The organism is Ewingella sp. AOP9-I1-14 (assembly GCF_052375995.1).
GTDB classification, from domain to species: Bacteria; Pseudomonadota; Gammaproteobacteria; order Enterobacterales; family Enterobacteriaceae; genus Ewingella; species Ewingella allii.
In genome coordinates this window covers 565,792-681,134 of sequence record NZ_JBQSVA010000001.1, presented here as the reverse complement: position 1 = coordinate 681,134, position 115,343 = coordinate 565,792, and the positions used below count along the sequence as shown (strand labels likewise).

Below are 115,343 nucleotides of genomic sequence, written 5' to 3'. Positions count from 1 at the left end.
TAGCTGCTGCTTCAGCCTGAGCAGATTGAATCGCAGTCAGTGCCACGGTGTAGACGATATCGTCAACCAGCGCGCCGCGAGACAGGTCGTTGACTGGCTTACGCATACCTTGCAGCATTGGCCCGATAGACACCAAATCAGCAGAACGCTGAACCGCTTTATAGGTGGTGTTACCGGTGTTCAGGTCTGGGAAGATGAACACGGTCGCTTTACCCGCTACCGGCGAGTTTGGCGCTTTGGACTTCGCCACGTCAGCCATGATTGCGGCGTCATATTGCAGTGGACCGTCGATGATCAGGTCCGGGCGTTTTTCCTGCGCCAGACGAGTCGCTTCACGCACTTTCTCAACGTCGCTACCTGCACCCGAGTTACCGGTGGAGTAGGAGATCATTGCCACGCGTGGTTCGATACCGAAGGCGGCGGCGGAATCCGCAGATTGGATAGCGATTTCAGACAGCTGTTCAGCCGTTGGGTCCGGGTTGATGGCGCAGTCGCCGTAAACCAGCACTTGGTCAGGCAGCAGCATGAAGAACACGGAAGAAACCAGCGAGCTGCCCGGCGCCGTTTTGATCAGCTGCAATGGTGGGCGGATGGTGTTCGCCGTGGTGTGAACCGCGCCGGATACCAGACCGTCAACTTCGCCTTTTTCTAGCATCAGGGTGCCGAGAACCACGTTGTCTTCCAACTGCTCGCGGGCAACCACTTCGGTCATGCCTTTGCTTTTACGCAGTTCAACCAGGCGGGCCACGTACTCTTCACGCACCACAACCGGGTCAACAATCTGGATGCCTTTGCCCAGTTCGATACCCTGAGCAGCGGCAACGCGTTGGATCTCTTCTGGATTACCCAGCAGCACGCATTCTGCGATACCACGTTCAGCACACAGCGACGCGGCTTTCACGGTACGCGGCTCGTCGCCTTCTGGCAGCACGATACGTTTTTTCGCATTACGCGCCAGTTCGGTCAGCTGATAGCGGAACGCCGGAGGAGACAGGCGGCGTGAACGCTCGGAGTGGGCGCTCAGGGAGTTGATCCAGTCGCTGTTGATGTGGGAAGCCACGTACTGTTGCAGCTTCTCAACGCGCTGGTGGTCATCAGCAGGCACTTCAAGGTTGAAGCTTTGCAGGCTGAGGGAAGTCTGCCACGTGTTGGTATCCACCATAAAGACCGGCAGGCCAGTTTTGAATGCGCGCTCGCACAGGGTGTTGATGCGATCGTCGATGTCATAGCCGCCAGTCAGCAAGATAGCGCCGATTTCCACGCCGTTCATCGCCGCCAGACAGGCTGAAACCAGTACGTCTGGACGATCAGCAGAGGTCACCAGCAGTGAACCCGGGCGGAAGTGCTCCAGCATGTGCGGAATGCTGCGCGCGCAGAAGGTTACGGATTTCACGCGGCGAGTCTGGATGTCACCTTCATTGATAACGCGGGCATTCAGGTGTTTTGCCATGTCGATGGCGCGAGTGGCGATCAGCTCGAAGCTCCAAGGAATGCAGCCCAGCACCGGCAGCGGGCTGTTAGCGAACAGCTGGCTTGGGTCAACGTTAGCAACACTTGCCTTGGTGGAGTCGTCGAAGATTTCAGACAGGTCAGGGCGCGTACGGCCTTGATCATCAACCGGGGCGTTCAGTTTGTTGATGATAACGCCGGTGATATTTTTGTTTTTGCTGCCGCCGAAGCTGCTACGTGCCAGCTCAATGCGCTCTTTCAGCTGAGCCGGAGAGTCATTGCCCAGCGCGATGACGAAGACGATTTCGGCATTCAGGGTTTTGGCAATTTCGTAGTTCAGGGCGTTAGCGAACTGATGTTTACGGGTTGGCACCAAGCCTTCAACCAGCACGACTTCTGCGTCTTTGGTGTTTTCGTGGTAACGGGCGATGATCTCTTCCATCAGCACGTCCTGTTGGTTAGAGCTCAACAGGTTTTCCACGTGGCTCATTTTCAGCGGCTCAGCAGCAGGTACGCTGGAGTTGGCGCGGATAATGGTGGTGGTTTGGTCTGGCGAATCACCGCCGGTGCGCGGCTGGGCGATAGGCTTGAAGATGCTTAGGCTAACGCCTTTTTGTTCCATGGCACGGATCACGCCAAGGCTGACGCTGGTCAGACCGACGCTGGTGCCTGTAGGGATCAACATAATTGTACGGGACACGGCTAAACCTCTCTGGAATGCCAGACGGACGTAGAACTTGAGTAAGGAAGGTGCGATGACTGCTTAACGCGGCTGCTTCCAGACTGGCTACGCTCGCCTAATTAAAGAAAACTGCCAGCAGGCGCTGGCAGTGGGATGCATGTTATGCGGTCAGGCGAGCCGCATCTTGAGCGATAACCAGCTCTTCGTTGGTCGGGATGACCAGCGCGGTACGCGTGCCTTCTTTGTTGATAGCGCCAGACTTGCCAAAGCGGGCTGCGAGGTTACGTTCGTGGTCGATTTCAAAGCCCAGCAGGCCCAGTTTATCGAGTGCGAATTCACGAACCATCGCGGCGTTTTCACCGATACCGCCGGTGAAGACCACGGCGTCCAGACGACCTTCCATCAGGGCTGCATAAGAACCGATGTACTTGGCCAGACGGTGGCAGAAGACGTCCATGGCGCGTTTAGCATCGGCTTTGGTCGCATAGTTATCTTCTACATAGCGGCAGTCGCTGGTGACTTCAGTCAGGCCGAGCAGACCGGATTCTTTAGTCAGCATTTTGTTGATCTGGTCAACACTCATGCCCAGTGCGTCGTGCAGGTGGAAGATGATAGCCGGGTCGATGTCACCACTGCGGGTACCCATCACCAGACCTTCCAGCGGGGTCAGACCCATGGAAGTATCCACGCATTTACCGTTACGGATCGCGCTAACAGAACCGCCGTTGCCCAGGTGGCAGGTGATCAAGTTCACTTCTTCCACTGGCTTATTCAGCATTTTCGCGGCTTCTTGCGTCACGTAGAAGTGGCTGGTGCCGTGTGCGCCGTAGCGACGAACGTGGTGATCTTTGTACAGGCTGTACGGCAGAGCGTAGAGGTAAGACTCTTCCGGCATGGTCTGGTGGAACGCCGTGTCGAACACTGCCACGTTTTTATCAGCCAGTTTCGGGAAGGATTTCAACGCTTCGGCGATACCAATCAGGTGTGCTGGGTTATGCAGCGGTGCAAACGGGATAGATTCTTTGATACCCTGAATGACTGCATCATCGATAAGCATTGATTTGGTCAGTTTTTCGCCGCCGTGAACGATACGGTGACCGATAGCCACCAGCTCAGCAGAGAGTTCAGGTTTTTTGGACAGGATATTGTCAACAATGAACTTCAGAGCTTCACTGTGCGCAGCGCCAGCGCCAAGTGCGGCTTCTTCTTTACCACCGTCCATTTTCCATTTGATGCGGGCTTCTGGCAGATGGAAACATTCGGCTAAACCTGAGATGTACTCTTCACCATTCGCAGCATCAATGATGGCGAACTTAAGGGAAGAGCTACCACAGTTAAGAACCAGAACTAGCTTACTCGACATGGAAGTACCTATTTATTGTTGGTGCTGTTTAAGATAAAAACAAAACACGTGGTTAATAAATCGTCAATCTGACATCAAGCGTAGCGCATAATGGCGGTGACAATTATGATTAACATCATGCCAACGAAGAAAAGCGGCATGACAGTGATAAAGCTGGGGAATCTTCAGCCAACGGCCGAAACCGGGCGGTGATTAATCACCTCTTATGCTGACAATACATCTCTCAATGAGTGCGTCAGACCCCTCAGAATGCTACTTATTAGGGCTTTAATCGGTAAAAACGCTAACAAATAAGACAATAATTAATTACAAAAGGCACCAAGCGGAGGCAAGATGAAGCAACGCCCCGAATTTGCGGGGACAGGATACCCACTGGTGCCTGCAAAAACAAAATATATTTAATCGTGCTAAAATCCCGTTTGTTATTTACAACTATTTTTTAATTATTATATGTGAAGTTGAGGTGCACCCATGACCAGTAAGCCATCAGGTTCAGTCAGTTGGTTTCAGGTATTCCAGCGCGGGCAACATTATATGAAGACCTGGCCAGCCGATAAGCGTCTGGCGCCGGTATTCCCCGAGAACCGAATTTCGACGGCGACGCGTTTTGCTGTGCGCTTTATGCCGCCTTTGGCCGTCTTCACCTTAACCTGGCAAATCGCTCTCGGCGGCCAGCTCGGCCCGGCGGTGGCCACCTCTATCTTTGCCTGTAGCTTGCCGATGCAAGGTCTGTGGTGGTTAGGACGCCGCTCTTTAACGCCGCTGCCACCAACGCTGCTGAGCTGGTTCCACGATGTGCGTAATAAGCTGGCCGAAGCAGGGCAGGCGCTGGCGCCGGTAGAAGGTACCCCGACCTATCAGTCTCTGGCCGACGTGTTAAAACGCGCCTTCAAGCAGTTGGACAAAACCTTCCTCGATGATATTTAACGGATGCCGGGCATCCGTTTTACTTTGCCCATTTTTTGTCTTAACGCGCTGTCATCCATTGTAACCATCAATAGTGAATCCACTTCATTTCCACTCAGTTTATGTGTCTAAATCAAAGAATGGTCAGCTTGAGATTTCACGCTAGTTTGCCCTGTGTCATGCTTTGTTCATTATGCATACTTGAGGAAATTCACGATGGAAATGACCAACGCCCAACGCCTGATTTTATCCAATCAATATAAAATGATGACCATGCTGGACCCGGAAAATGCCGATCGCTATCGCCGGTTACAAACGGTAATTGAGCGCGGCTTTGGTCTGCAAATGCGCGAGCTGGATCGCGACTTTGGAGAACTGTCGGAAGAAACCTGCCGTACTGTCATCAACATCATGGAAATGCACCACGCGATGCAGGTTTCATGGACCAATCTTAAAGACACTCAAGGTCTGGATCGCCGCCGTCTGGACTTCCTTGGCTTCGACGCTGCAACAGAATCCCGCTATTTGAGCTATGTTCGCTTTATGGTGAACACCGAAGGCCGCTATACTGACTTCGATTCAGGAACTCACGGGTTCAACTCACAGACTAAAATGTGGGAAAAATACCAGCGTATGCTCGCCGTCTGGCAAGCATGTCCACGCCAATATCATCTAAGCGCGGTCGAGATCGCGCAGATTATTAATGCCTAAATTGCAACCCGAATGAAGAAGCCGTAGCCAATAAAGCTGCGGCTTCACGCATAAAGGGGATAAGGAGTTGATTGTGGAGTGTAAAGGTTTCTTGTTCGACCTGGATGGAACGTTAGTCGATTCACTGCCTGCGGTAGAACGCGCTTGGATTAACTGGGCATTGAGTCGCGGCATCAGTCCGCAAGAGGTGCTGGCGTTTATTCATGGCAAGCAGGCGATCACTTCTTTGCGTCATTTTATGCCGGGCGAAAGTGAAGAGAACATCCAGCGCGAATTCCAAAAGCTCGAGCAGATTGAAGCCACGGATACTGAAGGCGTGACCGCGCTGCCGGGGGCGCATTTGCTGCTTAGCGAGTTGAATCGCCACAATATTCCTTGGGCGATTGTGACCTCTGGCACCGTGGCGGTGGCTCATGCCCGCCACGCGGCGGCGAATTTGCCGAAGCCAGAAGTGTTTGTCACGGCGGAACAAGTCAAACACGGCAAGCCACAGCCTGATGCTTACCTGCTGGGCGCCGAGCTTCTGGGTTTAGCGCCAGAAGATTGCGTGGTAGTGGAAGACGCCGCAGCCGGCGTGATGGCCGGATTGGCCGCAGGCTGCAAAGTGATTGCAGTCAATGCGCCGTCGGACACGCCGGGGATCGAAGAGGTCGATATGGATCTGAGCACCCTTGAAGTTATCGTGGTGGAAGCTGACAGCCATAAAGTGATGGTTGGCCTGCGTTAATAGCATATTGCTGATAAAAACGACGATTTCGTTGATATGAACCCCGCTTCGGCGGGGTTTTTTTATGGCATGCTTTCAGGCATGGTGTCTCAGCTTGCAGCCTTTTACTTTTCATCACAAACGGAGCCTTGTTTTGACCAGTGAACTGATATGGGTGTTGTTTCTTTTAATTGTCGCAATGGTGCTGTTCGCCAGCAATAAATTGCGCATGGACGTCGTGGCTTTACTCGTGATTGTCGCCTTCGTGATGAGTGGCACTCTGACGCTGCATGAGGCCATGGCCGGGTTTAGCGATCCGAACGTTATTTTGATTGCCGCACTCTTTGTCATTGGTCACGGGCTGGTGCGAACCGGCGTGGCTTATCAAGTTGGCGAATGGCTGATGAAGGTCGCGGGCAACAGCGAAACGCGCATGCTGGTGCTGTTGATGATCACCGTCGCCGGGCTGGGGGCCTTTATGAGCTCGACCGGCGTGGTGGCGATTTTCATCCCGGTGGTGTTAAACGTCGCCGCTAAAATGAAAACCTCTCCCGCCCGCCTGATGATGCCGCTGAGCTTCGCCGGGCTTATCAGCGGCATGATGACGCTGGTCGCGACGCCGCCTAACATGGTGGTTAACAGCGAGTTACTGCGCGAAGGCTTTGACGGCTTTGGCTTTTTTGGCGTGACGCCGATTGGCCTGGTGGTGTTGATTATGGGCGTTGGCTACATGCTTATCGCCCGCCGCTGGCTTTCTGGCGAAAACAGCGGCACTAAAAAAGAGGACTGGCAGCGCCGTACTTTCCGTGACCTGATCCGCGATTATCGCTTAACCGGCAGGGCAAGGCGCATGGCGATCCGCCCGGATTCTCCGCTGGTGGGTAAAACGCTGGATGATGTGCACCTGCGTTCGCGCTACAGCGCCAACGTGGTGGGGATTGAGCGCTGGCGCAAATTCCGCCGCATCATGGTCAGCGCCACCGGCAGCACCGAGCTGCGGGCCAGAGACGTGCTGCTGATTGATATGGCGGACAGTGAAATTTCGGTCAGGCAATTTCTGACCGATGAAAAACTCGAGCCGATGGTGCTGCGCGGCGACTACTTCTCCGAGCAGTCGCGCGACGTAGGCATGGCGGAAGTTTCACTGATTCCCGATTCCGAACTGCTGGGCAAAAGCTTGCAGCAGGTGAGTTTCCGCTCGCGTTACGGGCTTAACGTGGTTGGCATTCGCCGCAACGGCGAAGCCCTCGAAGGCAAGCTTATCGACGAAGAACTTCAGCTGGGCGATACCTTGCTGGTTATCGGCGACTGGAAGCTTATCCGCCAGCTTCAACAGCAAACTCACCATTTTATCGTGTTGAATCTTCCTGCCGAAGTGGACGACGTCGCGCCCGCCGTCAGTCAGGCACCGCACGCGCTTTTCTGCTTGGCGCTGATGGTGGCGCTGATGCTGACGGATGAAGTGCCGAACGTGATTGCCGCCATTGTCGCCTGCCTGCTGATGGGCAAATTCCGCTGTATCACCATGGAAGGGGCTTATAAATCCATTCACTGGCCGAGCCTGTTGCTGATCGTGGGGATGATGCCCTTTGCGCTGGCTTTGCAGAAAACTGGCGGGGTGGCGCTGATCGTTAAAGGGCTTATGGATGTCAGCGGCGGTCACGGCCCGCACATCATGCTGCTCAGCTTGTTTGTGCTCTGCGCGACCATTGGGCTGTTTATTTCGAATACCGCCACGGCGGTGCTGATGGCGCCGATTGCCATTGCTACGGCCCAGCAGATGGGGCTGTCGCCTTATCCCTTCACCATGATCATTGCGATTGCGGCCTCGGCAGCCTTTATGACGCCGGTCTCTTCACCAGTGAACACGCTAGTGATGGTGCCGGGCAATTACAGCTTCAGTGACTTTATCCGCATTGGCGTGCCTTTTACGCTGATGGTGATGGCCATCAGCGTGTTTCTGGTGCCGCTGCTGTTTCCGTTTTGAGGTAATTAGAGCGGAGAGTCGAGGCTGATTTCATCCAGTGACAGGCTAAAGCTCGGAATGAAGACCTCCATAAAGTAGTCCATTTCCGGGCTTTTACGCAGCGCCAGCGTCTTCTCCAGACGCGCCTTCGCCAGCTTGAATTCGTTATTACCGGCCGACAGCTCTTCCAGACATTTCAAATAGGCGCACAGGGCATCGGCCTGTTTCACCGTCAGCTTCTCCTCTTCACTGTAAAAGTGCTCGTCAATCAGTGAACGGAAATCATCTTGCAGCTCCTGCGGCAGCATCTCGATCAGCTTTTGCTGGGCTATTTTCTCAATCTTTTTGTATTCGTGAGCAATCTGCGGATTGTAATACTTGATAGGCGTCGGCATGTCGCCGGTCAGCACCTCGCTGGCGTCGTGGTACATCGCCAGCAGAGCGACGCGCTCGGCATTGAGGTTGCCATTAAACTTGCGGTTTTTGATCAGGGCCAGGGCGTGGGCGACGAAAGCCACCTGCAGGCTGTGCTCAGAGACGTTCTCAGTACGCACATTGCGCATCAGCGGCCAGCGGCCAATCAATTTCAAACGAGACAGGTGGGCAAAGAAGTGGCTTTGGCTCATAACACTCTCAAATATCTACGGCGAATGAACACTATTGTGAGCATGGAACGGGGCTGTGTCACCCTGATAACAACAAAAATCATTGGGAAGGAGCAGGGCGTCGGCGGCGCGACGCCCTGAAAGACTCACTTACTGACGATAAGTCTCGAGGAAGCGACCGAGTTTGCCGACGGCCATTTCCAGCTCGTCAACGCGCGGCAGGGTGACGATGCGCACGTGGTCAGGATACGGCCAGTTGAACGCCGAGCCTTGAACCAGCAGGACTTTTTGCTGTAACAGCAGATCGAGCACCATCTTCTGGTCATCGTGAATATTAAAACGCTTGGCGTCGATTTTCGGGAACATGTACAGCGCGCCTTTCGGCTTGACGCAGGAGACCCCTGGGATCTGATTGATCAACTCCCAGGCTCTGTCCCGCTGTTCATACAGGCGACCGCCCGGCTGAATAAACTCGCTGATACTTTGGTAGCCGCCCAGCGCGGTTTGAATGGCGTGCTGCATCGGCACGTTGGCGCACAGGCGCATCGACGCCAGCATTTCCAAACCTTCGATATAGCCTTTGGCGTGTTTTTTCGGCCCGTTCAGCACCATCCAGCCCTGACGGAAACCCGCCACGCGGTAGGTTTTCGACAGGCCGTTAAAGGTAACGGTCAGCAGGTCCGGCGCCAGCGAAGCGATAGAAATGTGCTCGGCGTCGTCATACAGAATCTTGTCGTAGATTTCATCAGAGAAGATGATCAGGTTGTGCTCGCGAGCGATCTTGACGATCTCCAGCAGCAGCTCTTTGCTATAAACCGCGCCCGTCGGGTTGTTCGGGTTGATGATCACAATCCCGCGAGTGCGCGGGGTGATTTTGGCGCGAATGTCGTCGAGGTCCGGGAACCAGTCTGCTCCTTCGTCGCAAAGATAGTGAACGGCATTACCGCCGGACAGCGAAACTGCGGCGGTCCACAGTGGGTAATCAGGAGCCGGAACCAGCATTTCGTCGCCGGTATTCAACAGCGCCTGCATTGATTGCACGATCAGTTCAGACACGCCGTTGCCGATATAGATATCTTCAACGGTGATATCACGCATTTCGCGCGCCTGATAATGCTGCATGATGGCTTTACGGGCAGAAAAAAGGCCTTTCGAGTCACAGTAACCCTGAGCGGTCGGTAAGTTTCGGATAACGTCGACCAGAATCTCATCAGGCGCGTCAAAACCGAACGGGGCAGGGTTGCCGATGTTCAGTTTGAGGACCTTATTACCTTCTTCTTCCAGACGTTTTGCTTCTTTGAGTACCGGGCCGCGAATGTCGTAGCAGACGTTGTCCAGTTTGCGGGATTTTTCAATCGGGGACATGTAATGGTGAGCCTTTTATGTAAAGCCTGTTCTTCCTTGGCGCCAATGCCGTGGAACAAAGCGAAGCAGCCAATTTACTCTCACTCAGACCTCTTTTGAAGGGCAGTGCCCAGCTTTGGTGCAAAACATTACTCACCCTGTGGTTAGTGAAGTAAGTAGAGGCGTTGTATTTTTAACGTGGAGTTAAACACTACATTTTCACTTTTTTCTAGATGGATGCTCTGTGTGGATTGCACTTACTGCCCATAGGCGTAATGCATGGAGTTCAGAAAGAGCAATTAATGCTCAAAGATCACTTTGTAAGTCACCGGATAATAAGAGAAATTTAAAAAATTGAACTGAGTTGGGTTCTTAGGTGTCTCTTTAGTGTATAAAAGATATCCTAATAGACCTCAATGTATTGTTTACTGAGACTGGATAAATTAACAGAGCTGATTCGCATTTTCTGCCAATGCTTTTGTCAGTACTCTGTAAGTTCTGCTAACGAATATATTTCTATTGAGATACAAACTTCATTCTAAAATTTGTGGGAAAATTCTTAAGGTTGGTTTAACTCATTAGACCCATACAAAGTATGTCTTCGAGTGTGAATCAATGAATTTATTGAATTATATTTCTTTGGGTCAAATACATTAATTAATAATGCTTATATTTCTGTGTGAGTTTAATGCGGTTTGTCCCCGCAGGGCTTGCTGTCTGCGGCTCTGTGACGCAATAAAAACTCTCAGATAAATATGACTAAAAAATCTCAATTTAGTTGTTCTAATCATTTTTATTAATTTAGGTTGAGCAGATAATTGGTCATTTAGAGCATAAAAAAGGGAATTGTTCCTATAAAATGGATTCGTATTGCAGAAATATTTCTCATTTCCGCTTATCTAATGAGTGAGTATGCGTCATATCTGGTATTCTGCATTTTGCGGGAACTTTGCCGCATCAATCAGGGTAGCTTGTTATTAGATTTTAAAAGTGAAGAAAAACTATGACAAATGCAAATCGTCCAATCCTCAATCTTGACCTTGATCTGCTGAGGACTTTTGTTGCAGTTGCTGATTTAAATACGTTTGCCGCAGCCGCAGCCGCCGTATGCCGTACACAATCAGCCGTCAGTCAACAAATGCAGCGTCTCGAACAACTGGTAGGTAAAGAGCTGTTTGCCAGACACGGACGTAATAAGTTATTGACCGAACACGGTATTCAACTGCTTGGCTATGCTCGGAAAATTCTGCGCTTCAACGATGAAGCCTGTACCTCCCTTATGTACAGCAATGTACAGGGTGGCATCACCATTGGCGCATCAGACGACACTGCTGACACCATATTGCCGTTTTTGCTGAGCCGGGTGACATCGATTTATCCCAAGTTATCTATCGACGTCAGAGTACAGCGTAGTCCGTTTATGCTGTCTATGCTCGAAAATGAAGAAATTGACTTAGCGATCACCACGGTGACCAGCACCGATCATCCGCATATTGTGTTGCGTACATCGCCAACGCTTTGGTATTGCTCCGCTGACTTCTCATACCCATCTGGCGACAGCGTGCCCTTAGTTGTGCTCGATGAACCTAGCCCTTACCGTACCATGGCAATCGATTACCTGAACCAAGCTGGTATTCCATGGCGTATTGCTTACGTGGCTTCTACGCTGTCTGCCATTCGTGCGGCGGTAAGAGCAGGTTTAGGGGTGACGGCACGGCCAATTGAGATGATGAGTCCTGAACTGCGCGTTTTGGGCGAGCAGGAAGGCCTACCGCGCCTGCCTGACACTCAGTACGTGCTGTATAAGAACTCACACAGTGAAAACGAGTTAGCGATGGCGATTTTTAATGCTGTGGAGCAGGGGAATGACCCTTACTCTTTGAGCGCCTATGCTCAAAGCTCAGTGGCTGACGATGACCGCAGCGTGGTTGCCGAGCCTAAACTCTAAGCAGATCTTCTGCGCCACTTTACCCCCACCCCTGAAGCTTATCGGGGATGGGGGGTAAAGTGTTGTGCTTATAAAGAGGTAGTCAAAGTAACCAAAATAAAGGCTTTGCCGTTTTTTTTAATGCTGATGCGTATTTTTCTTGCTAAACCTCAGAACTCCCCTGCCAGAATGCCTCTCTTTTCTTCGATCCAGAAAGCCTAAAAACGCGCTAAAACGCCTCTGTTTTCGATCCTAATCCTTAGCGAAAAACTGCTTTGGAATTTAAGTTTTTCAAAAAAAGTTGTTAAATCGCTGCGCTTTTTACCATCAAACTTGCCCAAACTGTGTCCTGGATCAAAAAAATAACCTTGTTTAGTGAGTGGAAGAAACGCTTATTCCTGCGACAATGCTATTGTTTGGCTCGAAGCATTAAATCCCGAGAACATGCCTTTGTTCTATCAAACTATTTTACTGACTCGATTTAGCACATCGACGTCGCATGATATGTTAATAAAATGATAAGCATGTAAATTAATGTGGAGATACTTTTGTCTAAGTTGACAAAAGGTTATAGAAAGGAGTAAAAAGCCCACAGTAAATCACTGGCTTAAACCGTTTATAAGCCGTGAAACGGTGTGGTTATTAATCCTTCCCTTGAATCGATGTGGTGTGCAAGCTGCCGTTAAAGAGCAGATGCAATTGCGCCGCTTTTGATGAGTAAGCTAAGAGTATGTCAACAGCCACTGAAGTTATCGCTCAACACTGGGCGTTCGCGGTATTTCTGATCGTCGCAATAGGTCTTTGTTGCCTCATGTTACTGGGCGCAGCGTTCCTTGGCGGGAGAGCCAGAGCGCGATACAAAAACACGCCTTTCGAATCTGGTATCGCATCCGTGGGTACCGCCCGCATGCGTCTTTCCGCCAAATTCTATCTAGTCGCGATGTTTTTCGTCATTTTCGACGTGGAAGCCCTGTATCTCTATGCATGGTCAACCTCTATCCGTGAAAGCGGGTGGGTCGGGTTCGTCGAAGCCGCCATTTTCATTTTAGTCCTGTTAGCCGGTCTGTTTTATCTGGTGCGTATTGGCGCATTGGACTGGACACCAACACGTTCGAAAGGACCTGTTAAACCGAGCCCAGCGATTAACACCAACAGTCATCCGCAGTAAGTAATAGCGAGGCAATAAGATGGACTATACGCTCACCCGCATAGACCCGGACGGTGAGAACGACCGTTACCCCCTGCAAAAGCAAGAGATCGTCGGTGATCCTCTGCAAGAACAGGTAAAGCGCAGCGTCTTCATGGGGAACCTCGAAGAGGCGATGCATGGGATGGTGAACTGGGGTCGCAAAAACTCCCTTTGGCCGTATAACTTCGGCCTTTCGTGCTGCTACGTTGAAATGGTGACGTCGTTTACTGCGGTACACGACGTTGCTCGTTTTGGTGCTGAAGTTCTCCGTGCTTCTCCGCGCCAGGCCGATTTCATGGTAGTAGCAGGAACCTGTTTTACCAAGATGGCCCCGGTTATTCAGCGTTTGTATGACCAAATGCTTGAGCCGAAATGGGTTATCTCGATGGGCGCATGTGCTAACTCCGGTGGTATGTACGACATCTACTCCGTGGTTCAGGGGGTAGATAAGTTCTTACCGGTTGATGTGTATATCCCAGGTTGTCCGCCGCGCCCGGAAGCTTACATGCAGGCTCTGTTACTGCTGCAAGAATCTATCGGCAAAGAACGTCGCCCGCTGTCGTGGGTTGTTGGGGATCAGGGCGTTTACCGCGCGAATATGCAATCTGAGAAAGAGCGTAAACGCGCAGAGCGTATCGCCGTGACGAATCTGAAGTCTCCTGACGAGATTTAACACTGCGGTCTGAGAGTCAACCCTGAGGGGCGGTTGGTAGCGATACACCCCCTTACGGCATAAATGACCATTTAGTGTGGTGAAAATAAAATGACAGATTTGACGACGCAAGACACCGCTCAGCCAGCATGGCAAACCCGAGATCATCTTGATGATCCGGTCATCGGCGAATTGCGTAACCGTTTTGGGCCTGAGGCCTTTACTGTTCAACCGACCCGTACCGGTATACCCGTGGTGTGGATCAAGCGCGAACAGATACTGGAAGCGATCACCTTTTTACGAAAACAGCCAAAGCCTTATGTCATGCTGTTCGACCTGCATGGCGTAGATGAGCGTTTACGTACTCACCGCGACGGTTTACCGGCCGCGGATTTTTCCGTTTTCTATCACCTGATTTCCGTTGAGCGTAATCGCGACATTATGCTCAAGGTGGCGTTGTCAGAAAACGACCTGCATCTTCCGACCATCACCAAGGTGTTCCCGAACGCCAACTGGTATGAGCGCGAAACGTGGGAAATGTTCGGTATTACCTTCGACGGCCACCCGCACCTGACGCGCATCATGATGCCTCAGACGTGGGAAGGGCACCCGCTGCGTAAAGACTATCCGGCCCGTGCTACCGAATTCGATCCTTTCGAGCTGACTAAGCAGAAAGAAGATCTGGAGATGGAGTCACTGACTTTCAAGCCTGAAGACTGGGGCATGAAGCGCGGTACCGAAAACGAGGACTTCATGTTCCTCAACCTCGGTCCAAACCACCCGTCTGCGCACGGTGCGTTCCGCATCATCTTGCAGCTTGATGGCGAAGAGATTGTCGACTGCGTGCCGGACGTGGGTTACCACCACCGCGGTGCGGAAAAAATGGGCGAGCGCCAGTCATGGCACAGCTACATTCCGTACACCGACCGTATCGAATACCTCGGCGGCTGCGTTAACGAAATGCCTTACGTGCTGGCAGTTGAAAAACTGGCTGGTATTACCGTAGGCGATCGCGTTAACACCATCCGCGTGATGCTGTCTGAACTGTTCCGTATCAACAGCCACCTGTTGTACATCAGTACGTTCATTCAGGACGTCGGTGCGATGACGCCAGTCTTCTTCGCGTTCACCGACCGTCAGAAAATCTACGATTTGATCGAGGCAATCACCGGCTTCCGTATGCACCCGGCCTGGTTCCGTATCGGCGGTGTTGCACACGACCTGCCGAAAGGCTGGGAACGCCTGCTGCGCGAATTCCTCGACTGGATGCCTGCTCGTCTGGACTCTTATGTTAAAGCTGCCCTGAAAAACACCATTCTGATTGGTCGTTCGAAAGGCGTTGCGGCTTACAACGCGGATGAAGCGTTGGCATGGGGTACCACGGGTGCAGGTCTGCGCGCGACCGGTATTGATTTCGACGTGCGTAAATGGCGTCCATATTCTGGTTACGAAAACTTCGACTTTGAAGTGCCAGTGGGCGACGGCGTCAGCGACTGCTACTCGCGCGTGATGCTGAAAGTAGAAGAGCTGCGTCAGAGTCTGCGCATTCTGGAACAGTGCTACGCCAATATGCCAGCAGGCCCGTTCAAGGCCGATCACCCGCTGACCACGCCGCCACCGAAAGAACGCACGCTGCAGCATATCGAGACGCTGATCACGCACTTCCTGCAAGTGTCTTGGGGTCCTGTCATGCCTGCGCAAGAATCTTTCCAAATGATTGAAGCGACCAAGGGGATCAACAGCTACTACCTGACGAGCGACGGCAGCACCATGAGCTACCGTACCCGCGTTCGTACGCCTAGCTTCCCGCATTTGCAGCAGATCCCGTCAGTTATCCGTGGCAGCCTGGTATCCGATTTGATCGTCTACCTGGGCAGTATCGATTTTGTAATGTCAGATGTGGACCGCTAACGATGACAGATATCAATAAAGACTCAGAGGTTCAGTACATCAACGTCTCCGAGCCGACCGCAAAACCTGCTGCGTTCGAGCTTAATGACGCTGAGCGTGAAGCGATTGAGCACGAAAAACACCACTACGAAGATGCCCGCGCGGTCTCTATCGAAGCGTTGAAAATCGTGCAAAAACACCGTGGCTGGGTGCCAGATGGTGCCATTTACGCGATCGCTGAAATCCTCGATATTCCTGCCAGTGACGTTGAAGGCGTGGCAACGTTTTATAGCCAAATCTTCCGCCAGCCGGTGGGTCGCCACGTGATTCGCTATTGTGACAGCGTGGTGTGCCACATCACCGGTTACCAAGGCATTCAGGCGGCAATCGAAGAACAGCTGCACATCAAGCCGGGCCAAACGACCGAAGATGGTCGCTTCACTCTGCTGCCGACCTGCTGTTTGGGTAACTGTGACAAAGGCCCGACGATGATGATCGACGAGGACACTCACAGCTACCTGAAGCCGGAAAACATTGGTGAATTATTGGAGCGTTACTCATGACATTCCAGGGATTTACGCCAAAACAGATTATCCGCACGCCAGAGATGCATCCGCTGACCTGGCGTATGCGCGATGACAAGCAGCCGGTTTTCCTCGACGAATACCGTAGCAAAAATGGCTACGCCGGTGCTGAGAAAGCGCTGAAAGGTATGGCTCAGGATGACGTGGTCACGCTGGTCAAAGACGCAGGTCTGAAAGGCCGCGGCGGCGCAGGCTTCTCCACCGGTTTGAAGTGGAGCCTGATGCCGAAAGACGAAAGCATGAATATCCGCTATCTGCTTTGTAACGCCGATGAGATGGAACCGGGCACGTATAAAGACCGTATGCTGATGGAGCAAATGCCACACCTGCTGGTGGAAGGCATGCTGATCGCCGCATTCGCGTTGAAAGCCTACCGTGGTTACATCTTCCTGCGCGGCGAGTACATCGAAGCAGCAGTGAACTTGCGTAAAGCCATTGAAGAAGCCAAAGCCGCTGGGTTCCTGGGGAAAAACATCCTCGGTACCGGTTTTGACTTTGAACTGGTGGTGCACACCGGCGCAGGGCGTTACATCTGTGGTGAAGAAACCGCGCTGATTAACTCCCTTGAAGGCCGCCGTGCTAACCCGCGTTCCAAACCACCTTTCCCAGCATCGTCTGGCGTATGGGGCAAACCAACGTGTGTAAACAACGTTGAAACCCTGTGCAACGTGCCGGCTATCGTTGAGCACGGCGTGGATTGGTACAAAGGTATTTCCGCAGGAAAAAGTAATGATGCCGGTACCAAAATGATGGGCTTCTCCGGTCGGGTGAAAAATCCGGGCGTTTGGGAGCTGCCGTTTGGTATCACCGCACGTGAAATCCTCGAAGATTATGCCGGTGGCATGCGCGATGGTCTGAAATTCAAAGCCTGGCAACCGGGTGGGGCAGGGACGGACTTCCTGACCGGCGACCACCTCGACCTGCCAATGGATTTCGAAAGCATCGGCAAAGCGGGTAGCCGTATGGGTACTGCGCTGGCAATGGCCGTTGACCACGAAATTGGCATGGTTTCCCTGGTGCGTAACCTGGAAGAGTTCTTCGCTCGTGAATCTTGCGGCTGGTGTACGCCATGCCGTGACGGTTTGCCGTGGAGCGTTAAGATCCTCCGCGCGCTGGAACGTGGCGAAGGCCAACCGGGCGATATCGAAACGCTCGAGCAGCTTTGCCGCCAGCTTGGTCCGGGCAAAACCTTCTGCGCACACGCGCCGGGTGCCGTGGAGCCACTGCAGAGTGCGATTAAATATTTCCGGGACGAGTTTGAGGCGGGCATCGCCAAGCAGCATTACAGCAATGCGCGGGCGATTGGCGGTATTCAGCCAAACAACCTGCTCAAACAGCGCTGGTAGTGAAGGCACCAAGCGGCGGACGTGAGCCCGCTGCGCGCGAAATCCCAGAACAAGGGACGCGCTGTCGAACGATATACGCCAACCCGGCAAGAATTTTTGATTAACGCCCGCTGAAAGGTGGGCCACGTGGAAGCATGCTGACTATGGCTACGATTCATGTAGACGGCAAAGAATACGATGTAAATGGAGCGGACAACCTGTTGCAGGCTTGCCTCTCTCTTGGCCTCGATATTCCTTATTTTTGCTGGCATCCGGCGCTGGGAAGCGTCGGCGCTTGCCGCCAATGTGCGGTTAAGCAATACCAAAACGCGGAAGATACGCGCGGTCGTTTGGTGATGTCTTGTATGACACCGGCATCCGATGGCACGTTTATCTCCATCAATGACGGCGAAGCCAAAGAGTTCCGTGAGAGCGTGGTTGAGTGGTTGATGACTAACCACCCACACGACTGTCCGGTGTGTGAAGAGGGCGGCAACTGCCACTTGCAGGATATGACGGTCATGACCGGTCATAGCATGCGTCGCTATCGCTTCACCAAACGTACTCATAACAACCAAGATCTCGGCCCGTTCATCTCTCACGAAATGAACCGCTGTATCGCTTGCTACCGTTGTGTCCGTTACTACAAGGACTACGCGGATGGTAAAGACTTGGGCGTTTACGGCGCACATGACAACGTCTACTTCGGTCGCCCGGAAGATGGCCCGCTGGAAAGCGAGTTCTCCGGTAACCTGGTAGAAGTCTGCCCGACCGGCGTGTTCACCGACAAAACGCACTCCGAGCGTTATAACCGTAAATGGGACATGCAGTTTGCGCCAAGCATCTGCCAACAGTGTTCCGTCGGTTGTAACACCAGCCCGGGTGAGCGCTATGGCGAACTGCGTCGTATCGAAAACCGTTATAACGGCACCGTGAACCACTACTTCCTCTGCGACCGTGGTCGTTTCGGCTATGGCTATGTCAATGCCAAAGACCGTCCGAAGAAACCACAGCAGCTGCGTGGCAACGACTGGATCGAACTGAACGCTGAACAAGCGATGCAGGGCGCGGCAGATATTCTGCGTCAGTCGAAAAAAGCCATCGGTATTGGTTCTCCGCGCGCAAGCCTCGAAAGCAACTTCGCGCTGCGCGAGCTGGTCGGCGCAGAGAACTTCTACACCGGTATCAACGCAGCCGAACAAGGCCGCCTTGAGCTGATGCTCAACGTTCTGCGCAACAGCGGCGTTCACACGCCAGCCCTGCGTGAAATCGAAGACTACGACGCCGTACTGGTGCTGGGTGAAGATTTAACCCAAACCGGCGCGCGCATTGCCCTGTCTGTTCGTCAGGCAGTAAAAGGCAAAGCTCGCGCAATGGCTGCGGCACAGCGCGTTGCCGACTGGCAAATCGCGGCGGTGCAGAACATCGGTCAGCACGCTAAGCACCCGCTGTTTATCACCAACGTTGATAACACCAAGCTGGATGACATCGCGGCATACAACTACCGCGCGCCGGTGGATGAGCAAGCCCGCTTCGGCTTCGCTATCGCCCACGGGTTGGACGAGTCTGCTCCGGCTGTCACCGACCTGGCTGAAGGCCTCGACAAGAAAATCGACGTGATCGTGCAGGCATTGGCCGGCGCACGTAAACCGCTGATCATTACCGGCAGCAATGCGGGTAGCGACGCCATCATCGAAGCGGCAGCCAACGTGGCGAAAGCTTTGAAAGTGCGCGGCAGCGATGTCGGCATCACCTTCGTCGCGACTTCTTCTAACAGCATCGGTCTGTCAATGATTGGCGGCGGTACTTTGGACGCCGCGCTCGAACTGTTGGCTAACGGCGGCGCAGACAGCGCAATCGTGATGGAAAATGACCTTTACCGTCAGGCGCCAGAAGCCAAAGTTGATGCAGCATTAGCTAAAGTTGAAAACCTGCTGGTTGTTGACCATCAGCGTACCCGCATCATGGACAAAGCGACGCTTATCCTGCCTGCGGCCAGCTTCGCAGAAAGTGACGGTACCGTGGTTAACCAGGAAGGCCGCGCCCAGCGCTTCTTCCAGGTTTATGACCCGGCTTACTACGACACTTCCGTTGCGATGCTGGAAAGCTGGCGTTGGATGCACTCGCTGCACTCAACCCTTAACAGCCGTCACGTTGACTGGACTCAGTTAGACCACGTGATCGAAGCCTGCGTCGCCGCTCTGCCACAGCTGAAAGGCATGGTTGAAGCTGCACCAAACGCCAGCTTCCGCATTCGCGGTCAGAAACTGGCGCGTTCTCCGCACCGTTCGAGTGGCCGTACTGCGATGCGCGCTAACATCAGCGTGCATGAACCACGTCAGCCGCAAGATAAAGACACCATGTTTGCCTTCTCCATGGAAGGGAACAACAACCCGTTAGCTGAACGTAATCAGGTGCCGTTTGCCTGGGCGCCGGGTTGGAACTCACCACAAGCCTGGAACAAGTTCCAGAGCGAAGTCGGTGGCAGTCTGCGTTTTGGCGATCCGGGCGTGCGTATGATTGAAGCAGGCGAGGGCAGCCTTGACTACTTCACCACCATTCCTGCGGCCTTCGCGGCGGAAAGTAACCAATGGCGCGTTGCTCCTTACTACCACCTGTTTGGTAGTGAAGAGATGAGCCAGCGTTCGCACGTGATCCAGCAGCGTATGCCACAGCCTTACGTGATGGTTAACCCAGCCGATGCGGCGCAGTTGGGCGTTAACGCCGGTGCTCAGGTGGAATTCACCTGCGGCGGCCAGACCCTGACTCTGCCAGTTCGTTTGAGCGAAACCTTGCATCAGGGACAGGTTGGTCTGCCACTGGGCTTGCCGGGAATTTCTCCGGTTCTGGTGGGCGCAACGGTTGAAAATCTGCGGGAGGCAACACGATGAGCTGGTTTACACCTGAAGTGATTGAGGTGCTGATTGCGGTTCTGAAAGCCGTCGTGATCTTGCTGGTCGTGGTGGTGTGTGGCGCATTCATGAGCTTCGGCGAACGTCGTCTGCTCGGTCTGTTCCAGAACCGTTACGGACCGAACCGTGTTGGCTGGGGCGGCTCTTTGCAGCTCGTTGCTGACATGATCAAAATGTTCTTTAAAGAAGACTGGGTTCCGCGCTTCACTGACCGCGCGATCTTCACTTTGGCTCCAATGATTGCGTTCAGTTCGATGCTGATCTCTTTCGCTATCGTGCCAGTGAGCTCAACGTGGTTCGCCGCTGACTTGAACATCGGCATCCTGTTCTTCCTGATGATGGCGGGTTTGACCGTCTACGCCGTGCTGTTCGCTGGCTGGTCCAGTAACAACAAATACTCCCTGTTGGGGGCAATGCGTGCGTCGGCCCAGACCCTGAGCTACGAAGTGTTCCTCGGCCTGTCTCTGATGGGCGTGGTAGCACAGGCGGGTTCCTTCAATATGCAGGACATCGTTAACTCACAGGCCCACATGTGGAACATCATTCCGCAGTTCTTCGGCTTTGTGACCTTTGCGATTGCCGGCGTTGCGGTATGTCACCGTCACCCATTCGACCAACCGGAAGCTGAGCAAGAGCTGGCCGACGGTTACCACATTGAATATTCCGGTATGAAATTCGGTCTGTTCTTCGTGGGCGAATATATCGGTATCGTTACCGTGTCAGCGCTGATTGTGACGCTGTTCTTCGGTGGCTGGCAGGGTCCATTCCTGCCGCCGTTTATCTGGTTTGCGCTGAAAACCGCTTTCTTCATGGTGATGTTCATTTTGATCCGTGCTGCTTTGCCGCGTCCCCGCTACGACCAGGTGATGTCTTTCGGCTGGAAAGTTTGCCTGCCGTTGACCTTGCTTAACCTGTTGGCGACCGCTGCGGTCATCTTGTACAACGCGCAATAAGGGGTGATTTAGCCATGACATTGAAAGAGATAGTTGTCGGGTTCGGCACCCAGGTTCGCAGCTTGTGGATGATAGGCATGCATGCCTTCGCCAAGCGCGAAACCCAGATGTACCCGGAAGAGAAAGTTAACGTACCTGCGCGCTATCGTGGACGTATCGTGCTGACGCGCGATCCGGACGGCGAAGAGCGTTGCGTTGCTTGTAACCTGTGTGCGGTAGCCTGTCCAGTAGGCTGTATTTCGCTGCAAAAAGCTGAACATAAAGACGGTCGTTGGTATCCGGAGTTCTTCCGCATCAACTTCTCGCGCTGCATTTTCTGCGGTTTGTGTGAAGAAGCTTGCCCGACTACGGCCATTCAGTTGACGCCAGACTTTGAGCTCGGTGAGTTCAAACGTCAGGATCTGGTGTATGAGAAAGAAGATCTGTTGATCTCGGGTCCGGGTAAATATCCGGAATATAACTTCTACCGGATGGCCGGTATGGCAGTTGACGGCAAGTCGAAAGGCGAAGCTGAAAACGAAGCCAAACCGATCAACGTCAAAGGTCTGTTGCCTTAAGGAGCCGCAAGCATGGAATTTGCATTTTACATTGCAGCCGTGGTGGCCGTGTTGGCGACGTTGCGTGTTATCACGCACACCAACCCGGTTCACGCATTGCTGTATCTGATCGTCTCGCTTCTGGCGATCGCCGCGGTGTTCTTCTCGCTGGGCGCGTACTTCGCCGGTGCGTTGGAAATCATCGTTTATGCCGGTGCCATTATGGTGCTGTTCGTGTTCGTGGTGATGATGCTGAACTTGGGCAATGTCGAAGAACAAGAACGTGCATGGCTGAAACCGGCGACCTGGATTGGGCCTTCCATCCTGTCGCTGGTCCTGCTGGGCGTGATGATCACCTCGATTCTTGGTCTGCACACTCACGGCATCGAAGGCACCATGGTAGACGCGAAGGCAGTCGGCATCGCGCTGTTTGGTCCTTACGTTCTGGCGGTTGAATTGGCATCTATGTTGCTGCTCGCCGGTTTGGTTGTTGCCTTCCACATTGGCCGCGAAAGCAAGCCGGGCGAAGTGTTCGGTGACGCACCAGCGACCACTGAGATGGCGAAAAGAAAAACGGAGGAGAGAGCATGATCCCTCTACAGCATGGCCTGATTCTGGCCGCAATTCTGTTTGTTTTGGGGCTGACCGGGCTGCTTGTCCGTCGCAACCTGCTGTTTATGCTGATCAGCCTGGAAGTGATGATCAACGCAGCGGCGTTGGCGTTCATCGTGGCTGGGAGCTATTGGGGGCAAGCTGATGGTCAGGTGATGTACATCCTGGCAATCAGTCTGGCAGCGGCTGAGGCCAGTATCGGTCTGGCGTTGCTGTTGCAACTCTATCGCCGTCGCCACACCCTGAATATCGACACTGTCAGTGAGATGCGCGGATGAACCTATTATATTTAACAATTCTGTTCCCGCTGATTGGCTTCGTTCTGCTGGCCTTCTCACGCGGTCGCTGGTCTGAGAATACTTCCGCCACCGTAGGTGTGGGTTCTATTGGTCTGGCTGCGCTGACGACCCTGTATGTCGGTATTGATTTCATGACGCAGCGCGCTGCGGGCCATGAAGTTTTCAACCAGAACCTGTGGAACTGGATGCAAGTGGGCGACTTCAACATCGCCGCTACCCTGACGCTGGATGGCTTGTCGATGACCATGTTGTCCGTGGTGACCGGCGTGGGCTTCTTCATTCACATGTTCGCGTCTTGGTACATGCGCGGTGAAGAGGGCTACTCGCGCTTCTTCGCTTACACCAACTTGTTTATCGCCAGCATGGTGATTCTGGTACTGGCAGACAACCTGTTGCTGATGTACCTCGGTTGGGAAGGCGTGGGCCTGTGCAGCTACTTGCTGATCGGTTTCTACTACACCCACCCAGCCAACGGCGCTGCTGCGATGAAAGCTTTCATCGTGACCCGCGTTGGTGACGTGTTCTTAGCCTTCGCACTGTTCATCCTGTACCGCGAGTTGGGTACGCTGAACTTCCGCGAGCTGATGGTACTGGCTCCGCAGAAACTGGCCGTTGGCGACACCGCTATCACTTGGGCGACGCTAATGTTGCTCGGTGGGGCAGTGGGTAAATCTGCACAGCTTCCGCTGCAAACCTGGTTGGCTGACGCCATGGCTGGTCCAACGCCGGTATCTGCGTTGATCCACGCCGCGACCATGGTTACCGCCGGTGTTTACCTGATTGCACGTACTCATGGCCTGTTCCTGATGGCGCCTGAAGTGCTGCACCTGGTAGGTATTGTTGGCGCAGTGACGCTGGTTCTGGCAGGTTTTGCCGCACTGGTTCAGACCGACATCAAACGTGTTCTCGCTTACTCCACCATGAGCCAGATTGGCTACATGTTCTTGGCATTGGGCGTGCAGGCGTGGGATGCCGCCATCTTCCACCTGATGACGCACGCGTTCTTCAAAGCGCTGCTGTTCCTTTCGTCTGGTTCGGTCATTTTGGCCTGCCACCACGAACAGAACATCTTCAAGATGGGTGGCCTGCGTAAATCGATTCCTCTGGTGTATGTCTGCTTCCTGGTCGGTGGTGCAGCCCTGTCTGCCTTGCCACTTATCACCGCGGGCTTCTTCAGTAAGGATGAAATTCTGGCGGGTGCATGGGCAAACGGCCATCTCAATCTGATGATTGCAGGTCTGGTCGGGGCGTTTATGACTTCCCTATATACCTTCCGCATGATCTTCATCGTGTTCCACGGCGAAGAGAAGATTAAAGCGCATGCGGGCAAAGGCATTACTCACCATCTGCCACTGCTGGTGCTGTTGGTATTGTCCACCTTCATCGGTGCGATGATCGTGCCACCGTTGAAAGGCGTACTGCCTGAGACGACTGAGCTGGCGCACGGCAGTGTACTGACCCTGGAAATCACCTCGGGCGTTGTGGCGATTGTTGGCATCTTGCTGGCAGCCGCGCTGTACCTTGGCAAACGCTCACTGGTAAACAGCATCGCGAAAAGCGCCATTGGCCGCTTCTTCACGGTCTGGTGGTTCCACGCGTGGGGCTTCGACTGGTTATACGACATGATTTTCGTCAAGCCGTATCTGGCCATCGCTAAGCTGCTGCAACGTGATCCACTGAATTCACTGATGAATCTGCCTGCTGTGTTCTCCCGTTTGGGGAACCGTGGCTTGACGCTAAGTGAAAACGGTCAGACACGCTGGTATGTCGCGTCCATGGGTTTGGGAGCAGTGGTTGTTTTGGCACTGTTGCTGATTCTTTAAGAACAGATAGTACGAACAAATAGGGACACAAAACGCCATGCTACTTCCTTGGCTAATTCTTATCCCCTTTATCGGCGGGCTGCTGTGTTGGCAGACTGAGCGTTTCGGCAGCAAAGTACCGCGCTGGATTGCGCTGATCTCGATGGGGTTGACCTTAGCACTGTCCCTGCAACTGTGGTTGCAGGGTGGTTATTCATTAACTAGCCCGACCGGCATTCCACAATGGCAGTCAGAGTTCTCTGTGCCGTGGATCCCGCGCTTTGGTATCAGCTTCCACTTGGCACTGGACGGTCTGTCCTTGCTGATGGTGGTGCTGACCGGGTTACTCGGCGTCTTGGCTATCCTCTGTTCATGGCGTGAAATCCAGAAGTATCAGGGTTTCTTCCACCTGAACTTACTGTGGATCCTCGGCGGCGTGATCGGCGTGTTCTTGGCTATCGACATGTTCCTGTTCTTCTTCTTCTGGGAAATGATGTTGGTGCCGATGTACTTCCTGATTGCCTTGTGGGGACACAAAGCGTCAGACGGTAAAACACGTATCAGCGCAGCAACCAAGTTCTTCATCTATACCCAGTCCAGCGGTCTGGTGATGTTGATTGCGATCCTCGGTCTAGTCTTCGTGCACTACAACGCGACCGGCACCTGGACCTTCAACTACGCTGACTTGCTGAAGACTCCGATGTCGCACAACGTTGAATACCTGCTGATGCTGGGCTTCTTCATCGCCTTCGCGGTGAAAATGCCGGTCGTGCCATTGCACGGCTGGTTGCCAGATGCACACAGCCAGGCACCAACGGCGGGTTCTGTTGACCTGGCGGGTATCTTGCTGAAAACCGCGGCCTACGGCATGTTGCGCTTCATGTTGCCATTCTTCCCGAATGCGTCGCATGAGTTTGCGCCAATAGCTATGTGGCTGGGCGTTATCGGTATCTTCTACGGCGCGTGGATGGCGTTCTCTCAGACCGATATCAAGCGTCTGATTGCTTACACCTCTGTTTCGCACATGGGCTTTGTACTGATTGCTATCTTCACCGGCAGCCAACTGGCTTACCAGGGCGCTGTGATTCAGATGATTGCTCACGGCCTGTCTGCGGCAGGTATGTTCATCATCTGCGGCCAGTTGTACGAGCGTCTGCATACTCGCGATATGCGTCTGATGGGCGGACTGTGGGGGCGGATTAAGTACCTGCCTGCGCTGTCACTGTTCTTCGCAGTGGCAACACTGGGTATGCCGGGCACCGGTAACTTCGTCGGTGAATTCATGATCCTGTTTGGCAGCTTCCCGATTGTTCCGGTGATCACTGTCATCTCGACCTTCGGTCTGGTCTTTGCTTCGGTTTACTCTTTGGTGATGATGCAGCGCGCTTACTACGGCAAAGCAAAATCAGAAGAGCCGTTGCAGGGCATGACCGCACGCGAACTGTCTATCATTCTGCTGTTAGTGGTACTGCTGGTGGCGCTGGGTGTTTATCCTCAGCCAATCCTCGATACCTCTAGCGCGGCGATGGCTAACGTGCAGCACTGGTTCGGATCATCAGTTTCAACAATTTCAACGACAAGGCCGTAACTCGCCATGACATTTACACTTCAAAATCTGATCGCACTGTTACCGCTGATGATCGTCGGATTGACAGTGGTGGTGGTGATGCTGTCCATTGCGTGGCGACGCGACCATTTCCTGAATGCCACACTGACAGTTATCGGTCTGAACGTGGCTCTGCTTTCCCTCTACTATGTAGGGCAGGTCGGGCCGCAGGACGTCACCCCACTGCTTCGTGTTGACGGTTACTCAATGTTCTACATTGGGTTGGTATTGCTGGCGAGTTTGGCTACCAGCACCTTTGCCTATCCTTGGCTGGCCGGTTATCCGGACAACCGGGAAGAGTTCTACCTGTTGGTGCTGATTGCCGCACTGGGTGGCATTCTGCTGGCATGCTCTAACCATCTGGCGTCAATGTTCCTCGGAATCGAACTGATTTCGTTGCCACTGTTCGGCCTGATTGGTTATGCCTACCGTCAAAAACGTTCGCTTGAAGCCAGCATCAAATACATGCTGCTCTCCGCTGCTGCGTCGTCATTCCTGCTGTTCGGCATGGCGCTGATTTACGCGCAGTCTGGTGATCTGAGCTTCGTCGCGCTGGGTAAAAACCTGGCCGACGGCGTGATGCTGCACCAGCCGCTGCTGCTGGCAGGTCTGGGCATGATGATTGTGGGTCTGGGCTTCAAACTGTCACTGGTTCCTTTCCACCTGTGGACACCAGACGTGTATCAGGGCGCGCCGGCTCCGGTTTCAACCTTCCTGGCGACTGCCAGCAAGATTGCTATCTTCGCCGTGGTTATGCGTTTATTCCTGTACGCACCGGTGGCCGACAGCGAAGCGATTCGCGTCGTACTGGGCATCATCGCCTTCTGCTCGATTCTGGTCGGTAACCTGATGGCTATCAGCCAGAGCAACATCAAGCGCCTGTTGGGTTACTCCTCAATCGCGCACTTGGGTTACCTGCTGGTGGCGCTGATTGCAGTACAGACTCACCAGCTGTCGATGGAAACCGTCGGGGTTTACCTGGCCGGTTATCTGTTCAGCAGCTTGGGCGCCTTCGGCGTGGTTAGCCTGATGTCTAGCCCGTACAAAGGTCCGGACGCAGAATCACTGTTCTCTTACCGTGGTCTGTTCTGGCACAAGCCAATCCTGTCTGCGGTAATGACCGTGATGATGCTGTCACTGGCCGGTATCCCAATGACCTTAGGCTTTATCGGTAAGTTCTACGTGATTGCGACCGGCGTGACCGCGCATCTGTGGTGGCTGACCGGTGCCGTGGTGGTGGGTTCGGCGATTGGTCTTTACTACTACCTGCGCGTGACCGTGAGCTTGTACCTGAGCGCACCTGACAAGCTGGTTCGCGATACGCCAAACAACTGGGCGTTGACTGCGGGTGGTGTGGTTGTGCTGATTTCGGCGATCTTGGTTCTGCTGCTCGGTATCTATCCACAGCCGCTGATCACGCTAGTTCAGATGGCGCAACCGCTGTTCTGATAGCCTGACGCAGTAGCAAAACTGAAAACCGCTCATTTCGATGGGCGGTTTTTTTATGGGCGCTATTTGTACAATCCATTGCAATAATGTGATGCAAGTCACGTTTGTATGTACGTTCAGCAATAAATTACATCGATATTGTGATCTAACCCATTCCATTATTTTTGCCGATGCGTAAACTGCGCGCTTGTTCAGAATCGCACAGGATTTACACATCATGAACGTATTGGTGATGATCGCCATTACCACCGGCATTCTCTCCGGCATCTGGGGCTGGGTGGCTATTAGTCTGGGACTGATTAGCTGGGCTGGCTTTCTCGGCTGTACGGCTTATTTCGCCTGCCCGAAGGGCGGTTTGCGCGGTCTGGTCATCAGCACGCTGACCTGCCTGAGTGGCGTGTTCTGGGCCGAAGTGATTATTGCTGGCAGCTCGCTGCGCCCTGAGTGGACTCTGCTGGGCTACATGCTCACCGGCGTGGTCGCCTTCCTGATGTGTTTCCAAGCCTGGCAACAGTGGCTGGCCTTCGTGCCGGGGACTTTCATCGGCGCCTGTGCCACTTTCGCTGCCCAAGGCGACTGGCGTCAGGTGGTGTTATCCCTGCTGGTCGGCCTGCTGTTTGGCTATGCGATGAAAAATAGCGGCCTGTGGCTGGCGGAGCGCCGTGAAAAGCAGCGTGCTTCGGCTCAACAATCGGCGAGCGATAAGCCGCCATTCCCGCCGGTGACGCGGTCAGAAGGTTCTTAAAAGACCGTCGACAGCGGCTCTCTCCGTTTTTGATCCTGCGTTTATGGCAAATCTGCGCTAGGGTTAATGGGTATCGTGATAATCACAAAATAAGGAGATAACCATGTCGAACCAATTTGAACCGCAGCAGGCGTCACTGGACGATGATTTAAGAATGCTTTCCGAAACGCTTGAAGAGGTGCTGAAATCCTCCGGTGACAAAGCAGATGAAAAATATATCGAGATTAAAAGCCGCGCGGAGCAGGCGTTGGAAGAGGTAAAATCTCGCCTGAGCAACGGTGCGAACTCTTACTGCGCTAAGGCGCGTCAGGTGGCTGAGCAAACCGACAGCTACGTGCGCGAAAACCCGTGGCACGGCGTAGGTGCCGGTGCAGCCGTGGGTTTGGTGATCGGCTTACTGCTGCGTCGCTAAGCTAAGCTCGGCAATATCGTCCCAGAGGCAGCTTCGGCTGCCTCTCTGTTTTCTGCCTTATAACCCCTCTGAATGAGTCACTACCCCTTCATATCTACAGGCTCTGGCTCTGCCTTGATCTGCCGCATATTTTAAATCCCGCTAACGCCGCATAATTCACCCGTACTTGATCTAACCCGTTTTTTGATCCAGAAGGGCATTCTGCCTGACATCAAACCATTCGGATGCGGCTGAGGTGGCGGTGAAACAGATTTCAGCAATTCTTGACCAGTTGGATTCGGCGCTGTTGGGGAGTTTTCCCGACACGGCTGGCCTCCGGCAGTTCACTTATCGACTCCCTGAACAACCCCACGGCGGCATGCTGGAATGGCTCGACGCCCAGCCTTGTTACCCAAAATTCTACTGGCAGCAGCGCGACGACGCCGAAGAAGTGGTGCTGTGCGGCGACGCGGCAAACTTCGATGACATGACTTCCGCCCAGCACTTCTTAAAGCAATATTCGGACTTTCCTGAACTGCGCATTTGGGGGCTGAATGCCTTCAACGACGGCATGGGCGGCGCACAGGCCAGCCACGCGCTGTTTCTGCCGCGTATTGAAATCAGCCGTCGCGACGGCCAGTGCATTTTGCGTTGCCAGCTTTATAGCCCGGTTTCTCTGCGCGAAGAAGCCCATAGAGTGCACGTCTTTCTCCGCACCTTGGTCAGCGCTCGCGCCTTACCGGCGCTGAAATCTCAGGTGGTGCGCTACCAGCATCTGCCCACTCAGCCGCAGTGGGCGCGAATGATCGACGCCGTGCTCAGGGGGATTAAGCATAACCAGTTCGACAAAGTGGTGCTGGCGCGCAAAACCACGCTGGCCCTCAGCCAGCCGCTGAATCCGGCCTCTTTTCTGGCCGCCAGCCGCGCGGTGAATCACCACTGTTACCACTTCATGCTGGCGTTTGCGCCGCAGCAGGCATTCCTTGGCTCCAGCCCTGAGCGGCTGTTCCTGCGCGAAAAGCGCCAACTCTTTACCGAAGCGCTGGCCGGAACCGTGGCCGCCGCCGATGACCATCAGCAAGCCCGCGCCCTTGGCCAGTGGCTGCTCAACGACCCTAAAAACCAGCGTGAAAATATGCTGGTGGTTGACGACATTTGCCAGCGATTGCAGGGCGGGGCGCGCTCTTTGGACGTGATGCCCGCCGAAATCCTTCGCCTGCGCAAAGTGCAGCATCTGCGTCGCAGCATTCAGGCCGTGCTGGCGAAAGCTGACGACGCCGACTGCCTGCAACGCCTGCAACCCACCGCCGCCGTGGCCGGCTTGCCGCGTCAGGCCGCGCGAGAATTTATTGCTCGCCACGAACCTTTTGATCGCCAGTGGTACGCCGGTTCGGCGGGCTATCTCAGCCTGACGCGCAGCGAATTCACCGTGGCGCTGCGCTCGGCCGCCGTGAAAGGCAGCCAGCTCGAGCTGTTTGCCGGGGCGGGAATTGTCGCCGGTTCAGACGCCGCGCAGGAGTGGCAGGAGATAGAAAATAAAGCCGCAGGGCTGCGCACCCTGTTAGACGAGGGGGCGCACTCGGCCGAGTCCGCCGGACAGCAGTACCATGAACTGCCTGCCGTTAGGGCGGGCTGAATCGGGTTCGCCGGAGTCAATCCATGCCATCAACACAAGCTACCGCCATGTTTAATCGCCGCTGGGCCACGCTGATATTAGAAGCCTTAACCCGCCATCAGGTGCAGCACGTCTGCATCGCGCCCGGCTCGCGCTCAACCCCACTGACGCTGGCGGCGGCGAGCAACTCCAAGCTGATTTGCCACACCCATTTTGATGAGCGCGGCCTGGGGCATCTCGCCCTCGGCTTAGCCAAGGCCAGCGGCCAGCCGGTGGCGGTGATTGTCACTTCCGGCACGGCGGTGGCGAATCTCTATCCGGCGATTATCGAAGCCGGGCTGACCGGCGAACGGCTGATCATGCTCACCGCCGATCGCCCGCCGGAGCTTATCGACTGCGGCGCCAATCAGGCCATTCGTCAGCCAGAACTGTTTGCCAGCCACCCACGGCAAAACCTCAATCTACCGCGACCGACGCCGGACATCAGCGCACGCTGGCTGGTATCGGCTATCGACAACGGCCTGTCAGCGCTGGAGCACGGTGCCATGCACATCAACTGTCCGTTCGCCGAGCCGCTGTACGGCGAGGAGGGGGATGACTATCTCGACTGGTCGCAGGCGCTGGGCGAATGGTGGCAGGGCTGCCAGCCTTGGCTGCGCACGCCTCAAACTCTGCGTCAGCCGGTTGAAGCCGACTGGGCGCAGTGGCGGCAAAAGCGCGGAGTGATTATCGCCGGGCGCATCGCCGCCGAAGAGGGCGAACAGCTGGCGCGGTGGGCTAAAACCCTCGGCTGGCCGCTAATCAGCGACGTGCAATCGCAAACCGGCAACCCGCTGCCCTGTGCCGACCTGTGGCTGGCGCACCCAGAGGCCCGACAGACATTGGCTCAGGCGGAATTAGTGATTCAGTTTGGCGGCAGCCTGACCGGCAAACGCCTGTTGCAGTGGCAGGCCGCCTGCCAGCCGCAGGAATATTGGCTGATAGACTCCATGCCCGGCCGCCTCGACCCGGCGCAGCATCAGGGGCGGCGGATCCAAATCGCCGTCAGCGAATGGCTGAAGCTGCACCCCGCCGAGCCTCAACAGCCTTGGGCCAGGGCGCTAAATTCTCTTTCTCAACGCGTGATGGCTCTGGTCGAAAGCCGTCTGGCGAGCCATTTTGGCGAAGCTTCTCTGGCGCGCCATTTACCGGCCTTGCTGCCAGCCAACGGCCAGCTGTTTGTCGGCAACAGTCTGGTGGTCAGGCTGGTGGACTCGCTGGCGCAGCTTCCGGCGGGTTATCCACTGTTTGCCAATCGCGGGGCCAGCGGCATCGACGGGCTGATTTCTACCGCCGCCGGAGTGCAACGCGCCACGCAGAAACCGACGCTCATCCTGATTGGCGATCTCTCTGCGCTGTACGATTTAAACGCGCTGGCCCTGCTGCGCCAATGCTCCGCGCCAACGGTGATGGTGGTGGTGAACAACAACGGCGGGCAGATTTTCTCTTTGTTGCCGACGCCAGAGGAGCAGCGCCAGCGTTTTTACTGCATGCCGCAAGACGTGGAGTTTAGCCACGCGGCGGCGATGTTCGGCCTGCACTACGCCAGCCCGGCCAGCATGGATGAGCTAACCGACGCGGTGCAAAACGGCTGGCAGCGCCAAGGCGCGACGCTGGTCGAGCTAAAAGTGGCCAGCGGCGACGGCGCGGCGATGCTGCGCGAGCTGGTGGCTGAGGCGGGGGCGCTCTAATGCTCAATTGCCAGCAAGTTAATGCTCATCTCAGCGGCCGCCCTTGGTTGGTTATGCTTCACGGCCTGTTGGGTAGCGGCGAGGATTGGCAATCCCTGTTGCCGCACCTCGGCGAGTGGCCTTGTTTGCTGGTGGATTTGCCCGGGCACGGCCGCTCGGCCTCTATTACCGCCGCCGGTTTTGCCGACGTCAGCCAGCAACTCACCGCCACCTTGCAGCAGTTAGGTATCAATGATTACTGGCTGCTCGGTTATTCACTCGGCGGGCGAATCAGCCTCTATCACGCCTGCTATGGCGATAGCCGTGGCCTGCGAGGCGTGCTGGTGGAAGGGGCCAATCCCGGTCTGAAAACCCTGCGCGATCGCCAGCAGCGCCGTCATCACGACCAGCTGTGGACCACCCGTTTTCGCTTCCAGCCCATCGAGCAGGTGCTGCAACTCTGGTATCGCCAGCCGGTATTTGGCGACCTGAGCGACGCCCAGCGCCAGCGCTTGGTGGATTTACGCGCCAGCAACCACGGTCCGGCGATTGCCACCATGCTGGGAGCGACCTCTCTGGCGGTGCAGCCCGACCTGCGCCAGCCCTTGTCGCGCCTCGCGCTGCCGGTGGTATGGCTATGCGGCGCGCTGGATCAGAAATTTACCCTTCTCGCGCAGCAGGCCGGTTTCCCGCTGCGCACCATCGCCAATGCCGGGCATAACGCCCATCGCGCGAATCCGACTGAGTTTGCCCGTCAGGCGCTGGCATTCATTACTTCACCTGTCTTAAAGGAAGTTGAACATGATTTATCCTGATGAAAAAGAGCTGTACGCCCCGATTGAGTGGCTCGATTGCAGCGGCGAATTCGAAGATATTCGCTATCACAAGTCGGCGGACGGCATCGCCAAAATCACCATTAATCGCCCGCAGGTGCGCAACGCTTTCCGCCCGCTGACCGTCAAAGAGATGATCCGCGCGATGGAAGATGCGCGCTATGACGACAACATTGGCGTGATTGTGCTGACTGGCGAAGGCGACAAAGCCTTCTGCGCCGGTGGCGATCAGAAAGTGCGCGGCGACTACGGCGGCTATCAGGACGCTAGCGGCGTTCACCACCTGAACGTGCTCGACTTCCAGCGCCAAATCCGTACCTGTCCGAAGCCAGTAGTGGCGATGGTCGCCGGATTCTCCATCGGCGGCGGCCACGTGCTGCACATGATGTGTGACCTGACCATTGCCGCAGACAACGCGGTGTTCGGTCAGACCGGGCCGAAGGTCGGCTCCTTTGACGGCGGCTGGGGCGCTTCTTACATGGCGCGCATCGTCGGCCAGAAAAAGGCGCGCGAAATCTGGTTCCTTTGCCGCCAGTATGACGCCGCCGCCGCGCTGGACATGGGCTTGGTCAACACCGTGGTGCCACTGGCTGATTTGGAAAAAGAGACCGTGCGCTGGTGCCGCGAAATCCTACAAAACAGCCCAATGGCGCTGCGCTGCCTGAAAGCCGCGCTTAACGCCGACTGCGACGGGCAGGCCGGTTTGCAGGAGCTGGCGGGTAACGCCACCATGCTGTTCTACATGACCGACGAAGGTCAGGAAGGCCGCAACGCGTTTAACGAAAAACGCCAGCCGGACTTCAGCAAATTCAAGCGTAATCCTTAATGCGCCGCGCTACGCTGTACCGTTATAGCCTGCCGATGGAGGCGGGCATTGTGTTGAGAAATCAACGTCTGAAGACCCGCGACGGCCTGCTGGTACAGCTGTGGCAGGACGAAAAGTGCGGCTGGGGGGAAATTGCGCCGCTGCCGGGCTTTAGTCTGGAAAGCGTGGAACAGGCGCAGCAGGGCGTGCAGCATGCGCTGGCCCAGTGGCTGCAAGGGGCTTCGCTCGGCGCGCTGGCATCGGCCTTCAATGCCATGCCGTCGGTGGCTTTTGGTCTGAGCATGGCGGATGCCGAATTGCGCGACGCACTGCCGCAGACGGGGAATTACGCCTGCGCGCCCCTGTGTCACGGCGACCCAGACGCGCTCTATCAGCGACTTGCCCACCAGCCGATTGCCAAGGTGAAAGTCGGTTTGTACGAGGCGGTGGGGGATGGTTTGAATGTCAGCATGCTGCTCGAAGCCTTGCCGCACCTGCGTTTGCGGTTGGACGCCAACCGCAGCTGGACGCCCGCCAAGGCCGACGCCTTTGCGCGTTACGTGGCCCCCGCGCTGCGTTCGCGCATCGCCTTTATCGAAGAGCCTTGTCAGACCCGCGAACAGTCGCGCGAGTTTGCCCGCGCCAGCGGGATTGCCATTGCCTGGGATGAAAGCGTGCGCGAGGCGGGCTTTGAAATTCGCGCCGAACAGGGGCTGGCGGCGATTATTATCAAGCCGACCTTAACCGGCAGCCTGACGCGCTGCCGCGAACTGATTGCCAAAGCCCATCGCGCCGGGCTTGAGGCGGTGATCAGCTCAAGTATTGAGTCCAGCCTCGGTTTAACCCAGCTGGCGCGCATGGCCGCGTGGCTGACGCCCGACACCCAGCCGGGCCTCGACACGCTGGATCTCATCCAATCGCAGCTGGTCCGCCCTTGGCCTGACGCCGACCAACCCCTGCTGGATGAATCCGCGCTGGAGGTGGTATGGCAGAATTAACCCAGTGGCCGTGGCACGCCTGGGCGAGCAAAACGCCTTTTGCCATTGCCATTAAATCGGCGGGGAAAGCCTGGTGCTGGCAAGACTTGCAGCAGCGCGTTGACTCGCTGTGTGCCGGTTTCGTCCAGCAGGGCGTGGCCGAAGGCCGTGGCGTGGCGCTGCGTGGCAAAAATAGCCTTAACGCGCTGTTATGCTATCTGGCGCTGATTCAAGCCGGAGCCAGGCTTCTGCCGCTGAACCCGCAGCTGCCTGCCGCCTTGTGTGACCCATTATTACCCCAGTTGGATATCGACTTTATTCTCGACCTGAGCGATGAGCCGCTGGTCACTGAAATCCCTGCCCTGAGCCTGTTCCACGGCCATGGCGGGGTGACACCAAACTATCCGCCGCAGCGGATTGCCACCCTGACGTTAACCTCGGGTTCGAGCGGGCTGCCTAAAGCCGCCGCGCACAGCGTCGCGGCGCATCTAGCCAGCGCGCGCGGGGTGCTGGGCCTCATTCCTTTCAACGCGGGTAACGCCTGGCTGCTTTCGCTGCCGCTGTTTCACGTCTCCGGGCAGGGCATTGTCTGGCGCTGGCTGACCGCCGGTGCCCAGCTGGTGGTGGCCGAAGAGCGGCCGCTCGCTGAGGCGCTGCAAGACTGCAGTCACGCCTCGCTGGTGCCGACCCAGCTCTGGCGGCTGCTCAACAAGCAGCAGTTGCCCGCCTCGTTAACCGACGTGCTGCTCGGCGGGGCGGACATTCCCCTCGAGTTAACCCAGCGCGCCGAACGCGCCGGAGTTCGCTGCTGGTGTGGTTACGGCATGACGGAAACGGCGTCGACGGTGACGGCCAAACGCGCCGACGGTTCGGCGGGCGTCGGCGAGCCTCTGGCCGGGCGGGAAGTGATGATCGTCGAAGATGAAATCCTGATCCGCAGCGAAAGTCTGGCAGCCGGTTATTGGTGGCAGGGCAAGCTGACTCAGCTCACCGACGCCGACGGCTGGTTGCATACTCGAGACAGAGGCGCGTGGCGGGGCGATGAGCTGCACGTCGCCGGGCGGCTGGATAATCTGTTTTTCAGCGGCGGGGAGGGGATTCAGCCCGAGGACATCGAACGCGTGTTGGCGGCGCATCCGCGCGTTGAGCGCGCTTTCGTGTTGCCGATGGCTGACGCCGAATTTGGCCAGAGGCCGGTGGCGCTGATTGATCGCTCAGCAGAGATGCCGTTTGAGATGCTCTCCCAATGGCTGGAGGGCAAACTGGCGCGTTTCCAGCAGCCGGTGCGCTATTTCGACCTGCCTGCGGACATTGCGCAGGGGGGAATTAAAATCTCGCGTCGCCATCTTCAGGAGTGGCTTTCACAGCAAACCGCCTGAGATTTCAGTTCATTATCGCTAATAAAAAGGGCCGCTCTGCATTACAGGGCGGCCCTTGTTTTATGACGCTTATCTAAAACCCAAGCGTCAGGTATTACGCCTTAAGGCCTTTTTCCACACCTGCGCCATAGGCCGGATCAACCTTGTAGAACAGATCGAGTTGGCGTTTTTGCGTGTCTGGCGAAGCGTGTTTCAGCTCACCGGCGATACGGCCACACAGGCGTGCTTGCTCATCTGCAGACAGCAGGTTGAACAACAGGCGTGGCTGGGTGAAGTAATCATCATCTTCGCGGTGATTCCAGTGGTCCGCCGCCCCTTCGATAGTCAACGGCGGTTCGCTGAAGTCCGGCTGCTCTTGGAACAAACCTGCGCTGTTTGGCTCATAGGTCACGCCGTTGCCGCTGTTACCGTCAACGCGCATCGCGCCGTCGCGGTGGTAGTTGTGGAACGGGCATTTTGGTGCATTAACTGGGATTTGATGATGGTTCACGCCCAGACGGTAGCGGTGCGCGTCGCCGTAAGAGAACAGACGGCCTTGCAGCATACGGTCAGGGGAGAAGCCGATACCCGGCACCACGTTGGCCGGGCTCATCGCCACTTGTTCAACTTCGGCAAAATAGTTTTCTGGATTGCGGTTCAGCTCAAACTCGCCCACTTCAATCAGCGGATAGTCACTGTGTAACCAAACTTTGGTCAGGTCGAACGGGTTGTAAGGCAGCTCGGAAGCTTCTTTTTCGGGCATGACTTGAACAAAGAGTTTCCAGCGAGGGAAGTCGCCGCGCTCAATAGCCTCATACAGGTCGCGCTGCGAGCTTTCGCGATCGCTTCCCACCAGTTTCTCCGCTTCGTCGTCCATCAGGTTTTGAATGCCCTGCTGGCAGCGGAAGTGGAATTTCACCCAAAAACGCTCGTTTTGCTCATTGATAAAGCTGAAGGTGTGGCTACCAAAACCGTGAATATGGCGATAAGAGCTAGGCAGGCCGCGGTCGCTGGCGTCAATAGTTAGCTGGTGAAGTGCTTCAGGCAGATGGGAGAAGAAGTCCCATTTGTAAGCCGGATTGCGCAGGTTAGTGCGCGGGTCACGTTTAACCACGTGATTCAAATCTGGGAATTTCAGCGGGTCGCGCAGGTAGAAAATAGGGGTGTTGTTGCCAACCAAATCCCAGTTACCCTGCTCAGTATAGAACTTGATGGAGAAGCCACGAATATCGCGCTCGGCGTCCGCTGCGCCGCGCTCGCCCGCTACGGTGGAGAAACGGATAAACATCGGAGTTTGCTTACCGATTTCGGCAAAGATATTTGCGCGGGTGTATTGAGTGATGTCATGGGTGACGGTAAAGGTGCCGTAAGCGCCTGAACCCTTGGCGTGCATGCGACGCTCTGGGATCACTTCGCGGTCAAAATGCGCCAGCTTTTCCAGAAACCAGACGTCTTGCAGCAGCAAGGGGCCACGGCGGCCTGCGGTGATCACGTTATTATTATCTACAACCGGTGCTCCAGCGGCGGTTGTAAGTCCTCTTTTACTCATTGGTTAGATCCTTCCAGTCAATTAATCGGTGGGTGTTTAAAGCTAAAAAGGGCGGTGCCCATTCCTCAAAAAGGTATTGCGGTACGGCTTCCCTTCGCGAGTTTGCCTTTCCTTAGGTCAGTAAACTCTACCCCCATCTTTTAGCCTTGATGTTGATACTGGGCAAATAGGCAGGAGTTATCATTTCAATCAGGATCGTTACGCACATAAACTTTGTGGCTATCTCTTACATTTTTTTTTTATTTAAAACGGAGGTTTAAAACATTCAAGGTTGTTGCATGACGCTGATTTGCTTTAGACTTCGCGGGATGGTTTATCTGTCGTTTAATGAACATTCGGGAATGAAAATGAAAAAACTTTTAGTCGCTGGCGCTGCTGCCAGTTTGATGTTGGTCGCGGCCTCTGCCAGCGCCATCAGTGTCAACGGTGAAATTGGCGAACATTACACCAATTTCGGTGTGGGCCTCGGTACCACCACTCCGGGTATCGCGCTGAGCGGCGATTGGACCCACAACGACGATGACGGCGACGTAGCTGGTCTGGGTCTGGGTTACAACATCCCACTGGGTCCATTCATGGCGACCGTTGGCGGCAAAGGTTTGTATACCAATCCTAAACAGGGCGACGAAGGTTACGCGGCGGCAGTCGGCGGTGGCTTGCAGCTGCCAGTAGGTAGCCTGTTCAGCCTGTACGGCAGCTACTACTACTCTCCAGATTCCCTGTCTAGCGGCATCTCTAACTACAAAGAAGGCGACGCCGGTATTCGTTTGACCGCCATCCCTCTGGTGACGGTAAGCGTGGGTTACCGCTATCTGGCGCTGGATAATAAAGACGGTAAGCGTGACAACATCCTGGCGGATGGGGCATATCTCGGCGGTGCTGTTAACTTCTAATATCCCGTCATCTTTCGCACTGTAACTGCGTTGGCTGCCTTCACGCACCCCAGTCACTTACTGATGTAAGCTCCTGGGGATTTGCTCAGTTGCCGCCTTGTTACAGAGCGAAATCTTTAGGGATATATCCCGTCATCTTTCATGCTGTAGCTGTGTTGGCTGCCTTCGCGCACCCAAGTCACTTACTGATGTAAGCTTCTGGGGATTTGCTCAGTTGCCGCCTTGTTACAGAGCGAAATCTTTAGGGATATCCAGCTTTAAATTTAAAAGCCTGCGCATAGCAGGCTTTTTTTCGTTTGGAATATCACTTTGTGCCCCGGCAATTGTTTTTCGGCTTCAGGCTTTCTACAGTGGAAGGACAAATAAGAGGAGAAAAGAATGCTTAGGGTCGAGATGCTCAGTACGGGCGAAGAAGTGCTGCATGGGCAAATAGTAGATAGCAACGCGGCGTGGCTGGCGAACTATCTGTTCGAGCAGGGGTTGCCGATGACCAGTCGCGAAACGGTTGGCGATAGTCTGGATGAGCTGGTGAGCGTGTTGAAAGAGCGTAGCCACATCGCCGACGTGCTGATCGTCAACGGCGGTCTGGGGCCGACCAGTGATGATTTAAGCGCGCAGGCGGCGGCTATCGCCTGTGGGGTCGAGCTGGTGGAGGATGCCGACTGGATTGCCACCATGGAAGCTTTCTTCGCGCAGCGCGGACGCCCAATGGCGGTGTCCAACCGCAAGCAGGCGCAAATTCCCGCCAACGCCGAAGTGCTGGATAACCCCGTAGGCACCGCCTGTGGATTCAGCCTGACGTTGAACCGCTGTCAGATTTTCTTCACCCCCGGCGTACCCTCCGAATTCAAAGTGATGGTGGAGCAGCAAATCGTTCCGCGTTTACACAAGAAGCACCCATCGCTGGAAGCCCCGCTGTGTCTGCGTTTGACCACCTTTGGCCGTGGTGAAAGTGACCTTGCCAATGAGCTAGATCAGATGGTGCTGCCTGAGGGTGTCACCCTGGGCTATCGCTCTTCTTCGCCAATCATCGAGCTGAAAGTCACCGGCCCGCGTTCGCAAGAAGCAGCGATGCATAAGGCGTTTGAGCGCGTGCGCGAAGTGGCGGGTGAAAGCACTATTTTCGAAGGTTTTGGCGGCCTGCCGGCGCGTCTCGCCGAGCATTTGCTGGATCAGGGCTTGCGTCTTTCGGTCAGCGAGAGCTTCACCGGCGGCCTGCTCAACTGGCGTCTACAAAGCGCCGACGTGCCACTGGCGGCGGGTGAGTTGTTGCCTGATGATGCCGAACCGGCCCCGGAGAAATCGCTGCAGAGTATTCTGGCCCGCGCCCAGCAACTGGCCGAGAAGAATCAGGTCCAGCTGGCTTTAGCCGTCGGCGCCATGTCCGGCGAGGAGCTGAGTCTCGCCCTGCACACCCCGGCTGGCACCAGTGGCCTCACCATCCGCTATACCGCCAGCCGCCATGCTTTAGCACTGCGCCAAGAGACTATCGCGATGGTCGCAATGGATATGCTGCGGCGGTATCTGAATGGCTGGGATCCGGTGGCGGACTACCCGTGGTTGGAGCGTGTGGCTAAGGCGTAGTTTTTTGGGGCGGGTTGCCCAAGGCCCGCTTTTAAATCTTTAAATTCAAAACCGTGGGCACCGGCCCACACCGGCAAGGGGGCGGTGATAGGCGCCCCTTAGGCCGGTATGGCGGCAGCGCACGGTTTTGACCTTAAAGGCCAGTTTGCGTGGCAACGCAAGGTCTTGAAGTTGAAGTTGAATTTAAAGCGGCCAAGTGGGGGCCGCACACCCCCACATCAAAACTCCAGTTCGACGTCCCCCACCGGCAGGCAACAACAGGGCAGGACGTCGCCTTCCAGCAGGAATGCTAGGGGTTTCTCACTGTAGGTGACTTCACCGCTGACCAGCCGCATGCGGCAGGAGCCGCAGTAGCCTTCCCTGCATTGGTATTCCACTTGCACTTCGTGATGCTCGAACACTTCCAGCAGGTTTTTGTGGCCGGCCAGACAGGCCAGCCGCTTACCGTTGGCTGAAAGCGTTACGGTTGGCTGACTCATCTTAGAACTCGAAATCGCTCAAATCGTCAGCATTCATTTCTGAATCAATCTGACCGACCAGATAGGAGCTGACTTCTACTTCTTGTGGCGCAACCTGCACGTTGTCAGACACCAGCCATGCGTTGATCCATGGGATTGGGTTAGTGCGCGTTTTGAATGGCGCAGTCAGGCCAACCGCTTGCATACGGATGTTGGTGATGTACTCGACGTACTGGCACAGAATGTCTTTGTTCAGGCCAATCATAGAGCCGTCGCGGAACAGATATTCTGCCCAATCTTTCTCTTGTTGCGCGGCCAGCACGAACAGGTCGTGGCACTCTTGCTCGCACTCTTTGGCGATTTCCGCCATTTCTGGATCATCAGAGCCAGAGCGCAGCAGGTTCAGCGCGTGCTGGGTGCCGGTCAGGTGCAGGGCTTCGTCACGGGCGATCATCTTGATGATTTTCGCGTTACCTTCCATCAGTTCGCGCTCGGCGAAGGCGAAGGAGCAGGCGAAGCTGACGTAGAAACGCACGGCTTCCAGCGCGTTGACGCTCATCAGGCAGACGTAGAGTTTCTTCTTCAACTCACGCAGGTTAACGACCACGGTTTTACCGTTAACCTGATGCGTACCTTCGCCCAGCAGGTGGTAGTAGCTGGTCATTTCAATCAGCGTGTCGTAGTAGCCAGAGATGTCTTTGGCGCGCTTGAGGATCTCTTCGTTGGTGACGATGTCGTCAAACACCAGCGCCGGATCATTCACGATGTTACGGATGATGTGGGTGTAAGAGCGCGAGTGGATGGTTTCAGAGAACGCCCAGGTTTCAACCCAAGTTTCCAGTTCCGGAATCGAGATCAGTGGCAGCAGCGCAACGTTCGGGCTGCGGCCTTGAATGGAGTCCAACAGGGTCTGGTATTTCAGATTGCTGAGGAAAATGTGCTTCTCGTGCTCTGGCAGCGCCTGAAAGTCGATACGGTCGCGAGAAACGTCAATCTCTTCAGGACGCCAGAAGAAGGAGAGCTGCTTTTCGATCAGCTTTTCAAAAATCTCATGCTTCTGCTGGTCGAAACGCGCGACGTTAACAGACTGACCGAAGAACATCGGCTCAAGAAGTTGGTTGTTTTTGTTCTGGGAGAAAGTGCTATAGGCCATAACGTCCTCTGAATTCTCAGTAAAAACCCCCTGACGGGGGTTTTATATAAATTATTTAATTAAAAACAGACAATTAGATTTTGCAGGCGCCGCTTTCACAATCGTCCGCAGCTTCGGCTTTCATGTCTTCCTGCACGTCGTCAGCACCGTCACGGGTGTTCTGGTAGTACAGGGTTTTCACGCCGAACTTATAGGCGGTCAGCAGGTCTTTCAGCAACTGTTTCATTGGCACCTTGCTGTTCGGGAAGCGCGCCGGGTCGTAGTTGGTGTTAGACGAAATCGCCTGGTCGATAAATTTCTGCATCAGACCCACCAATTGCAGGTAGCCGTCGTTGTTCGGCATATCCCACAGCAGCTCATACTGGTCTTTCAGGGTTTCGTACTCAGGAACAACCTGACGCAGAATCCCGTCTTTCGACGCTTTGATGCTGATGTGGCCGCGTGGTGGCTCAATGCCGTTGGTGGCGTTAGAGATTTGCGAAGAAGTCTCAGACGGCATCAAGGCTGACAGCGTGGAGTTACGCAGGCCGTGCTCTTGAATGTCTTTACGCAGCGCATCCCAGTCTAAGTGCAGTGGCTCATCACAAATGGCATCGAGATCCTTTTTATAGGTATCGATAGGCATGATGCCCTGTGCATAAGTGGTTTCGTTGAACCACGGGCAGGCACCTTGCTCTTTCGCCAAGTTGTTAGAGGCTTTCAGCAGGTAGTACTGGATCGCTTCGAAGGTTTTGTGCGTCAGATTGTTCGCACTGCCGTCGGAGTAGCGCACGCCGTTCTTCGCCAGATAGTAAGCGAAGTTAATGACGCCAATACCCAGAGTACGGCGGCCCATCGCGCCACGGTTTGCGGCTTTGATTGGATAATCTTGATAGTCGAGCAGGGCGTCGAGCGCACGAACCGCCAGCGTTGCCAGCTCTTCCAAATCGTCGAGGCTGTTAATAGCGCCGAGGTTGAAGGCAGACAGCGTACAGAGCGCGATTTCACCGTTTTCATCGTTAACATCGTCCAGCGGCTTGGTAGGCAGGGCGATTTCCAGACACAGGTTGGACTGGCGAACTGGCGCGATAGCCGGGTCAAACGGGCTGTGGGTGTTGCAGTGGTCAACGTGCTGAATGTAGATACGGCCAGTGGAGGCGCGCTCTTGCATCATCAGGGAGAACAGCTCAACCGCTTTCACTTTCTGCTTACGGATGCTGTCGTCTTGCTCATATTTCTCGTACAGACGCTCGAATTCGTCTTGGTCCGCGAAGAACGCATCGTACAGGCCAGGGACGTCAGACGGGCTGAACAGGGTGATGTCGCCGCCTTTAACCAGACGCTGATACATCAGCTTGTTGATCTGTACGCCGTAGTCCATGTGACGAACGCGGTTGCCTTCGACGCCACGGTTGTTTTTCAGCACTAACAGGCTTTCAACTTCCAAGTGCCACATTGGGTAGAACAGGGTGGCAGCACCACCACGCACGCCGCCCTGAGAGCAGGACTTCACCGCGGTCTGGAAGTGCTTATAGAAAGGAATACAGCCGGTGTGGAAAGCTTCACCGCCGCGAATTGGGCTACCTAGCGCGCGAATGCGGCCAGCGTTAATCCCGATACCTGCGCGCTGAGAAACGTATTTCACGATAGCGCTTGAGGTGGCGTTGATGGAGTCGAGGCTGTCGCCACATTCGATCAGCACGCAAGAGCTGAACTGGCGCGTAGGGGTACGCACGCCGGACATGATTGGCGTTGGCAGCGAGATTTTGAAGGTCGAAATGGCGTCATAGAAACGTTTAACGTAATCCAGACGGGTATCGCGCGGGTAGCCAGAGAACAGGCAGGCGGCGACCAGAATATAGAGGAACTGGGCACTTTCATAAATTTCGCCCGTCACGCGGTTTTGCGCCAGGTATTTACCTTCCAGCTGCTTCACCGCGGCATAGGAGAAATTCATATCACGCCAGTGGTCAATAAAACTGTCCATCTGCTCGAACTCTTCAGCCGTGTAGTCTTCCAGCAGATGTTTGTCATATTTCCCCATATCGACCATACGATTGACCTGATCGATAAGTTTTGGCGGCTCAAATTGACCGTAAGCTTTTTTACGCAGGTGGAACACAGCCAGACGCGCAGCCAGATATTGGTAATCTGGGGCATCTTTAGAGATCAGGTCCGCAGCGGCTTTAATAATGGTTTCGTGAATGTCGCCGGTTTTAATCCCGTCATAAAACTGAATGTGGGAACGGAGTTCTACTTGCGAAACAGAGACGTTTTGAAGCCCTTCGGCAGCCCAGTCGATGACTCGGTGAATTTTATCAAGGTTGATGCGTTCTTTACGGCCATCGCGTTTAGTAACAAGAAGACTCTGATTCATTAGGGGCTGTACCTTAGAGGTTTATAAAGGGCCTGACGAAACGCAGATTCCCAGCGAAATCTGTCTAATCTGCGCGTTGTGTGCTGCTCAGGATATAAACACTATATATTGTGGGTTTGTTAATTTCTGATGACAAGATAGTGGTTGGATGTGCCTTTTGCAAGTGAACAAAATGGCCATTTTTGTGGATAAGTTGGGGAGAATTTATCAGGGTGGGGCTGGAGTGTACGTGGTTGCTGGGGCGGTTAAACTGTCAATATCTACAATACGATTTTCTTATATTTTTTGAAAACTTGATCGACTGCCGATTTCTTAAACATTAGAAAAAAACGCTATATTAGTGTTGCTAACTATTCTAAAAAAAGATGTAGCTAACAGACTTCTCGCCAAACTGCTAAAAACTAAGATTTTACTGTTTGTTACAAGCGCAGAATCTGGTTTAAAAACCATTTTCTGCGCGTTAATACCAGCAACAGGGCTAAACCTGTGCTTTATTTTTTCTCATCGGCCAGGGCTTGGGTGTGGATCATGTAGTTCACATCAACGTTTTTGCCGAGTTTGAAATGGTCGGTTAGCGGGTTGTAGTGCAGGCCCATGATGCCGCGCTCGACCAAATCAGTGCGATCAACCATCGCCAGCAGCTCGGACGGTTTGATGAATTTCTTAATGTCGTGCGTGCCTTTTGGAACCATTTTCAGAACATATTCAGCGCCGAAAATAGCCATTAACCAGGCTTTGTTGTTGCGGTTAATGGTGGAGAAGAACACGTGGCCACCTGGTTTAACCAGGCGGGCACAGGCAGCCACTACCGAGGCCGGGTCAGGGACGTGCTCGAGCATCTCCATGCAGGTCACCACATCATACTTTTGTGGGTTGGCTTCGGCGTGGGCTTCTACCGTTTCCTGAACATAACTGACATTGACGCCGCTCTCTAACGCGTGCAAACGAGCAACCTGCAGAGGCTCACCGCCCATATCCAGACCCGTTACATGCGCACCCGCGACGGCCATGCTTTCACTCAGGATGCCGCCGCCACAGCCGACGTCGAGGACGTTTTTCTCAAACAGGCCGTCGGCGCGTTCGAGGATATAGTTAAGGCGCAGTGGGTTAATGCGATGCAGCGGCTTGAATTCGCCTTCCAAATCCCACCAGCGCGAAGCCACGGCTTCAAACTTGGCGATTTCGTCGTGGTCGATATTCTGCGTGTTATTAGTCGATGCTGTATTCATGAGCGTGATGAACTCCCTATAGCTTGATAGGGCGGATTATACATATTCCTCCCCCGAGGTTCAGTTTTGTCTGTGTGGCGAATCTTTGCGCGAAATGCTGGCGTTTGCCGTGCAAAGAAGAGGGAACAGCGCCAAAGGTTTGAATCAGGCCGACAATTTGGATTTAAAATAGCGCGAAATAGGGAGGTTCTTTTCCACAGATCTCAGCTTTGTGGTATAGTTTTACACCTTTGCCTATACAGGCACCGGCAATGAATAATCAGTAGAGGGATAGCAGCTCCATGAGCGACCTTGCCAGAGAAATCACACCGATAAACATCGAAGAAGAGTTGAAAAACTCTTACCTGGATTACGCCATGTCCGTTATCGTCGGGCGTGCGTTGCCAGATGTGCGCGATGGTTTGAAACCGGTGCACCGCCGCGTACTTTTCGCAATGAACGTTCTGGGTAACGACTGGAATAAAGCCTATAAGAAATCGGCCCGTGTGGTCGGTGACGTTATCGGTAAATATCACCCACATGGTGATACCGCGGTCTATGACACCATCGTTCGTATGGCTCAGCCTTTTTCACTTCGCTATATGCTGGTGGACGGGCAGGGTAACTTTGGTTCGGTAGACGGCGACTCCGCTGCAGCCATGCGTTATACCGAAATTCGCATGTCAAAAATTGCTCACGAACTGTTGGCAGACCTTGAAAAAGAAACCGTCGACTTCGTGCCGAACTACGATGGTACCGAGCAGATCCCTGCGGTCATGCCGACGCGTATCCCTAACCTGTTGGTTAACGGTGCGTCAGGTATCGCAGTAGGTATGGCGACCAATATCCCGCCACATAACCTCACCGAGGTTATCAACGGCTGTCTGGCGTATATCGACGATGAAAACATCAGCATTGAAGGGCTGATGGAACACATCCCAGGGCCTGACTTCCCTACCGCCGCCATCATCAATGGTCGCCGTGGTATTGAAGAAGCCTATCGCACCGGCCGTGGCAAGATCCTAATTCGTGCCCGCGCGGAAGTGGAAGCTGACGCCAAAACCGGTCGCGAAACCATCATCGTTCACGAGATCCCTTATCAGGTGAACAAAGCCCGTCTGATCGAAAAGATCGCCGAGCTGGTGAAGGAAAAACGTCTTGAAGGTATCAGTGCACTGCGCGACGAGTCTGACAAAGACGGCATGCGCATTGTGATTGAAATCAAACGCGATGCGGTCGGTGAAGTGGTTCTGAACAACCTCTACTCTCTGACGCAGCTGCAGACTTCTTTCGGTATCAACATGGTTGCTCTGCATCAGGGCCAGCCAAAGATTCTGGGCCTGAAAGAGATCCTGTCCGCGTTTGTGCGCCACCGCCGCGAAGTGGTGACGCGCCGTACCATTTTCGAACTGCGCAAAGCGCGTGACCGTGCTCATATCCTCGAAGCACTGGCCATCGCTCTGGCTAACATCGATCCTATCATTGAACTGATCCGCGCAGCCCAGTCTCCTGCGGAAGCCAAAGCCGGATTGATTGCCCGTTCATGGGATCTGGGTAACGTCGCAGCGATGCTGGCAAGTGCCGGTGACGACGCAGCGCGCCCTGAGTGGCTGGAGCCAGAATTTGGTATTCACGACGGGAAATACTTCCTGACCGAGCAGCAAGCCCAAGCCATTCTGGATCTGCGTTTGCAGAAACTGACCGGCCTTGAGCACGAAAAACTGCTGGATGAATACAAAGACTTGCTGACGCAAATCGCGGAACTGATCCTGATTCTGGAAAATCCAGATCGCCTGATGGAAGTTATCCGTGAAGAGCTGGAAGCGATTCGTGACCAGTACAACGATCCGCGTCGTACTGAAATCACGGCTAATACCTCCGACATCAACATCGAAGACCTGATCAATCAGGAAGACGTTGTAGTGACGCTGTCGCATCAGGGCTATGTGAAGTACCAGCCTCTGACCGACTACGAAGCGCAACGCCGCGGTGGTAAAGGTAAGTCTGCTGCACGTATTAAAGAAGAAGATTTCATCGACCGCCTGCTGGTCGCCAATACACACGACACGATCCTGATGTTCTCCAGCCGTGGTCGTCTGTACTGGATGAAAGTGTACCAATTGCCAGAAGCCAGCCGTGGTGCGCGTGGTCGTCCAATCGTCAACTTGTTGCCGCTTGAGCCGAACGAGCGCATTACCGCCATCCTTCCAGTGCGCGAGTACGAAGAAGGGCGTCACGTGTTCATGGCAACTGCCAGCGGTACCGTGAAGAAAACTGCTTTGACTGATTTCAGCCGCCCACGCAGCGCTGGCATCATCGCCATCAACCTTAACGAGGGTGATGAGCTGATTGGTGTTGACCTGACTGACGGTAAAGATGAAGTCATGCTGTTCTCTGCGGCCGGTAAAGTGGTGCGCTTCTCTGAAGAAGCCGTGCGTAAGATGGGCCGTACCGCGACCGGTGTTCGCGGTATTCGTCTGGGCGAAGGTGATAGCGTTGTTTCCCTGATCATTCCACGCGGCGACGGTTGTATCCTGACCGTAACGCAGAATGGTTTCGGTAAGCGTACCGAGTCTGCTCAGTACCCAACTAAGTCTCGTGCAACACAGGGCGTTATCTCCATCAAAGTGAGCGAGCGTAATGGTCCAGTTGTTGGCGCGATTCAGGTTGATGAAGCGGACCAGATCATGATGATCACCGATGCAGGCACGCTGGTGCGTACTCGCGTTTCTGAAGTGAGTACCGTAGGCCGTAACACCCAGGGTGTGACGCTTATCCGTACCGCAGAAGATGAGAACGTGGTTGGTCTGCAACGCGTTGCCGAGCCAGTTGAAGACGAAGAGTTGGATGGCGTAGCAACGGTTGAAGGTGAGCTGGAAGCTGCTCAGGAAGCTGAGTTGCCAGATGAAACAGAATCGGACGACGAAGCTGTCGAAGATGATGTTGACGCTGACGACGAAGACGCTGAAAAAGAGTAAGTTTCAGTCGCTTTGAAACGCACATAAGGGCACATCCTATTTAGGTTGTGCCCTTTTTAGTCTCTGCGACAATAGTGTATTCTAACTGTCGTTTTCCGCCCTGTGGTGACTCCGCAATGTCGATGGTAGTCCTTTGAAATATTTAACCTCTTTTAGAACAACGCTGCGCATCTCCCGTTACCTGTTCAGGGTATTGGCGTTTATGCTGTGGTCGCTGGGCGCGTTGCTGACGACATTCTATGTCCTGAATATTTTCCACAACAAAGAGTCGGAAATCCGTGATGAGGACAATCTCAATTACGATCAGGCGCAGAGTTACATTAAGAATTCCGCAGATATTATGCGGGATGTTAAATACATGGCCGAAAAGCGCCTTAGTGATTCGATGAACGGCCTCGACATCATCAACGGTGTCATTAGCAGTAAGAATATCCAGCCGACTTATCATCCACTCTATTCAGAATCTGATTGCAGCCAGCTTAACGATAGCTACCGCAATTCGCTCAATTCACTCGGTAACATGATCCATTATTGGAAAGACAATTTTTCCGATGCTTACGATCTCAACCGGGTGTTCTTCATCGGTGGCGAAAGCCTGTGTATGGTCGATTTCGGCCTCAACAGCCAACCCATTGAACGCGACAACAGCAACGTTCTGAAATCGCTGCATGAGAAAATCCTCAAGTACCGCAATGGTAAGAATCAGGATAAAGAGAACAGCCTGTACTGGGTTTCACCCGGCCCAAATAAAGATTTAGGCTATCTCTATGTTTTGACGCCAATTTATGTCGGAAACAAGCTGGAAGCGCTGATGGGCATCCAGCAGACGCTGCGCCAGGAAGATATGGTGACGCCATCATCGCTGCACACGGGGGTGACGATCCTCAATGCCGATAACGAACCTTTGCTCAGTTTCTCTGAGAGCGGGCGTAATCCTTCGATCCTGGGCGGATTCCCGTCAGAGGCGACCTATTTCGGCTACATGAATGGCTATAACGATTTGGTTTATAAGAAGTCCTTATCGCCGTCGAGCCTCAGCGTGGTCTATTCATTGCCGTTTAACACGGTCATTGAACGCTTTAAAATTCTTATCTTTAACGCCGTTCTGCTGAATATTTTCTCTGCCTTGCTGCTGTTTATTCTGGCATGGGTTTTCGAGCGGAAAATCTTCCTGCCCGCTGAGCAGAACGCCTTCCGCCTTGAAGAGCACGAGCAGTTTAACCACAAGATAGTGGCGTCTGCGCCGGTGGGGATTTCCATTCTGCGTATCAGCGATGGCGTGAATATCCTGAGTAACGAGCTGGCGCATAACTACATCAACATGCTGACGGCGGAAGACCGCCAGCGCATCACGCGGATTATCTGTGACCAGCAGGTCAACTTTGTCGATGTCATCACCAAAGACAATAACAACATTCAGCTGAGCTTTGTGCATTCGCGCTATCGCAATGAAGACGTGGCAATTTGCGTGCTGATCGACGTCAGTGCGCGCGTCAGAATGGAAGAGTCATTGCAGGAGATGGCTAACGCCGCCGAGCAGGCCAGCCAGTCTAAATCCATGTTCTTGGCGACCGTCAGCCACGAGTTACGTACGCCGCTCTACGGCATCATAGGTAATCTCGATTTGCTGCAAACTCAGGGCTTGCCGCAGGGGGTGGACCGTCTGGTGACGGCGATGAATAACTCGTCGGCACTGCTGCTAAAAATCATCAGCGATATCCTCGATTTCTCAAAGATTGAGTCCGAACAGCTGAAAATTGAACCGCAGGAGTTCTCTTGCCGCGAAGTGATCACCCATATTGCCGGTAACTATTTGCCGTTGGTGGTGAAGAAGCATCTTGGGCTGTACTGCTTTATCGAGCACAACGTGCCGATGTCGTTCTTGGGCGACCCAGTGCGCTTGCAGCAGGTGCTGTCGAACATCCTTAATAATGCGATTAAATTCACCGATACGGGCTGTATCGTGCTGCATGCGCGCACCTGTGGTAACTATATGGAGTTCCAGGTTCGCGACACCGGCTGTGGTATTCCTGAGCGCGAAATCACCCGTCTGTTTGACCCGTTCTTCCAGGTGGGCAGCGGCGTGCAGCGTCACTTCCAGGGTACCGGGCTGGGGCTGGCTATCTGTGAGAAGCTGATTAACCTGATGGATGGCGATATCTCGGTAGACTCTGCGCCAGGGCTGGGTAGCCAGTTCACCGTGCGAATTCCGCTGTATAACGCCACTTTCCCATGTGAAAAGCCGCTTGATGCGTGGCAGGGGAAAAACCTGTGGCTGGAAATCCGTAACGCGCATCTCGAAAGCTACCTGACCCAGCTGTTGCGCCATCAAGGAGCAAATGTCCAGCGCTGGCAGCCTGACTGCATTCTTCAGGCTGAAGACGTGCTCATCACCGATACCCTGTTGATGTACAACGGCGAGCTGGCCGCGCAGATTGAATTTAGCATCGACCATATTGGACTGCCGCTGGAAACGCGCCCGGGCTACTGGGTGCACAGCACCTCGACGCCGCTGGAAGTGACGGCGTTGCTCAACCGGATTTATCAGTTGGAAGATGAGTCGGAAGAGGGCGGGTTGAACCTGCCAGCTTTGGGCGCGCTGACTACCCAAGACAACAGCGATATCAACCTGCTGGTGGTCGATGACCATCCAATCAACCGCCGTTTGCTGGCCGATCAGCTCAGTTCTATGGGTTATCAGGTGGTCACCGCCAATGACGGTCTGGATGCGCTGGATGCGATGAACGTCCACCAAATTGATATCGTGCTTAGCGACGTTAACATGCCGAAGCTGGACGGTTATGGCCTGACGCAGAAACTGCGCGAGCTGGGTTACACCTTGCCGGTGATTGGCGTGACGGCCAACGCCTTGGCCGAGCAGCGCCAGCGCTGTCTGGAGGCTGGGATGGATAACTGCCTGTCGAAGCCTGTTACGCTGGAAACCCTGCGCGATACGCTGGCTTACTACAGCAAATCGGTACGCCGACTGCGCGACACTAAGGTCTAGCTACCCGCGTGGGCACCGCGAAAGTGGTAAACAGGCATTAAAAAAGGCACCTCAAGGGTGCCTTTTTCGTGCGTGAAGCCTGCAATTACTGATTGAACTTACTCTTTATCAACCGGCTGAGAACTCACTGAGGAGAGATAGTTCAGCAGGGCGATATCGTTCTCTACGCCCAGTTTCAGCATGGCGGATTTCTTCTGGCTACTGATGGTTTTGATACTGCGGTTAAGCTTCTTCGCAATCTCAGTGACCAGGAAACCTTCTGCGAACAGGCGCAGAACTTCGCTCTCTTTCGGCGAAAGACGCTTGTCACCGTAGCCATTGGCGCTGATTTTTTCCAGCAACTTGGCGACGCTGTCCGGCGTGAATTTCTTCCCTTTCTGCAAAGCAGCCAGTGCTTTTGGCAGGTCGGTCGGCGCGCCTTGTTTTAGTACGATACCCTCGATGTCCAGATCCAACACCGAGCTAAGAATAGCCGGGTTGTTGTTCATGGTCAGGACGATAATCGACAATTGTGGGTAGTGGCGCTTAATGTATTTGATAAGCGTAATGCCATCACCGTACTTATCGCCTGGCATAGACAGGTCGGTGATCAGAACATGAGCATCCAATTTGCTCAGGCTATTGATAAGCGCAGTAGAATCCTCGAACTCACCTACCACATTTACCCATTCAATTTGTTCAAGTGACTTACGAATACCAAACAGGACAATAGGATGGTCATCAGCGATAATTACGTTCATATTATTCATGTGATTAGCTACCTTGCTGCAGCAGTCTGGAGACAAAAGAATCAATGTGATTAATGTTATCAGTGATCATCAGTACGTCGCCAGCGACGATATGTTGTTCTAACGTTTCACATAGGTGTTTGCCTGGGGTTAAGTTCAGCATGGCGAATACCCCTTTAAGGCGATGCGCGGTTTGGGAAAGCGATGTAAAATCACGACGTTCATTTTCATTGTACAGTTTATCTAGGTCTTCCGGTACTGTCTCGACAAACAGCTGGTAGTAATCGCTTGATTTTAGCTGTTTTTCATAAAACTCGAGAGAGTCTTCACCGGGTTCTTCGGATGAAATACTGTCATCAGATTCAGCAAACTGCTGTTCGATTAACAGTAGGGTTGCGTCGATCAGCGCACTGCTGATGTTGTAATTGACGCGGATATAATGCTTCTCCAACTGCTGGAAACCGGCTTCATCGCTGGTCAGCAGCAGGGTATATTTGTCACTGTTTTGCGGGTTATCTGTCAGCAAAACGTCATACTCGCGCGTCACCTGACGCTCGTCCGCCACGATACACACTGCACCGTAAGCATTCATCGCGCGCGTCACAATCCCGCGAACTTCCTCAGACGTGATATCCAGCAGCAACGTCACGTCATCCAGCAGCTTTTCGTCTGCTGCCTGATCTTCTTGTTCTTCCAGCGTCTGCTTGATACGCACGGTGTAGCGCGTGCCGATATCAATCTTGCTGCGAATTTCCAACTGGCCGCCCAGCTTCTTGCACAACTGATTGCACAGGAAGAAGGTCAGCCCCGAGCCGTGGTTAAAGCGATCGACCATGGTTTGACTCAGGAACGGATAATTCAGGTTACTCAACTCTTCCTTAGAGATGCCGCTGCCGGTATCAGTGATGTGGAAAATCAGCTGCCCCGGATGCTCAGTATCATGCTCGGTGGTTAAGGTGATTTTGCCCACCGAGGTGGTGACGATGGCGTAATCAATCAGCAGCGACAGCACCTTCTTCAAGGCCTGACCATCACCCAGTAAATTTAAATCAGGTTCAGGATGGTAGTGATTGAGGATCATCAATCCCTTTTGATTAACCTTAGGCAGCGCCTGCAGCAAAAGTTCATCGACTAGCGCCGAAAGGCCATAAGATTGATGCGACGGCTGCCAGTCCTGTGTCTCAAGGCGGGTGAGCAGGGTGATGTTATCCACCAGCGTTAGCGCGTTGCGTGACTCATTCAACAGGCGGCCGTGCAGGGTTTGGCGCTCGCGGTCGTCCTGACTTTCACTCAGCGACTGCACTAAGTCATTCAACTCATTCAGCGGCTGATTCAGCTCAATACCCAAGTTATGCAGCATCAATTTGCGAGCCTGCAGGTTCTTATCGAACTCGCGGCGCGCCTGTTGCAGCGTCTTGTTTACCATCACTTCTTTATCTTGGTCATGCAGCAAGAACAGATAAGTCTCTGGCGAGATTTGGCTGCGCAGCATGCGAATTTCATAAACTTCGTTGTTCACAGTGGCTTGGATCACCCCGTGGTGCTGCTCGGCCATATTGGCAATTTTGTTCAGGCTGAGGTGCGGCAGCAGCTGGTCGGCAATTTTATTGCTCACCACCACGCTGTGATTGCTGAAATTATAAACCAGTAAGCCAATCGGCAAGCTGGAGATAATTTCCTGATTGAGTGCCTGCTGGGTGTGCAACTGAGCCGCCATATTCTCGCTCGGGCGAATGTACTGGTGACGAATAAAGTAGATGCCGGTCATCGCCAGCGCCAGCAGCAGCAGATTGATCAACACCAGCCAGAAGTTGTTGCGGGTCAAATCCACGATGATGCTGACCACCGGCACGTGGTAGGTCAGGATCAGCGGCGAGTTGCTCAGTGGCGCGGCGAAGTTCACCGACCAACCCTGCAGCGCAATACTGCCGCTGGTGTCGGTGCTTTGCTCCGGATCCCCTTCATTGACGGCGTCGCTGCTATTGGTTATTTGGAAGTTATCGCGCGCCATCGACAGCGGGATGAGATCCGTCATCGGCAGATCAAAAGCAATCACCGTCGCCAAATGGCCGGGGTTGTTAAAGGTGGTGCGCAGTGAGAAGAAAGCCTCATTCGCCAGACGCGAATGGCGCAGATTGGAGTAACTCTCGCGCTCATCCAGCGTGTTGGCCTGCTGGAGCATCTCGGCGCGGCGCGCTTGCAGAGTATTAGTGAAGTAATTCTCTTTAAGGCGCGAATCCTGCTGCTGTAGCTGTTGAGTGGTGATCAGGATCATGCTGTTATCCTGGCCATTCAGATAGTACATAGAATAGGGCTGGCTCTTGGCTCCCCACTGATCGTCAAGGTAAGAGGAGATCTTGAGAGTCAGGTCGAGGGTTGTACTGTCATGAGTACCAAAAATCAGCGCATCAGTTTTTTTATGCGGCTTATTGATGAAGTACATGTCCTGACGCAGACGCACTTCCTGCCCGGCGGTGGCTTCAGGTGTCAGGGCCGTGCCGGTAAAGTCGTCGTAAATCTGGTAAGTCATATAACGGTAGTGATCGATGCGTTTTTGCATCAATTCTGCCGTAGTTTGCAGCGTTCTCTCTTTATCTCGCAAATAGGCGTTGGTGTAATTATAACCATACATCCCCAGGCCCATGGCCAGCAGCAGGATGAACAACCAGAAAAAACGCGTAATGTTAGTCGACGTCAGCGACAAATATTTACTTGGCATAGGGGTGACGCTTTTCCTTGATTATCGAGTCACGGCGCGCGCGCTGGCTGTAACCAGCAGCAGCGAGACGGCTACGCAACTTAGTGCAACCGATAAGCTGCTGAGTTGAGCAATAAAACCAATTAAGGCTGGGCCAGCAAGAATACCGGCATAGCCAAGCGTTGTCACAGAAGCAATCGCCAAATTCGCTGGCATGGAGGTTTGATTGCCCGCTGCGCTGAACATTATAGGCACTAAATTAGAGGCGCCAAACCCCGTCATAATGAATCCAATTCCCGCAGCCCACAAGCTTTCCACGTTGACCAGCAGGATAACGCCGAGGCTGGCGCACAGGCTGCCCAGCAGCAGGACCTTGAACCGTCCCAAGATGCTGATAATGCGATCTCCCGTCAGGCGGCCCACCGTCATGGCGACAGAGAAAACAGCATAGCCAATTCCTGCCTGATGATTACTGACGCCGCGCTCAGTGGCGAGGAACAGCGCGCTCCAGTCGAGCATGGCGCCTTCGGTCATGAACATCACAAAGCACAGCAGACCAAGGAAAATCACCCAGCCGCGCGGCAAGACGAACATCGGTTCGTCACTGCTATTGCGGGTGTGCTGCCAGAAGTGCGGCGTGGTGGGAATAAGCGCCACAATCATCAGCGCGACCACAAGTAAAATTGATTGAAAAGGCGTCAGTCCGAAGTACAGAAGAAGTGTCACCGCCAGCGCGCCAAAAATACTACCCAGGCTGAAAAATCCGTGAAAACCCGACATCATTGCGCGGCCGCTGGCTTTTTCTACCACCACGGCGTGCACGTTCATCGCCACATCCACCATGCCAATCGCGGCACCAAACACCAGCAGCGCTAATGCCATTGTGCCCACGCCGTCGGCCAGAGTAAGGAAAGGCAGGTCTAGGCAAAGCATTGTTGCAGCAAGCAAAATAACATTTTTACAGCCTAAACGACCGGTGAGAAAGCCGGTCAACGGCATGGAAAATGTTGAACCTGCACCAATGCACAGCAGCAGCAAACCCAGCGTCCCGTCGCTGATATCTAAGCGTAATTTGGCAAAAGGCACCAATGGCGCCCACGCCGCCATCGCAAAACCAGACAAGAAGAAAATGATCCGCGTGGCGTGTTGCTGAGCAACACCGGGAAGAGGGGCAGAATCTGACGGCGCAGAGGCTGGTTGGCAGTCGTGGCTGGGCATGATATCGAACGTCCGTTGAGATAAAGAAAACAAAAAAGCGTTACAGGACTGTGCTTTATCACATACCCGACACAAGGTGGCAACTGAACCTTTGAATTCAGGCGGCATATTTTAGCAGCCCAGTTTTTATCGTGTTACTACCAATAATCCTATTTGTCTGCTTTTGCTGTGTAAATAAAATGTGAAATTTTAGTGTCGATCACACAATCGTTAAGTTTTAGTTATGCTTTTTTAAGATGAAAAAAGCTTAACTAAGCAAAAATGTAGCACATCCTTAAAACTCTCTCTTAAGTCAAATTTCTTGATCATCAAGTAATTAAAGTCAAATTCTATGGCGTAGACGACAAAAATAACGCCGTCAAACTTATATTTCAAAATGTTTCGATTCATTTTTCTTATCGTATTGATAACAATTTTTTAATGTATTTGGGTTAAATCATGCATATAACTTATTGGAGTTAAGGCAAATTCAAGCCTGACTTTTTTCTAAAAAAACCTGTGAAAAACAGGAAATATTATTGCCTTTTTGTTGGATTTACATGCAGCACCCCACGCCAGTTGGAAAGTAAATCATTGTTTTCATGATCTTAAAATTCACCGCATTTCGCTTTTTGACCCTGTCGAAAAGGAACTTTTGTGGTGCGTATTTACTTACTCTGGGTTTAAGGGGCACACAGCATGGCTCAACAAGGCAATGTCATCGTCGACGTACTTTCCCGTACTAACGGCAGCGTAATTTCCCAAGTGTCCGGCGCCAGCCAGACCGTCAATCTCAACCAACTCAGCATTGTACGTGTCCATGCTACGCGCGCGGCGGTTGCGAGCTACGAGCGCGCGGGGAACGATCTTATCCTGCACATGCAGGATGGCAGCACCGTTCGCTATCAAGGCTTCTTCACCACCGATGGCAAAGGCCACCACAGCGAGCTGATCTTTGATGATGGCGTGCACCCGATTGAACATGCCACCTTCGTCGATACCGGCGTTGCTCCCGGCTCTGCCGTGGCGGTGGTGCCGGGTTATGAAACTGTGCCAGACGTCGGCGCGCTGCTCCTCGACGGCTCCAACTTCGATCCGGCCATTCTCGGCGCAGTGCTTGGCGTCGTGGCATTAGGCGCGGGCATTGCCATTGCTGCGAGTAGCGGCGGTGGCGGCGGTGGCGGCAGTAGCAACAATGGCGGAGAGCCAGGACAACCTGGCGGTTCGAACCCAGATCCTACCCTAACGCTGGCAACCTTCGCCGGCGATAATGTTTTGAATAAAGCCGAAGTCGGTAGCTCACAGGTGTTTAGCGGCACGACGGCCAACGTCACCGCCGGGCAGACCGTGACCTTGAGCCTCAATGGCAAAACTTACACCACCACCACGGCGGCAGATGGCTCATGGAGCATCACTCTGCCCGCGGGCGACCTGCAAGGTCTGGCGGACGGCACCTATGTGGCCAACGTCAGCGTAACCGGCTCCAACGGGCAAACCGTCACCAAGGGCGTGACCATTGGCGTTGACACCACCGCGCCGGGTGTGGCGACTGACGTGACGCTGGTCAACGATGCCAACCAACCTATCACTGGCACCACCAACGACAGTACCCCAACCCTCAGTGGTAAAGCCGAGCCGGGCAGCACGGTGACCGTCAGCGATGGCGGCACGGTGATCGGCACCGCGCCGGTGGATGGCAGCGGCAACTGGACCTTCACACCTAACCCGCCACTGGGCGATGGCGACCACAGTCTGACCGCCGTAGTCACTGACCCAGCCGGAAATACCAGTACCCCGAGTACGCCGATCGTGGTGGTTATCGACACCACCGCGCCTGGCGAGGCGACGGATGTGACGTTGGTTAACGATGCTAACCAGCCGATCAATGGCGCGACAAACGACACCACGCCGACCATTACCGGTAAGGCTGAAGCGGGCAGTACCGTTACCGTTCGCGACGGTAATACAGTGATTGGTACCGCCGTGGTCGACGGCAATGGCAACTGGAGCGTTACGCCAACCCAGCCGCTGAGCGAGGGTACTCACAACATTACGACGCAGGTGACGGATCCTGCGGGCAACTCTAGCGGCGTGAGTGCACCTATCGCGGTTGAGATTGACACCACCGCGCCGGGTGCGGCAACTGACGTCACGCTGGTCAATGACGCCAACGAGCCAATCACCGGCACCACCAACGACAACACCCCAACTCTGAGTGGTAAAGCCGAGCCGGGCAGCACCGTTACCGTCAGCGACGGTGGCACGGTGATTGGCACCGCGCCGGTGGATGGCAACGGCAACTGGACCTTCACACCGAATCCACCACTGGGCGATGGCGATCACAGCCTGACCGTGGTGGTTACTGACCCTGCGGGTAACGCTAGCCCGCCAACTACCCCAATTGCTGTTGTCGTGGATGCCAGCTCGCCTTCGCCAGCCACCGACGTGCAGATAACCGATGGTGAAAACACGCCGATCGGCACTAACGGCAGCACCAATGACACCCAGCCAACCATCAGCGGTAAAGCCGAATCGGGCAGCATCGTCACTATTCGTGATGGCGACACCGTACTTGGCACCGTACAAGCTGATGGCAGTGGCAACTGGAGTTTGACTCTGGATCAGCCGCTGTCCGAAGGCCCACACAGCATCACCACTGAAGTCACCGATGCCGCAGGCAACACCAGCGGCGTTAGCACCCCTATCGTGGTGAATATCGATACTATTGATCCTGAGCCGGCCACGGCGGTGAAAATCCTTAATGGAGACGGCCTGCCGGTGGATGGCATCACCAATGACACCACGCCAACCGTTAGCGGCAAAGCCGAAGCGGGCAGCAAAGTCATTGTGCGCGACGGGAACACCATCGTGGGCAGCGCCATTGCTGATGAAAATGGTAACTGGAGCGTTACGCTGCAAGATCCGCTGTCGGAAGGCCCACACGGCCTGACCACCGAAGTGCGCGATGCGGCCGGTAACTCCAGCGGCATCAGTGCTCCAATTGCTGTGGAAATTGATACCGCGGCGCCGGGTGCTGCGACCGACGTTAAACTGGTGAATAACGATGATTTGCCAATCACCGGCGCGACAAACGACACCACGCCAACCCTGAGCGGCAAGGCCGAGCCGAACAGTTCGGTCACTATTCGTGATGGCGATACCGTCTTGGCAACCGTGACCGTTGATGGCACGGGTAACTGGTCTTATACCCCAACGACGCCATTGGCCGAAGGCCCGCACAGCCTGACCACCGAAGTGAAAGACGCTGCCGGTAACTCTAGCGGTATTAGCACCCCAATTGCGGTCGATGTGGATACCCTTGCGCCAAACGTCACTATCGATCCAGTGACCGGTGACAATAAAATTTCATTCAATGAAGCCGCTGGCGTTATCACCATTACTGGTACGGCATCGGCTTCTGAAGCCGGCCGCACGCTGGTTCTCAATGTAAACGGTGAGCCGCATAACGTCATTGTTGGCGAAGACGGTAAATGGACCTTTGACCTGCCAGCCGGCACGCTGACTGGGATAAATGGTGATATTACCATCACCGCTACGCTGACTGACGCCGCGGGCAACACTACCGTCACCACTGACACCGTACACGTCGCCGCCGATCCGGCGCTTCAGCCTTCGCTGACTGTTAACGCCTTTGCGGGCAATGACATCGTGGACGGCGCAGAAATTCAGATTGACCAGAAGCTGACCGGTAGCACCACAAACGTTGAGGCGGGCAACACGGTTACTGTCACTTTTGATGGCAAAACCTACACCGGTATCGTGGGGGCAGACGGCACGTGGAGCGTGACTATTCCAGCTTCGGCGCTGTCCGATGCAGGCAATGGCCCGGCAGACTTTGCCGTGACGGTCAGTGACAGTTCCGGCAACCAAGCGACTGGAAACCGTCCGTTTGAGATTAACGATCTGTTAGGCGGTATCGCCATCGATCCTATTTCCGTGGATGGCAACATCAATGCCATTGAAGCTGCGGCAGGCGTGACCATCAGCGGGACCACCTTCAACGTCCCTGCTGGCGTGGGCGCGATCACCGTTAACATCGGCGGCGTGAATTATCAGGCGGATGTTGCCGCAAACGGCACCTGGAGCATTCAACTGTCAGCGGCTGCTATTCAGGCACTGACCGATGGCGTGCAGAATATCGAGGTGAGCGCCACCGATGGCGGCGGGAACCCTATCTCGACCACCGGCAGCGTTAACGTTTACGTGCACAACCTGCCAGCCCCAGTGCTGGATACGCTGTTTGGCGATGGCACCTTGAATGGCAGCGAAGCCGCCGCTGGGCAGACCATTACTGGCACCACCGGCGTAACAGGCGCAGGCCAGAATGTAACAGTTATCATCGGCGGCCAGCAATTTGCCGCCACGGTCGCCAATGACGGCACTTTCAGCGTCAGCATTCCGTCCAGCGTATTGAGCAACTTGCCGAACGGCACGGCGCCGGTTCAGGTGATTGCGACCGACGTCGCCGGTAACAGCCAGACTATCAGTGCTACTGTGCCGGTAGATACCCTGGCGCCAACCCTGACTATCAATCCGCTGGCGGGCGATGGGCAAATCAGCCTGGCCGAAGCCGCAGGGTCGTTAACCCTGTCGGGGACGGCTTCTGTCTCTGAGGCCGGGCGCGAAGTCACCATCACGCTGAACAATGAAAGCTATACCGCGACGGTTGGGCCGAACGGCGTATGGAGCGTTGCTCTGCCAGCCGGTGCCTTGAACAATCTCAATGGTGATTTTGTTATCAATGCTACGTTGAGCGATGCGGCGGGCAACAGCACCAGCACCACCAATACCATCCACGTGGTTTCCGACCCAAGTATCCAACCGACTATCACCATCAATCCATTTGGTGGCGATAACGCGGTAGACGGTGCGGAAGTCCAAACGGCGCAAGTGCTGAACGGCACCACGGCCAACGTGGAAGCGGGCCAGATCGTTAAAATCACCCTGAACGGCCACACCTACACGGCTGAAGTTCAGCAGAGCGGCAGCTGGAGCGTCATCATCCCGGTTACCGATATGCAGGTGCTGACTAACGGCACTCAAACTATCTCGGTAGAAGTGGCGGACAAGGCCGGTAACTCAGCCTCTGGCACCGATAACTTCACGGTAAATATTACTGAGAACGGCGTGGCAATCGACCCGGTAACGGGCGATAACGTCATCAACGCGGTGGAAACGGAAAACGGTATTCAGGTTACGGGTACGACTTACGGCGTGCCGGTGGGCACCGACGTGGTAGTAACCTTCGGTACTGTGTCACATACCGTAAAAGTGCTGGCCAATGGCCGCTGGTTAGTGAACTTCACCAGCCCTGAACTGGCGGGAATTGACCCAGGCACCACCACGGTCAGCGCAGTCACTAAAGATGCTAACGGCAATACGCTGACTAATAGCGTTTCCGTCGGCGTTGACAATGTGGCTCCAGAACCAACCATCAATACGCCATTCGGCGACGGCTTCCTGAACATTACCGAAGCAGGCACGGCGCAAACGCTGACTGGCTCTACCGGCAAAGCGGGCGACGGCCAAACCGTCACCGTCACCCTTGGCGGCCATGACTACACCGCTACAGTCGCTGCCAATGGCAGCTGGACGATCAGCATTCCATCGGCCGATCTGCAAGCTCTGCCGGAAGGTAGCAACCCGATCGTGGTGGTGGCGTCCGATAACGCAGGCAACAGCACCACTATTAACAGCAATGTGACCGTTGACCTCAGCGCGCCAACGCTGACCGTGAATCCTCTGGCCGGCGACGGCATTGTCAGCAGCGCGGAAGCAGCGGCGGCGATTGAACTGACAGGTACGGCTTCCGTCAGCGAAGCAGGTAAAACCATCACCGTGACCCTCAACGGCGCTACCTATACCGGCGTTGTGGGCGGTGACGGCAGTTGGAAGGTAAATATTCCGGCTGGCGTGCTGAACGGCGTGGCCAGCGGGCAGTATCCGCTGAGCGTGTCGTTGACTGACGAAGCGGGCAACACCACCACCCAGACCTCCAATGTTACATTGGCAACCGGCGTCGATTCTCAGCCAACCCTGACGCTGAATGCCTTTGCGGGTAACAACGTAATCGACGGGGCCGAGCGCCTGGCCGACCAAACATTGAGTGGTACTACCACCAATGTAGAAGCCGGACAGCAAGTGACCATCACGTTGAATGGCAAAACTTACACCGCCACCGTGGGGGCCAGCGGCGCATGGAGCGTGCAAATTCCAGCGGCTGACCTGACTGCCTTGAACGACGGTTCAATCACCTTGACCGCCGAAGTGGCTGATAAAGCAGGTAACCCGGCGCAAGGCTCTCTGCCACTGACCATCAACACCGAGCTGAGTGGTCTGGCGATTGACCCAATCACCGGTGACAACAAACTGAGCGCGCAGGAAGCGGGCGCAGGCATCAACATCAGCGGGACATCGCACAACGTGGCCGAGGGCGCTAACGTCACTGTCACTCTGAACGGTAAAGCCTACACCGCCGCCGTTGGCGCGGACGGTACTTGGACCGTGCCGGTTGGGGCAGCCGATCTTGCGCTGCTTGGCGACGGGCCGCTGGCGGTGAAAGTGACCGCAACCGATGCCGCAGGCAACGCGGTCAGCAGCACCGTCACGCTGGATGTCTACACCCACCAACTACCCGCACCAACTATCAATCAACCCTTTGGCGACGGCCTGCTGAGTACGGCGGAAGCCGCCACCAGCCAGACGCTGAGTGGTTCTACCGGCATAGTGGGCGATGGTCAAACCGTTACCGTGACGCTCGGTGGTAGAGATTACACCGCCACCGTGGGTGGCAACGGTCAGTGGACAGTGACCATTCCATCGGCTGATTTGCAGGCGCTGCCGCAGACAGATAACGCGATCACCGTGACTGCCACCGATGCGGCGGGCAACAGCACGCCTCTCACGTCTAACGTGACGGTCGACTTCACCGCACCAACGTTGACCATCGACCCAATTTCGGGCGACGGCTACATTGACGCAACCGAAGCCGCTGCCGCCGTAACGCTGAGTGGTTCCGCAGATCCTGCTGACGCGGGGCGCAACGTTACCTTGACCATCAATGGCCAAACCTATCTGGCTGAAGTTGGGGGGGACGGCAAGTGGACCACGGAGATCCCAGCTAACGCGCTCTTGGGCTTAGCTAATGGTCAATACACTTTAACCGCCACCCTGTCAGACGCGGCGGGCAACAGCACCACGGTGACTGAGTCAGTGGGTGTCTTCACCCAACTGCCAGTTCCAGTGCTGAATACGCCATTTGGCGACGGCGTGCTGAGCAAGCCTGAAGCGGCGGCCGGTCAGATTCTGACCGGTAACACCGGCGCTGTCGGCCCAGACCAGAAAGTCACCGTGAACATTGGCGGGGTAGATTACACCGGCACGGTTAACAATGATGGCACCTGGTCGGTCACAATCCCGGCTAACGCGCTCAATGGCCTGACTGATGGCTCCTCGCCTCTGCAGGTTACTGTCACAGACCCAGCGGGTAACACGGGCACAACCACTACCAATGTGACCATAGACTTGACGGCTCCAACCTTGAGCGTTGAGCCGCTGACCGGCGATGACAAGCTGAACACCGACGAAGTGGCGACGGGCTTCCTGATCCAAGGGACCAGCGACATCGGCGATGCAGGTCGTCCGGTCACCGTGTCTATTGACGGCCATACCTACACCGGCGTGGTCCAGGCCGACGGTTCTTGGTCTGTGCTGGTGCCACCAAATGCCCTTGGCGATTTGGCGGTCGGCGACCATCCATACAGCGTTTCCGTCACTGACGCGGCGGGCAACCAAACCCTGGTTGACGGCACCGTCAATGTCACTGGCGTGCCTAGCCCGCTGTTCCCATCTATCGACGCACCATTCGGCGACACCATCCTCAACGGTAGCGAGCTGGCTGAAGTGCAGACGCTGACCGGGACCACCGGCGCGACCGGCGCGGGACAAACCGTGAAGGTGAACATCGGCGGGATCAGCTTTGATGCCACCGTGGACGCCAATGGTCAATGGACGCTGGACGTGCCGGCCAACGCCTTGGCGAGCCTGCCACAAGGGGCGCTGAGCATTGAAGTCACCGCGACCAGCGCGTCCGGTGCTACCGGCAGCAGCACCATTGAGGCCACCGTCGACACAGTAGCACCAACGCTGACCGTTGATCTGGTGGCGGGTGACGACATCATCAACACCGCTGAACTGCTGCAACCTATCACCCTGACCGGGACTGCATCAGTCAGCGACAGTGGTCAAAACGTCAAAGTGAGTCTGGTTCTGGGCGGCGTGACCTATGAAGGCACCGTCGACACGGATGGCAAATGGTCAATTCCACTGCCTAACGACGCGCTTCAGGCTCTGGGCGATGGCCCTCACACCATTACGGCCACCCTGACTGACACTGCGGGCAACACCACCACCATCAACCATGAATTCACCATTGAGGCTGGCGCGGCTTACACCCCGACGCTGACCATCAATACGATTTCTAATGATGACTACATCAACGCCACTGAGAAAGGCCAAGATCTGGTGCTCAGCGGCACCTCGACCAAGCTTGAAGAGGGGCGTGAAGTTACCTTGACCTTCAATGGCAAGACTTACACCGCTGTGGTTGATGGAGAGGGTAACTGGACCACCACGGTGCTGGCTGCCGATCTGGCCGGGCTGAGTGATGGTCAGGCCACGATCACGGCTAACGCCACCAGTCTGGCGGGTAACCCGGCATCGGCGAGTCACGAGGTCAATGTGCTGGCGAGCGAAGCTAACTTGCCAACCATTACCATTGATAAAGTTGCTGGTGACGACGTCATCAACAGCACCGAGCACAACCAGCCTCTGGTGATCAGCGGGACCTCCAACCACCTGGTGGCGGGCGAAACCATTAACATCACGCTCAACGGTAAGCCTTACACGGCGATCGTTGGGGATGACGGAAAATGGAGCACCACCGTTCCTGTCGCCGACGTGCAGGCGCTGCAAAATCAAGAATACACCATTACCGCGACCGGTAATGACGTTGCTGAAAACGTGGCGACCGGCACCCATCAGGTGACGGTAGATACCACGCCTCCGCTGCTGACTATCGTGGTGGATGCTGGTGCCGATGGCATTGTTAATGCCGTGGAAGCAGCACTCGGCCTGCCAATTACCGGTACGGCTCCGGCGGGCCTGACGGTCACCGTGACCGTCGACGGCAAGCTTTACCCGGTACTGGTGCCTGAAGACGGCAACTGGACGCTGACTATCCCAGCGGCTGACCTGAAAGCCATCACCACCGATGGCCCACTGGTGATCACCGCCACCGTGACCGATGCTCAAGGCAATGTGGCAGACATTACGGTTAATCCGGCAATTGAGCTGGCAATCAACAACTTGCCAGTCCTGACGCTAGAGGCACTCGATTTCGTTAATATCACCGCGGCTGCCGATGGTTTCACTATCACCGGTACCAGCACCAATCTGCCAAACGGCACGGTGGTGCAGGTGAGTGTCGCGGGTGTACAAGTGACCGGCACAGTGACGGATAACGTATGGACCGCCACCGTGGCACCGGGCCTTATCACACCACAAAATATTACTGAAGGCGTGGGCACCGTCACCGTGAGCTACACCGATGCGGCGGGCAACCCAGCCTCGGCTTCGCACAGCGTGACGGTCGATCTGACACCTCCTGTAGCTGCCGTTGTCGACCCACTGTTTGGCGATGGCGCGTTGAACAAGCTGGAGTCAGGCGTCGACCAGATTGTGACCGGTAAAGTTGCAGCGGGCGACAGCGTGGTATTAACGCTGGATGGTAAACCGGTGACGGCGGTAGTGGGTCCGGATGGGACTTGGACGGCGACTATCCCAACAGCCACGCTGGTGGGCCTGACCGACGGCCAAAACACCCTTACCGTGGCGGTGACCGATGCCGCGGGCAACAGCGTGTCGAGCGATGTGCCATTTGTTTCCTACATTAATACCTTGCCGGTGGCGACTATCACTGACAGCTTTGGCGGCGCGATTAACATTGATAAAGCGGCGCTGGGTGGCTCCATCAGCGGTACTACCGGGATCACTTCTGATGGTCAGAAAGTGACGGTGAACCTTAACGGTAAGGACTATACCGCCGACGTAAATTCAGCGACCGGCACTTGGGTTCTGCCGTTAGATGCCGCGACCCTGCAAGGCTTGCCGAATGGCACCTGGACGGCCACCGTAACGGTGACCGACGTTGCGGGCAACTCCAGCACCCAAGCCGAGAACATTTCGGTTCAACTGACACCACCTCCAGTTCCAACCATAGACTTGGTGTTTGGTGACGGCGTGCTCAACGCTGCTGAATTGGCCGCAGGCCAGACTATCAGCGGCTCAACGGGCATCACTGGCCCAGGCCAAACTGTGACGGTTACCATTGCGGGTAATCCTTCGCCGCTGACCGCTACCGTAGGTGCAGACGGCAAATGGACCCTGGAGCTAACCACTTCTGAACTGGCGGATATCGCCGGGCTGCCGACGCACTCCATCACCGTGACCAACACCGACCAGTACGGCAACAGCAATATCAGCTCGCCAGAAGTGTTTACGGTTGATCTGAACATTCCTAACCCAAGTATCACCAACCAGCCGTTTGGTGCGGATAATGTGCTGAATATCGCCGAAGCGGCGGGGCCTCTCGTCATTGAGGGGAACACCGGCATTTCTGGCGTGGGCCAAGCGGTGAAAGTGGTGATTGATGTCAACGGCACCATCTATAACGCCACCGTCGCGGCTGACGGTTCTTGGACACTTAACCTGCCTGCTGGCACCCTGAGCGGCCTGACTGGCACCGATCACACCATCAACATCACGGCAACCGACGCCAGCGGCAACACCAATACTGTGCCATTTGCGTTCACCACTGATTTCACACCGCCAGTGGTTACCGTGAACAACGTTTCCACCGACGGCTACATTAATTTGGCCGAAGCGGCAGCGGGAACACAGATAAGCGGCATCACGGACGGCACCAGCGTTAGCGTCAATATCGGTGGCCAAGTCTTCACCGCCGCCGTCACTGACGGAACCTGGGTGTTGGACTTAACCCCAGCGCAGATAGCGACTCTGCCACAGGGCAGCCAGACCATTACCGTCACTGCGACAGATGCGTCGGGTAACACCAGCACGGCGATTTCCCACGTGGGTATTGCGACAGACGCTGCTGCTGCGCCAACCGTGACCGTGGGCGCCTTTGCGGGTGATGACGTTCTAGATTATGGCGAAAGCCGTACCATACAAACGATTAGCGGTACCACGACTCACGTCGAGGCAGGGCGAACTGTTAGTGTTACTGTGGGTTCAATCACCGGATTGAGCGCCATTGTTCAGGCTGACGGTACCTGGAGCCTAACGCTGTCTCCTGCTCAGTTGCAGACGCTAAGTAATGGTGCAACCAACATCACTGCGAGCGTTTCTGACCTTGCGGGCAATGCTGCGGTTCCGAATGTCCATGATATTTCGGTCAATCTGACGCCTCCTGCAGCGATACTGACGCTCAATCCTATTACTGGCGACAACATCGTTAACGCTCAAGAGAGTGGTGCATTCGATATTAACTTCTCAGGTGAATATCGTGGCGCAAACCCTCTTGTCCAGACCGTTACTGTGACTGTCACGATTGGAGGTATCCCCGTAGTAGTTGGCACAACAACACCGCTCCTCAATGCAAACGGAACTTGGTCTATTCCTGTTGTTTTAGGCAATGTTGTTTTCCCAACTGATGGGACTTACACCGTTACCGCAAGCTTTGTCGGGCTTGGGCCAACAGCCTCTGTCACCCAGACCGTATTGGTTGATCGCGTTCCACCAACCTTGACCGTCAACGCCTTCGCCGGTGATGACGTGCTTAACGGAACTGAAGCTGCGGCTAACCAGACCATCAGCGGCACCGCCTCGACCTCGGAAGCTGGCCGTACGGTGACGGTGACCCTGAACGGCAAAACCTATACCGCGCTGGTCGGTGCGGGTGGCGCATGGAGCACCACGGTTCCGGCGGCGGATCTGCAAGGGTTGCCACCGGGTACAAACACCATCAGCGCCAGTTTGAGTGACGCGGCGGGTAACGTCACCACCACGCCACACACCTTCACCACCAACACCGCAGCACCTTTGCTGAGCGTGGGCGTGCTGGCGGGCGACAACGTGCTGAATCTCGCGGAAGGGTTGGTCACGCAGTTGCTGACCGGTACCTCCAGCGCCGAAGCGGGGCAGACCGTCACCATCAAGATTGCTGGCGTCACCGTGGGTACCGCAGAGATACAACCGGGAGGAACCTGGAGTGCTCAAATCCTGCCAACGGGCCTGTCAGGTCTGCTGGATGGGCCAAACGTGCTCACCGCGTCGGTCACCGACAAGTCTGGCAACACCACCAGCGTCGATGTGGGTATCAACGTGCTGTTCAACAGCTTGCTGGATCTTGATATCACCAGCGGACTGGTAGGTGGCGTGCTCAACGCGGCTTCCCTGTTGCTGACTCAAACCATTGGCGGCGTCGCCACCAGTGCGGGGGTCGGTGCCAAGGTGGCGGTGGAAATCGGCGGTCAAACGATCACGGCCGATGTCGGTGTGAATGGTCAATTTAACCTGAGCATTCCTCCGACGCTGTTGGCTAATCTGCCAAACGGTCCACTGGCGTTGAACGTCGTGCTGACCGATGCCGCGGGTAACACCAAAGTGCAGGTTATCGACCTCAACGTGGCGAAAATCCTGCCAGTGCTGGGCGACCTGACCTCCGGTTTGGGCAATGTGGATCACATCCTCAATACCGTGGTATCTGGCGCTGAGCAGACTGTCAGCGGTGCTTTGACCGCGGCCGACGGCACCGTTGTTAAGATTGCAGTCGGTGCGCTGACCTTTACCGGAACCGTGCTCAATAACGCTTTCAGCATCCCTATCCCTGCGGGTGCTCTGGCAAGTCTGGCCGACGGTGTGGTGCCGGTTATTCTGACCGCCACTGATGCCGCGGGCAACGTGCTGACTCAGGCGTTGAACCCGCTGACCGTGGCACTGCACAATCTGCCGCAAATCGTGCTGGATCCGCTGTTTGGCGATGGCTTGCTGAACGCGGCGGATATCCTGCTGAACCAGACCATTACCGGCGTGGTGAAAAACGTCGCGGCGGGTACCACACTCTCGGTGCAAGTCGGCGGGGGTACGCCTCTGACCGCGCAGGTTGATGCCACTGGGCACTTCAGTGTCACTGTGCCATCTAACCTGTTGAGCGGCCTGACCAACGGCAACCTCGGCGTCAATGTCTCGCTGACCGATGCCAACGGTAACTCCACCAGCGTGGGCGCGCAGGCGGCGATTAACGTCACCTTGCCAACCATCAGTCTGACTGACGTTCTGCACAATGGCGTGCTGGGCGCGGTGGATGCACTGACGTCGCAGGTCATTGGCGGCGTGGTGACCGGCGTTACGGCGGGGACTACGGTGAAAGTGACGCTGGGCGGCAAAACCTTCCTTGGCGTAACAGACGCGGGCGGCAAATTTGCCGTTACGCTGCAACCGGGCGACCTGAAAGCGCTGGCTGACGGCACCTTGGCTATCGGCGTGTCGGTAGTGAGCGACGCGGGTAACGTTGGTTCGACCAACGTGAATGCCAACGTCATCATCAATAGCCTGCCGAAAGTGGTGCTGGACCCACTGTTTGGTGGCAACGGGGTGCTCAACGCGGCCGAAGCGCTGCTGACCCAAACCATCAGCGGCACCGTGCTGAACGCCACGGCCGGCTCGTCGGTCAAAGTTACGCTGGGGCCATTGGTGCTCACCGGCACAGTCGATGGCACCGGTCACTTCAACGTGCAAGTGACGCCACTGCAGCTGAGCCAGTTGTTGGATGGCAACCTCAACGTCGGTGTGACGGTCACGGATGCGGCGGGCAACACCAACGGCGTCAACGCGGGCCTGAACGTCGGTATTCACAACCTGCCATCGATTGTACTTAACCCAATCTTTGGTGACGGCGTGCTGAGCGTGGTTGACCTGCTGACCGGTCAAACCATCAGCGGCGTGGCGACCAACGTCGCTGTCGGTTCTCAGGTGCAGATTTCCCTCAACGGGAAAACCTATCTGGCGACCGTCGGCGTGGGCGGGGCATTTAGCGTCACCGTACCGCCGTTGGATCTGAAAGGCATTCTTACCGATGGCTTGCAGAACGTCACCGCGACCTTCACCGATGCCGTGGGTAACGTCGGTACTATCACCAACGCGGTGAATGTGATTGCCAACGCTTTGCCGACCATCACGCTGGATCCATTGTTCAACAATGGCTTGCTGAATGCGGTGCAGGCGCTGGTTACGCAGACTATCAGTGGTAAAACCACCAACGCCGAAGGTTCTACCGTGACGGTGACTATCGGCGGGGCCAGCCTGTCGGCGGTGGTGAAAGCAGACGGCACCTTCTCCGTCAACGTGCTGCCAAGCCTGCTTTCCAGCTTGATTGACGGTACGGTTGGGGTAGGTGTGTCTGTCACCAACGCCGCGAACCACACCGTGGATACCAGCGCCAATGTCACCGTGGGTATCCATACTCTGCCAACGCTCAATCTGGGCACGCTGTTTGGCGGTGACGGCTTCCTCAATCTGGCCGAAGCCAGCAGCAACACCACGCTGACCGGCACGACTAACGTGCAGAATGGTTCGGTGTCGGTCAACGTAGGTGGGGTGGTTCATACTGGCACCATCACTAACGGCGCGTGGAATGTCACCTTTACCGCGGCTGAGCTGAAGGCGCTTGCCGATGGCGCAACCACGGTCAAAGTCACCATCACCGATGCGGTGGGTAACATCACCACCCAAACCAGCCCGCTGGTCATCAAAACACACGCCCTGCCGCTGGTTTCCCTCGACGGCCTTGGCTCTCTGACTGGCTTGATTGGTGGCATCCTCGGTGCGGGCCTGACGCTGAAAGGCAGCAGCGCCAACATCGGGCAGGGCGGCATTATCAGCGTCACCTTGCTGGGTACCACTCTTGGCGCGGTAGTGCAGGCAGACGGTTCGTGGCAGGCGAAGTTCGGCAGTGAGGTGTTTGCGGCTTATAACCTCTTCACTCTGTTGGGCGCGCTGACCGGTAACGTGGTTGGACTTCAGGCGACGGATCTGGCGGGTAACGGCATCAACCTCCACGTGGGGCTGGCGGCGGGTAGCCCACTGATCTCGCTGCAAGCGCAGTCGCTGGATGTACAGGCCACGGACGACACCCACGCGATGGCGGCGTTGCATTCCACCAGCAGCGATACCTCAACCACTGATGCCACTCACCACGCGGCAAGCACCCTGACCGACCCACTGGTCACGGCGGATGCCGGAGCGCAGGTGGCGTCTACCGACACCAGCACCACGGCCCATGCTGAAACGGCGTTCTCCATCGGCGGCGTGACGATTGAAGTTGACCATACCCAGCAGGATGTTGTGGGTACGGCAGGTAACGACATCATCATCGTGGATACGCTGGACTTCGGTCATATCGACGGTGGCACTGGCGTGGATACCCTGCAACTTGGCGGTACCAACCAGCATCTGGATCTGACCCTGTTGGGCTTCAAAGTCGAGCATATCGACATCTTTGACCTCGGTAACTCTGGCACGAACAGCATCACGCTAAACCTGCTCGAAGCACAGTCGGTTAAAGACTCAGCCAATGATGAAGTGATCATCAAAGGCGGCGAGGGAAGTCTGGTGAATCTGGTCACAGGAAGTGATGGTGCTTGGACTGAAACCGGACAGCGTACCGTGGATGGCCTGACGTTTGACGTCTACCACAACGCGTCGCTGGCTAGCACCAACACGTTGGGAGACGTATTGGTTCAGCACGGTCTGCACGTACAACAGCAAAGCTAAGAGTCAAGCCCCCGAGCGTGTAAGCGCCGGGGGCATTTTTTTTGCAATGAGCGTTAGGCAGTAAACGAATGGGTAAGGCCAGAAAAGGCTGAAAAATAATAATAATCCGGCGAGAAAAGTGGTGTCGCTCATGAAAAAGAAACAATCATCGCGGCAATTTGCCGTGGTACTGGGGACGATATGGATAGTTGTTGCTGGTGCAAACAGTGGGAAAGTATTCGCGGCTGAGAAACAGCCAGAGTTTGATTGGCAAGCAGCACCTACCGAGGAGATGAGATCTAGCCTGACTTTACGAGATGCCATACTGCGCGCCTTTGCTCGCAACCCACAGATAGCCGAGGCGGCTGCGCAAATTCGCGTGGGCGCGGGCAACCTTGATGTGGCGAAAAGTGCCTGGTATCCACAAATTTCTTTGCAGGGGACCGCAGGTAAGTCGCGCCAAACCGACTCCTCCGGCACGCTGGATAACAACGCGTCTGGCGGCATTCAGCTCAGCCAGCTGCTGTATGACTTTGGGCGCACCGGCGGCAGCATCGACGAGCAAGAACGCCTCTCCGACTCCTACCGTTACGCCCTTTACGGCACCATGACCGACGTGGCGCTGAGTACGCTGCAAGCCTATCTGCAAGTGAAGCGCTATCAGGCGCTGAGCGTGGCGGCTCGCGATAACATTGAATCACTGCAACGCGTGGCGGACACTGCAAAACTGCGCGCCGACGCGGGGTTAAGCTCGCAATCTGACGTGTTACAGGCCGAAACCCGCATCGCCGGGATGCGCGCCACCGTCGAACAATACCGTGCCCAGCAGCGTTCGGCACAGGCCCAGCTCACCGTGCTGACCGGCGTGGTCTCCGACAATCTGCCGGATTTACCGCAAAGCCTGCTCAACCAAAAAGTCACACTGAACAAAATCCCCTATGAAAACAGCGCGCTGGTTCGCGCCGCTCAGGCCAAGCAGCAGGCGGCGATTGAGCGGGTGAATCAGGCGGAATCGCAACATTGGCCAACCATCAAAGTACAGGCGGGACGTACCCGTTACCAGAATGCCGCAGGCAGCGGCGGCTCTTACTGGGACGACCAGCTCCAGCTTGCGGTGGATGCGCCGGTCTATCAGGGCGGCGCGGTCAGCGCCAAAACCCGTGCCGCAGAGGGTGAGCGTCAGGCGGCGCAGGCCGACGTGGAGAAAGCCAAGCTGGACATCAACCAGAAAGCCTCCACGGCCTATGCCGACATGATTGGCGGCCAACAGCGGCAAGTGGCGGGCGAGGACCAATACGCCAGCGCCACCCACACCCGCAGCGTCTATCAGGACGAGTACAAACTGAGCAAACGCAGCCTGAACGACTTACTTAGCGTCGAGCAAGACGTTTTTCAGGCTGACACCATGCGCATCGGCGCGCTGTACGACGGCTGGGATGCCACAGTGCGCTATGCCGCAGCCGTAGACAATCTGGTGGATATGTTGGGCATCGACCGACAAAAAGAGACCGGTGACACCATTCCCTCTCTCTGACCACCCCTTATAAAACGATTGTCCGCACAGAATGCGTAAAGAGGCGATATGAGTACCGAAACGAACAGTGAAGAAACCCGCTCTAACGCCACGGCCAAGGCTCCACCGCCGTCGATTGATGTCTGGATCAGCGCCATGGTGCGCGTGGCTGAAATTTTTGGTAAACCTTCTGACCCGCTCTATCTGCGCCAGCAAATGCGCTGGTTTGAAAATCAGTCGCTGGGCCGCCAGCTTGACCGCCTCAGTGGGTTGATTGGGCTACAGGTTGGCATGGTCAGCTGGACTAAGGTCCGTTGGCGGCCGGAAGTGCTGCCAGCCATTATCCAGCTCGAGCAGGGCGGCATCGCGGTCATTGAGCGGCTGCACGATGACGGTCAGGCCGACTACTGGTTGACCGACGGCGGCGACCTGCTGCGCTCCACCGAGCTTTCCACCTTACTTCAACAAGGCTCTGGCCCGGTGTTTTTAGTCGGCGTGGCGGCGCGCGGTCGCGACCAGCGCATTGACGAGTTCGTTCAACCCTATAAGAAGCACTGGTTCTGGGATAACTTTCGCGGCGCGGGGCGTAAAATCGCAGAGATTTCGCTGGCGTCGGTGATTGGCAACGTGCTGGCGCTGGCCGGTATTCTGTTCTCAATGCAGATTTACGACCGGGTGATCCCGGCCCAGTCACTGCCCACCCTGTGGGTGCTGTTCTTCGGCGTGGTGCTGGCCGCCGCGCTGGAATACGTTATTCGCCTGATGCGCACGCTGGTGTCAGATTTGATGGGCAAACGCATCGACCTCAAGGTTTCGTCGCTGTTCTTTGTGCGCGCCATGAACATCAAAAACGATGATCGGCCGAAGTCCACCGGCTCCTTTATCTCCCAGCTGCGTGAAATCGATCAGGTGCGCGAACTGCTGACCTCCACCACCGTCAGCGCCGCCGCCGATATGCCTTTCGTGCTGCTGTTCCTCGGCATCATGTTCTTTATCGGCGGGCCGCTGGTGATCATTCCGCTGCTGGCTATTCCGCTGATTGTCATTCCCGGCATTCTGATCCAGTGGCCGATGGCGAAGCTGGCGAAAGAGGGGATGCGCGAAGGGGCGCTGCGCAACGCGGTGCTGGTGGAAACCATTGAAGGCATTGAAGATATTAAAGCCTTACAGGCCGAAGCCTACTTCCAGCGCCAGTGGGAGCAGACTCACGAAGTCAGCGCCTCGGTCGGCATGAAGCAGCGTCTGTGGGGCGCGCGGCTGACCGGCTGGGCCTCGACGGTCCAGCAATTGACCTACGCTGGCATGCTGGTGGCGGGGGTCTATCTGGTGCTCAGCGGCGACATCACTACCGGTACGCTGGTGGCGAGCAGCATGCTTTCTTCCCGCACCATCGCGCCACTGATGCAGCTGACCATGGTGTTCTCACGCTGGCAGCACGCCAAAAGCGCCATGAAAGGGCTGGACGATCTGCTGAAAAAGCCTATCGACCGCCCGGAAGACGCCGAGCTGTCGCACTGCCCGACCCTGAGCGGGCACTATCAACTGCGCAATCTGCAATATACCTATGACAAAGAGAACTCGCCGAACGTGCTGGGGATTGGCCAACTGGAGATTAAACCGGGCGAGCGCGTAGCGATTTTGGGCAAGGTGGGTGCTGGGAAATCGACCCTGCTGAAGCTGCTTTCCGGCCAGGCCGAGGCGTCGCAGGGTAAGGTGATCATCGACGGCGTGGACATGAAACGCATCGAACCCGCCGACGTGCGCCGCCAGCTTTGCTATCTGTCGCAGGATTCGCGGCTGTTCTTCGGCACGCTGCGCCAAAACCTGATGCTGGGTTATCCGCACGCCACCGATCAGGAGATGCTGCAAGCCCTGAGGATCAGCGGCGCACTCTCCATGGTGCAGGCCGATGCCTCGAGTCTGGATAAGATTATTAATGAGGGCGGGCGCGGCTTGTCCGGCGGCCAGCGCCAGATGGTGCTGCTGAGTCGGCTGATCCTGCGTGACCCGCAGGTGGTGCTTTTAGATGAGCCAACCGCCTCGATGGACGAACAGCTGGAAGACTATGTTATTCGCCAGATGAACACTTGGCTGACGGGCCGCACGCTGGTGGTGGTCACCCATCGTCCGGCGCTGCTCAAGCTGGTGGATCGCATCGTGGTGATGGACAACGGCCGGGTTATCGCCGACGGCCCGCGCGATCAAATTCTGGGTAACGCGGTCGCTAACACCGCCGCCACGCCGGCCGTCGCGGCTGCTTCCGGTAACCAACAGGGCGCAGCCTGAGCGCATAAGGACTGAATATGGCACATTTAACATTGCACGATGAGCTGGACGCTCAACAGAAAAAGGTGTCGGGAATTGTCTGGGTTTCCCTGATTGGGCTGGTGCTGTTTTTTGTCTGGGCCTACTTCGCTACCCTCGACGAGGTGACGGTCGGCACGGGCAAGGTCACGCCATCGAGCAAGGCGCAGCAGATTGATTCCCTCGACGGTGGGGTGATTTTGAAGCTGCTGGTGCAGGAAGGCTCCATCGTTAATCGCGGTCAGTTGCTGGCTCAGCTCGACCCAACCCGTTCGCAGTCCAACTACGGCGAGGCGGCTTCCCGAGTGCGCACGCTGCGCGCCTCTTCAGAGCGTTTAAGCGCCGAGTTGACCGGCGCGCCGCTGAAATTCAGCCCGGAAACTATGAAATCGCCGGAACTGGTAGCCCGCGAGCGCCAGCTCTATTTATCGCGAAAACAGAACCGTGACGAAACCGTCAGCAACCTGCAACAGTCGCTAAAGCTAGTCAATCAGGAGATCAGCATGACCCAGCCGCTGGTGGCGAAAGGCGCGGCGGGGCAGGTGGAAGTGATTCGCCTCCAGCGCCAGTCCAGCGAGCTGCGCGGCAAAATCGATGATGCTATCAACCAGTACGCGGTTCGCGCCCGTGAGGAGCAGGTGAAGAACAACGCCGACCTCGACGCCGAGCTGCAAGTGATGGCCGGTAAAGAGGATCAGGTGACGCGCTCCGAGCTGTTTTCGCCGGTTCACGGCATCGTCAAAGATATTCAGGTCAGCACCGTCGGCGGCGTCCTGCAACCGGGCGGCAAGCTGATGGAAATCGTGCCGATTGAAGATCAGCTGCTGATTGAAACCCGCATCAACCCGCGCGATATCGCCTATATCCGCCCGGGCCTTGAAGCCACGGTGAAAATCAGCGCCTATGACTCTTCGATCTATGGCGATTTGAAAGGGCAGGTGGAGAGCGTGTCGCCAGACACCTTGCAGGATGAGGTCAAGCGCGACCAGTTCTATTACCGCGTGTATGTCCGTACCGACAAAGCCGTGTTAACCAATAAAGCCGGTCGCCAGTTCCCAATAGTGCCGGGAATGGTGGCCAGCGTAGAGATCAAAACCGGCCAGAAAACCGTGCTGGATTATCTGATTAAGCCGCTGAATAAGGTGAAAGAGTCGCTGCGGGAAAGATGAGTTAAGCTCCTCGCCCTGAGAAGGGGGAGGAGCAAGAAAGATTTACTCAATCTCCGGCTGAACCCGGTACTTAGCTACCACGTCGGCTTCGTCGGATTTACGCTTGTCCTGCCACAGATTCATGCGGCCGCGCAGCGAGCCGCTCAGCTCTTCCAGAACCTGACGCGCGGCGTCGGAGCTTGGATCTAACTCCAACACAAACTCCATAAACTGGCCGGCGATGTGGCGGTTTTTCTTCACGCCGCTGCCCGTCAGCCACGCCATGCCGAGAGTATAAGCCGCTTCGCTGCGCTCAGGGTGGGACGGATTCATTAAGATCTCCGGCAACCACTGCTCGGCTGCCAGACGCTTATCCTGCTCCGGGCCGAGATCCAACGCGCAGCTGGCACGCCAGTAGGCGGACGAGGCGTGCCCGGCGTCCATCGCGCGCTGATACCACTGCATGGCCTGCTGGTAATCCACCTCGCCGCCAATGCCTTCGCGCAGGGCGTTGGCACAGGCAAACATGGCCGGAACCAGCCCCGAACGGGCGGCGCTGAGCACGCATTCCAGCGCATTGCTGTCGCTGTGGAAAGCTTCAGGAACCTCCTGATGCCAGCCGTTACGGTAGAAGAAATAGAGCTCGTAGGTGTGCAAGGCATTACCGCGCCGGGCCATTTCGGTCATCAGGAAGTGGGCGGCGTCGAAGTCATCGTTAATCGCCATATCGTGAGCGATGGTGATCAAATCTTTGGTCGCGCTGTCACTGCCTGACTGCTGGATCAGGCGAATGGCGTGGTCAAGCAAGTCATCACTCAGCTCGGGCTGCTGCGGCAAACCATACAGACCAAATTGCACTGCCGTGGCGGCATAGGCCACCAGCACCGGATTTTCAGGCCGGTTAATAGCACGAATCAGCAGGGTGGTCAGCGTCGGCAGCCCCTGCTGTTGCTCATTCGCCAGCACTGCTCTGGAAATAAACATCGCGGCGAAATGGCCCGGCATGGCCTGCGGGGAGACGGCAAGCAGCTGGTCGTAAATCTCCAGCCCGGCCTGATCGTCATCCTGCCAATAGGCGGCGCAGGTGCCGTACAAATCTAATAAGCGAATGCGGGTGGCGTCGGGCAGTGGCTGAGCCAGCAGGTGGTGCAACTGGGCTTGCAGGTACTGCGCGCGCTCGGAGTCTTTATCGGCAATCTCACCGGAGAGGGCGTCAATCAGGGCGTTGGCGCGGAAATGGTTGCGCTCGTCTTCATCAAACTCGGCGCACAGCGGGCCGTCGATTATCGCCATTTGCTGGCTATCGTCACCGCCCCAAGCGGCGGAGTGGAATATCAGGTAGGACTCCATGGTGCCGACATCGCTGTGGCGCACCGACATTGCCATGCGCAGCCAATAATCCAGCGCCTCTTCCTCTGCCTTGCGCGTCTGCTGCAGCGCGGCGGGCAGGCTTTGCGGCCAGTGAGTGGCGGGTTCGACGCCAATGGCGTGCAGATAGCCCACGCCGGTTTGCCATACCTGACTGCCGGCAATGTTGAATTTCTCATGCAGCGGCAGTGGGGCTTTGCCCGCGAACAGGTCGCGCAGCCAGTAAGGTTCGCCAAAGCCGCCGGTCAGGTTCATCAGGTGGCGGAAAGCGTGGGTTGGGCGAGGGTGCAACTCGATGGCGCGCAGGAAAGCCAATACGGCATAGTCACAGCACAGCTGGGCGCCGAGCCACTGGCTATCTTCTATATGCTCGCCGTTGGCATTGCGGATAATCCAAGCCTGTTCGTGCCAAAACATCCCCAGCAGCACGTGGGCGTGGTAGCTCTGCGGGCACTGCTGCGCCCAGTCACTGAGGATATCCAGCGGATCGACAGTATGATTTTCGGCCCCGGCGATCAGCGTACCCGGATGCAACACCAGACCGTAATCGCTGTGGGTATCAGTTTGGTTCTGCCAACCGCGCATCAGCGACAACAGCCACTCGTCGAGTTTAACAAAACGGCGGGTTGCCAGAAGCATTCTGGCTTTGGAGAGGTTGTCGTGCTGATTCTCTTGTGGCATGAGATTCCTTCAATCCGGGACGTATAGGGGTGGCGATGTCATCAATTTAACGCGCGACGTGCCTTAGATAGGCGACAGTGTATCGGTTGCAAATCATCACATCAGCGAGATTGCTCTTATAGTACCGGATCCGCCCGCCGCGTGACTAATACTGTACAAATAATGAGATCTTTGTGGAGAGCAAACCCGCAAGATTAATTAACTGACTGTTTTATGGCCATTATTACTGGTTATTTTTCTAGCGGATATTAATAAAATGCTGTCGGAAATGTGAAGGCAGTAAGTAAATAGCGATAAGAAATACGGAAGGAGTATGTAGGAAATAAGGAGTTAATATGTCAAAAGTAAATTATTTGCGAATTGTCATTATTATACTACCGCGAGGAAATAACATTTTCATGGGAATGTCACATTGGGAAACTACCGCATTTTTGGCAAAAAAAACCGGTCATAAGACCGGTTGTTGTTTCCAGATAATCTGGTAATGAGGGTAATAATTAACAATAATGATGATAGCGAGATAAAGTATATAGATTCCCACTTTTTTTGCTTTATCACTTAGTGCTCTGTTATGTATTTTAGTTTGTTGTTTTGTAAGGTTTTTTCAGTATTTTAGCGATTAGTGCTTTATTTTAACATGTGTAAAGCTAGCGAAAAGTTCCCTTCCATTAATATTTTCTTACATCTAATAATTGTTCAGAAACATTATCATTAATTTGGTATCATTTTCTTTCTGGATTAATTCTCTTTATATCCAGAGAATGGATTTGCCATGTCGAGCATATAATTCGAAACGTTTTACCTTCACCTTGCATTTATCAATCAGTGGCAGGCTCGACACCCTACGAGGATAGCTCAAAATGAAACGTCGTATTCTTTCTCTTATGATCCCGGCTTTATTAGTCGCAGGATCAGCAAGTGCGGCAGAAGTTTATAATAAAGATGGCAATAAACTCGACCTTTACGGTTTGGTCGATGGTTTACATTATTTCTCGAGCGATAAAGGTTCTGATGGCGATCAGAGCTACATCCGTCTTGGTTTCAAAGGCGAAACTCAGATCACTGACCAACTGACCGGTTACGGCCAGTGGGAGTATCAGGTGCAAGCCAATCAGGCGGAAAGTGAAGATAACCGCTCCTTTACCCGTTACGGTTTTGCAGGTCTGAAATTCGGCGATTACGGTTCATTCGACTACGGTCGTAACAACGGCGTGCTATACGACGTCGCGGCATGGACCGACTTACAGCCAGAGTTCGATGGTTCCACCTATGGCGCGGACCAGTTCCTGTTCCAGCGTACCAACGGCGTAGCCACTTACCGTAACAACAACTTCTTCGGTTTAGTCGATGGCCTGAACTTTGCTCTGCAATATCAAGGTAAAAACGACAGCGGCGGCGGCGAGCCGGGTACGCGTGACGTCCTGACGCAGAACGGCGACGGCTACGGTGCGTCTCTGAGCTACGACATTGGCGCTGGCGTCAGCGTGGCCGGTGCCTTCTTCAACTCAGACCGTACCGACGAGCAAAACTCTGCGCCGGGCATTATGGGTCAAGGTAAGAAAGCCGAAGGTTACAGCGGCGGCCTGAAATATGACGCCAACAATGTCTATCTGGCAGCGATGTTTACTCAGTCCTATAACGCGTCACGCTTCGGTTCGACGGATTCAGAAGCTTACGGTTATGCCAACAAAGCTCAGTCTGTAGAAGCCTACGCCAGCTACCAGTTCGACTTCGGTCTGCGTCCGTTCGTGGCTTATAACCAGACTCGCGGCTCTGATTTGGGTACTGACCGCGTGGGTAACAACTACGACGATCAGGACTTGGTCAAATTCGTAGACCTGGGTGCGACGTATTACTTCAACAAAAATATGTCCACTTACGTCGACTACAAAATCAACCTGCTTGATGACAACCAGTTCACCCAAAATGCCGGTATCAATACTGATAACGTCACGGCGGTTGGCTTGGTGTACCAGTTCTAACCTGTTCGCGTGGACCATTGCCACAAGAGACAGGCATTCTCAGACACAGAATGATGCAGTAACAGAAGACGCGGCCCGTGCCGCGTTTTTTGTGCTCGCCGCCTAGGCTGCTCGCGGAGCAAGCCAGAGCTCCAGCGCCGAGCAGAGCAGGGCCGTCTCCTGCTTATTCTCTCCGCCAATCTGCGCGTTGACAATCGCGCCATCCACCAGCAGAGCAATGGCCTGTGCCATAAAATTGGGTGCTGATTCAGGCAGGTAACGCGCAATCTCCTCAGCCATTTGCTGCTTATGCTGCGCCGCGTGGGTAGTCACTTCGGGCAGGGCTTCGGCGAATTCCAGCGCGCTATTGATAAAGGCGCAGCCGCGAAAATCCTCATCACAGAACCACTCTTCCAGCGTTTTTGGCAGTGCAACGGCGAGTTGGGCATTCGGCTGTGCCATGTTTTTCTGCAAGCTGTTGGCAAACCAGCTCATCCAGCGCTGATGGCGATACTCCAGAAAAGCTAAAATCAAGGCATTCTTACTGGGAAAATGGCGGTAAAAGGTCACTTTTGTCACGCCAGCTTGTTTGATGATCAGATCAATGCCCGTGGCGCGAATGCCGTCGCGGTAAAACAGCTGATGAGCCGTCAGCAGGATGCGGTCGCGGGCAGCCAGCGTACTGAGGTCAGTAGAAGGAGAGAGAGGCATTGGGTTTTCCAGTCAGCGATTGATTTCATTTTTCGGCGATGGCCAGTGTAGACAACTCTGTCTACTTGAGCTAGTTTAATCGTGTAGACAGAGTTGTCTACATAAAATTCATCTCATGAGGTACTTATGCCAATTAAACCGCCATTGCCGCCCTTTACCCGTGAAAGCGCGATTGAAAAAGTTCGTTTAGCCGAAGACGCCTGGAACAGCCGCGACCCGCAGCGCGTGCGTCAGGTTTACTCCGAAGACACTCGCTGGCGCAATCGCAGTGAGTTCGCCGAAGGGCAGGACGCCGTGGTGGCCTTTCTGGAGCGCAAGTGGGCCAAAGAGCTGGAATATCGCCTGATTAAAGAGCTGTGGGCCTTCGACGGCGCGCGCATCGCGGTGCGTTTTGCTTATGAATGGCGTGATGATTCCGGCAACTGGTATCGCAGCTTCGGCAATGAAAATTGGGAATTTAATGAGGAAGGTCAGATGTTTGCCCGTTACGCCTGCATCAATGATTTGCCCATCAAAGAGAGTGAACGCAAGTTCGACTGGCCGTTAGGGCGTCGCCCGGATGATTATCCTTCACTGAGCGACTTTGGATTCTAACACCGAATTTAGGCCGTTTTTTGATGAATGATATGCAGCGGCGGGGCGACTTCTAGCTTGATATCGGGATTTTGGCGGAACTCATAAGGCGTGATGTTAAAACGCTTACGGAACATGTAAGTGAAATGCGACTGTGAGCCAAAGCCAAAATCCATCGCGATATCGAAAATCGGCGTGTCACTGCTGCTTAACTGATAGACCGCGCTCGCCAAACGGCGCTCACGGATGTACTTACCAAGCGAAATGCCGGTAGATTCTTTAAACAGTTTTTGCATGTGCCACAGCGAATAGCCCGAGTATTCAGCCAATTCTTCAAGGTGGATAACGCGCCCAAGATGGCCTTCGATCCATTTGCTGAGTGCGCAGACGATTGTGAGATGAATGTCCTGAGCCATAACCCGTCTTTCTTAATGTTCGATAAGCTATTATACACAACTTCGCCGTGATGGCGCAGGAGCCTTAAGTAGCAGAGAGGTGTTGTTGAGAAAGAAAACCCTTATAAATTCAGGGGTAAGGCAAAAAAATGACCCGATGACGGAGAAGACTCGCTCCGACCCAACGGGCCATTGATTAGTGCAGTAAGATCCAGTGGATAACCCGCGCGATAATATCGTCGAGTACGACGATGCCAACCAAAATCGCAATAATCAGTAGGATAAATCGCTTACCTGTTGGCAAAATCACCCCTCTCTGGAAAGTGGCTGGTACCTATTACCAAGGGCCGGTGCCGTGCATATTTAATGCAATGACGGCGACACACACTGCGACAAAGACCACTAAAACCATAAAAAGCCGTTTCATCGTTTTACTTCTCAGAGTTTTCACTCTTCCTCTTAGCTTACCCTTGCTGGGCGAGACAAGCGGGAAGTTACCCATATTAGTCGCAGAAATCCAGTCTGCGCGGGTAAAAAATCACTCTGAGCTGGCGCTACGGCGCACTAAGTTGGTTTTTTGGCCGCCGTTGATAATGGTTTCCGGCGGCGTCTCAGGCACCAGTGCGTCAGGAGCAATGTTCATATGATTCAACACCTGCCCCATGATTTGGCCGAAAATCGGCCCGGCCACTGAACCACCAAAGTGTTTACCCGCCTGTGGGTTGTTGACCATCACCACCAGAGCCACTCGCGGATTACTGGCCGGAGCCACGCCCGCCGTGTAGTTGACGTAGCCGCCATCGTACTTGCCGCTGGTCCCCAGCTTTTCCGCCGTACCGGTTTTGATTGCCAGACGATAGCCCGGCACCGCCGCGCTCAGGCCAGAGCCGCCGGGCAGGGCGTCGCTTTCCATCATATGGATCACGGTTTGCACCACGTCCGCCGCCATCACGCGCTTACCCATCACCGGGGGTGTCACCTTGGTGATCGACAGTGGGCGATAAATGCCCAATGCGCCAATAGTGGCGTATTCGCGGGCGATTTGCAGCGGCGTCACGCGCAGGCCGTAGCCGAAAGCGAAGGTCGCGCGCTCGATGTCAGCCCAGCGATCGCGATGCAGCGGGAAGTAGCCGCTGCTCTCGCCGCCGATGCCCAAGTCGGTCGGTTTACCCAAGCCAAAGGAGTGGTAGAGGTCAACCAGCACCTGTGCGGGCATCGCCAGCGCCATGTGCGATACCGCGATGTCACTGGATTTCTGCAACACGCCGGTGATGGTCAGCGCAGGCCAGTGGCCGACGTCTTTGATTAAGTGGCCATTGACGGTGTACGGGTGGGTGTCCAGCACCGAGTCCGGGCGGATCATTTTGCGCGCCAGCGACACCATCACAACCAGAGGTTTTACCGTAGAACCCGGCTCGAAGCTGTCGCTTATCGCCACGTTACGCATGTCTTTTGGCTGAACGCCGGCGTAGTTATTTGGGTTATAAGAAGGGTAGGAGGCCATCCCGAGAATTTCCCCGGTATTCACATCCACCAGCACGGCGGCACCCGAGTCCGCCTGGTTGAGCATCACGCCGGCGCGCAAGCGTGAATACATCACGTACTGCATAAAGCTGTCGATACTTAGATTGACCGTTGGCGGCTGCTGCGGCGGGACTTCCTTCAACACGCCAATCACGTTGCCGTGGCCGTCTTGGCGGTATTCGCGCATGCCCGGCTTGCCTTCGAGCAGGGTATTAAAGCCTTTCTCAATGCCGGTCAGACCTTCGTTATCCGTGCCGACAATCCCCACCAGATTGGCGGCGGCGTCGCTCATCGGGTAGTAGCGGCTGTCATCGTGCTGGCTGGTAATGCCGCCCAGATGCAGCTGAGCAATATCATTGGCAATGCCTTGCTCGATTTTACGCCCAAGGTAGACAAAGCGCCGGTTAGGATCGCTGGTAATAATTTGCTGTAACTGGGGCAGCGGCATGTTCAGCGCCTGCGCCAGATACTGCCATTTCGGGCTATTAAGATCGCTATGCAGCTGAAGGACGCGGAAGGGATCAGCAATAATATCTTTGGAAGCCACGCTCAGTGCTAGCGGATGCCCGCTGCGGTCAGCAATGGTGCCGCGATCTGCTGGGATCACCGTGGAGCGCAAAGAGCGCTGGTCGGCCTGACGCTCAAGCATCGGGCGGTTCAGCAGCTGTAAATAGCCTACGCGGGCCAGTAAAAATGCCATACAACCCAAAATGCCAACACAAATAAGGGCAAAACGCTTCGAGTAAAAGTGGGGTTGTGCAGCCGGCTTAGTCGGTTTTTTTGGAGGCATGTTTACTTCGCAAAGTCATGGGCGTGATAGTGCCAAAAATGACAAGCCTGCCGTCGCGAAGGGGGTTATGGACCCAGAAGTGGTTAAAAACCCAGCGGAAATAACAGGACTCATCATTCTGATTGATATGATTTTTAGTATCATAGACATATTATAATAAGCCGTTGCTGGGTTATGTTTAATTCAATTGCCCTTTGTAAGTAAATACGACTTGCTGAGCAGCTTTTACCCGTTATTTGCCTTAATGGCGAACCTTTCTCTGTCTCATTCAACGGATAGCCATTCATCCGCTTCTTCAAACATCTCTTCGAGCATTTGGTTCAACTGCGAACGGTCCTGCTTGCTGGCGCCCGAGGTGTTCAAGCCGTTGGCCTGCATCGGTTTGACCTTCACCGCCGCATCCGGGAACAGGCGATGAACGCGTTTGGTTAATTCGGCATGGATTTTATCGTTGGCATCAGGAATGCCGGAAACATTGCGTTTGTCATACACCAGCTCTACTAACATTTAGTCTCAATCCTTAATAGGTAATTAACTGGCTAAATATACAGTATCGCTTGGCCGATTCCAATGTTTTAGGCGACGGATTGGGTGTCATTTCAGCACCTTGAACGTAAAGTCCTGTAATGGCGGATACATAATCCTTGTGAATGTTTGGTCGGGGGCTAGAATACTGGCGTACTTTCATGAGGGATTAATGGATAAAAAACGGCGTTCAGCACTGCTCTTTTTCTGCCTGGCTTGTCTGGTCATACTTACCTGTATGACGCAGCGCATCGCCGGGCTGAACGCGTTGTCTGCCTCTCTGCGTCAGGACGCGGTGTCCCAAACGGTCTCATCCCAGCCGACGTCCGATCTGACTGAAACTCCCACTCCTTGCGAGTTGAGCAGCAAATCACTGCTTTCCGTTCCTCCTGTCATTCTTGATTTCGCGCTGTTGGTCTTTAGCTTGCTGCTGGCGTTTCTCTCGCCGGGCAACGTGGCCCTTCTTCGTACTCGCCTGCCTGAAGTCGTTCCGGTGCCGATACTACGGGTGCATCTGCGGCTCTGCGTCTTCCGGGAATAAAAACACGTCCGCCTTTTGATTCGGATGTTGTCTTTTATTTTTGGAGAAAATTTATGCGTTATGCCTTCAGGGCGGCGATTGCCAGCCTGTTGCTGCTGTGGCTACCTGCCATTCATGCGGCGGATTCCGGCTGGTTAGCAAGCCCGCAAAACAGCCATGCCAAAGTGCGTTTTCAGGCTGAGCCTGCCGACGGCGCGGCGGATGAAACCCATCTTTTACTGTCTGTCAGCCTCGAAAAAGGCTGGAAAACCTACTGGCGATCGCCGGGTGAGGGCGGCGTAGCGCCGGTTATCGCCTGGCAAGACTCATCAACCAAGGCCGACTGGTCTTGGCCGACTCCCGCGCGTTTCGACGTCGCCGGAATAACCACGCAGGGCTATCACGACAATGTGACGTTGCCGATTGTTATCAAAGGCAAAGTGCCTGAGAAACTGGCGGGAACCCTGACCCTGCCGACCTGTAGCAATGTCTGTATCCTCACCGATTACGACTTCAATCTGGACCTGCGCGCAGGCGGCGACCAAGGCGATTTCGTCAGCCGTTTTGCCAGCGCCATGGGGCAAATCCCGATTGCGCAGGGGCTGGCCGATAAGGTGTCTGCGGGTTATCGGCAGGGCACTTTGGTGATTTCAGCCGAGCGCGCTCAAGGCTGGCAGCAGCCGGAGCTGTTTATCGATTCCCTCGAAGGCAGCTCATTCGGCAAGCCGACGGTCAGGGTGGACGGCATGCTTGCGCAGATCACCGTGCCGGTCACCGACGAGTGGGGAGATAAAGCCGGAGACTTGACGGGCAAGCCGGTCAGCGCGGTGCTGGCGGATCGCGGTATCGCCCAGCAGCTCGACCTCAAGATGGAGCCTCTGGCACCCGCTACGCAGAGCAGCATTGCCCTGTGGCAAGTGGCGCTGATGGCGCTGGCCGGTGGTTTTATTCTTAACCTGATGCCGTGCGTGCTGCCGGTACTGGGTATGAAACTCGGCTCGATTTTGCAGGTGGAGCAGCGCGACCGTAAAAGCGTTCGGGTGCAGTTCCTGGCCTCTTCGGCGGGCATTATCAGCTCTTTCCTCGCGCTGGCGCTGCTGATGACCGTGCTGCGCTACAGCAACCAGACCCTAGGCTGGGGAATTCAGTTCCAGAACCCGTGGTTTATCGGCTTTATGGTGATTGTGACCGCGCTGTTCACCGCCAACCTGCTGGGTCTGTTCGAAATCAACCTGCCTTCTGCCATGACCACCCGTCTGGCGACGCAAAAACGTGGCGGTTTGAAGGGCAATTTCGCCGAGGGCGCTTTCGCGACGCTGCTAGCCACGCCGTGCTCTGCGCCTTTCTTGGGCACCGCCGTGGCCTTCGCGCTGGCCGCGCCTCTGCCCGTGCTGTGGGGATTATTCCTGATGCTGGGCATCGGCATGAGCCTGCCGTGGCTGATGATCGCAACCTGGCCGGGACTGGCGCTGCGCCTGCCGCGTCCGGGGCGCTGGATGCTGCGCCTGCGGGTGGCGCTCGGCCTGCTGATGCTCGCCGCGTCGCTGTGGCTGCTCAGCCTGATGCTTAACCACTTCAATCTGCAAAGCGTGCTGATTGTCGCGGCGGTGTTCCTGCTGGCGCTGGTGGTGGGTTCGCTGCGCCGCTATGGGGCGCGTAATACCGCCATTGCCCTATGTGTCAGCCTGCTGGTGGCAGGGCTGGTGATGCTAGCGGCGGCGCTCTCCTATACCAACGGCGCCAAGCCATTACAGGATGCCGTGAAGTGGCAGCCGCTAACCGAGCAGGCGATTGCTCAGGCGGTGGCGGACAACAAAGTGGTGTTCGTGGATGTCACGGCAGACTGGTGTGTCACCTGCAAAGCCAACAAATTTAACGTCTTACTGCGCGAAGACGTGCAGAAAGCGCTGACCGCCGACAACCTGGTGGCCCTGCGCGGTGACTGGAGCCGTCCTTCCAAACCGATTAATGACTTCCTGCAAAAGCGCGGCAGCGTTGCCGTTCCCTTCAACCAAATTTATGGTCCGGGCCTGCCAACGGGTGAGATTTTATCGCCACTGCTGACTCGCGACGCCGTTTTAAAAGGGCTGCAAGACGCCCGTGGAGATAAATAATGAAAACCTTAATGCTGATTTTAATGATGGCCCTTTCACCGATGGCTTTAGCGCAGACTGCGCCACAAAACCCGACGCCGGAGGATATGCTATTCCGCGACCCGGCCACGCCGCGCTTTGGTGCTAAAGACGCCAAGCTGGTGCTGGTCTCCTTCACCGACTACAACTGCCCTTACTGCAAGCAGTTTGATCCTCTGCTGGAGAGAGTGGTGAAGGAGCATCCGGACGTCGCGGTGGTGCTCAAACTGCTGCCATTCCGTGGCGCCAGTTCCATCAGCTCTGCTCGCGCTGCCATGACCGTGTGGGAGCAGCAGCCGGACAAATTTATGGCGCTGCACCAGCGCCTGATGTCGAAAAAAGGCCCGCATGACGAGGAGAGCATCGACGCGGCAATCGCTAAAGTTGGCCTGCCGCCAGTAAAAGTCACACCGGAAAGCTACACTACCTTGAAAACTAACGTGGAAATCGCCGAAGTGCTGGGTATTCAAGGCACGCCAGCGACCATTATTGGCGACCAGATCATCCCCGGCGCTATCTCTTATCAGGACTTAGAAGAGCTGGTGAATGCCCAGTTGAAGAAGGTGAAAGATGGGAAAAGTTAAGCGTTGGGCTAAAGAGATCTTGGTTGGCGCGGTACTGCTGATGGCGGTGCTGTTCGGCATGGACTTCATGCGCGCGCCGCAGGCTCCGGTCGATTTCGGCAATCAGACCTTGCAGACCCTCGATGGCCAAACCCTGACGCTCAATGAGAAAAGCCAGCAGCAGCCGCTGCTGGTTTACTTCTGGGCCAGCTGGTGCAGCGTCTGTAAGTTCACCATGCCGGACGTTGGCAAGCTGGCGGCCAACGGCGGCAATGTGTTGAGCGTGGCGCTGCGTTCTGGAGATAAGGAAAAAATCGAGCGCTATTTGCAGGGTAAGAATATCAGCATGCCGGTGGTGAATGACCCGCGCGGCGATATTTCCGCCTCGTGGGACATTGGCGTCACGCCGACGTTTGTGATTATCGATAAGGGCAGGGTAGTGAGTACTACGACGGGCTGGACGTCATATTGGGGGATGAAGGCGCGGCTTTGGTGGGCCGCGTTTTAAAAAGGCTATCTTATTTGCCATTTTGAACCCGGGCAGTACTCGAAAGCCTCACGTACTTGAGTACGCTGCGGTTTCTCCGCGCTGGCCGTGTCCAAACTGACTGCAACGAAAACGCCTTTTTAGTGTGGAGTCGTCTGAAAACTAATCCGCAATAAAGCGCTTCTCATTGGTCAGAACCTGTAACAGCAGGCCGAGTTCAGGTTTCTGATCTTTGATGCGTTTGCCTTGTTCGTCATAAGCCGTGAAATCACCGTTGCGCTCCAGCAGTAGCGTCTGGGTTGGCGTGGTGATCACCAGCGTGCCGTTATCACTGGTGGAGATCCAGTCATGGCGGCGTTTGGCGGCAAATAGATCTTCACCTTGCGAATAATCCGCTGGCGACGTGGTGACGTGCAGCAGGCGCTGCATCAGGGTGGTCATCACATCTTCATGATCAGTCAGCTTATTAATGGACTGGGCAGGCGTGCCCGGCCAGTGAACCACTAATGGCACACGCATCTGGTCGCGGTTCATGGTATTGCCCGAACCCCAGGTGCCATTTTCATTAAATTCAATGCCGTGCGACGCGGTGATCATGACCACGGTTTTATCCAGCTCGCCGCGCTTTTGCAGTTCTTGCAGAATCTCGCCAATGCGCTGATCCACCTCTTTCGCGCCTTGCTGATAACGCTGCATAAAGACATTGCCAGTCGGCACGGCGGCATTGCTGCCTTGACGCAGCGCCGTCGAGACGCCGTTCAGATTCACGTAAGAGAACCAAGGGCGGCTTCCGCGCGCGGCCAGCCATTGCTGCCACTGCTGGGTAGTCAGGGTATCGCCCTGCGCCGCCGGGGTCGGCAAGGTGAAGTCGGTCAGCAAAGCCTGACGGTAGAGTGGGCTGTTGAAGCCGTCGGAGGAGAACAGGCCAAACTCGTAGCCCTGTTTCGCCAGCGAGGACATCAGCGCAGAAGGCTTACGCGCGGCAATAATGCCTTCCATATAGGTTGGCGAAATCCCGTAGAACAGGCCAAACAGGCCGCTATCCACGCGATTACCCGAGCTATAATGCTGGTTGAAACTGACGTTCTGCCGCGCGAAATCGGTCAGCGCGGGCATGTCTTTGACCGTGGTCGAGGCGTGAATACCATCCACCACAATCATCAATAAATTATATTTAGGGCCGGTGTCGCGGAAGCTAATGTCATTGAGTGGGTACTCTACCGACAGCGCCTCTGGGTTACCTTGTTCAATCAGACGCTGCTGATAAGCCTGTGCGTCCAGCAAGCCGTGCTTCTCGAGGAACTTACGCGCGGTCATTGGGTAGGAGAGCGGCAGGTTTGAACGCTGCATGGTGATTGGGCGATAGAAGTTGGCATCGGCCCAGATATACATCAGGTGCGAGGCAAAGAAGCTGACGATAAACAGCGCCACAATCGGCTTAGCGAAATTGCGACGGTTCAGGCTGCGCAGCTTCTGCCATGCCCACGTGCCAAACAGCATTTCGATCAGGAACAGCACCGGCACGGCAATAAACATTAGCTGCCAGTCGCGGGCCAGCTCGCCTTGACCGGGGTTGACCACCAGTTCCCACACCACAGGATTGATGTGCAGGTGGAAGCGGGTAAAGACTTCGGTGTCGACCAGTAACAGCGTCAGACCTGCGGTGGCTAAAATGGCGGATAAGAAACGCATCAGCCGCTGCGACATCACCACAAAGGTCAGTGGGAAGATGATCAGCAGGTAGGCGGAGAAGCCAATAAAACTGAAATGCCCAAGCCAACTTACCAACGCGTAAATGCGTCCTTCGAGAGAAGAGGGCCAGTCGGAGACAAAGAGGTAGCGGCTGCCGAGTCCAAGACCGAGCAGAATGTTAAATAGGGCGAACCAGTGCCCCCAGCTGATCATCTGGGATACTTTTTCGCGATAGCGCTGACGATTTGTCACCATAAGAGGTTTTGGGCAAATAGTTGATTAATGGGCTTTATCTTCTCTTATTGACGCCTGAAGCGCGCCAGCAAAAGAGCCTGCGATAGCTTTGCGCTGGGTTGGCGCAACACTGGTATTAATTAAGTTGGTCACCATGTTGCCCAACACCATCAACGAGAGGTCGGTGGGCGCGCGGTGTTTTTCCAGTACGGTGGCCAGCTCCGAAAGGATCTGTTCAACGTGTTCGTCACTGTAACGAGATGATTGTGGCATGGATTAATGTGCTCAAAGCCTGACAAAGTGCAATATCTTAACGTATCGTGGCATCAGTTTCCGCATTTTTATAATGTGTTGAACGTTGGGGTATTGATGAGATGTATTTATTTGTGTTTCCAACTTCAAGGCTTTGCGGTTGCAAGCCCTCTATATTAAGTGTTTGAATACCCGCCTCGGCGAAAAAATCATTCCACCAAGCCGCCCCCTTTTCAGATATTTCTACAGCATTTATATAAAGACACTCATTTTAGGAGAAGCCATGAGTCTGGATATCGAGCAGATTGCTCTACACCAGTTGAACAAGCGTGACGAGCAAACGCTGGACGTTGTGCTGCGCGATACGCTGTTAACCCCGAATGCCGCGGTTGAAGAGATGATGGCCGAACTGCATCGCGTGTACAGCGCGAAAAGCAAAGCTTATGGGCTGTTTAATCAGGATAGCGAACTGGCCGAGTCTTTGCGCGCCTGCCGCAAAGGCGATGAGGATTTCCTTGGCTTTAGCCGCGCGGCCACCGGCCGTTTGCGCGATGAACTGGCGAAATATCCTTTTGCCGAAGGTGGCGTGGTGCTGTTCTGCCATTATCGCTTCCTGGCGGTTGAGTATTTACTGATTGCCGTGCTCAACAGCCGCAGCAGTATGCGTGTTAACGAGCAGCTGGACGTCAGCAGCATTCACTATCTCGACATCAACCATGCCGACATTGTCGCGCGAATTGATTTAACCGAGTGGGAAACCAATCCAGAATCCACCCGCTATTTGACCTTCCTGAAAGGCCGCGTGGGTCGTAAAGTTTCCGACTTCTTTATGGATTTCCTCGCTGCGGCAGAAGGCTTGGACACTAAAGCGCAAAACCGTGGCTTATTGCAGGCGGTGGATGACTTCTGTGCAGAAGCCCAGTTGGATAAGAACGAACGCCAAAATGTGCGCCAGCAGGTTTATAGCTACTGCAACGAACAGCTTCAGGCAGGGGAGGAGATCTCCCTCGACGCGCTGTCCGACGAGCTGCCACCCTGGGACGACAAGAAATTTAAAGAGTTTTCCCAAGAGCAGGGTTATCAGCTGGAAGAGACTTTCCCGGCCGATCGCGGCACGCTGCGCCAGTTAACCAAGTTTGCCGGTAGCGGCGGCGGGGTGAGCATCAATTTCGACGCCATGCTGATGGGCGAGCGCATTTTCTGGGACCCGGCCACGGATACTTTGACTATTAAAGGCACACCGCCGAATCTGCGCGACCAGTTGCAACGTCGATCGTCGAGTAAGTAAAAAGTAATACGAACACAGGTATAGCCGAAATAATTGGAGTTGCAGCAAGGCGGCAAGGGAGTCAATCCCGATGAGCTGACGTTGGTCAGTGATTCGGGTTGGCGAGAGCGGCCAACGCAGCGGCAGCTTCAAGTATGAAGGATATAAAAAACGCCGCATTGAGCGGCGTTTTTTATTTGTTCTCGCACGGCGTCCCGATGCGTTACAACTTAGTTAGCGATTAAACGCGAACGAAGTCGATGTGAGCCAGTTTTGGCTTGAACGGGTGACGCTGTACAGCCTGAACTTTAACTTTGGTTTCTTTACCGTCGATAACCAGAGTAATAGCTTCAGAGTAGAACTCCGCTTTAACTTCCATGTTCTTAACAGAATCATGGTCCAGTTTGATGGAAACTGGAGCAGCTGAGCCACCGTAAACGATAGCTGGGAATTTGTTTTCTGTACGCAGGCGGCGGCTCGCACCTTTGCCCTGCTCTGCTTCTGGACGTACTTCTACATTGATAGTGAACATGTATGTTTCTCTATATAAGAATGTTTGCCCCGCCACCTGCGACCGAGTGACGAGTTGAGTATTACAGCTTCCACGCGAGGCGAAAGCGGGCGGCATTATACCGGATTGTCATTAGGACTAAAAGGCCTATCTGGATGTTATCCGCGCAGCTCATTGGCCCGCCGATAGCGCCCCTGATAATCGAAAACTTTTTCGCGAATTTGCCAGAACTGGCCTTTCATCCGCGCTACCACAAAGTCGGGAGGACGCAGTAATACCTGCTGGGCCACCACGTCTGCGGCGGTTTGCCACTCAAGCGGCACTCCCGGCGCACGCTGATGTGGTCGCAGAAAATTGTGCAAAAACGCCATGCGCTGGGCGGGTGTGCTTAAACGAAAACGCTCGGAGACGTCGGCACCGTCTTCATCATAATAGGTGATTTTCAGCCATTCGCCTTTCTCATCGCGACCGTTTTCCAGATTCATGCCGCCGCAGCGCAGCACCAACGCATCTTTCAGGCGCAGTGCGGCTTTCAGCATGTCGTCCGGGTCGACCAGAATCTCCTGACACTGGTGACAGCGGCGCGCCGCGATGTCATTTTCTGCGCCGCAGTGCGGGCAACTTTTGAAGCGGAAGCGGAAATCGCACTGTTCTCGCTCCCCCTCGTCATCTTCTAACACGCCCTGACAGCGGCGGCCAAAGTGCTCGATAACCGTGCCGTCCTCGGTAGTTTTCCCCCAGAAAATGTTGGCGAAACCGCAGGCAGGGCAGAAGACCTGCACCGGCTTGTTGTCGCTGCCCGGCTTATGGCTGCCCACTTCAGGGGTGAAAATGTCGTGCGGGTTTCCGGCGTAATCCAAAATCAGGCAGTCGGTTTTGCCCGGAGAGAGTCGCAGGCCGCGGCCGACAATCTGCTGATACAAACTGACAGACTCTGTGGGGCGCAGAATGGCAATAAGGTCCACGTGCGGCGCGTCGAAGCCGGTGGTCAGCACCGAAACGTTGACCAAAAAACGCAGCTGCTGCTGTTTGAATTGGTTGATCAGCCGGTCGCGCTCTATGGCGGGCGTCTGGGCGCTGATCAGCGCGGCTTGCCCGGCGGGCAGCAGGCCGTAGATTTCGCCCGCGTGTTCGACCGTCGAGGCAAAAATCATCACGCCTTTACGTTCGGCGGCGAACTCGACAATTTGGCTGATGATATGCGGCGTAATGCGTTTCTGTTGGCGCAGCTCGTCATTGAGGTCCGCCTCGCTAAACAGGCCGTTACTGTTGGCTTGCAGGCGGCTGAAATCGTAGCTGACCACCGGCATGTCCAGCCGCTCCGGCGGCACCAGAAAGCCGTTCTTAATCATGTAGCGCAGCGGCAATTCATAAATGCAGTCGCGGAATAGGCTGTCGGCGTCGCCGCGCACCATGCCCTGATGGTGATACTGGTAAATCCAGCCTTTGCCCAGCCGATAAGGCGTGGCGGTCAGGCCCAGCAGGCGCAGGCGCGGGTTATTGCTGCGCAGATGATGAATAATTTGTTGATACTGGCTGTTTTCGTCGTCAGAAATTCGGTGGCATTCGTCGATGATCAACAGGGAAAATTCGCCGCCGAAGGCCGCCAGATTGGGCGCTACCGACTGCACGCTGCCAAACACCACTTTGCCGCTGCTCTGTTTGATATTCAGCCCGGCGGCGAAAATGTCCGCTTCCATCCCGTAGGAGAGATATTTTGCGTGGTTTTGCGCCACCAGCTCTTTGACGTGCGCCAGCACCAACACGCGACCGCGCGCAACCCGCGCCAACTCGGCGATCACCAGACTTTTTCCCGCGCCGGTGGGTAAGACAATCACCGCCGGTTCGTCATGTTGGCGAAAATGACGCAGCGTGGCGTCAACGGCATCTTGTTGGTAGGGGCGAAGTGTAAAAGCAGTCACGTTAATCCACACAGGTTAGTACTGTAAATAAAGCCAGTTATGGAGTATGCCAACTTTTGGCATTGATGGCGATTATCTCTGCGTGCCGTCTTTTTTTTTCTCATTGATAAGGTTCTATGATGATGCGGCAAGCACGGCTATACTGAATGTTCACATCGGCAGCCCGGCTGCCCCCGCGTAATTCTGGTCACGCTCTGCGGTGACTAACGCTTTGCAAAGATACGTACCGAATAACTCTCAACCCTGTCAGCGGCCTTTTGGTAGCGGCGGGGTGTTGTATTTTATCAGTAGAGCGGCCCGCGAGGTCGCCAAAAAAGGTTAGGCAGATTCAATGCGTCTCGATAAATTTTTAGCCCAGCAGCTGGGTGTAAGCCGCGCAATCGCGCTGCGCGAACTTCGTAACAAACGCGTGACCGTGGACGGCGAGATCGTCAAAACCGGCTCGCTAAAGCTGGACCCCCAGCAGCGCGTCGAATTCGACGGCAACGTGCTCGAGCAGATCACTGGTCCTCGCTACTTTATGCTCAACAAGCCGCAGGGCTATGTGTGCTCAACCGATGACCCCGATCACCCGACGGTGCTCTACTTCCTCGAAGAGCCGGTGGCCTACAAGCTGCATGCCGCAGGGCGTCTGGATATCGATACCACAGGTCTGGTCTTAATGACCGACGACGGCCAGTGGTCGCACCGCATTACCTCTCCGAAACATCATTGCGAGAAAACCTATCTGGTGACCCTCGAACAGCCGCTGGGCGAGGATACCGCCGCGCAGTTCACCGTCGGTGTGCAATTGCACAACGAAGAGTCGCTGACCAAGCCAGCCGTGCTGGAGCAGTTGGAAGAGTGCGTCGTGCGCCTGACCATCAGCGAAGGCCGCTATCATCAGGTAAAACGCATGTTTGCCGCCGTGGGTAACCGCGTGGTGGAACTGCACCGCGAACGCATTGGCGACATCGTGTTGGATGAAGATCTGGAGCCGGGCGAATACCGTCCATTAACAGAAGCAGAGATAGCCAGCGTAGACGTTCCTGGCCGATAAACCCGTCATCCTTCGCGCTGCAACGGCGTTGGCTGCCCTTGCTCACCCCGGTCACTTACTGATGTAAGCTCCCGGGGATTCACTCGGTTGCCGCCTTGTTGCAACACGAATGATTTAGGATTTGGCTCTGATAATTAATGATTTTTATGTCGTGAAAAGGAGCAGGTGAACGTGGAAGAGAAACGGGTATCCCATGTGGGTTTGATCTTCATTTTGGGATTGCTGTCGATGTTGATGCCGCTGGCTATCGACATGTATTTGCCAAGTATGCCTGTCATTGCCAAAGAGTTTGGCGTGCCCGCGGGCAGTGTGCAAATGACCCTCAGCGCCTACACGCTGGGCTTTGCCGTTGGGCAGCTTTTCTACGGTCCGATGGCAGACAGCCTTGGCCGCAAGCCGGTTATCTTCTGGGGCGTGCTGGTCTTCGCATTAGCGGCAGCGGCCTGCGCAATGGCGCAGTCGATTGAGCAACTGGTCCATATGCGTTTCCTGCACGGCCTGTCGGCTGCGGCGGCGAGCGTGGTGATCAACGCTCTGATGCGCGACATGTTCACCAAAGACGAGTTCTCCCGAATGATGTCTTTCGTGGTGCTGGTGATGACTGTCGCTCCGCTGCTGGCGCCTATGCTGGGTGGCTTGCTGATGGTGGTGTTTAGCTGGCACGCGATTTTCTGGGCGATGGCGATTGCCGCGCTGATCGCCGCGACGCTGGTGGGGGTCTATATCAAAGAGACGCTGCCGGTTGAGCGTCGGCAGAAATTCCGCCTGCGCACCAGCCTCGGCAACTTCGCCTCGCTGTTCCGTCACAAGCGCGTGCTGAGCTATATGCTGGCGAGCGGCTTCTCCTTCGCCGGGATGTTCTCCTTCCTTAGCGCCGGGCCTTTTGTCTATATCGAGCTGAACGGCGTTTCTCCACAGAACTTTGGTTTCTACTTCGCCTTAAACGTGGTGGCGCTGGTGATCCTGACGGTGATCAACGGCCGCTATGTTCGCCGCAAAGGGGCGGAGTGGATGTTCCGCTTTGGGCTGATGGTGCAGTTCGTGATGGGGCTGTGGCTGGTGATTGTGTGCATCTTCAATCTGCCATTCTGGACGCTGGTTATCGGCGTGGCGGGGTATGTCGGGGTTATCGCCATGGTCACGTCGAATGCGATGGCGGTGATTATGGATGATTTCCCTCACATGGCGGGCACGGCGGCCTCTCTGGCGGGAACCCTGCGTTTCGGCACCGGGGCGTTAATCACCGCGCTGCTGGCGATGGTGCCTGCGCACAGCGCCTGGCCGATGACCATCAGTATGGCGTTCTGCGTGGCTATCGCCATGATGCTGTACTTATATGCAAGTCGGCCGCTAAAAGCGGCCGTGGCGAAAGAGTCTTAAGTCACTTCCTCTGGCTCCCTACCAATCTAGGGCAGGGAGCCAACTCCTCGTTTTATCCTGCAATCTGCGCATTCACGCTCTGGCTTTTACGCGAGGCTTTGGCCCGCGCGTAGTCATCCGCCATCGCCTTGGCGCGAGCGCCGGGAACCAGCGCCATATCGCACTCTTTCGGCAGCGTCATGGTCACCAGCGCCGCAATCAGCAGTGAGGCAACCAGCGCGTAAATCGCCGTGCTTTGACCATACAAGCCCACCAGCACGCCCACCAGATAAGGGCCGCAGAAGCCGCCGAGATTACCCAGACCGTTGATCACGCCGCGCGCGCTGCCCGCCACTTCTGGCGTGGTGACCTTGCTCGGGATGGTCCAGAAGGCGCTGGTGGCGGCCTGCAGGAAGAACCCGCTGCCGACCAAGAACCCGTAGGAAACCCAGATATTGCCGCTAGCCATCACCGACGCGGCCAGACAGGCGGCGAAGCCACACAGAGGCAGCACAATAAACAGGCGGCGTTTGCCGGTTTTGTCGGAGAATACCGACATGGTCAAAATACCCAGCATGGTGCAGACGTAAGGGATGATTGCCAGCATGCCCACCGAGCTCATGTCGCCGCCGGTCAGGTTTTTCAAGATGGTTGGCAACCACAGGGTGTAGCCGTAAATCCCGCTCTGGTAGAAGAAGTTAATGATGATCAGTTTGCGAATCGAGCCGTTGAGGAACACCTCTTTCAGCGGCGCGCGCTGCACCGGGGCCAAGGCGCGCAGGGCTTCGCGCTCGCGATTCAGCTCTGTCACCAGATAATCGCGTTCGCGCTCGGACAGCCATTTGGCTTCTTCCGGGCGGTCACTGATGGTGAACCACCAGAACAGCATTACCGCCAGCGACAGACCACCTTCGATGATAAACAACCAGCGCCAGTCGAGGGCGTCAATAATCAGGCCGGAGAGCGGGGCGGTGATCATGCCGCCGAGCGGGGCGAACATCAGCACATAGGCGTTTGCGCGCCCGCGCTCTTTGTCCGGGAACCAGTTGCTGACCATGGTCAGGACCACCGGCAGCATCCCACCTTCGGAGACACCCAGCGCGAAGCGCAGGAACAGCAGTTGATATTGGTTGGTGACCATGCCGGTCAGCACAGAAATTACCGCCCAGGCCACCAGTGACCAGGCAATAAATTTACGGCCGCTGCCGTGAACCGCAATGCTGCCGCCGGGCACCTGTAAGAACAGATAACCAATGAAGAAAATACCTGCCGCAAGACCGGCCATCGAGGCGGTAATACCTAATTCAGCATCCATGCCGCCGGGCATCGCAAAACTAATATTCACCCGGTCCATAAAGGAGATAATACAGGCGATTAATATTGGTGTGATGACGCGTAACCAACGGGCTTTAGGGATTTTATTATCCATCGTTAACACCTCGGTTATACAGGGAATCTCTACCGGTGATTTACATCACCGGCAAAGGGTCCATCAGTTCTTATATAAAGCGCTTTTAATAACGCCTTTTTTTAAGGTCATGGGGTGGGAGCAATATTTCTAATCCAGATGTTTATGTAAGTTGCTCAGGACTTTCTCACTCATTGCCTGACGTGTTTCATGGGTTGCGCTGCCCAAATGCGGCTGTAATACCACATTGTTCATGGCAATTAATTCCTGTGGAACTTGAGGTTCTTCGGCAAATACGTCCAAACCCGCCCCAGCGATTTGTTTATCTTTTAATGCCTGAATTAAATCGCCTTGGTTAATCACGCTGCCGCGAGAAATATTGATCACCAGCGCGCTGTTTGGCAGGGCGTTAAATACCGATTTATCGATAATTCCGGCTGATTTTGGCCCACCAGAAACGGCGATAATTAACACATCGCTTTCGGCTGCCAGCTGCTTAACGTCCGGGTAGAAGGTGTAAGGTAACTCGGGCTTTTTGTGGTTGCTGGCGTAAGCCACGGTCATGTCGAAGCCCAGCGCGCGGCGGGCAATGGCTTGACCAATCTGACCCATGCCGAAAATGCCCACCCGTTTGCCGCTGACTTTGCTGGATAATGGGAAACCGCCGTTTTGCCATTTACCCTCGCGGACAAATTGGTCGGCCTGACAAATATTGCGCGAAGTGGCGAGTAATAATGCCAGCGCCATATCGGCGACGTCGTCGGTTAATACCCCTTCGGTAATGTCGACGTGGATATTTTTATCGGCGGTGTAGTCTAAATCAATGGCATCGGTGCCGACGCCAAATACCGAAATAACCTTTAAGTCCGGCAGTAATTCCAGCACGCTATTTTTTGCGCCGAAATCCCCGCGCGTGACTAAGCCGACAATGCCTTTCCCTTTATTGGCCAGAAATGAGTGCGGATCATCCTGTTCAAAATATTTCTCAACTGAAAACTGTTGTTCCAGTTTTTCAGTCAGGCTGTCCATTACCGGAGCCAGAATTAATACCCGCGCTTTATTCAGTGAAGTCATGTCAGTTACCTGCTGCTATTCGGATTATCTTTAAAGTGACACTGCACTTCTCAGTTGATGCCCTAATAAAAGCATTTTCAGGAAACTATTTTGTGACTGAGGTCACGTTGGATCATGTTAAAAAAGGATGTTACTGGTAACGTGATCTGGGTTACTCCCCGGCGAGGGGAGGATAAAGGGGAGTTAAATGGTGCCGCCGAGGGAGATGCGGTAATGCAGGTCGACGCGTTCAATAGTCGGCAGGTTTTTGATTTTTTTCAGTAATATCTCCGCTGCCACTTTGCCCATTTCAAAACGCGGGGTGATCACACTCGCCAGCAGCGGGGTGGTGGCGAGGCCAATATCCAGACCGTGGAAGCCGGAAATTGCCATCTGCTCGGGGATTTTGATCCCCTGTTTCAGGCACTCTTGTAACACGCCCACCGCGATATCATCGTTGGTACATAACACCGCGTTAACCTCAGGGTAGAGCTGCTGCGCCAGCGCTAACATGCCCGCGCCAATTGACACCGATGACACCCGGTTCGGCGTGATGTGCATTGGCTCCAGCCCGTGTTCTTGCATCGCCAAGCTGTAACCCTGATAGCGCTTTTTATCACGCGCGTCGGACATCGAGCCGAAATAGACCACCTGCTGCTTGCCGCTCGCCAGCAGGGTGTTAGCCATATCATACCCGGCCTTAAAGTTGTCGAAACCCACCGCGATACGGCCATGAGTGTCATCAAGGTCCATCACCTGCGCGATAGGAATGGCGGCGGCATTCAGGTATTTGTCAGCTTTCAGGGTGTGAACGGAGTCAGTCAGAATCAGCCCCGCCAGCTGGTAGGTCAGCAGATTGATAATATGCTCTTCTTCCCGTTCTTTGCTGTACTCATAGTTCACTACCAGCGTCTGATAGCCCTGCTGCGAAGTGACAGATTCGATGCCTGCCAGCAAATCGGAGAAAATCTGATTATTAAAAGAGGGCACCAGAATGCCAATGCGTGGCGTTTTTTGCGGTCGTTCGACATCTTCCAGCGGGTAGCCCACCTCTTCCATGACTTTAGCAATGCGATCGCGCGTCTCGGGCGACACCTTCTCAGGGGTACGCAAAAAACGGCTGACGGTCATTTTGGTTACATCGGCGAGTAACGCGATATCTTGCAAGGTGACGCGCTGGTTTCTCATCCGTGCAGGGTCCTGTAAGAAGAAAGAAGCATGATTATGCAGGAAACATGTTAGCAAAATGATAGCGATCACGCTTGTGGTAACAGAGTTTGTTAACACGGAGCACAGTGATCTGCGTCACAGTTTGCCCGCCGATAAACCGTTTAAGTGTGACATATCGAATTCCTCACTTTTACAGCTTATTTTTAGACGGACGCCATCATGACAAACCTGTTCTCCCTCGATAATAAAAGAATTCTGGTCACCGGCTCAACGCGCGGTATTGGCTTCCTGCTGGCGAAAGGGCTGGCGCAGCACGGCGCAGAAATTATCGTCAACGGCACCTCGCAAGACACCACCGAAAAGGCGGCCGAGGCGCTGCGCGGCGAAGGTTTTATTGCTCACGCCATCTCGTTTGACGTCACCAACAGCAAAGCGGTGAACGCCGCTATTGACCAGATTGAAAGTGAAATCGGCCCGATTGACGTTTTGGTTAACAACGCCGGTATCCAGCGCCGCCACAAATTTACCGAATTCCCTGAGAAAGATTGGGACGACATCGTGGCGGTTAACCAAAAATCCGTGTTTCTGGTGTCACAGGCCGTGGCGCGTTACATGGTGAAACGCGAACGCGGCAAAATCATCAACATTGGCTCAATGCAGAGTGAACTTGGCCGCGACACCATCACTCCTTACGCCGCGTCGAAAGGGGCGGTGAAGATGTTGACCCGCGGCATGTGCGTCGAGCTGGCCCGCTACAATATTCAGGTCAACGGCATCGCGCCGGGCTACTTCAAAACCGATATGACCCAGGCGCTGGTGGATAACAAAGAGTTCTCCGACTGGCTGTGTAAACGCACGCCGGCCGCCCGCTGGGGCAACCCGGAAGAGCTGATCGGCGGCGCGGTATATCTGTCATCCAAAGCCTCCGATTTCGTCAATGGGCATCTACTCTTTATTGACGGTGGCATGCTGGCTGCCGTGTAAACGGGCATTGAATTAAAAGGATTGAGCATGACCAAAATAGCCTTAGTGACCGGCGGTGGCAGTGGTATCGGGTTGAACGCGGCAAAAGCGCTGACCAATGTGGGCTTCACGGTGATCATCACCGGGCGCAACCCGCAGAAGCTGGAACAGGCGCTGGTGGAGCTGCCGTCGGGGAAGGCGATTGCGCGCCAGCTGGACGTCACCAGCCCGGAGTCTGTCGACGCGCTGTTTGCCGATATTCACGCCACTTTTGGCCGACTGGACCTGCTGTTTAACAACGCGGGTACCAATGCCAAAGACCTGCCCATCGAGCAGTTGCCGGTGCAGGAGTGGTTGTCGGTGATCAACACCAACCTGACCGGCGCGTTCTTATGCACCCGCGCCGCGGTGGGATTGATGAAACAGCAAAGCCCGATGGGGGGCAGAATCATTAATAATGGTTCGATTTCAGCTCAGTCCCCGCGGCCGAACTCAGCCCCTTATACCGCCAGCAAGCACGCCATCACCGGCTTGACCAAATCGACGGCGCTGGATGGCCGCGCCTTCAACATTACCTGTGGGCAAATCGACATTGGCAATGCTTCGACGGATATGGGCAATTTGGCGCTGGCGGGCAGAATGCAGGCCAACGGCGAGATTGCCGAAGAGCCGGTAATTCCGGTAGAGAGAGTGGGGGAAGCCGTGGCCTTTATGGCCGGACTGCCGCTGGACACCAACGTGCTCACCATGACCATTATGGCGTCGGCCATGCCGCTGGTCGGGCGCGGCTAGTCTGCACCAAGCTTAAAATGAAAACACCCGGCAGAGCGCCGGGTGTTGATTTCCTCTCAATCAGGCGTTAGTACGCCGTCTTCCCAGCCAGAAAATCAGCACTAATAAGATAACCACGCCAGCCACCATCGCCGGAGCCATATAAGGCTGCAACTTGGCGAGAAGGGTGATTGGCCCACCAGCGCGTAACACCGCGACGTCATGGGCATTCACCTGAATCGCCGCGTTGCCGTAGTGGGTCAGCACATAGTTGGAGATATCCGCGATTTGCTGGTCGTTAAGCTGGCCGACATAAGAGCCTTCGCCAAATTTTGGCATCAGCACGTGGTGGCCGCCGACGTTGCGATCGACACCGTACAGAATGGCTGAAATCAGGTTAGACGCATTACCCAGCCCGGTCGCGGTATTGTTATACAGCGATGGATAAGCCTGATTTTTGCTGCCTGAGCCGTCCGGCTGGTGGCAGCTGGCGCAGTAGCCGCTGAACAGCGCCGCGCCGCTATCAATGGTGCCATTGGCGTTGGCCGGATGCGCGCCGCGCAAACCTTCCTCGACGTTAAAGGCTTTACCAAAGGTATCGGCAGACTGCTTATCCTCAGGATCGCGCACCGGAGGGCTGTTCTTGAGGTAGAAGGCAATGGCGTTCAGGTCGGAGTCAGGCAGGTATTGCAGGCTATTTTCGACGGCTTCTGCCATCGGGCCAGCGGCCTGATTCTTGCCATTAGCGCGGCCGGTTTTCATGTATTCCACCAGCTCAGCCTGGGTCCAGTTACCAATTCCGCTCACCGGATCTGAACTGATATTTGGCGCATACCAAGGCCCGACCATGCCGCCAGCCAATGGCTTATCGGTCACCGAACCCATCATCAGGTTACGCGGGGTGTGGCAGGTGTCGCAGTGCCCGGCACCGTTGACCAGATAAGCGCCGCGATTCCACTCGGCGCTTTTGCTGGCATCCGGTTTAAACGGCGTACTGTCGAGGTACATCAAGTTCCAGCCTGCCATGGCAATCCGCATATTGAATGGGAAGGGTAGCGCCGTCTCCTGCGTCGGGCTTTCGACCGGTTTGACCTGCGTCTGGAAGTAGACATACATGGCTTTGATGTCTTCATCGCTCATGTGGCTGTAAGAGGTGTAAGGCATGGCCGGGTACAGGTTTTTGCCATCCGGGCGTACCCCTTGGCGCACCGCGCGAGCAAACTGCTCCTCAGTGTAATTGCCGATACCAAACTGCTTGGACGGCGTGATGTTGGTGGTGAAAATGGTGCCCATCGGCGAGTGGATCGGATATCCCCCGGCGAAAGGCTGGCCGCCCGGATTGGTGTGGCAAGCCTGACAGTCAGCCGCGCTGGCGACCATTTTACCCTGCTGCGCCCATTCAGCCTGTGACAGCTCGGCCTGTGCCGCGCCATTCAAAGCAAGGCCGAACAGCGCGAGGCTGATGCCCTTCAGAAGCGTTATTTTCATGCCGCACCTGCCAGTTTCTTCGCCATATCATCCGCCGCTTTCAGGCCCAGTGCCGCCATGGTCAGGGTACTGTTGACCACGCTGGAGGAAGGGATCGCGCCGCCGCCCGGCAACCACAGGTTGGCGTGGTCGTGAGTGCGGCAGTTGCCGTCGACCACGGAATCTTTCGGGTCGCTGCCCATAATGGTGCCGCCCATGATGTGGTTGTTGGCATTAAGGCTGGTGGTGATGTTGAACTCATCGGCCATAAACAGCTGACCAATGTGCTCCAGCTGCTTGTGCGCGGCCTCTGCGCCTTTACGCACATAATCGCCGACGTCGTAATGAATATCCGGGCACGGCAGGCCGTGGGGATCTTTACGGGTTTTGCTCAGCGTCAGGCGGTTATTCGGGTCTGGCAGTGGCTCAAGGCTGATGGACAGGTCCACGCCATAGATGGCGCGGCGGCGGATCTCTTCGTCCAGCTCTTTACCCACCAGACCCATTTGCAGGGCTTTGGAGGTCGCCGGGATCACCCGGTTGATGTTGTTGAGGATCATCTTGTTGGCGGAGTATTCCTTGCGGAACTCGCCGTCGCGCGGGCCAACCAGGCAGCTGCTCTGCGCCGGGCCGCGGCCAATCCACAGCGGCTCTTGGGCGATGAAGGTACAGTGGAAGCCCGAGTGGTCCATCATGTTACGGCCGACGTGATCGGACGAGTTGGCGATGCCGTTCGGGTTCTTCTCATTAGCCGCCATCAGCAGCAGGCGCGGGGTTTCAATGCCGTTACAGGCCAGTGCGAACACTTTGCCGGTGGCTTTATGCGACTGCTTTTTGTTGTCCAGCCAGTGAACGGCGGTGACATTGTTGTTTTCGTCGGTGTCGATTTTGTAAACCACCGCCTCGGCTAGCACCACTGCACCTTTGTTTTCGGCGCGTTCGACGTGGGCGATGCCGTTATACATGGCGCCGATTGGGCAGATTGGCTGGCAGTTATTGTTGCCACAGCAGGTTGGGCGGCCATTCCACGGACGGGTGCTGCGGCCCTGGGGGATGGGCACTGAGCGATAACCGTGCGGGTTCACCAATTCGGCAAAACGGGTGTCGCCATAGCCGTAAGGCACCTGCTCCATCGGGTAGGGCTTGCTGCGCTCGGAAGGGGATTGCAGCTCGGGGTCGTTTGGCCCGGCAACGCCAATCTCTTCTTCCGCGCGGCAGTAGTAAGGCTCCAACTCGTCATAGGAGATCGGCCAGTCGCGGCCAACGCCGTACAGCGTTTTCATTTTGAAATCGTTCGGTACGTGTCTCCAACAGGAGGCTGCCCAGTGCCAGGTGGTGCCGCCGACGGTGCGCAGATAGCCCTGTTTAAAGCTGCTGGCGCTCGGGCCTGTCAGATGCACATAGTTGTTTTCTGGGAAGTAGAGCGGGGCCGGGGCGTTTTCCGACTGCGGGTAAAGCCCCTGATAGTCAGAGCCAGCGCGGTTTTCAAACGGCATGTTGCGCCAGTTTTCTACCGCCTGAGCGCGCTCAATGCGCAAACCGGCTTCCAGCACCAGCACCGAGTAACCCTGACTGACCAGCTGATCGGCAATCATGCCGCCAACTACGCCAGAACCGACCACAATCACATCAGCGGACGCATCGCCGTTCGCCATAAATTCAGGTTTTTTCATCAGGATTTACTCACTTGGTTGGTATCTGTAGCCGGGCCGAAACGGTCGGCACTCATCGCCTCGGGCATGGCGGCGGCTGGCGGCGCGGCGGTGAACCACAGCGGACCGTTGCCGCAGTAAGTTGGCACAATCAGGCCATCACTCACCGGGCGGTACATCAGCGCGTCTTTATAAGAGATTAAGATGGAATCGGTACCATGTCCGACCGAGCCGGTGTACCACGCGGTGACGATGTTAGTCACCAGATCGCCCAGACCTTGCTGTTTGGCTAACGCTTGCAGCTGTTTTGCTGTCTGATTGCTGTTAACCAGAGCATGTAGCTTACTGACCTGCAAAGGGAAGTCGGGCTGTCCGCGGAACAGCGCGTTGAAAATTTGGGCTGAGGCCCCTTCGCTGAGATTCTTATGCTCAGTGACGGCTTGAGAGACAAGGTAGAACTGACCAAAAATTACCGGGGAGGCTTCTGCCGTGGCTTTTTCCGCCTGAGTCAGGAACGGAAAACCGAGTAAGGTGGTGGCCACCATCGCAGAGGTGAGCCCTTTAATCAGGTCACGGCGACTGAAACCGGTACCATTTTCGGGCGCATTGTTATCAATCATTGACGGATCATTATCCATTTCAATTCTCGCTGGTATTGGAATATGAGCCAAGCGGGCTCAGGAAAGGGAAAGCAGTTAAAACATAAAGCAGTAAAAACGGTGCGGATAATAATCCTAAAATTAAAAAGGGTGAAAACAAATCGTGCGATATTCTTTAACAAAAGATGTTTTTAAATTGTAAAAAAATAGAGTCAAGAAAGTAACGCCGATGAATTAAATTGGTTGAGATATGGGGTGAAAAAGGTTACAAAGAGGTCAAAACGAGATCTGGCTCGCAGAACGACCACGAGCTGGACATAAAATCATCAATTAGCCCACATTTTGTGTTCGTGACGTTACAATAATGTTAATTATTTTGTTGAATCGGCGAGCGCACTTTGAGTTCAAAGGCTATAACTTGCTATACACGCAGCGTTTGCGTGAATGAAGTAATGAGTGAATCATCTGGGGATCTTCGTGAATAATATCCAACTTTCGGTAGTACATCGTTTGCCGCAAAGTTACCGTTGGTTAACGGGTTTTGACGGCATCAAGGTTGAACCGATTCCGCTACCGGGTAGCGAAGAGGGCAGCAACCTGATTGGACTGAAGCTACTTAGCCACGAAGGCGAGGTGGCGTGGCAGGTTATGCACCATCTGACCGAATGCTTGCAGGAGATTCAGGTGGAAAGCTCTGTCGTCGAGTGCGACGGCCAGCCCTGCCTGTTTGTAAAACGCGACGATGAAAGCGCCACCCTCTGCCGACTGAAAAATACCGGCGCGGCTATCGCTGAAACTGTCTCCGCGCTTTACCCTTTCTGACTTTCCGCGCTTCAATCTTCTAAGGCCGACAGTGACAGCAACTCCTGCGTATAGGGGTGTGCTGGCGCACGGAAAATCGCCTCGCAATCTCCTTGTTCCACGACTTCCCCGTCCCGCAGCACGATCAGTTGGTGGCACAGCGAGCGCACCACCCGCAGGTCGTGGCTGATAAACAGATAAGACAGGCCGAGGCGCAGTTGCAGCTCGCTGAGAATGGCCAGAATTTGCGCCTGTACCGATTTATCCAGCGACGACGTTGGCTCATCAAGAATTAAGATTTCCGGCTCGAGCACCAGCGCGCGGGCGATAGCAATGCGCTGGCGCTGCCCGCCGGAGAACTCTGCCGGATAGCGATGACGCGTTTCGGCGTCCAGCCCCACCTCTTCCATCACCTTAATCACCCGCTGTTCACGCTGCCTGGCGTCGAGCTTGCCGTGGACCAACAGCCCTTCGGCGATAATCTGTTCCACGGTGAAGCGCGGGTTCAGCGCCGAGAAGGGGTCCTGAAACACCACCTGCATCCGGCTTCTAAAAGGCAACATCTGGCGGCGAGTAAACTGGTGCAGCGGCTCGCCGCCGAGCAGGATCTCGCCTTGCGAGCTGATGAGTCGCAACAGGGCCAGCCCTGTTGTGCTCTTGCCCGAACCGGATTCACCCACCACGCCAATACTTTCCCCACGGCGCAGGCTAAAACTCAGTTTATTCACCGCCTGCTTGCTGCTGACCGTGCGGCGCAGTAAGCCGCGTTTACGGGAAAAGGTCACGCTCAGGTCTTTGACTTCCAACAGAACCGGCTGGGTGCTATCCAGCGGCCGTGGACGACCCTGCGGCTCCGCTTGCAGCAGGCGCTGGGTGTAAGGGTGCTGCGGCTGGCTGAAGAGCAGGGCCCGCGGCTGGGTTTCCACCACCTTGCCGTGCTGCATCACCGCCACGTTATCCGCCAATTGGCGCACAATGTTTAAGTTATGGGTGATAAACAGCATCCCCATATTCAGCTCTTGCTTCAGTTCGTTGAGCAGTTTGAGGATCTGCGCCTGCACCGAGACGTCCAGCGCGGTGGTCGGCTCATCGGCGATCAGCAGCTTGGGCTGGGTGAGCACCGCCATGGCAATCATCACCCTCTGGCGTTCGCCGCCGGAAAGCTGGTGGGGGAAATCCCCTAAGCGAGATTTCGCCTGGCGGATCCCCACGCGGTCGAGACAGCTGATTATTTCGCCGCGCGCGGCTTCGCGGCCCATTCCCCGATGCAAAGAGAGCACTTCCGCCAGCTGCTTTTCAATATTGTGCAGAGGGTTCAGTGAAACCATCGGCTCCTGAAAAATCATCGCAATCTGGTTGCCGCGCACCTTGCGCAGAGTGCTTTCAGGAGCATTGAGCAGCGACTTGCCGGCAAACAGAATGTCTCCCTCGGGATAGGTCACGTTAGGCAGCAGGCGCAGCACCGACAGCGCGGTGACGCTTTTGCCCGAGCCGGACTCGCCAACCAGCGCCAGCGTTTCCCCTTGATCAACCTTCAGCGAAACTTGGCTTATCACCTGACGCGAGGTGTCGCCCAGCTCGAAGGCCGCGCTGAGGTTTTGAATATCTAATAAAGGAGAATGGCTCATATCAGCGGCCCTTGGTGGAGACTGGCTGCGGCTTTGACGATGGGTCAAAGGCATCGCGCACGGCTTCGCCGATAAAAATCAGCAGTGAAAGCAGCAGGGCCAGCGCAACAAAGGAGCTGATGCCAAGCCACGGGGCCTGCAAATTGTTCTTCCCGGCCAGCAGCAGATTACCCAGCGACGGCGACCCCGGCGGCAGGCCAAAGCCGAGGAAATCCAATGAGGTGAGGGTGGTTATCGAGCCGCAGAGGATAAAGGGCATATAAGTCAGCGTCGCCACCATGGCGTTCGGCAGCATGTGGCGCAGCATAATCATCCGGTCACTGACCCCCATCGCCTGCGCGGCGCGGATATAGTCGAAGTTGCGGGTGCGCAAAAACTCAGCGCGCACCACGCCAACCAGAATCATCCAGCCGGAAAGCACGCTAATTAGCAGCAGCCACCAGAAGTTCGGCTGCACCACGCTCGACAGCATGATGATTAAAAACAGGGTTGGCATCCCCGACCAGACTTCAATCAGCCGCTGGCCCAGCAGGTCAATGCGCCCGCCGTAGTAGCCCTGAGTCGCGCCCACTAACACGCCAATCAGCGAGGAGAGTACCGTCAGCGTGATACCGAAAAACAGCGAAATACGCAGGCCGTACAGTAGTTGCGCCAACACGTCATGGCCGTCGCCGTCGGTACCCAGCCAGTTGTCGGCAGAAGGCGGCGAAGGGAAAGTTTGATCGGTGGCGAAATTAATCGAGTTAAAGCTGTGGCGAATAGGCGCCCAGATTGCCCAGCCGTGTTTCTCGATTTGCCCAACCACAAAGGGGTCTTGGTAGTCGGTCGGGGTTTGCAGCTCGCCGCCAAAAGTGGTTTCGCTGTAATCAAACAAAAACGGCACCGTCAGCTGGCCCTGATAGCTCGCCAGCAGGGGTTTATCATTGGCAAGAATGTTAGAAAGTAGCGAAAGGATAAACAGCGTGAGGAAAATCCACAGCGACCAGTAGCCGCGTTTATTGGCGCGAAAACGCGCCCATCTCGCCTGATTCAGAGGGCTTAGCGTCATTATTGGCGGGCCTCAAAGTCGATGCGGGGGTCAACCAGCGTGTAAGTGATATCGCTAATAATGTTCAGCAACAGGCCGATGAGCGTGAAGATATACAGCGTGCCGAACATCACCGGGAAGTCGCGCGACACAATGGCGTCATAGCCCAGCAGGCCCAGCCCTTGCAGCGAGAACATCACTTCAATCAGCAGTGAGCCGGTAAAGAACATGCTGATAAAGGTGGCCGGGAACCCGGCGATCACCAGCAGCATGGCGTTGCGGAACACGTGGCGGTAAAGAATTTTCTTCTCACTCAGCCCCTTGGCCCGCGCCGTCACCACGTACTGCTTGCGGATCTCATCCATAAAGGAGTTTTTAGTCAGCATGGTGAGGGTGGCGAAACCGCCAATCACCGTCGCCAGCACCGGCAGCGTGATGTGCCAGAGGTAGTCGGTCACTTTGCCATACCACGGAAGCAGGTCGAAATTGGGCGAGGTCAGGCCGCGCAGCGGGAACCAGTCGAGGTAGCTGCCGCCGGTAAACAGCACGATCAGCAGAATGGCGAACAGGAAAGAGGGCACGGCGTAGCCAATGATGATCAGCGAACTGCTCCAATTATCAAAAGCCGTGCCGTTTTTCACCGCTTTGCGAATGCCCAGCGGAATCGACACCAGATAGATGATCAGCGTACTCCACAGGCCAAGGCTGACCGACACCGGCAAGCTGTCCCTGACCAACTGCATGACGCTGGAACCGCGAAACAGACTATCGCCGAAATCAAAGCGCACATAGCTCCACAGCATGTCGAAATAGCGCTCATGCAGCGGCTTGTCGAAGCCAAAACGGTGAGTAATTTCGGCGATGACTTCCGGGTCCAGCCCGCGCGCGCCGCGATACTGGCTGTCGCCTACTTGGCCCACGCCAGGCGAGGCTTTGCCGAGATCGCTGCCACCGCCGCTGCCGGGGATGCCACTGCTTTTACCCATTTGAATGGCGGCAATAGCCTGATCGACCGGGCCGCCGGGGGCGATTTGCACAATGAAGAAGTTGATGGTGATGATCGCCCACAGGGTGGGAATGATCAGCAGCAGGCGGCGCAGGATGTAGGATGTCACAGGCCCACCTTAGCGCCGCTCTGCCGGTAAACGGTTAGCGCGGTTAAAGTCATACCACCAAGTGTCCAGCTCCAGCCCATTCATCGGCTGAATGGATGGCATGGAGAATTTGTCCCAGTAGGCGTAGCGCTGGTGGTTGTTGTACCACATGGGGATCATATACATGTTCCACGTCAGTACGCGGTCCAGCGCGTGTCCCAGAGCCAGCAGGGCGTCCTGCTTGCCTTGGTTGGCGGCTATCTCGTCTGTCAGCTTATCGACCGCCGGGTCTTTCACGCCGGGGCGGTTATAACTTGAATCAATGTATTTGCTGTTCCAGATAATTTGCAGGTCAGGGCTGGGGTAGGGCATCGCGCTGTAAACGCTCGGTACCATGTCGAAATCCCGTTGGCGAATACGGCGAATAAACTGTGAATTATCGACTTCGCGCAGGGTCATTTTGATACCTAAACGCGCCAGATTATGCTGGAAGGGCAGGGCATACTGTGTATTCGCGCCGCCCGGCAGCAGCAATTCAAAGGTGAATGGCTTGCCGGTCTTGGCGTTAACCAACTGCTGGTTTCTGACTTCCCAGCCCGCCTGTTTTAACAGCTCAGTGGCTTTCAGCAGGTTGCTGCGGTCATTACCACTGCCGTCGGAGCTGGGTGGGTGATAAAGCTTGCTAAAGACCTCGTTGGGAATCTGCCCCTTCAGCGGAGCCAGCCACGCCAGCTCGGCGGAGTTAGGGTAGTTGCTGGCGCTGTACTCGGTATTTTGGAAATAGCTGTTAGCGCGCTGCCACGAGCCGAAGTAGAGCGCCTTATTCATCCATTCGAAATCAAAGGCCAGGGTTAGCGCCTCGCGCACCCGACGATCGCTAAACTGCGGGCGCTGAATATTGAAGGCCAGCCAGCGGGTGTCCTGCGCGGCCTGATTCTGGTCATCCTGCTTCACAATGTAGTTTTTGCTGAAGTTGGCGCCTTTATATTGCGTCGCCCAGTTCTTTGGCGAAGCCTCCATTCGGAAGTCGAAAGCGCCGGATTTAAAAGCTTCCAGCGCAATGCTGTCGTCGAGGTAGTAGTCGTAGCGAATGGTGTCGAAATTATAGCGCCCGCGGTTGACCGGCAAATTGGCCGCCCAGTAGTCCGGCACGCGGGAGTAGGTGACGAACTGTCCCAGTTTGTAATCACTGATGCGATAAGGGCCGCTGCTCAACGGCGGAGTAGAAAGCGGCTCGTTAAACTTATGCTTTTCCCAAAACTTCTGCGGCAGGATAGGCAAGCCGAGCAGGCCGAGCATCATATCTTTGTCTGGGCGCGGCAGGACGATACGCACCGTCAGGCGTGAAATGGCTTTCACCTCGGCGCCTTTGTACACCACGCGGAACTGCGGCACGCCCTCGGTCATAAATTTGCTGAAGGTGAACGCCACGTCGCTGGCGGTGATGGCGCTGCCGTCGTGGAAACGGGCGCGTGGGTTAATATCGACTTCGACCCAGCGGAAGTTACTGTCATAGCGCGCGGAGTCGGCAACCAGCGGATAATAGCTGCCGATTTCGTCGCTAGAGGTGGTAAACAGGCTGTCGTAAAGAGTGTCGCTGCGCACCGCCGGGTTGCCGCGCGAGGCGTAGCGGTTGAAATTGTCATAGGTGCCAATGGCCGCCAGGCGAATAGTGCCGCCTTTCGGCGCAGCCGGATTGACGTAATCGAAGTTGCTGAAGTTGGAAAAATATTTAGGTTCACCCAGAACGGAGAAGGCGTAGCTGTCCTGAATGACTTCGGCCTGAGCGCAAAGGCTCAGCGCGGAAAATAAAGCTGCTGTGATGAGTCGCGAAAACATCCTGCACGTCGCTCCTACTAAAAGGGGGGCGCTCCCGGCACCTCAGGTGCTCGGGATGTCTGCCGCTAAATTTGCTGATGGCAAACTGGTTGAAAATGCTACCAATAGCGTCTTTTTATCTTATTCCTGCTGTTTTACCACAGTATCAAACAGAGTCTAAGACAAAATGTACCATGGAGAGAAATCCTCAACCTTAAGAACCTTTTACTTTTCAGGGGAGAGCAATCCGCCGTTCACTTGGCGTGTGTAATCGATGATTTCATCCACCGGCAGTGGCTTGCTGTAGAGGTAGCCTTGAAGCAGGCTGACGCCGTGTTTACGCAGGTATTTGGCCTGTTGAACCGTTTCTACCCCTTCAGCGATAGTTTTCAGGTTTAACTCTTCGGTCAGTTTCAGCACGGTGTCCAGCACCGGGGCGATCAGGGTGTTTTGGTCGATAGACATCACAAAGCCGCGATCGATTTTCAGGTAATCCAGCGTGAATTTCTCCAGATAGATCAACGCGCTGTGGCCGGTTCCGAAGTCATCAATGGCGATTTCAATGCCTTGCTGACGCAGCCAGTTGAATTCCCGCATGGCGCTTTCGTTATCCACCATGCCGCGTTCAGTAATTTCAAACACCACCTGAAAATAGTCTTTTGGCATGGCGAACAGGAAGTCCATCACGTCATCGCGGAAGCTGCTTTTTTTCATGTGATGTGGCGAAATATTGATGCCGAATTTGGCTTTTGGCGGCATGACCTGCATCAGGCGATGGGCATCGGCGGCTGCCAGCTGCATCACGCGACGGGTCAACGCCTCGATCAATCCCTGCGACTCGGCAAAATTGATAAAGATGTCCGGTGGAATGCGCCCCTCCACCGGGTGATGCCAGCGCATCAGGGCTTCAATACCCGCCACTTTCAGGGTTTGGGTCTCCATAACCGGCTGATATTCCACAAAGAATTGGTTGTGCTTCAGGCCAAGCAGCACTTCGCGCTCCGGGCTGTGGCGGCTTATCAGGGTGAAATAGATCAGTGCGCCGACCATCAAACTCAGCAGCAGGCTAGCAAGCAGGGTAAAGCGAATGTTTTCACCCGTCAGCTGCGGCGCGTAGAGGCGCAGAGTGAAAGGATAGTCATCGATTTTGATTTCAGAATAGTGGCTATGGGGCAGATCTTTTACCGCCATCAGCGAGCTGCCGATGGAGGTCAGCGCCCGGTCACCGACTATCAGTGCAAAGCCGTGGTAGCCTTCGTCGGTTTGGGCAAACAGCATATAAGGAGAAAGCGTCAGCTCAATGGTGGCCAAAATGCCGCTGTCGCTGACGTCAGGGTTGCGATACCAGACGGCAATCACCGGCCGGTTTGGAATGAAACTGGTGCCTTGCTCAAGCTGAATATCCAGCGGCTTGCGCCAGTCGAGTCCGGAGAAAAAGTCTTGCACAGACAGAGACATTTCGCCGGTCGCCGACGAGCAGTAGACCCTGCCTTCACGGACCAGCAGGAAATCGCGAACCCCAAGGGTAAGGGCCGCGTCGCGGCTTAGCTGATCGGTTGCCATGTCACAGTTTTTCTCTGGCAACTGACTAAGGCGTTTCATGGTTGCGGTGAGATTTTGCAAATACGCTTTGCTGTACTCTACGGTGCGATCGCTGACTTGCTGTTGTTGCTGTTTATTTTTTATCGCAATGGTGTAGAGCGTTGCGGCAGAGAAAATGAAAAAGAGCAGGGTGGCGGCAAATAGGCTTCGAATAAGATAAGTACGTCTGGGTAAAACACTATGGGTGAGAGCCGAATTCAACCCCATTTTTTCAACCTTCACTCAGTATGTTGCGGAATTTAAAGTATAACGTAGAGAAATGATTAACTGTCATTAAATAAACTTCAAATATTTTTATAACGAAGCCTAATAAAATTAACAAAAAAAAACGCCATCCGGAGATGACGTTTTTTATAGTTCGCTTGGCTTGGGACAACAAGAGTTTATTTATACGTTAGCTATGTTCACCACTAACTAAAACTCGTCTTGCTTCACGGAAACGTTTATTCCAGTAAGTTTCGTTTAAGTTTGAAATCATCACACCGTTGCTGGTGGAAGCGTGAACAAACTGATCGTTACCTAAATAAATGCCTACATGGCGACCCGTAGAGCCTGCACGGAACAGAACCAGATCACCGGCACGTAATTTCGTGCGCTGGATTTTCTTGCCCTTTTCCTCTTGTTCATAAGTTGAACGAGGTAAGTCCATGCCGAATTGTTCGCGGAAGGTTACCTGAACGAAGGCTGAGCAATCGATACCACGCTTGCTGTCACCACCTAACCGATAACGAACGCCTTTCCAGTCAGCGTACTGATCCATGATTTTGGATTTTACGTTGACGCTGCGAACCATTGCTTCGAATTCATCCTGAGAGGCTTGCAGTAGAAGACCATCTTTGTCATTTACTGCACGCATATCAGTTTGCGCGTTTTCTGTATTCGAAGAATGTGTGCCACTACACGCGGAGAGAAGAATTGCCGCGCCAATTGCGGGTATCAGCCGCAGAACATATCTCATAAACGGTTGAGACTTGACCATTGTTGTTGTTATCCCTTGAAGTCCTTAACGATTTAATCGTTATAAATTGCCAAACGAAGCGAGACTACCTGCCGCAAACAGGAGCAGCAAACGCCTGACGAGGGAAATGTGCGTTACGACACACTTTTTCTTGGATCAAGCCATTTATGCCACATTTCTGTGCAAGCATTTTGGAGAGTACCGTAATGAATAAGGGATTGCGAGAGGTTTTGCGGGATTTTTTATATGAAATTGTGATGTAAAGTGATGTTAGCGTTAATGTAAAAAGAGATGAGCGT

Annotated in this window: 79 protein-coding genes (1 of these 79 running past the window's edge); 46 read left to right on the top strand and 33 right to left on the bottom strand. The window is 55.1% G+C overall.

Features of this window, described 5'->3' with window-relative positions:
• Together pta and ackA are read right to left on the bottom strand one after the other, a co-directional pair.
• Positions 1 to 2,134, bottom strand: partial view of a phosphate acetyltransferase gene (pta, locus tag ACT3RT_RS03145; protein WP_353504000.1) — the 5' portion only. It extends 8 nt beyond the left edge of the window; the window shows 2,134 of its 2,142 coding nt (coding positions 1–2,134); the start codon lies at positions 2,132 to 2,134; its stop codon lies beyond the left edge, outside the window.
• Between the two features lie 157 nt (positions 2,135 to 2,291).
• The gene (gene ackA, locus ACT3RT_RS03140) at positions 2,292 to 3,494 is read right to left on the bottom strand and encodes an acetate kinase (RefSeq protein ID WP_353502775.1); all 1,203 of its coding nucleotides are present in this window, start codon (positions 3,492 to 3,494) and stop codon (positions 2,292 to 2,294) included.
• Between the two features lie 471 nt (positions 3,495 to 3,965).
• Between ackA and yfbV the strand changes: the two genes are divergently transcribed.
• The 4 genes from yfbV (at position 3,966) to ACT3RT_RS03120 (ending at position 7,804) form a co-directional block, all read left to right on the top strand.
• The gene (gene yfbV / locus ACT3RT_RS03135) at positions 3,966 to 4,421 is read left to right on the top strand and encodes a terminus macrodomain insulation protein YfbV (RefSeq protein ID WP_353502774.1); all 456 of its coding nucleotides are present in this window, start codon (positions 3,966 to 3,968) and stop codon (positions 4,419 to 4,421) included.
• Positions 4,422 to 4,616: 195 nt separating this feature from the next.
• Positions 4,617 to 5,111 carry a YfbU family protein gene (locus tag ACT3RT_RS03130; RefSeq protein WP_034791774.1) on the top strand — a complete coding sequence of 165 codons (495 nt, stop codon included), beginning with the start codon at positions 4,617 to 4,619 and terminating at the stop codon, positions 5,109 to 5,111.
• Positions 5,112 to 5,184: 73 nt separating this feature from the next.
• On the top strand, positions 5,185 to 5,838 hold the full coding sequence (locus ACT3RT_RS03125; RefSeq protein WP_353502772.1) for a sugar phosphatase: 654 nt from the start codon (positions 5,185 to 5,187) through the stop codon (positions 5,836 to 5,838).
• A 133-nt stretch (positions 5,839 to 5,971) separates the two neighbouring features.
• Positions 5,972 to 7,804, top strand: a complete 1,833-nt coding sequence (locus ACT3RT_RS03120; protein ID WP_496202480.1) for an SLC13 family permease — start codon at positions 5,972 to 5,974, stop codon at positions 7,802 to 7,804.
• A 5-nt stretch (positions 7,805 to 7,809) separates the two neighbouring features.
• Here the strand turns inward: ACT3RT_RS03120 and yfbR are convergent, their stop codons facing one another.
• Complete coding sequence (yfbR, locus tag ACT3RT_RS03115; protein ID WP_496202479.1) at positions 7,810 to 8,409, bottom strand: 5'-deoxynucleotidase; 600 nt, start codon at positions 8,407 to 8,409, stop codon at positions 7,810 to 7,812.
• 129 nt (positions 8,410 to 8,538) lie between these two features.
• Positions 8,539 to 9,753 (bottom strand): pyridoxal phosphate-dependent aminotransferase, encoded by a 1,215-nt coding sequence (locus tag ACT3RT_RS03110; protein ID WP_353502769.1) that lies wholly within the window; start codon positions 9,751 to 9,753, stop codon positions 8,539 to 8,541.
• Between the two features lie 982 nt (positions 9,754 to 10,735).
• Between ACT3RT_RS03110 and lrhA the strand changes: the two genes are divergently transcribed.
• From lrhA to menE, 22 genes are all read left to right on the top strand, one after another.
• A complete protein-coding gene (lrhA, locus tag ACT3RT_RS03105; RefSeq protein ID WP_353502768.1) occupies positions 10,736 to 11,680 on the top strand; it encodes a transcriptional regulator LrhA in 945 nt (314 codons plus the stop codon).
• Between the two features lie 709 nt (positions 11,681 to 12,389).
• Complete coding sequence (locus tag ACT3RT_RS03100) at positions 12,390 to 12,827, top strand: NADH-quinone oxidoreductase subunit A (RefSeq protein ID WP_034791762.1); 438 nt, start codon at positions 12,390 to 12,392, stop codon at positions 12,825 to 12,827.
• A 19-nt stretch (positions 12,828 to 12,846) separates the two neighbouring features.
• Positions 12,847 to 13,521: a NuoB/complex I 20 kDa subunit family protein gene (locus ACT3RT_RS03095; protein ID WP_140470293.1), complete on the top strand. Its 675-nt coding sequence runs from the start codon at positions 12,847 to 12,849 to the stop codon at positions 13,519 to 13,521.
• Positions 13,522 to 13,611: 90 nt separating this feature from the next.
• Positions 13,612 to 15,411: an NADH-quinone oxidoreductase subunit C/D gene (gene nuoC / locus ACT3RT_RS03090; protein ID WP_485901402.1), complete on the top strand. Its 1,800-nt coding sequence runs from the start codon at positions 13,612 to 13,614 to the stop codon at positions 15,409 to 15,411.
• A 2-nt stretch (positions 15,412 to 15,413) separates the two neighbouring features.
• Positions 15,414 to 15,953, top strand: a complete 540-nt coding sequence (gene nuoE / locus ACT3RT_RS03085; protein ID WP_154146995.1) for an NADH-quinone oxidoreductase subunit NuoE — start codon at positions 15,414 to 15,416, stop codon at positions 15,951 to 15,953.
• Positions 15,950 to 17,320 (top strand): NADH-quinone oxidoreductase subunit NuoF, encoded by a 1,371-nt coding sequence (gene nuoF / locus ACT3RT_RS03080; RefSeq protein ID WP_396132414.1) that lies wholly within the window; start codon positions 15,950 to 15,952, stop codon positions 17,318 to 17,320. Before nuoE ends, nuoF begins: the two co-directional genes overlap by 4 nt.
• A 143-nt stretch (positions 17,321 to 17,463) precedes the next feature.
• A complete protein-coding gene (gene nuoG, locus ACT3RT_RS03075) occupies positions 17,464 to 20,190 on the top strand; it encodes an NADH-quinone oxidoreductase subunit NuoG (protein ID WP_353502766.1) in 2,727 nt (908 codons plus the stop codon).
• Entirely contained in the window at positions 20,187 to 21,164 is a 978-nt protein-coding gene (gene nuoH / locus ACT3RT_RS03070; protein ID WP_034791755.1) for an NADH-quinone oxidoreductase subunit NuoH, read from the top strand. The genes nuoG and nuoH overlap by 4 nt, the downstream gene beginning before the upstream one ends.
• A 14-nt stretch (positions 21,165 to 21,178) precedes the next feature.
• Positions 21,179 to 21,721, top strand: a complete 543-nt coding sequence (nuoI, locus tag ACT3RT_RS03065) for an NADH-quinone oxidoreductase subunit NuoI (protein WP_034791754.1) — start codon at positions 21,179 to 21,181, stop codon at positions 21,719 to 21,721.
• A gap of 12 nt (positions 21,722 to 21,733) precedes the next feature.
• Positions 21,734 to 22,291 carry an NADH-quinone oxidoreductase subunit J gene (gene nuoJ / locus ACT3RT_RS03060; RefSeq protein ID WP_353502765.1) on the top strand — a complete coding sequence of 186 codons (558 nt, stop codon included), beginning with the start codon at positions 21,734 to 21,736 and terminating at the stop codon, positions 22,289 to 22,291.
• The gene (gene nuoK / locus ACT3RT_RS03055; RefSeq protein WP_004936014.1) at positions 22,288 to 22,590 is read left to right on the top strand and encodes an NADH-quinone oxidoreductase subunit NuoK; all 303 of its coding nucleotides are present in this window, start codon (positions 22,288 to 22,290) and stop codon (positions 22,588 to 22,590) included. Before nuoJ ends, nuoK begins: the two co-directional genes overlap by 4 nt.
• Entirely contained in the window at positions 22,587 to 24,434 is a 1,848-nt protein-coding gene (gene nuoL, locus ACT3RT_RS03050; protein ID WP_154146993.1) for an NADH-quinone oxidoreductase subunit L, read from the top strand. Before nuoK ends, nuoL begins: the two co-directional genes overlap by 4 nt.
• Before the next feature lie 37 nt (positions 24,435 to 24,471).
• Complete coding sequence (nuoM, locus tag ACT3RT_RS03045; protein ID WP_353502764.1) at positions 24,472 to 26,001, top strand: NADH-quinone oxidoreductase subunit M; 1,530 nt, start codon at positions 24,472 to 24,474, stop codon at positions 25,999 to 26,001.
• Between the two features lie 6 nt (positions 26,002 to 26,007).
• Positions 26,008 to 27,468, top strand: coding sequence for an NADH-quinone oxidoreductase subunit NuoN (gene nuoN, locus ACT3RT_RS03040; RefSeq protein ID WP_396132416.1), 1,461 nt, complete (start codon positions 26,008 to 26,010; stop codon positions 27,466 to 27,468).
• Between the two features lie 217 nt (positions 27,469 to 27,685).
• Entirely contained in the window at positions 27,686 to 28,213 is a 528-nt protein-coding gene (locus ACT3RT_RS03035) for a DUF1097 domain-containing protein (RefSeq protein ID WP_496202478.1), read from the top strand.
• A gap of 103 nt (positions 28,214 to 28,316) precedes the next feature.
• Positions 28,317 to 28,625 (top strand): stress response protein ElaB, encoded by a 309-nt coding sequence (gene elaB / locus ACT3RT_RS03030; protein WP_034791744.1) that lies wholly within the window; start codon positions 28,317 to 28,319, stop codon positions 28,623 to 28,625.
• A 241-nt stretch (positions 28,626 to 28,866) separates the two neighbouring features.
• Complete coding sequence (menF, locus tag ACT3RT_RS03025) at positions 28,867 to 30,240, top strand: isochorismate synthase MenF (protein WP_496202477.1); 1,374 nt, start codon at positions 28,867 to 28,869, stop codon at positions 30,238 to 30,240.
• A gap of 23 nt (positions 30,241 to 30,263) precedes the next feature.
• Complete coding sequence (gene menD / locus ACT3RT_RS03020; protein ID WP_485901392.1) at positions 30,264 to 31,949, top strand: 2-succinyl-5-enolpyruvyl-6-hydroxy-3-cyclohexene-1-carboxylic-acid synthase; 1,686 nt, start codon at positions 30,264 to 30,266, stop codon at positions 31,947 to 31,949.
• Positions 31,949 to 32,743: a 2-succinyl-6-hydroxy-2,4-cyclohexadiene-1-carboxylate synthase gene (gene menH, locus ACT3RT_RS03015; protein ID WP_496202476.1), complete on the top strand. Its 795-nt coding sequence runs from the start codon at positions 31,949 to 31,951 to the stop codon at positions 32,741 to 32,743. Before menD ends, menH begins: the two co-directional genes overlap by 1 nt.
• The gene (menB, locus tag ACT3RT_RS03010; protein WP_034791738.1) at positions 32,730 to 33,587 is read left to right on the top strand and encodes a 1,4-dihydroxy-2-naphthoyl-CoA synthase; all 858 of its coding nucleotides are present in this window, start codon (positions 32,730 to 32,732) and stop codon (positions 33,585 to 33,587) included. Before menH ends, menB begins: the two co-directional genes overlap by 14 nt.
• A complete protein-coding gene (gene menC, locus ACT3RT_RS03005) occupies positions 33,587 to 34,564 on the top strand; it encodes an o-succinylbenzoate synthase (RefSeq protein WP_496199896.1) in 978 nt (325 codons plus the stop codon). Before menB ends, menC begins: the two co-directional genes overlap by 1 nt.
• A complete protein-coding gene (menE, locus tag ACT3RT_RS03000) occupies positions 34,552 to 35,922 on the top strand; it encodes an o-succinylbenzoate--CoA ligase (protein ID WP_485901386.1) in 1,371 nt (456 codons plus the stop codon). The genes menC and menE overlap by 13 nt, the downstream gene beginning before the upstream one ends.
• Positions 35,923 to 36,016: 94 nt before the next feature.
• On the opposite strand, the gene ACT3RT_RS02995 is transcribed toward menE, so the two are convergent.
• The gene (locus ACT3RT_RS02995; RefSeq protein WP_496202475.1) at positions 36,017 to 37,450 is read right to left on the bottom strand and encodes a catalase; all 1,434 of its coding nucleotides are present in this window, start codon (positions 37,448 to 37,450) and stop codon (positions 36,017 to 36,019) included.
• A 347-nt stretch (positions 37,451 to 37,797) separates the two neighbouring features.
• Here ACT3RT_RS02995 and ACT3RT_RS02990 point away from each other — a divergent pair, with 347 nt between their 5' ends.
• Complete coding sequence (locus ACT3RT_RS02990) at positions 37,798 to 38,343, top strand: YfaZ family outer membrane protein (RefSeq protein ID WP_353502755.1); 546 nt, start codon at positions 37,798 to 37,800, stop codon at positions 38,341 to 38,343.
• Positions 38,344 to 38,721: 378 nt separating this feature from the next.
• Positions 38,722 to 39,927 (top strand): nicotinamide mononucleotide deamidase-related protein YfaY, encoded by a 1,206-nt coding sequence (locus tag ACT3RT_RS02985; protein WP_496202474.1) that lies wholly within the window; start codon positions 38,722 to 38,724, stop codon positions 39,925 to 39,927.
• Positions 39,928 to 40,145: 218 nt separating this feature from the next.
• On the opposite strand, the gene yfaE is transcribed toward ACT3RT_RS02985, so the two are convergent.
• The 4 genes from yfaE to ubiG all read right to left on the bottom strand — a co-directional run bounded on the left by yfaE (position 40,146) and on the right by ubiG (position 45,123).
• Positions 40,146 to 40,406, bottom strand: a complete 261-nt coding sequence (gene yfaE / locus ACT3RT_RS02980; RefSeq protein WP_353502753.1) for a class I ribonucleotide reductase maintenance protein YfaE — start codon at positions 40,404 to 40,406, stop codon at positions 40,146 to 40,148.
• A 1-nt stretch (position 40,407) separates the two neighbouring features.
• Complete coding sequence (gene nrdB, locus ACT3RT_RS02975; RefSeq protein ID WP_034791704.1) at positions 40,408 to 41,538, bottom strand: class Ia ribonucleoside-diphosphate reductase subunit beta; 1,131 nt, start codon at positions 41,536 to 41,538, stop codon at positions 40,408 to 40,410.
• Positions 41,539 to 41,611: 73 nt separating this feature from the next.
• Positions 41,612 to 43,894, bottom strand: coding sequence for a class 1a ribonucleoside-diphosphate reductase subunit alpha (gene nrdA, locus ACT3RT_RS02970; RefSeq protein ID WP_496202473.1), 2,283 nt, complete (start codon positions 43,892 to 43,894; stop codon positions 41,612 to 41,614).
• A gap of 491 nt (positions 43,895 to 44,385) precedes the next feature.
• Positions 44,386 to 45,123, bottom strand: coding sequence for a bifunctional 2-polyprenyl-6-hydroxyphenol methylase/3-demethylubiquinol 3-O-methyltransferase UbiG (ubiG, locus tag ACT3RT_RS02965; RefSeq protein ID WP_353502751.1), 738 nt, complete (start codon positions 45,121 to 45,123; stop codon positions 44,386 to 44,388).
• A gap of 281 nt (positions 45,124 to 45,404) precedes the next feature.
• Between ubiG and gyrA the strand changes: the two genes are divergently transcribed.
• Entirely contained in the window at positions 45,405 to 48,080 is a 2,676-nt protein-coding gene (gene gyrA, locus ACT3RT_RS02960) for a DNA topoisomerase (ATP-hydrolyzing) subunit A (protein ID WP_353502750.1), read from the top strand.
• Positions 48,081 to 48,213: 133 nt separating this feature from the next.
• Positions 48,214 to 51,087, top strand: a complete 2,874-nt coding sequence (rcsC, locus tag ACT3RT_RS02955; protein ID WP_496202472.1) for a two-component system sensor histidine kinase RcsC — start codon at positions 48,214 to 48,216, stop codon at positions 51,085 to 51,087.
• A 98-nt stretch (positions 51,088 to 51,185) separates the two neighbouring features.
• Here rcsC and rcsB read toward each other — a convergent pair whose 3' ends face one another.
• From rcsB to ACT3RT_RS02940, 3 genes are read right to left on the bottom strand one after another with little or no spacing between them, the layout of a single operon-like run.
• Positions 51,186 to 51,836 (bottom strand): response regulator transcription factor RcsB, encoded by a 651-nt coding sequence (gene rcsB / locus ACT3RT_RS02950; RefSeq protein ID WP_034791695.1) that lies wholly within the window; start codon positions 51,834 to 51,836, stop codon positions 51,186 to 51,188.
• A 4-nt stretch (positions 51,837 to 51,840) separates the two neighbouring features.
• Positions 51,841 to 54,534 (bottom strand): phosphotransferase RcsD, encoded by a 2,694-nt coding sequence (gene rcsD / locus ACT3RT_RS02945; RefSeq protein WP_485901375.1) that lies wholly within the window; start codon positions 54,532 to 54,534, stop codon positions 51,841 to 51,843.
• A gap of 21 nt (positions 54,535 to 54,555) precedes the next feature.
• Positions 54,556 to 55,731, bottom strand: a complete 1,176-nt coding sequence (locus ACT3RT_RS02940; protein ID WP_353502747.1) for an MFS transporter — start codon at positions 55,729 to 55,731, stop codon at positions 54,556 to 54,558.
• Positions 55,732 to 56,409: 678 nt separating this feature from the next.
• Here ACT3RT_RS02940 and ACT3RT_RS02935 point away from each other — a divergent pair.
• From ACT3RT_RS02935 to ACT3RT_RS02920, 4 genes are all read left to right on the top strand, one after another.
• Positions 56,410 to 71,583: an Ig-like domain-containing protein gene (locus tag ACT3RT_RS02935; protein WP_496202471.1), complete on the top strand. Its 15,174-nt coding sequence runs from the start codon at positions 56,410 to 56,412 to the stop codon at positions 71,581 to 71,583.
• A gap of 130 nt (positions 71,584 to 71,713) precedes the next feature.
• The gene (locus tag ACT3RT_RS02930; RefSeq protein ID WP_185689674.1) at positions 71,714 to 73,096 is read left to right on the top strand and encodes a TolC family outer membrane protein; all 1,383 of its coding nucleotides are present in this window, start codon (positions 71,714 to 71,716) and stop codon (positions 73,094 to 73,096) included.
• Positions 73,097 to 73,144: 48 nt separating this feature from the next.
• Positions 73,145 to 75,361 (top strand): type I secretion system permease/ATPase, encoded by a 2,217-nt coding sequence (locus tag ACT3RT_RS02925; RefSeq protein ID WP_496202470.1) that lies wholly within the window; start codon positions 73,145 to 73,147, stop codon positions 75,359 to 75,361.
• A 17-nt stretch (positions 75,362 to 75,378) separates the two neighbouring features.
• Positions 75,379 to 76,548, top strand: a complete 1,170-nt coding sequence (locus ACT3RT_RS02920; RefSeq protein WP_353502743.1) for a beta-barrel domain-containing protein — start codon at positions 75,379 to 75,381, stop codon at positions 76,546 to 76,548.
• A 42-nt stretch (positions 76,549 to 76,590) separates the two neighbouring features.
• Here the strand turns inward: ACT3RT_RS02920 and ACT3RT_RS02915 are convergent, their stop codons facing one another.
• On the bottom strand, positions 76,591 to 78,576 hold the full coding sequence (locus tag ACT3RT_RS02915; protein ID WP_496202469.1) for a DUF4034 domain-containing protein: 1,986 nt from the start codon (positions 78,574 to 78,576) through the stop codon (positions 76,591 to 76,593).
• An 860-nt stretch (positions 78,577 to 79,436) separates the two neighbouring features.
• On the opposite strand from ACT3RT_RS02915, the gene ompC reads away from it, so the two are divergent.
• A complete protein-coding gene (ompC, locus tag ACT3RT_RS02910; RefSeq protein WP_353502741.1) occupies positions 79,437 to 80,558 on the top strand; it encodes a porin OmpC in 1,122 nt (373 codons plus the stop codon).
• 102 nt (positions 80,559 to 80,660) lie between these two features.
• On the opposite strand, the gene ACT3RT_RS02905 is transcribed toward ompC, so the two are convergent.
• Positions 80,661 to 81,248: a TetR/AcrR family transcriptional regulator gene (locus ACT3RT_RS02905; RefSeq protein ID WP_496202468.1), complete on the bottom strand. Its 588-nt coding sequence runs from the start codon at positions 81,246 to 81,248 to the stop codon at positions 80,661 to 80,663.
• A 126-nt stretch (positions 81,249 to 81,374) separates the two neighbouring features.
• On the opposite strand from ACT3RT_RS02905, the gene ACT3RT_RS02900 reads away from it, so the two are divergent.
• Entirely contained in the window at positions 81,375 to 81,842 is a 468-nt protein-coding gene (locus ACT3RT_RS02900) for a nuclear transport factor 2 family protein (protein WP_034791680.1), read from the top strand.
• 8 nt (positions 81,843 to 81,850) lie between these two features.
• Here ACT3RT_RS02900 and ACT3RT_RS02895 read toward each other — a convergent pair whose 3' ends face one another.
• The 3 genes from ACT3RT_RS02895 to ACT3RT_RS02885 form a co-directional block, all read right to left on the bottom strand.
• Positions 81,851 to 82,237, bottom strand: coding sequence for a helix-turn-helix domain-containing protein (locus ACT3RT_RS02895; protein ID WP_034791678.1), 387 nt, complete (start codon positions 82,235 to 82,237; stop codon positions 81,851 to 81,853).
• 517 nt (positions 82,238 to 82,754) lie between these two features.
• Entirely contained in the window at positions 82,755 to 84,530 is a 1,776-nt protein-coding gene (locus ACT3RT_RS02890) for a penicillin-binding transpeptidase domain-containing protein (protein ID WP_353502738.1), read from the bottom strand.
• A gap of 264 nt (positions 84,531 to 84,794) precedes the next feature.
• Complete coding sequence (locus ACT3RT_RS02885; RefSeq protein WP_034791675.1) at positions 84,795 to 85,037, bottom strand: DinI family protein; 243 nt, start codon at positions 85,035 to 85,037, stop codon at positions 84,795 to 84,797.
• A 190-nt stretch (positions 85,038 to 85,227) separates the two neighbouring features.
• Between ACT3RT_RS02885 and ACT3RT_RS02880 the strand changes: the two genes are divergently transcribed.
• Genes ACT3RT_RS02880 through ACT3RT_RS02865 form a run of 4 tightly spaced genes read left to right on the top strand, consistent with a single transcriptional unit; the run spans position 85,228 to position 88,778 of the window.
• On the top strand, positions 85,228 to 85,596 hold the full coding sequence (locus ACT3RT_RS02880; protein ID WP_353502737.1) for a copper resistance protein: 369 nt from the start codon (positions 85,228 to 85,230) through the stop codon (positions 85,594 to 85,596).
• 53 nt (positions 85,597 to 85,649) lie between these two features.
• The gene (locus ACT3RT_RS02875; RefSeq protein WP_496202467.1) at positions 85,650 to 87,689 is read left to right on the top strand and encodes a protein-disulfide reductase DsbD family protein; all 2,040 of its coding nucleotides are present in this window, start codon (positions 85,650 to 85,652) and stop codon (positions 87,687 to 87,689) included.
• The gene (locus ACT3RT_RS02870) at positions 87,689 to 88,291 is read left to right on the top strand and encodes a DsbA family protein (protein WP_353502735.1); all 603 of its coding nucleotides are present in this window, start codon (positions 87,689 to 87,691) and stop codon (positions 88,289 to 88,291) included. Before ACT3RT_RS02875 ends, ACT3RT_RS02870 begins: the two co-directional genes overlap by 1 nt.
• Positions 88,278 to 88,778, top strand: a complete 501-nt coding sequence (locus ACT3RT_RS02865; RefSeq protein WP_496202466.1) for a protein disulfide oxidoreductase — start codon at positions 88,278 to 88,280, stop codon at positions 88,776 to 88,778. The genes ACT3RT_RS02870 and ACT3RT_RS02865 overlap by 14 nt, the downstream gene beginning before the upstream one ends.
• Before the next feature lie 141 nt (positions 88,779 to 88,919).
• Here ACT3RT_RS02865 and yejM read toward each other — a convergent pair whose 3' ends face one another.
• Both yejM and ACT3RT_RS02855 read right to left on the bottom strand, forming a co-directional pair.
• On the bottom strand, positions 88,920 to 90,704 hold the full coding sequence (gene yejM / locus ACT3RT_RS02860; protein ID WP_485901357.1) for an LPS biosynthesis-modulating metalloenzyme YejM: 1,785 nt from the start codon (positions 90,702 to 90,704) through the stop codon (positions 88,920 to 88,922).
• A 24-nt stretch (positions 90,705 to 90,728) separates the two neighbouring features.
• On the bottom strand, positions 90,729 to 90,956 hold the full coding sequence (locus ACT3RT_RS02855; protein ID WP_034791669.1) for a YejL family protein: 228 nt from the start codon (positions 90,954 to 90,956) through the stop codon (positions 90,729 to 90,731).
• A gap of 262 nt (positions 90,957 to 91,218) precedes the next feature.
• Here ACT3RT_RS02855 and yejK point away from each other — a divergent pair, with 262 nt between their 5' ends.
• On the top strand, positions 91,219 to 92,223 hold the full coding sequence (gene yejK / locus ACT3RT_RS02850; RefSeq protein ID WP_353502732.1) for a nucleoid-associated protein YejK: 1,005 nt from the start codon (positions 91,219 to 91,221) through the stop codon (positions 92,221 to 92,223).
• Between the two features lie 220 nt (positions 92,224 to 92,443).
• Here the strand turns inward: yejK and rplY are convergent, their stop codons facing one another.
• Positions 92,444 to 92,734, bottom strand: coding sequence for a 50S ribosomal protein L25 (gene rplY / locus ACT3RT_RS02845; RefSeq protein ID WP_353502731.1), 291 nt, complete (start codon positions 92,732 to 92,734; stop codon positions 92,444 to 92,446).
• Positions 92,735 to 92,871: 137 nt separating this feature from the next.
• A complete protein-coding gene (locus ACT3RT_RS02840; RefSeq protein WP_496202465.1) occupies positions 92,872 to 94,635 on the bottom strand; it encodes a DEAD/DEAH box helicase in 1,764 nt (587 codons plus the stop codon).
• Positions 94,636 to 94,966: 331 nt separating this feature from the next.
• Here ACT3RT_RS02840 and rsuA point away from each other — a divergent pair, with 331 nt between their 5' ends.
• Together rsuA and ACT3RT_RS02830 are read left to right on the top strand one after the other, a co-directional pair.
• Positions 94,967 to 95,674, top strand: coding sequence for a 16S rRNA pseudouridine(516) synthase RsuA (gene rsuA, locus ACT3RT_RS02835; protein ID WP_496202464.1), 708 nt, complete (start codon positions 94,967 to 94,969; stop codon positions 95,672 to 95,674).
• Between the two features lie 171 nt (positions 95,675 to 95,845).
• Complete coding sequence (locus ACT3RT_RS02830; RefSeq protein WP_353502728.1) at positions 95,846 to 97,054, top strand: Bcr/CflA family multidrug efflux MFS transporter; 1,209 nt, start codon at positions 95,846 to 95,848, stop codon at positions 97,052 to 97,054.
• Between the two features lie 52 nt (positions 97,055 to 97,106).
• Here the strand turns inward: ACT3RT_RS02830 and ACT3RT_RS02825 are convergent, their stop codons facing one another.
• The 3 genes from ACT3RT_RS02825 to ACT3RT_RS02815 form a co-directional block, all read right to left on the bottom strand.
• Complete coding sequence (locus tag ACT3RT_RS02825; RefSeq protein WP_185689685.1) at positions 97,107 to 98,462, bottom strand: MFS transporter; 1,356 nt, start codon at positions 98,460 to 98,462, stop codon at positions 97,107 to 97,109.
• A gap of 129 nt (positions 98,463 to 98,591) precedes the next feature.
• On the bottom strand, positions 98,592 to 99,515 hold the full coding sequence (locus ACT3RT_RS02820; protein WP_485901348.1) for a 2-hydroxyacid dehydrogenase: 924 nt from the start codon (positions 99,513 to 99,515) through the stop codon (positions 98,592 to 98,594).
• 183 nt (positions 99,516 to 99,698) lie between these two features.
• A complete protein-coding gene (locus ACT3RT_RS02815; RefSeq protein WP_100935042.1) occupies positions 99,699 to 100,682 on the bottom strand; it encodes a LacI family DNA-binding transcriptional regulator in 984 nt (327 codons plus the stop codon).
• A gap of 201 nt (positions 100,683 to 100,883) precedes the next feature.
• On the opposite strand from ACT3RT_RS02815, the gene idnO reads away from it, so the two are divergent.
• Both idnO and ACT3RT_RS02805 read left to right on the top strand, forming a co-directional pair.
• Entirely contained in the window at positions 100,884 to 101,648 is a 765-nt protein-coding gene (gene idnO / locus ACT3RT_RS02810; RefSeq protein ID WP_396132447.1) for a gluconate 5-dehydrogenase, read from the top strand.
• A gap of 27 nt (positions 101,649 to 101,675) precedes the next feature.
• Positions 101,676 to 102,419, top strand: a complete 744-nt coding sequence (locus ACT3RT_RS02805) for an SDR family oxidoreductase (RefSeq protein ID WP_485901344.1) — start codon at positions 101,676 to 101,678, stop codon at positions 102,417 to 102,419.
• A gap of 60 nt (positions 102,420 to 102,479) precedes the next feature.
• Here the strand turns inward: ACT3RT_RS02805 and ACT3RT_RS02800 are convergent, their stop codons facing one another.
• From ACT3RT_RS02800 to ACT3RT_RS02790, 3 genes are read right to left on the bottom strand one after another with little or no spacing between them, the layout of a single operon-like run.
• Positions 102,480 to 103,886 (bottom strand): c-type cytochrome, encoded by a 1,407-nt coding sequence (locus ACT3RT_RS02800; RefSeq protein WP_485901342.1) that lies wholly within the window; start codon positions 103,884 to 103,886, stop codon positions 102,480 to 102,482.
• A complete protein-coding gene (locus tag ACT3RT_RS02795; RefSeq protein WP_496202463.1) occupies positions 103,883 to 105,538 on the bottom strand; it encodes a GMC family oxidoreductase in 1,656 nt (551 codons plus the stop codon). The genes ACT3RT_RS02800 and ACT3RT_RS02795 overlap by 4 nt, the downstream gene beginning before the upstream one ends.
• Positions 105,538 to 106,155 carry a sorbitol dehydrogenase family protein gene (locus ACT3RT_RS02790; protein ID WP_496202462.1) on the bottom strand — a complete coding sequence of 206 codons (618 nt, stop codon included), beginning with the start codon at positions 106,153 to 106,155 and terminating at the stop codon, positions 105,538 to 105,540. Before ACT3RT_RS02790 ends, ACT3RT_RS02795 begins: the two co-directional genes overlap by 1 nt.
• A gap of 438 nt (positions 106,156 to 106,593) precedes the next feature.
• Here ACT3RT_RS02790 and ACT3RT_RS02785 point away from each other — a divergent pair, with 438 nt between their 5' ends.
• Positions 106,594 to 106,938 (top strand): YejG family protein, encoded by a 345-nt coding sequence (locus tag ACT3RT_RS02785; RefSeq protein ID WP_034791642.1) that lies wholly within the window; start codon positions 106,594 to 106,596, stop codon positions 106,936 to 106,938.
• An 11-nt stretch (positions 106,939 to 106,949) separates the two neighbouring features.
• Here ACT3RT_RS02785 and yejF read toward each other — a convergent pair whose 3' ends face one another.
• The 6 genes from yejF to mepS form a co-directional block, all read right to left on the bottom strand.
• Complete coding sequence (yejF, locus tag ACT3RT_RS02780; RefSeq protein WP_496202461.1) at positions 106,950 to 108,545, bottom strand: microcin C ABC transporter ATP-binding protein YejF; 1,596 nt, start codon at positions 108,543 to 108,545, stop codon at positions 106,950 to 106,952.
• Between the two features lies 1 nt (position 108,546).
• Positions 108,547 to 109,593: an ABC transporter permease gene (locus ACT3RT_RS02775; protein ID WP_496199913.1), complete on the bottom strand. Its 1,047-nt coding sequence runs from the start codon at positions 109,591 to 109,593 to the stop codon at positions 108,547 to 108,549.
• Entirely contained in the window at positions 109,593 to 110,687 is a 1,095-nt protein-coding gene (locus ACT3RT_RS02770; protein ID WP_353502721.1) for a microcin C ABC transporter permease YejB, read from the bottom strand. Before ACT3RT_RS02770 ends, ACT3RT_RS02775 begins: the two co-directional genes overlap by 1 nt.
• A 9-nt stretch (positions 110,688 to 110,696) precedes the next feature.
• The gene (locus ACT3RT_RS02765) at positions 110,697 to 112,505 is read right to left on the bottom strand and encodes an extracellular solute-binding protein (protein ID WP_496202460.1); all 1,809 of its coding nucleotides are present in this window, start codon (positions 112,503 to 112,505) and stop codon (positions 110,697 to 110,699) included.
• A 204-nt stretch (positions 112,506 to 112,709) separates the two neighbouring features.
• Positions 112,710 to 114,293 (bottom strand): cyclic di-GMP phosphodiesterase, encoded by a 1,584-nt coding sequence (locus ACT3RT_RS02760; protein WP_496202459.1) that lies wholly within the window; start codon positions 114,291 to 114,293, stop codon positions 112,710 to 112,712.
• Between the two features lie 187 nt (positions 114,294 to 114,480).
• Positions 114,481 to 115,065, bottom strand: a complete 585-nt coding sequence (gene mepS, locus ACT3RT_RS02755; RefSeq protein WP_034791636.1) for a bifunctional murein DD-endopeptidase/murein LD-carboxypeptidase — start codon at positions 115,063 to 115,065, stop codon at positions 114,481 to 114,483.
• Between the last annotated feature and the right edge of the window lie 278 nt (positions 115,066 to 115,343).

Excerpts from the sequence above, each read along its gene's own strand:
- ackA (WP_353502775.1), bottom strand. The coding sequence starts at position 3,494 with ATGTCGAGTAAGCTAGTTCTGGTTCTTAACTGTGGTAGCTCTTCCCTT.
- yfbV (WP_353502774.1), top strand. The coding sequence starts at position 3,966 with ATGACCAGTAAGCCATCAGGTTCAGTCAGTTGGTTTCAGGTATTCCAG.
- ACT3RT_RS03130 (WP_034791774.1), top strand. The coding sequence starts at position 4,617 with ATGGAAATGACCAACGCCCAACGCCTGATTTTATCCAATCAATATAAA.
- yfbR (WP_496202479.1), bottom strand. The coding sequence starts at position 8,409 with ATGAGCCAAAGCCACTTCTTTGCCCACCTGTCTCGTTTGAAATTGATT.
- ACT3RT_RS03110 (WP_353502769.1), bottom strand. The coding sequence starts at position 9,753 with ATGTCCCCGATTGAAAAATCCCGCAAACTGGACAACGTCTGCTACGAC.
- lrhA (WP_353502768.1), top strand. The coding sequence starts at position 10,736 with ATGACAAATGCAAATCGTCCAATCCTCAATCTTGACCTTGATCTGCTG.
- ACT3RT_RS03100 (WP_034791762.1), top strand. The coding sequence starts at position 12,390 with ATGTCAACAGCCACTGAAGTTATCGCTCAACACTGGGCGTTCGCGGTA.
- ACT3RT_RS03095 (WP_140470293.1), top strand. The coding sequence starts at position 12,847 with ATGGACTATACGCTCACCCGCATAGACCCGGACGGTGAGAACGACCGT.
- nuoC (WP_485901402.1), top strand. The coding sequence starts at position 13,612 with ATGACAGATTTGACGACGCAAGACACCGCTCAGCCAGCATGGCAAACC.
- nuoE (WP_154146995.1), top strand. The coding sequence starts at position 15,414 with ATGACAGATATCAATAAAGACTCAGAGGTTCAGTACATCAACGTCTCC.
- nuoF (WP_396132414.1), top strand. The coding sequence starts at position 15,950 with ATGACATTCCAGGGATTTACGCCAAAACAGATTATCCGCACGCCAGAG.
- nuoG (WP_353502766.1), top strand. The coding sequence starts at position 17,464 with ATGGCTACGATTCATGTAGACGGCAAAGAATACGATGTAAATGGAGCG.
- nuoH (WP_034791755.1), top strand. The coding sequence starts at position 20,187 with ATGAGCTGGTTTACACCTGAAGTGATTGAGGTGCTGATTGCGGTTCTG.
- nuoI (WP_034791754.1), top strand. The coding sequence starts at position 21,179 with ATGACATTGAAAGAGATAGTTGTCGGGTTCGGCACCCAGGTTCGCAGC.
- nuoJ (WP_353502765.1), top strand. The coding sequence starts at position 21,734 with ATGGAATTTGCATTTTACATTGCAGCCGTGGTGGCCGTGTTGGCGACG.
- nuoK (WP_004936014.1), top strand. The coding sequence starts at position 22,288 with ATGATCCCTCTACAGCATGGCCTGATTCTGGCCGCAATTCTGTTTGTT.
- nuoL (WP_154146993.1), top strand. The coding sequence starts at position 22,587 with ATGAACCTATTATATTTAACAATTCTGTTCCCGCTGATTGGCTTCGTT.
- nuoM (WP_353502764.1), top strand. The coding sequence starts at position 24,472 with ATGCTACTTCCTTGGCTAATTCTTATCCCCTTTATCGGCGGGCTGCTG.
- nuoN (WP_396132416.1), top strand. The coding sequence starts at position 26,008 with ATGACATTTACACTTCAAAATCTGATCGCACTGTTACCGCTGATGATC.
- ACT3RT_RS03035 (WP_496202478.1), top strand. The coding sequence starts at position 27,686 with ATGAACGTATTGGTGATGATCGCCATTACCACCGGCATTCTCTCCGGC.
- elaB (WP_034791744.1), top strand. The coding sequence starts at position 28,317 with ATGTCGAACCAATTTGAACCGCAGCAGGCGTCACTGGACGATGATTTA.
- menD (WP_485901392.1), top strand. The coding sequence starts at position 30,264 with ATGCCATCAACACAAGCTACCGCCATGTTTAATCGCCGCTGGGCCACG.
- menH (WP_496202476.1), top strand. The coding sequence starts at position 31,949 with ATGCTCAATTGCCAGCAAGTTAATGCTCATCTCAGCGGCCGCCCTTGG.
- menB (WP_034791738.1), top strand. The coding sequence starts at position 32,730 with ATGATTTATCCTGATGAAAAAGAGCTGTACGCCCCGATTGAGTGGCTC.
- menC (WP_496199896.1), top strand. The coding sequence starts at position 33,587 with ATGCGCCGCGCTACGCTGTACCGTTATAGCCTGCCGATGGAGGCGGGC.
- menE (WP_485901386.1), top strand. The coding sequence starts at position 34,552 with ATGGCAGAATTAACCCAGTGGCCGTGGCACGCCTGGGCGAGCAAAACG.
- ACT3RT_RS02995 (WP_496202475.1), bottom strand. The coding sequence starts at position 37,450 with ATGAGTAAAAGAGGACTTACAACCGCCGCTGGAGCACCGGTTGTAGAT.
- ACT3RT_RS02990 (WP_353502755.1), top strand. The coding sequence starts at position 37,798 with ATGAAAAAACTTTTAGTCGCTGGCGCTGCTGCCAGTTTGATGTTGGTC.
- ACT3RT_RS02985 (WP_496202474.1), top strand. The coding sequence starts at position 38,722 with ATGCTTAGGGTCGAGATGCTCAGTACGGGCGAAGAAGTGCTGCATGGG.
- yfaE (WP_353502753.1), bottom strand. The coding sequence starts at position 40,406 with ATGAGTCAGCCAACCGTAACGCTTTCAGCCAACGGTAAGCGGCTGGCC.
- nrdB (WP_034791704.1), bottom strand. The coding sequence starts at position 41,538 with ATGGCCTATAGCACTTTCTCCCAGAACAAAAACAACCAACTTCTTGAG.
- nrdA (WP_496202473.1), bottom strand. The coding sequence starts at position 43,894 with ATGAATCAGAGTCTTCTTGTTACTAAACGCGATGGCCGTAAAGAACGC.
- ubiG (WP_353502751.1), bottom strand. The coding sequence starts at position 45,123 with ATGAATACAGCATCGACTAATAACACGCAGAATATCGACCACGACGAA.
- gyrA (WP_353502750.1), top strand. The coding sequence starts at position 45,405 with ATGAGCGACCTTGCCAGAGAAATCACACCGATAAACATCGAAGAAGAG.
- rcsB (WP_034791695.1), bottom strand. The coding sequence starts at position 51,836 with ATGAATAATATGAACGTAATTATCGCTGATGACCATCCTATTGTCCTG.
- rcsD (WP_485901375.1), bottom strand. The coding sequence starts at position 54,534 with ATGCCAAGTAAATATTTGTCGCTGACGTCGACTAACATTACGCGTTTT.
- ACT3RT_RS02940 (WP_353502747.1), bottom strand. The coding sequence starts at position 55,731 with ATGCCCAGCCACGACTGCCAACCAGCCTCTGCGCCGTCAGATTCTGCC.
- ACT3RT_RS02935 (WP_496202471.1), top strand. The coding sequence starts at position 56,410 with ATGGCTCAACAAGGCAATGTCATCGTCGACGTACTTTCCCGTACTAAC.
- ACT3RT_RS02930 (WP_185689674.1), top strand. The coding sequence starts at position 71,714 with ATGAAAAAGAAACAATCATCGCGGCAATTTGCCGTGGTACTGGGGACG.
- ACT3RT_RS02925 (WP_496202470.1), top strand. The coding sequence starts at position 73,145 with ATGAGTACCGAAACGAACAGTGAAGAAACCCGCTCTAACGCCACGGCC.
- ACT3RT_RS02920 (WP_353502743.1), top strand. The coding sequence starts at position 75,379 with ATGGCACATTTAACATTGCACGATGAGCTGGACGCTCAACAGAAAAAG.
- ACT3RT_RS02915 (WP_496202469.1), bottom strand. The coding sequence starts at position 78,576 with ATGCCACAAGAGAATCAGCACGACAACCTCTCCAAAGCCAGAATGCTT.
- ompC (WP_353502741.1), top strand. The coding sequence starts at position 79,437 with ATGAAACGTCGTATTCTTTCTCTTATGATCCCGGCTTTATTAGTCGCA.
- ACT3RT_RS02905 (WP_496202468.1), bottom strand. The coding sequence starts at position 81,248 with ATGCCTCTCTCTCCTTCTACTGACCTCAGTACGCTGGCTGCCCGCGAC.
- ACT3RT_RS02900 (WP_034791680.1), top strand. The coding sequence starts at position 81,375 with ATGCCAATTAAACCGCCATTGCCGCCCTTTACCCGTGAAAGCGCGATT.
- ACT3RT_RS02895 (WP_034791678.1), bottom strand. The coding sequence starts at position 82,237 with ATGGCTCAGGACATTCATCTCACAATCGTCTGCGCACTCAGCAAATGG.
- ACT3RT_RS02890 (WP_353502738.1), bottom strand. The coding sequence starts at position 84,530 with ATGCCTCCAAAAAAACCGACTAAGCCGGCTGCACAACCCCACTTTTAC.
- ACT3RT_RS02885 (WP_034791675.1), bottom strand. The coding sequence starts at position 85,037 with ATGTTAGTAGAGCTGGTGTATGACAAACGCAATGTTTCCGGCATTCCT.
- ACT3RT_RS02880 (WP_353502737.1), top strand. The coding sequence starts at position 85,228 with ATGGATAAAAAACGGCGTTCAGCACTGCTCTTTTTCTGCCTGGCTTGT.
- ACT3RT_RS02875 (WP_496202467.1), top strand. The coding sequence starts at position 85,650 with ATGCGTTATGCCTTCAGGGCGGCGATTGCCAGCCTGTTGCTGCTGTGG.
- ACT3RT_RS02870 (WP_353502735.1), top strand. The coding sequence starts at position 87,689 with ATGAAAACCTTAATGCTGATTTTAATGATGGCCCTTTCACCGATGGCT.
- ACT3RT_RS02865 (WP_496202466.1), top strand. The coding sequence starts at position 88,278 with ATGGGAAAAGTTAAGCGTTGGGCTAAAGAGATCTTGGTTGGCGCGGTA.
- yejM (WP_485901357.1), bottom strand. The coding sequence starts at position 90,704 with ATGGTGACAAATCGTCAGCGCTATCGCGAAAAAGTATCCCAGATGATC.
- ACT3RT_RS02855 (WP_034791669.1), bottom strand. The coding sequence starts at position 90,956 with ATGCCACAATCATCTCGTTACAGTGACGAACACGTTGAACAGATCCTT.
- yejK (WP_353502732.1), top strand. The coding sequence starts at position 91,219 with ATGAGTCTGGATATCGAGCAGATTGCTCTACACCAGTTGAACAAGCGT.
- rplY (WP_353502731.1), bottom strand. The coding sequence starts at position 92,734 with ATGTTCACTATCAATGTAGAAGTACGTCCAGAAGCAGAGCAGGGCAAA.
- rsuA (WP_496202464.1), top strand. The coding sequence starts at position 94,967 with ATGCGTCTCGATAAATTTTTAGCCCAGCAGCTGGGTGTAAGCCGCGCA.
- ACT3RT_RS02825 (WP_185689685.1), bottom strand. The coding sequence starts at position 98,462 with ATGGATAATAAAATCCCTAAAGCCCGTTGGTTACGCGTCATCACACCA.
- ACT3RT_RS02820 (WP_485901348.1), bottom strand. The coding sequence starts at position 99,515 with ATGACTTCACTGAATAAAGCGCGGGTATTAATTCTGGCTCCGGTAATG.
- ACT3RT_RS02815 (WP_100935042.1), bottom strand. The coding sequence starts at position 100,682 with ATGAGAAACCAGCGCGTCACCTTGCAAGATATCGCGTTACTCGCCGAT.
- idnO (WP_396132447.1), top strand. The coding sequence starts at position 100,884 with ATGACAAACCTGTTCTCCCTCGATAATAAAAGAATTCTGGTCACCGGC.
- ACT3RT_RS02805 (WP_485901344.1), top strand. The coding sequence starts at position 101,676 with ATGACCAAAATAGCCTTAGTGACCGGCGGTGGCAGTGGTATCGGGTTG.
- ACT3RT_RS02800 (WP_485901342.1), bottom strand. The coding sequence starts at position 103,886 with ATGAAAATAACGCTTCTGAAGGGCATCAGCCTCGCGCTGTTCGGCCTT.
- ACT3RT_RS02795 (WP_496202463.1), bottom strand. The coding sequence starts at position 105,538 with ATGAAAAAACCTGAATTTATGGCGAACGGCGATGCGTCCGCTGATGTG.
- ACT3RT_RS02790 (WP_496202462.1), bottom strand. The coding sequence starts at position 106,155 with ATGGATAATGATCCGTCAATGATTGATAACAATGCGCCCGAAAATGGT.
- yejF (WP_496202461.1), bottom strand. The coding sequence starts at position 108,545 with ATGAGCCATTCTCCTTTATTAGATATTCAAAACCTCAGCGCGGCCTTC.
- ACT3RT_RS02775 (WP_496199913.1), bottom strand. The coding sequence starts at position 109,593 with ATGACGCTAAGCCCTCTGAATCAGGCGAGATGGGCGCGTTTTCGCGCC.
- ACT3RT_RS02765 (WP_496202460.1), bottom strand. The coding sequence starts at position 112,505 with ATGTTTTCGCGACTCATCACAGCAGCTTTATTTTCCGCGCTGAGCCTT.
- ACT3RT_RS02760 (WP_496202459.1), bottom strand. The coding sequence starts at position 114,293 with ATGGGGTTGAATTCGGCTCTCACCCATAGTGTTTTACCCAGACGTACT.
- mepS (WP_034791636.1), bottom strand. The coding sequence starts at position 115,065 with ATGGTCAAGTCTCAACCGTTTATGAGATATGTTCTGCGGCTGATACCC.